The 84304-nt window shown below is 60.7% G+C and carries 85 protein-coding genes and 1 pseudogene; 52 read left to right on the forward strand and 34 right to left on the reverse strand.

The features are described 5' to 3' along the window. Positions 1-175: 175 nt before the first annotated feature. The 5 genes from ACPYOP_RS10080 to ACPYOP_RS10100 all read left to right on the forward strand — a co-directional run bounded on the left by ACPYOP_RS10080 (position 176) and on the right by ACPYOP_RS10100 (position 5539). The gene (locus ACPYOP_RS10080) at positions 176-685 is read left to right on the forward strand and encodes a DinB family protein (RefSeq protein WP_481410247.1); all 510 of its coding nucleotides are present in this window, start codon (positions 176-178) and stop codon (positions 683-685) included. Positions 686-840: 155 nt separating this feature from the next. Next, entirely contained in the window at positions 841-1341 is a 501-nt protein-coding gene (locus tag ACPYOP_RS10085) for a hypothetical protein (protein WP_481410326.1), read from the forward strand. A 49-nt stretch (positions 1342-1390) separates the two neighbouring features. Next, entirely contained in the window at positions 1391-3280 is a 1890-nt protein-coding gene (locus tag ACPYOP_RS10090; RefSeq protein WP_481410248.1) for an ATP-binding cassette domain-containing protein, read from the forward strand. Positions 3281-3385: 105 nt separating this feature from the next. Continuing rightward, positions 3386-4276, forward strand: a complete 891-nt coding sequence (locus ACPYOP_RS10095) for a polysaccharide deacetylase family protein (RefSeq protein ID WP_481410249.1) — start codon at positions 3386-3388, stop codon at positions 4274-4276. Positions 4277-4429: 153 nt separating this feature from the next. After that, positions 4430-5539, forward strand: a complete 1110-nt coding sequence (locus ACPYOP_RS10100; protein ID WP_120663487.1) for a TRAP transporter substrate-binding protein — start codon at positions 4430-4432, stop codon at positions 5537-5539. A 93-nt stretch (positions 5540-5632) separates the two neighbouring features. On the opposite strand, the gene ACPYOP_RS10105 is transcribed toward ACPYOP_RS10100, so the two are convergent. Both ACPYOP_RS10105 and ACPYOP_RS10110 read right to left on the reverse strand, forming a co-directional pair. Further along, positions 5633-7393 (reverse strand): TRAP transporter large permease, encoded by a 1761-nt coding sequence (locus ACPYOP_RS10105; RefSeq protein WP_481410250.1) that lies wholly within the window; start codon positions 7391-7393, stop codon positions 5633-5635. Beyond that, the gene (locus ACPYOP_RS10110; protein ID WP_481410251.1) at positions 7393-7968 is read right to left on the reverse strand and encodes a TRAP transporter small permease subunit; all 576 of its coding nucleotides are present in this window, start codon (positions 7966-7968) and stop codon (positions 7393-7395) included. Before ACPYOP_RS10110 ends, ACPYOP_RS10105 begins: the two co-directional genes overlap by 1 nt. Positions 7969-8197: 229 nt before the next feature. On the opposite strand from ACPYOP_RS10110, the gene ACPYOP_RS10115 reads away from it, so the two are divergent. After that, on the forward strand, positions 8198-9121 hold the full coding sequence (locus ACPYOP_RS10115) for a Gfo/Idh/MocA family protein (RefSeq protein ID WP_481410252.1): 924 nt from the start codon (positions 8198-8200) through the stop codon (positions 9119-9121). A 75-nt stretch (positions 9122-9196) separates the two neighbouring features. Continuing rightward, positions 9197-9745, forward strand: a complete 549-nt coding sequence (locus tag ACPYOP_RS10120; protein ID WP_481410253.1) for a GrpB family protein — start codon at positions 9197-9199, stop codon at positions 9743-9745. 47 nt (positions 9746-9792) lie between these two features. On the opposite strand, the gene ACPYOP_RS10125 is transcribed toward ACPYOP_RS10120, so the two are convergent. Continuing rightward, positions 9793-10242 carry a DNA polymerase III subunit chi gene (locus ACPYOP_RS10125; protein WP_481410254.1) on the reverse strand — a complete coding sequence of 150 codons (450 nt, stop codon included), beginning with the start codon at positions 10240-10242 and terminating at the stop codon, positions 9793-9795. Between the two features lie 32 nt (positions 10243-10274). After that, on the reverse strand, positions 10275-11771 hold the full coding sequence (locus tag ACPYOP_RS10130) for a leucyl aminopeptidase (RefSeq protein ID WP_481410255.1): 1497 nt from the start codon (positions 11769-11771) through the stop codon (positions 10275-10277). Positions 11772-11980: 209 nt separating this feature from the next. Between ACPYOP_RS10130 and ACPYOP_RS10135 the strand changes: the two genes are divergently transcribed. The 7 genes from ACPYOP_RS10135 to rsmA all read left to right on the forward strand — a co-directional run bounded on the left by ACPYOP_RS10135 (position 11981) and on the right by rsmA (position 20530). Next, positions 11981-12763 (forward strand): phosphatase PAP2 family protein, encoded by a 783-nt coding sequence (locus ACPYOP_RS10135; RefSeq protein WP_481410256.1) that lies wholly within the window; start codon positions 11981-11983, stop codon positions 12761-12763. A 101-nt stretch (positions 12764-12864) separates the two neighbouring features. Further along, positions 12865-14046, forward strand: coding sequence for an LptF/LptG family permease (locus ACPYOP_RS10140; RefSeq protein ID WP_481410257.1), 1182 nt, complete (start codon positions 12865-12867; stop codon positions 14044-14046). After that, positions 14043-15128 (forward strand): LPS export ABC transporter permease LptG, encoded by a 1086-nt coding sequence (gene lptG / locus ACPYOP_RS10145; protein WP_481410258.1) that lies wholly within the window; start codon positions 14043-14045, stop codon positions 15126-15128. The genes ACPYOP_RS10140 and lptG overlap by 4 nt, the downstream gene beginning before the upstream one ends. Next, positions 15129-17519 (forward strand): LPS-assembly protein LptD, encoded by a 2391-nt coding sequence (locus ACPYOP_RS10150; protein ID WP_481410259.1) that lies wholly within the window; start codon positions 15129-15131, stop codon positions 17517-17519. It begins immediately after the preceding gene. 207 nt (positions 17520-17726) lie between these two features. After that, positions 17727-18671, forward strand: a complete 945-nt coding sequence (locus tag ACPYOP_RS10155) for a SurA N-terminal domain-containing protein (protein ID WP_481410260.1) — start codon at positions 17727-17729, stop codon at positions 18669-18671. A 6-nt stretch (positions 18672-18677) separates the two neighbouring features. Further along, positions 18678-19703, forward strand: a complete 1026-nt coding sequence (gene pdxA, locus ACPYOP_RS10160; protein WP_481410261.1) for a 4-hydroxythreonine-4-phosphate dehydrogenase PdxA — start codon at positions 18678-18680, stop codon at positions 19701-19703. Next, positions 19703-20530, forward strand: coding sequence for a 16S rRNA (adenine(1518)-N(6)/adenine(1519)-N(6))-dimethyltransferase RsmA (gene rsmA, locus ACPYOP_RS10165; RefSeq protein WP_481410262.1), 828 nt, complete (start codon positions 19703-19705; stop codon positions 20528-20530). The genes pdxA and rsmA overlap by 1 nt, the downstream gene beginning before the upstream one ends. A 43-nt stretch (positions 20531-20573) precedes the next feature. Here the strand turns inward: rsmA and gmk are convergent, their stop codons facing one another. The 7 genes from gmk to fabD all read right to left on the reverse strand — a co-directional run bounded on the left by gmk (position 20574) and on the right by fabD (position 27265). Further along, complete coding sequence (gene gmk / locus ACPYOP_RS10170) at positions 20574-21236, reverse strand: guanylate kinase (RefSeq protein ID WP_092710558.1); 663 nt, start codon at positions 21234-21236, stop codon at positions 20574-20576. A gap of 3 nt (positions 21237-21239) precedes the next feature. After that, on the reverse strand, positions 21240-22127 hold the full coding sequence (locus ACPYOP_RS10175; protein ID WP_481410263.1) for a YicC/YloC family endoribonuclease: 888 nt from the start codon (positions 22125-22127) through the stop codon (positions 21240-21242). Between the two features lie 110 nt (positions 22128-22237). After that, positions 22238-23452 carry an endolytic transglycosylase MltG gene (mltG, locus tag ACPYOP_RS10180; RefSeq protein ID WP_481410264.1) on the reverse strand — a complete coding sequence of 405 codons (1215 nt, stop codon included), beginning with the start codon at positions 23450-23452 and terminating at the stop codon, positions 22238-22240. Between the two features lie 208 nt (positions 23453-23660). Beyond that, positions 23661-24923 carry a beta-ketoacyl-ACP synthase II gene (fabF, locus tag ACPYOP_RS10185; protein WP_481410265.1) on the reverse strand — a complete coding sequence of 421 codons (1263 nt, stop codon included), beginning with the start codon at positions 24921-24923 and terminating at the stop codon, positions 23661-23663. A gap of 112 nt (positions 24924-25035) precedes the next feature. After that, positions 25036-25272: an acyl carrier protein gene (locus ACPYOP_RS10190; protein ID WP_004122114.1), complete on the reverse strand. Its 237-nt coding sequence runs from the start codon at positions 25270-25272 to the stop codon at positions 25036-25038. 286 nt (positions 25273-25558) lie between these two features. Further along, positions 25559-26296: a 3-oxoacyl-[acyl-carrier-protein] reductase gene (gene fabG, locus ACPYOP_RS10195; protein WP_481410266.1), complete on the reverse strand. Its 738-nt coding sequence runs from the start codon at positions 26294-26296 to the stop codon at positions 25559-25561. 24 nt (positions 26297-26320) lie between these two features. Beyond that, positions 26321-27265 (reverse strand): ACP S-malonyltransferase, encoded by a 945-nt coding sequence (gene fabD, locus ACPYOP_RS10200; RefSeq protein ID WP_481410267.1) that lies wholly within the window; start codon positions 27263-27265, stop codon positions 26321-26323. Positions 27266-27459: 194 nt separating this feature from the next. Here fabD and ACPYOP_RS10205 point away from each other — a divergent pair, with 194 nt between their 5' ends. Further along, positions 27460-28503: an aldo/keto reductase gene (locus tag ACPYOP_RS10205; protein ID WP_481410268.1), complete on the forward strand. Its 1044-nt coding sequence runs from the start codon at positions 27460-27462 to the stop codon at positions 28501-28503. A 34-nt stretch (positions 28504-28537) separates the two neighbouring features. Here ACPYOP_RS10205 and ACPYOP_RS10210 read toward each other — a convergent pair whose 3' ends face one another. Further along, a complete protein-coding gene (locus tag ACPYOP_RS10210; RefSeq protein WP_481410269.1) occupies positions 28538-29284 on the reverse strand; it encodes a histidine phosphatase family protein in 747 nt (248 codons plus the stop codon). Positions 29285-29622: 338 nt separating this feature from the next. Here ACPYOP_RS10210 and rpsF point away from each other — a divergent pair, with 338 nt between their 5' ends. The 4 genes from rpsF (at position 29623) to rplI (ending at position 32070) form a co-directional block, all read left to right on the forward strand. Then, positions 29623-30069 carry a 30S ribosomal protein S6 gene (gene rpsF / locus ACPYOP_RS10215; RefSeq protein WP_481410270.1) on the forward strand — a complete coding sequence of 149 codons (447 nt, stop codon included), beginning with the start codon at positions 29623-29625 and terminating at the stop codon, positions 30067-30069. Between the two features lie 13 nt (positions 30070-30082). Next, positions 30083-30331, forward strand: coding sequence for a 30S ribosomal protein S18 (rpsR, locus tag ACPYOP_RS10220; RefSeq protein WP_004122103.1), 249 nt, complete (start codon positions 30083-30085; stop codon positions 30329-30331). Between the two features lie 162 nt (positions 30332-30493). Continuing rightward, positions 30494-31471, forward strand: a complete 978-nt coding sequence (locus ACPYOP_RS10225) for a DUF2232 domain-containing protein (protein ID WP_481410271.1) — start codon at positions 30494-30496, stop codon at positions 31469-31471. A 20-nt stretch (positions 31472-31491) separates the two neighbouring features. Beyond that, the gene (gene rplI / locus ACPYOP_RS10230; protein WP_481410272.1) at positions 31492-32070 is read left to right on the forward strand and encodes a 50S ribosomal protein L9; all 579 of its coding nucleotides are present in this window, start codon (positions 31492-31494) and stop codon (positions 32068-32070) included. Between the two features lie 137 nt (positions 32071-32207). Here rplI and ACPYOP_RS10235 read toward each other — a convergent pair whose 3' ends face one another. The 3 genes from ACPYOP_RS10235 to ACPYOP_RS10245 are packed head-to-tail and all read right to left on the reverse strand — an operon-like array spanning position 32208 to position 35391. Continuing rightward, positions 32208-33275: an HlyD family secretion protein gene (locus ACPYOP_RS10235; RefSeq protein ID WP_481410273.1), complete on the reverse strand. Its 1068-nt coding sequence runs from the start codon at positions 33273-33275 to the stop codon at positions 32208-32210. Positions 33276-33292: 17 nt separating this feature from the next. Continuing rightward, entirely contained in the window at positions 33293-34939 is a 1647-nt protein-coding gene (locus ACPYOP_RS10240) for an MFS transporter (RefSeq protein WP_481410274.1), read from the reverse strand. A gap of 8 nt (positions 34940-34947) precedes the next feature. After that, entirely contained in the window at positions 34948-35391 is a 444-nt protein-coding gene (locus ACPYOP_RS10245; protein ID WP_481410275.1) for a MarR family winged helix-turn-helix transcriptional regulator, read from the reverse strand. Positions 35392-35741: 350 nt separating this feature from the next. Here ACPYOP_RS10245 and ACPYOP_RS10250 point away from each other — a divergent pair, with 350 nt between their 5' ends. Continuing rightward, a complete protein-coding gene (locus tag ACPYOP_RS10250; protein ID WP_481410276.1) occupies positions 35742-37238 on the forward strand; it encodes a replicative DNA helicase in 1497 nt (498 codons plus the stop codon). Between the two features lie 67 nt (positions 37239-37305). Here ACPYOP_RS10250 and ACPYOP_RS10255 read toward each other — a convergent pair whose 3' ends face one another. The 3 genes from ACPYOP_RS10255 to ACPYOP_RS10265 all read right to left on the reverse strand — a co-directional run bounded on the left by ACPYOP_RS10255 (position 37306) and on the right by ACPYOP_RS10265 (position 39262). Continuing rightward, on the reverse strand, positions 37306-37608 hold the full coding sequence (locus ACPYOP_RS10255) for an AzlD family protein (RefSeq protein WP_481410277.1): 303 nt from the start codon (positions 37606-37608) through the stop codon (positions 37306-37308). Next, positions 37605-38309: an AzlC family ABC transporter permease gene (locus ACPYOP_RS10260; RefSeq protein ID WP_481410278.1), complete on the reverse strand. Its 705-nt coding sequence runs from the start codon at positions 38307-38309 to the stop codon at positions 37605-37607. The genes ACPYOP_RS10255 and ACPYOP_RS10260 overlap by 4 nt, the downstream gene beginning before the upstream one ends. Before the next feature lie 131 nt (positions 38310-38440). Next, on the reverse strand, positions 38441-39262 hold the full coding sequence (locus tag ACPYOP_RS10265; RefSeq protein WP_481410324.1) for an AraC family ligand binding domain-containing protein: 822 nt from the start codon (positions 39260-39262) through the stop codon (positions 38441-38443). Positions 39263-39487: 225 nt separating this feature from the next. Between ACPYOP_RS10265 and ACPYOP_RS10270 the strand changes: the two genes are divergently transcribed. Continuing rightward, positions 39488-39988, forward strand: a complete 501-nt coding sequence (locus ACPYOP_RS10270) for a GFA family protein (RefSeq protein WP_481410279.1) — start codon at positions 39488-39490, stop codon at positions 39986-39988. 316 nt (positions 39989-40304) lie between these two features. Then, complete coding sequence (gene alr / locus ACPYOP_RS10275) at positions 40305-41468, forward strand: alanine racemase (protein WP_481410280.1); 1164 nt, start codon at positions 40305-40307, stop codon at positions 41466-41468. A 2-nt stretch (positions 41469-41470) separates the two neighbouring features. Here alr and ACPYOP_RS10280 read toward each other — a convergent pair whose 3' ends face one another. Beyond that, positions 41471-42106: a LysE family translocator gene (locus ACPYOP_RS10280; protein ID WP_481410281.1), complete on the reverse strand. Its 636-nt coding sequence runs from the start codon at positions 42104-42106 to the stop codon at positions 41471-41473. A 153-nt stretch (positions 42107-42259) separates the two neighbouring features. On the opposite strand from ACPYOP_RS10280, the gene radA reads away from it, so the two are divergent. From radA to rarD, 12 genes are all read left to right on the forward strand, one after another. Beyond that, the gene (gene radA, locus ACPYOP_RS10285; RefSeq protein ID WP_481410282.1) at positions 42260-43663 is read left to right on the forward strand and encodes a DNA repair protein RadA; all 1404 of its coding nucleotides are present in this window, start codon (positions 42260-42262) and stop codon (positions 43661-43663) included. 91 nt (positions 43664-43754) lie between these two features. After that, a complete protein-coding gene (locus ACPYOP_RS10290; RefSeq protein WP_481410283.1) occupies positions 43755-44366 on the forward strand; it encodes a CvpA family protein in 612 nt (203 codons plus the stop codon). A gap of 164 nt (positions 44367-44530) precedes the next feature. Further along, on the forward strand, positions 44531-46015 hold the full coding sequence (purF, locus tag ACPYOP_RS10295; protein ID WP_481410284.1) for an amidophosphoribosyltransferase: 1485 nt from the start codon (positions 44531-44533) through the stop codon (positions 46013-46015). 68 nt (positions 46016-46083) lie between these two features. Further along, complete coding sequence (locus ACPYOP_RS10300; protein WP_481410285.1) at positions 46084-46824, forward strand: SDR family NAD(P)-dependent oxidoreductase; 741 nt, start codon at positions 46084-46086, stop codon at positions 46822-46824. 349 nt (positions 46825-47173) lie between these two features. After that, positions 47174-48565 carry a cysteine--tRNA ligase gene (gene cysS / locus ACPYOP_RS10305; protein ID WP_481410286.1) on the forward strand — a complete coding sequence of 464 codons (1392 nt, stop codon included), beginning with the start codon at positions 47174-47176 and terminating at the stop codon, positions 48563-48565. Between the two features lie 263 nt (positions 48566-48828). Continuing rightward, positions 48829-49149: an endonuclease domain-containing protein gene (locus tag ACPYOP_RS10310; RefSeq protein WP_481410287.1), complete on the forward strand. Its 321-nt coding sequence runs from the start codon at positions 48829-48831 to the stop codon at positions 49147-49149. After that, the gene (locus tag ACPYOP_RS10315) at positions 49146-49628 is read left to right on the forward strand and encodes a GFA family protein (RefSeq protein ID WP_481410288.1); all 483 of its coding nucleotides are present in this window, start codon (positions 49146-49148) and stop codon (positions 49626-49628) included. The genes ACPYOP_RS10310 and ACPYOP_RS10315 overlap by 4 nt, the downstream gene beginning before the upstream one ends. Next, complete coding sequence (locus ACPYOP_RS10320) at positions 49625-50116, forward strand: GFA family protein (RefSeq protein WP_481410289.1); 492 nt, start codon at positions 49625-49627, stop codon at positions 50114-50116. Before ACPYOP_RS10315 ends, ACPYOP_RS10320 begins: the two co-directional genes overlap by 4 nt. Further along, positions 50109-50585 (forward strand): GFA family protein, encoded by a 477-nt coding sequence (locus ACPYOP_RS10325; RefSeq protein ID WP_481410290.1) that lies wholly within the window; start codon positions 50109-50111, stop codon positions 50583-50585. The genes ACPYOP_RS10320 and ACPYOP_RS10325 overlap by 8 nt, the downstream gene beginning before the upstream one ends. After that, positions 50582-51541 (forward strand): prolyl aminopeptidase, encoded by a 960-nt coding sequence (gene pip, locus ACPYOP_RS10330; RefSeq protein ID WP_481410291.1) that lies wholly within the window; start codon positions 50582-50584, stop codon positions 51539-51541. The genes ACPYOP_RS10325 and pip overlap by 4 nt, the downstream gene beginning before the upstream one ends. A gap of 182 nt (positions 51542-51723) precedes the next feature. Beyond that, on the forward strand, positions 51724-53340 hold the full coding sequence (gene cimA / locus ACPYOP_RS10335) for a citramalate synthase (protein WP_481410292.1): 1617 nt from the start codon (positions 51724-51726) through the stop codon (positions 53338-53340). Between the two features lie 107 nt (positions 53341-53447). Then, a complete protein-coding gene (gene rarD, locus ACPYOP_RS10340) occupies positions 53448-54359 on the forward strand; it encodes an EamA family transporter RarD (protein WP_481410293.1) in 912 nt (303 codons plus the stop codon). 28 nt (positions 54360-54387) lie between these two features. Here the strand turns inward: rarD and ACPYOP_RS10345 are convergent, their stop codons facing one another. Next, complete coding sequence (locus tag ACPYOP_RS10345) at positions 54388-55011, reverse strand: LOG family protein (RefSeq protein ID WP_481410294.1); 624 nt, start codon at positions 55009-55011, stop codon at positions 54388-54390. 155 nt (positions 55012-55166) lie between these two features. Between ACPYOP_RS10345 and ACPYOP_RS10350 the strand changes: the two genes are divergently transcribed. The 6 genes from ACPYOP_RS10350 to ACPYOP_RS10375 all read left to right on the forward strand — a co-directional run bounded on the left by ACPYOP_RS10350 (position 55167) and on the right by ACPYOP_RS10375 (position 62633). Beyond that, complete coding sequence (locus ACPYOP_RS10350) at positions 55167-57203, forward strand: LysM peptidoglycan-binding domain-containing protein (protein ID WP_481410295.1); 2037 nt, start codon at positions 55167-55169, stop codon at positions 57201-57203. Positions 57204-57401: 198 nt separating this feature from the next. Then, the gene (locus ACPYOP_RS10355) at positions 57402-59288 is read left to right on the forward strand and encodes an ABCB family ABC transporter ATP-binding protein/permease (RefSeq protein WP_481410296.1); all 1887 of its coding nucleotides are present in this window, start codon (positions 57402-57404) and stop codon (positions 59286-59288) included. A gap of 134 nt (positions 59289-59422) precedes the next feature. After that, positions 59423-60121 (forward strand): acid phosphatase, encoded by a 699-nt coding sequence (locus ACPYOP_RS10360; protein ID WP_481410297.1) that lies wholly within the window; start codon positions 59423-59425, stop codon positions 60119-60121. Positions 60122-60497: 376 nt separating this feature from the next. Continuing rightward, positions 60498-61196, forward strand: a complete 699-nt coding sequence (locus tag ACPYOP_RS10365; RefSeq protein WP_481410298.1) for a phosphatidylserine decarboxylase — start codon at positions 60498-60500, stop codon at positions 61194-61196. Between the two features lie 122 nt (positions 61197-61318). Then, positions 61319-62179, forward strand: coding sequence for a CDP-diacylglycerol--serine O-phosphatidyltransferase (gene pssA, locus ACPYOP_RS10370; protein ID WP_149636749.1), 861 nt, complete (start codon positions 61319-61321; stop codon positions 62177-62179). A gap of 313 nt (positions 62180-62492) precedes the next feature. Continuing rightward, positions 62493-62633, forward strand: coding sequence for a hypothetical protein (locus ACPYOP_RS10375; RefSeq protein ID WP_169644843.1), 141 nt, complete (start codon positions 62493-62495; stop codon positions 62631-62633). A 78-nt stretch (positions 62634-62711) separates the two neighbouring features. Here ACPYOP_RS10375 and ACPYOP_RS10380 read toward each other — a convergent pair whose 3' ends face one another. After that, on the reverse strand, positions 62712-63476 hold the full coding sequence (locus ACPYOP_RS10380) for an SOS response-associated peptidase (protein WP_481410299.1): 765 nt from the start codon (positions 63474-63476) through the stop codon (positions 62712-62714). A 37-nt stretch (positions 63477-63513) separates the two neighbouring features. Then, positions 63514-63834: a YnfA family protein gene (locus tag ACPYOP_RS10385; protein WP_481410300.1), complete on the reverse strand. Its 321-nt coding sequence runs from the start codon at positions 63832-63834 to the stop codon at positions 63514-63516. 163 nt (positions 63835-63997) lie between these two features. Here ACPYOP_RS10385 and ACPYOP_RS10390 point away from each other — a divergent pair, with 163 nt between their 5' ends. From ACPYOP_RS10390 to ACPYOP_RS10420, 7 genes are all read left to right on the forward strand, one after another. After that, entirely contained in the window at positions 63998-64417 is a 420-nt protein-coding gene (locus tag ACPYOP_RS10390; protein WP_481410301.1) for an NUDIX hydrolase, read from the forward strand. Positions 64418-64511: 94 nt separating this feature from the next. Then, a complete protein-coding gene (locus ACPYOP_RS10395) occupies positions 64512-64946 on the forward strand; it encodes a TIGR02301 family protein (protein WP_481410302.1) in 435 nt (144 codons plus the stop codon). Positions 64947-65050: 104 nt separating this feature from the next. After that, positions 65051-65308, forward strand: coding sequence for a hypothetical protein (locus tag ACPYOP_RS10400; protein ID WP_068385602.1), 258 nt, complete (start codon positions 65051-65053; stop codon positions 65306-65308). A gap of 16 nt (positions 65309-65324) precedes the next feature. Continuing rightward, positions 65325-66086, forward strand: a complete 762-nt coding sequence (locus tag ACPYOP_RS10405; RefSeq protein ID WP_481410303.1) for a hypothetical protein — start codon at positions 65325-65327, stop codon at positions 66084-66086. A 73-nt stretch (positions 66087-66159) separates the two neighbouring features. Further along, positions 66160-66999 carry a CAF17-like 4Fe-4S cluster assembly/insertion protein YgfZ gene (gene ygfZ / locus ACPYOP_RS10410; RefSeq protein WP_481410304.1) on the forward strand — a complete coding sequence of 280 codons (840 nt, stop codon included), beginning with the start codon at positions 66160-66162 and terminating at the stop codon, positions 66997-66999. Then, positions 66996-67613, forward strand: coding sequence for a YfbR-like 5'-deoxynucleotidase (locus tag ACPYOP_RS10415; RefSeq protein ID WP_481410305.1), 618 nt, complete (start codon positions 66996-66998; stop codon positions 67611-67613). Before ygfZ ends, ACPYOP_RS10415 begins: the two co-directional genes overlap by 4 nt. Further along, positions 67610-68128: a tyrosine phosphatase family protein gene (locus ACPYOP_RS10420; protein WP_481410306.1), complete on the forward strand. Its 519-nt coding sequence runs from the start codon at positions 67610-67612 to the stop codon at positions 68126-68128. Before ACPYOP_RS10415 ends, ACPYOP_RS10420 begins: the two co-directional genes overlap by 4 nt. A 32-nt stretch (positions 68129-68160) precedes the next feature. Here the strand turns inward: ACPYOP_RS10420 and ACPYOP_RS10425 are convergent, their stop codons facing one another. Further along, a complete protein-coding gene (locus ACPYOP_RS10425) occupies positions 68161-68673 on the reverse strand; it encodes a superoxide dismutase family protein (protein WP_481410307.1) in 513 nt (170 codons plus the stop codon). Positions 68674-68823: 150 nt separating this feature from the next. Then, the gene (locus ACPYOP_RS10430) at positions 68824-69165 is read right to left on the reverse strand and encodes a hypothetical protein (protein WP_481410308.1); all 342 of its coding nucleotides are present in this window, start codon (positions 69163-69165) and stop codon (positions 68824-68826) included. Between the two features lie 295 nt (positions 69166-69460). On the opposite strand from ACPYOP_RS10430, the gene ACPYOP_RS10435 reads away from it, so the two are divergent. The 5 genes from ACPYOP_RS10435 to ACPYOP_RS10455 all read left to right on the forward strand — a co-directional run bounded on the left by ACPYOP_RS10435 (position 69461) and on the right by ACPYOP_RS10455 (position 77914). Then, entirely contained in the window at positions 69461-72211 is a 2751-nt protein-coding gene (locus ACPYOP_RS10435; RefSeq protein ID WP_481410325.1) for a DUF2339 domain-containing protein, read from the forward strand. A 69-nt stretch (positions 72212-72280) separates the two neighbouring features. Then, positions 72281-72934: an HD domain-containing protein gene (locus ACPYOP_RS10440; protein ID WP_481410309.1), complete on the forward strand. Its 654-nt coding sequence runs from the start codon at positions 72281-72283 to the stop codon at positions 72932-72934. A 9-nt stretch (positions 72935-72943) separates the two neighbouring features. Then, a complete protein-coding gene (locus ACPYOP_RS10445) occupies positions 72944-73792 on the forward strand; it encodes an MOSC domain-containing protein (protein ID WP_481410310.1) in 849 nt (282 codons plus the stop codon). Positions 73793-73914: 122 nt separating this feature from the next. After that, on the forward strand, positions 73915-77160 hold the full coding sequence (locus tag ACPYOP_RS10450; protein ID WP_481410311.1) for an adenylate/guanylate cyclase domain-containing protein: 3246 nt from the start codon (positions 73915-73917) through the stop codon (positions 77158-77160). Between the two features lie 73 nt (positions 77161-77233). Beyond that, positions 77234-77914, forward strand: a complete 681-nt coding sequence (locus tag ACPYOP_RS10455; RefSeq protein ID WP_481410312.1) for a peroxiredoxin-like family protein — start codon at positions 77234-77236, stop codon at positions 77912-77914. 72 nt (positions 77915-77986) lie between these two features. Here the strand turns inward: ACPYOP_RS10455 and recO are convergent, their stop codons facing one another. From recO to ACPYOP_RS10505, 10 genes and pseudogenes are all read right to left on the reverse strand, one after another. Next, positions 77987-78754: a DNA repair protein RecO gene (gene recO / locus ACPYOP_RS10460; RefSeq protein ID WP_481410313.1), complete on the reverse strand. Its 768-nt coding sequence runs from the start codon at positions 78752-78754 to the stop codon at positions 77987-77989. 58 nt (positions 78755-78812) lie between these two features. Then, positions 78813-79184: a response regulator gene (locus tag ACPYOP_RS10465; protein WP_481410314.1), complete on the reverse strand. Its 372-nt coding sequence runs from the start codon at positions 79182-79184 to the stop codon at positions 78813-78815. A gap of 332 nt (positions 79185-79516) precedes the next feature. Then, positions 79517-79786 (reverse strand): annotated as a pseudogene (locus tag ACPYOP_RS10470) (Crp/Fnr family transcriptional regulator); the annotation flags it as partial. A 171-nt stretch (positions 79787-79957) separates the two neighbouring features. Further along, complete coding sequence (gene era / locus ACPYOP_RS10475) at positions 79958-80902, reverse strand: GTPase Era (protein ID WP_481410315.1); 945 nt, start codon at positions 80900-80902, stop codon at positions 79958-79960. A gap of 21 nt (positions 80903-80923) precedes the next feature. Continuing rightward, positions 80924-81643, reverse strand: a complete 720-nt coding sequence (gene rnc / locus ACPYOP_RS10480) for a ribonuclease III (RefSeq protein WP_481410316.1) — start codon at positions 81641-81643, stop codon at positions 80924-80926. Beyond that, positions 81640-82386, reverse strand: a complete 747-nt coding sequence (gene lepB / locus ACPYOP_RS10485; RefSeq protein ID WP_481410317.1) for a signal peptidase I — start codon at positions 82384-82386, stop codon at positions 81640-81642. Before lepB ends, rnc begins: the two co-directional genes overlap by 4 nt. A 114-nt stretch (positions 82387-82500) precedes the next feature. Further along, a complete protein-coding gene (gene acpS / locus ACPYOP_RS10490) occupies positions 82501-82905 on the reverse strand; it encodes a holo-ACP synthase (protein WP_481410318.1) in 405 nt (134 codons plus the stop codon). A 40-nt stretch (positions 82906-82945) separates the two neighbouring features. Next, complete coding sequence (locus tag ACPYOP_RS10495; RefSeq protein ID WP_481410319.1) at positions 82946-83533, reverse strand: DUF2062 domain-containing protein; 588 nt, start codon at positions 83531-83533, stop codon at positions 82946-82948. A gap of 220 nt (positions 83534-83753) precedes the next feature. Then, on the reverse strand, positions 83754-83903 hold the full coding sequence (locus ACPYOP_RS10500) for a DUF3563 family protein (protein ID WP_120663420.1): 150 nt from the start codon (positions 83901-83903) through the stop codon (positions 83754-83756). 193 nt (positions 83904-84096) lie between these two features. Then, on the reverse strand, positions 84097-84304 hold a 208-nt coding region (locus ACPYOP_RS10505; RefSeq protein WP_481410320.1), incomplete at its 5' end, for an ACT domain-containing protein.

Below are 84304 nucleotides of genomic sequence, written 5' to 3' on the forward strand. Positions count from 1 at the left end.
CAGAGAAAAGTGGGCGGTGTTTACCTGCCCCAAAGCCCGAAAACAAGGGGGATCGGCCAATTTCACGCCGCCGTCACAGTCCGAGCGCCCGATTCGCAATTATCGAGGGCAGCGAAACGGCGGCTCAGTGGTGGACTTCGCGCATAGCATCATCATGACCACGGAGGAGAAGCATATGCTCAGACATTTCGGAATGCTCGCGGATTACAATCGTTGGGCCAATGTTCAGGTCTATGATGCAGCCGCCCAACTCAGTGATGCGGAATTTCACGAAGATCGCGGCGCTTTCTTCGGTTCGCTCCACGGAACGCTGAACCATCTGCTGGTGGCGGACCGGCTGTGGATGCATCGCTTCAACGGTACGGGCGAACCGCCCGCCGCTCTCGGGGTCGTTTTGCATGAGGATCTCGCAGGGCTTCGGGCGGCGCGCGAGGCGGAGGATCGGCGCATTATGGACTGGGTCGACACGCTCGATGCCGCTGCCCTTGCCGCTGACGTCACCTATACGTCCGTCCTCAGACCCGGCGCTATCATCCACCCTCTTCATCTGGCAATCGCCCATATGTTCAACCACCACACCCATCACCGCGGCCAATGCCATATGATCCTGACCTCGATGGGCAAGCCGTCACTGGTGCTGGACCTCTTGCACTTCCAGCGCAGCGAGGGGCAGCAGTGGATGTAGCAAGAGGCAAACTTACAATTCCCGCCTTCGCCCAGGCGTTGACCACATGCCTCATTTTGTTGCGCTGTGACGAGGATCGGCCGTTTTGTTCATGTTCCCTTAACCTGCGAACCTGCAGATTGATGAGATATATCAGCTTACGGTCATAGGCAGGCATGAAGAACTCGCACAAAAGCGTTTCGGCATATTCCATCGATGATGATGAAACGGAAACCGAGCTTGAGGTCATCGGCCGCTTCATGACGCGGCTGAAGGTGAAGAACCTGCCGCGCAACTATCAGCTCTTCCATGAAGCGCTCTATGGCCAGGACCGCTGTCTTGCAGAAGAGATCGAGGCGCTTGGCCCCCTTCCCTCGCAAAGTAGGCTCGACGAGATTGGCCTGAAGCATCGCCTGGTCAGCCATTGCGGACTGGTCGCGCGCAAATCAGAAAGCGATGCGGCCGAAATGCTGCGCGAAGTCGCGGATCAGCTCGCCAAGGGGCTGATGCAGAAGCAGCATTTTTCTCGCGAGATCGAAGCCGCCCCGCATGGCAGTGCTGCCCTCGACAGCCTCAATGCCTCGCTCAGCAACCTCATGCTCTACGAAACGGAGCTGACCGAGCGGCTGCGCAACTGCGCCAACCTCTCGAAGCCCTCGCAAAAGGCCGACGCCTAAGCGCCTTCGCGCTCTTGCCTTCGGCGCAGAGTTCGGCCAAAACCGCGCCATGATTTCGATTTCAGACCTTTCCGCCCGCATTGCCGGCCGCCTTCTCATCGACCATGCCAACGTGACGCTTCCGGCGGGCGCGAAGGCGGGTCTCGTCGGCAAGAATGGCGCGGGCAAGTCCACGCTGTTCAGGATCATCACCGGCGATCTCGCCGCCGAAAGCGGTTCGGCTTCGATCCCGCGCAATGCCCGCATCGGCCAGGTCGCGCAGGAGGCTCCCGGCACCGAGGATCCGCTGATCGATATCGTGCTTGCGGCCGACAAGGAACGTTCCGCGTTGCTCGCGGAGGCCGAAACAGCAACCGATCCGCATCGTATCGCCGATATCCAGACCCGGCTTGCCGATATCGGCGCGCATTCGGCCGAAGCGCGCGCGGCTAGCATCCTTGCCGGCCTCGGTTTCGACCACGAGGCGCAGAAGCGTCCTGCCTCCTCCTTCTCGGGCGGCTGGCGCATGCGCGTCGCCCTTGCCGCCGTCTTGTTTTCCGAGCCGGATCTCCTGCTGCTCGACGAACCGACGAACTATCTCGATCTCGAAGGCACGCTATGGCTCGAGGATTATATTCGCCGGTATCCACACACGGTCATCATCATCTCGCACGACCGCGACCTTTTGAACAAGGCGGTCAATTCCATCGTGCATCTCGACCAGAAGAAGCTCACCTTCTATCGCGGCTCATACGACCAGTTCGAGCGGCAGAAGGCCGAGGCCGACGAACTGCAGATGAAGGCGAAGGCGAAGAATGACGCCGCGCGCAAGCACCTGCAGAGCTTCATCGACCGCTTCAAGGCCAAGGCCTCCAAGGCCAAGCAGGCGCAATCGCGCGTCAAGGCGCTGGAGCGGATGGGAACCGTCGCCGCCGTCATCGAAGACCATGTGATGGGCTTCAGCTTTCCGGAGCCGGAGAAGCAGCCTGCGTCGCCGATCATTGCGATCAGCGGCGGCGCCGTCGGCTATGAGCCGGGTAAGCCGATCCTGAAGCGCCTCAACCTGCGCATCGACGCCGACGACCGCATCGCCCTGCTCGGCTCGAACGGCAACGGTAAGTCGACTTTCGCGAAATTCATTTCCGGCCGGCTCGGCGCGGAGAGCGGCGACGTCAAGCTGGCGCCGAGCCTGAAGATCGGCTTCTTCGCCCAGCACCAACTCGACGACCTCATCCCCAACCAGACGGCCGTTGAACATGTTCGCCGCCGCATGCCCGAAACGCCGGAGGCCAAGGTGCGCGCCCGCGTCGCGCAGATGGGCCTGGCGACGGAGAAAATGGATACGCAGGTCAAGGATCTCTCGGGCGGCGAGAAGGCGCGGCTGCTGATGGGTCTTGCTGCCTTCGACGCGCCGAACCTGCTGATCCTCGACGAACCGACCAACCATCTGGACATCGACAGCCGCAATGCGCTGATCCAGGCGCTGAACGATTATTCCGGCGCGGTCATCCTCATCTCGCACGACCGTCATCTGATCGAAGCCACCGTCGACCGGCTCTGGTTGGTGCGCGATGGCACGGTCGCGACCTTCGACGGCGATCTGGAAGAATACCGCAGCCTCGTCGTCGCCAGCCCGAAGTCGAAGGACGACAAGACCAAGATGAACGGCATCGACGATTCCGTTTCCAAGGCGGATCAGCGCAAACTTAACGCCGATCGGCGCGCGTCGCTCGCGCCGCTCAAGAAGAAGATCAATGAAATCGAATCCTTGACCGGCAAGCTTGAGAAGTTGATTCAGGCACTTGATGCGGAACTTGCGGACCCGGCCCTCTATGAAAAGGCACCGGCAAAGGCTGCGGAAAAGGCAAAACAGCGCTCGGATGCCGCCGAAAAACTCGCCGCAGCCGAGGAGCAATGGCTGGAGCTTTCATCGGAATACGAAAGCGGCATGGCCGGCTGAAACCTGACCGCCTGTTAAGGAACTTGCAGCCGATCCTAACCGATCATTAACCATAACTGCGGAAAATACGCTCAACTTTCATAGACATATTGTTGAGCGATTCTGATGAACTACCGTGTTTTGCTGGCTGGCCTCGCCGTGTCCCTGGCTCTGGGAGGATGTGCGACGAAGCCTGCCAACGAAGCATCGCTCAAGAGCGGCTACGCGACCGAAGAGCCGCGTCACAAGCCGCTGAAAGCCAATGATCCCGTCGAGATGGAGCCGAAGAAATGGCTCGTCGCCGATCTCGAGACCCGCGCGGCGGTGGATGCCGGCGGACCGCACGATCTTGCCGGCCGCACGCTGGAAGTCTCCTCGCTCAAGGATATCAAACTCGCCGACAAGGAAGTCATCCTGACCTTCGACGATGGCCCGGCTCCCGGCAAGACGGATCGCATCCTTGCCACGCTCGACAGGTTCGGCGTCAAGGCCGCCTTCATGATGGTCGGCGAAATGGCCAAGGCGCATCCGGCGACCGCGCGCGAGGTTCTCGCTCATGGCGACGCGATCGGCAGCCACACATTCCGCCATCCCGATCTCGACAAGATGACCTTCGACATGGCGATGACTGAGATCGCCCGCGGCAAGGACGCCGTGACCAAGGCGATCGGCACCGATGTCCCCTTCTTCCGTTTCCCCTATCTTGCCGATTCCAAGCGCCTGCGCACGGCGATTGCCGCCCGGGACATGATCGTCATGGACGTGGATATCGACAGCAAGGATTACTTCACCTCGACGCCCCTTTCAGTGGTGGATCGCACCATGAAGCAGCTCTATCAGCGCGGCCGCGGCATCGTCCTGATGCACGATATCCACCAGCGCACGGTCAGAATGCTGCCTGTTCTTCTGAGCCGTCTCGAGAAAGAGGGCTTTAAGGTCATCACCCTGAAATACAAGCGCGCTCCGGTTCCGGCGACCAATCTGGTAGCCCAGGCCGGTATCAAAATGGTGCGCTAAGACGGACTTGCAAACGAACGCAGCCGCAGACACCTAGATCAATGGTTGCGCGGCGTTGAGATACGCTTGAAACGCGCCGAGCGGCATGGTTAGTTGCGGCGTGATCACGAAGAGCGGGCCAGCCCGCCTGCTCGTATCCGGGGGGAGTAACATATGGATCGTCGTTCATTTCTGAGGAAAGCCGGCGTCGCCGGCGCTGGCTCGGTTGCAGCTGCTGCAACCCTTGCCGCTCCGGCCATTGCCCAGAGCAATCCGAAGATCAATTGGCGCCTGACGTCGTCGTTTCCGAAGTCGCTGGATACGATTTATGGCGGTGGCGAGGTGCTGTCGAAATACGTCTCGGAAGCGACCGATGGCAATTTCAACATCCAGGTATTTGCGGCCGGCGAAATCGTGCCCGGCCTGCAGGCAGCCGACGCGACATCGGCGGGTACAGTCGAGGCCTGCCATTCGGTCGCCTATTATTACTGGGGCAAGGATCCGGTCTGGGCCCTGGGGGCGGCCGTTCCCTTCGCGCTCAACGCGCGCGGCATGAACGCCTGGCAATATCATGGCGGCGGCATCGACCTGTTCAACGAGTTCCTGGCGACACAGGGGCTGATCGGCTTCCCGGCCGGCAATACCGGCGTGCAGATGGGCGGCTGGTTCCGCAAGGAAATCAATACCGTCGCCGATCTCAAGGGCCTGAAGATGCGTATCGGTGGCTTTGCCGGCAAAGTGGTCGAACGCCTCGGCGTCGTGCCGCAGCAGATCGCCGGCGGCGACATCTATCCGGCACTGGAAAAAGGCACGATCGATGCGGCCGAATGGGTCGGCCCCTATGACGACGAAAAGCTCGGCTTCTATAAGGTGGCGCCCTATTACTACTATCCCGGCTGGTGGGAAGGCGGCCCGACCGTGCATGTCATGTTCAACAAGGCGGCCTATGAGGGCTTGCCGAAGGCCTATCAGTCTCTGTTGCGCACGGCCGCGCAGGCGACGGACGCCAACATGCTGCAGAAATACGACTATCTGAACCCGGCCGCCATCAAGCGCGTCGTTGCCGAAGGCGCGAAGCTCCGTCCGTTCAGCACCGAGATCATGAATGCCTGCTTCGACAAGGCCAATGAGGTCTATGCGGAAATGGAAGCCAATAATCCGACCTTCAAGAAGATCTGGGGCTCGATCAAGGGCTTCCGCGGCCAGCATTACCTCTATGCCCAGGTCGCCGAATACAGCTACGACGTCTATATGATGACGCTACAGCGCGCCGGCAAAATCTGACCCGATCGCGGTTTTGAGATAGACAACCCCGGAGCGGCGCTCCGGGGTTTTTCATTGCGCTCCAATCAAGACAAACGATGAAGGTTATCGCGCTCAATTGAAAGACGGCGGCTGGCTGAGATCGTTGGCGGGCGGTTTTTGCTGTCCGCCGCCCTGGTCGGCCGGCTTACCGTCAAGCGGATTGCCGCCCGGGAGCTGCAGACCCGGCAGGCCGTTGCCATTGTCCTGGCCGGGCGCACCGAAACCGGGAACCTCGATCTTGATCGTGTTCGGATCGACCGCAGCGCCCGCGCCCTTGTAGTGCATGACCATCTGCGGGAACATGATGGTCAGCGCCACCATCAGGACCTGGATGCCGACGAAAGGCACCGAGCCCCAATAGATCTGCCCTGTCGTGACGGGTGCGATCTGCTTGCCCGTCACCCTGTCGAGATAGGGCACGCGCGCGGCCACCGAGCGGAGATAGAACAGCGCGAAGCCGAAGGGCGGATGCATGAAGCTCGTCTGCATATTGACGCCGAGGAGCACGCCGAACCAGATCAGGTCGATGCCGAGCTTGTCGGCTGCAGGCGCCAGCAGCGGCACGATGATGAAGGCGAGCTCGAAGAAATCCAGGAAGAAGGCCAGAAAGAAGACGAGCGCGTTAACGGCAATCAGGAAACCGACTTCGCCACCAGGCAGCGACACCAGCAGATGCTCGACCCAGACATGGCCGTTGACGCCGTAGAAGGTCAGCGAAAAGACACGCGAGCCGATCAGGATGAACAGCACGAAGGCCGAAAGCCGCGTCGTGGAGGTCAGCGCCGAGCGGATGACCTCAATGTTCAGCCTGCCTTTGGCCGCAGCCATCGCGAGCGCGCCGACCGCCCCCATCGCGCCGCCTTCCGTCGGCGTCGCGATGCCGAGGAAGATCGTGCCGAGAACCAGAAAGATCAGAGCGAGCGGCGGGATGAGGACGATGATGACCTGCTGCGCCAGGCGGGACATCAGGTTGATTTTCATCCCCTTGTCCAGAACCGCAACCGCATAGATGAAGGCAACGCCGACCGTTGCGCCGAGAATATCGGCATTCTCGCCGTAGCTTGGCGTCAGATAGACATGCGCGGCATAGGCCACGCCGGCGCAGATCAAGAGTGCGATGAAAAGCGACGTGACGCCGGAGCCGAGCGAACGGGCCTCCTTCGGCAGTGCCGGCATAGAGTTCGGCCGGATGATCGACATAATCAATACATAGGCCATGTAGAGGCCGGTCAGCACCAGGCCGGGAATGAGTGCGCCGGCATACATGTCACCGACCGAACGGCCGAGCTGGTCGGCAAGGACGATCAAGACAAGCGACGGCGGAATGATCTGCGCCAGCGTGCCGGAGGCGGCGATGACGCCGGAGGCGACCCGCCGGTCATAGCCATAGCGCAGCATGATTGGCAGCGAGATCAGCCCCATGGCGATAACGGAAGCCGCAACGACGCCGGTGGTGGCGGCGAGCAGCGCACCGACGAAAATCACCGCATAGGCGAGACCACCACGGATCGGCCCGAAAAGCTGGCCGATCGTGTCGAGCAGGTCCTCGGCCATGCCGGATCGCTCCAGCACGATGCCCATGAAGGTGAAGAACGGGATTGCCAGCAGCGTATCGTTGGACATGACGCCCCAGAAGCGATCCGGAAGGGCGTTGAGAAGCGGCCAGGAGAGATTGATGGTGCCGCCCGAATAAGGGGCGAGCTCGACGCCGATCCAGAAGAACAGCAGCCCGTTGGCGGCGAGCGCGAAGGCGACGGGATAGCCCAGAAGCAGGAAAATGATCAGCGAGGCGAACATGATCGGCGCCATGTTCACGGCAATGAATTCGATCATCAGCGCGCCTCCCCTGCCGGCGTTTCGACATCAAGGGGCGCATGTGTCGGCACATGGGGGGTTGGATCGTCCATATCGCCGCGCATGACCGCGATCTTCTTGATGATCTCGGAGATCCCCTGCAATGCCAGCAGGAAGAAGCCGACCAGCAGCAGCGCTTTGCCAGGCCAGATGATCAGGCCGCCGGCGCTGGAGGAAACCTCCCCCGACAGGAAGGAGGTGCGGACATAGGGCACGAGGTCATAGACCATCAGGAGTGCGAAGGGCATAAGGAACAGACAATGGCCGAGCAGGTCGATCCAGTGCTGCACCCGGCGCGGCAAGGAGCCGTAGACAATATCGATCCGGATATGTTCGTTCTGGCGGAGCGTATAGGCGGCGGCGAGCATGAAAGCTGCGCCGAACAGATACCATTGCGCTTCCAGCCATGCATTGGACGAGGTATTGAAGACCTTGCGCACGATGGCATTTCCAGCGCTGACCAAAACAGCGACCAGAATGAGCCATGAGACCGATTTTCCAATGATCTCGGTCACATAGTCAACGAATCGGCTGAAGCCGAGTAATGCTTTCATGATTTCCCCCCGCAGCGATTCTTTCCGAAGCTCTTTTGGCTGCACGGAGCTAGAGTGCCGATTTCAAACGGTGAATCAAGAGCCGGCGCGGGTTTTCCAAGCGTGATGACGGCTGGGTACAACGTTCGTACATTGGGTAGAGTCGCTGCATTTGCGGTTTGCCGCCCTTGCCCACATGCGGCATTCTGCTAAAGATCGCATCAATAATCATACTAATCGAGAGACGTCCATGTCCCCCATCAACCTCGCTATCGTCGGTGTCGGCAAGATCGTCCGCGACCAGCACCTTCCCTCCATTGCGAACAACGCGGATCTCAAACTGATCGCGACGGCAAGCCGCCATGGTACCGTTGAAGGCATCCAGTCCTTTACGACCATCGAAGCCATGCTCGATGCCGTACCGGCGATCGATGCGGTATCGCTCTGCATGCCGCCGCAGTATCGCTATGAAGCCGCCTACAAGGCACTTTTGGCCGGCAAGCACGTTTTTCTTGAAAAGCCGCCGGGCGCGACGCTGAGCGAAGTTGCCGATCTCGAAAACCTCGCAAAGGCCAAGGGTGTTTCGCTCTTTGCCAGCTGGCATTCGCGCTATGCTCCGGCCGTGGAGGCGGCAAAGACCTTCCTCGCGGGCACGACTATCCACAGCGCTCACGTGATCTGGAAGGAAGACGTCCGCCATTGGCATCCGAACCAGGAATGGATCTGGCAGGCGGGCGGCCTCGGCGTCTTCGACCCCGGCATCAATGCGCTGTCGATCGTGACCCACATCCTGCCACCGCTTTTCCTCACCGGCGCGACGCTCGAATTCCCGGAAAACCGGGATTCCCCGATTGCCGCCGACCTGCAGTTCAAGAGCGGTCAGGGCCTTCCCGTCCATGCCGAATTCGACTGGCGTCAGACCGGCAAGCAGAGCTGGGATATCATCGCCGAGACGGATGCGGGCCAGATGGTTCTCTCCGAAGGCGGCTCCAAGCTTTCGGTCAATGGCGAGCTGAAGTTCTCCGCGCCTGAAACCGAATATCCCTCGCTCTATCGCCGCTTTGCCGAGATCGTCAAAGCCGGCACGTCCGATGTCGATGTTTCGCCGCTGCGCCACGTCGCCGATGCCTTCATGCTCGGCAAGCGCAAATTCGTCGAAGCATTTTACGATTGATGGGCTTTACCCGATGGAGACAACGCGCCCCGCAACATGCTAGCGTGGCGCATTATCTTCATCGGGGAGTTGCCGATGGCAACGGAAAATGTACAACCCTTCGGCCTCGGCGTCGGCAATAAATCAGTCAAGCTCGCGGAGCCGAACCAGAGCTGGCGCGAGGCCTATTTGCTAGAGGAAGCTGCGATTCGCAGCGCTCTCGGAGACCTCGCAGTCGAGGTGCAGCATTTCGGCAGCACCTCCATTCCCGAAATTAAGGCCAAGCCCATCATCGACATCGCCGTCGGTGTTCGACGCTTCGAGGATGGTCTTGCCTGCATCGAGCCGATGGCATCGATCGGTTATGTCTATGCCGGCAGCAATATCGTTCCGGACGATCATATTTTCGGTCGTGATATCCAAGGGGATACCCGCACGCACCTGGTGCATGTGGTCGAGCATGGCGGCTTGAATTGGCGCCAGTTCATCCTCTTCCGGGACCGAATGCGCAAGCATCCAGATCTTGCGCATGCCTATGAGGCCTTGAAGGTCGAGCTTGCGGCAAAATATGCCAATGATCGCGCAGCCTATACCGCCGCCAAGAAGGACTTCATCCAGAAGATCCTAGCGGAGGAAGGCGACTAGGGCGGTTCAGCTTTCCACAAGATCTCTGAAACCGCTGCGCAGTTTTCCTAAGCCTTCTTTTCCCATCGGCCATCCTGCGTCTGCTGCCAATAGGTGAGGTTATGTCCCTCGCCTTTCAGCCGCTTCCATTGCGCGCGCGCACTTTCCAGCTGCTCCTGATCATAGCCGTCGAACATCAGCACGACACGCTGGTACGTTCCGACATCCGTAGCCTCGGCGCCATCGATGAAAAAGCGCACCGTCGCGTTATTGAGGTTGTCGGAAGAGACGGTCAGAAGCACCGGTTGCCTGTCGACCATCTCGCCTTCGTCCGTGCCATGCGGCACGAAACTGTCTTCGCGATAGGTCCACAGATGCGAATCGAGGAGATCGCGTCGCGCCGGCTCGCGCATCTGCACGGCAACCTGCCAGCCGCGCTCGACACTCTTGTCGATCAACGGTGGCAGGGCGTCTTCGAGCTTCGATTCCGTCAGGTGATAGAAGAGAACGTCGGTCATGCCGTCCCTTCTATCTTACAAAATCCGGCTGGTCACGATTCGTAGTTGGCGCGGACCAGCTGATCGAGCAGGCGCACGCCGAAGCCGGAGCCCCAGGACTGGTTGATCTCGTCCTGGACCGAGCCCATCGCCGTGCCGGCGATATCGAGATGCGCCCACGGCGTTTCACCGACGAAACGCTTGAGGAACTGCGCGGCGGTGATCGAGCCGGCGTGGCGGCCGCCGGTGTTCTTCATATCGGCGAACTTGCTGTCGATCATCTTGTCGTAATCCTTGCCGAGCGGCATGCGCCACAGGCGCTCGTCGGTCACAAGGCCGGCTGCGGTCAGCTCTTCCGCCAGCTTGTCGTCGTTGCAGAACAGGCCGGCCTGCAGGTTGCCGAGCGCGACCAGGATGGCGCCGGTCAGGGTCGCCAGGTTGATCATGAACTGCGGCTTGAAGCGGTCGTTCGTGTACCAGAGCGCATCGCAGAGGACGAGCCGGCCCTCGGCATCCGTGTTGATGATTTCGATCGTCTGGCCGGACATGGAGGTGACGATATCGCCCGGGCGCTGCGCATTGCCGTCGGGCATATTCTCGACCAGGCCAATGACGCCGATGGCGTTGACCTTGGCCTCACGGGCGGCAAGCGTGTGCATGAGGCCGGTGACGGCCGCCGCCCCGCCCATATCGCCCTTCATTTCTTCCATGCCGGCGGCGGGTTTGATGGAAATGCCGCCGGTATCGAAGACGACGCCCTTGCCGATGAAGGCGACCGGCTTCTCCTTCGCCTTACCGCCCTTCCATTGCATGACCACCAGGCGCGGCGGCCGGGCAGAACCTTGCGCGACGCCCAGCAGAGCGGCCATGCCGAACCGGCGCATCTCGCGCTCCGTCAGGATGTCGATCTCGACACCAAGCTTCTCCAGCTCCTTGGCCTTAGCAGCGAATTCCACGGGGCCGAGGACATTCGGCGGCTCGTTGACGAGATCGCGCGCAAGGATGACGCCGCCCGCGACTGCTTCGGAAGTGACATAAAGTTTCTTGGCGGCCGCGGCCTCCTGGGTGATGATCGTGACCTTCACCGCCTTGCGGGAGCCGTTCTTTTCGTCATCGTCGCCCTTCTTCGTCTTGTATGTATCGAAACTATAGGCGCGCAGGAGCATGCCCAGGGCAAAATCGGCGGCTTCCTTGGCTCCGACCTCGATTGCCGGCGCGTCCAGGAAGACGGTGACTTTCTCGACGTTGCGGATTTTCGCCGCGGCACCGCCACCAAGCCTCAGCCAATCATGCGCAGCCAGGCCCCTGGCCTTACCGGTACCGATGACGATGATCCGATCGACGGGCGAGGCCTCGGGAGCGATGATATCCAAAGCGCTCAACATCTTACTCTTGAAGCCGGCCACGGGCGCGGCCCTAGCGAAAACGTTGGCCGGATCGGCGCTCTCAGCGCCCGCCGGCAGCTCACTGTCCGTGCCTTTCAGGAGAATGGCCAGACCGCCGCTGAGGCGAGCCGACTTGGCGAAGGAAATCTCGAATTTCACAGACATTTCTGCTCCGATAAACATGCGTCTTGATAGAAGAATTTTGCACAACCATCATTCTAGGTTTGCCTAGGGAACACAAGCGTTTGGCAAAGCATTCGCTAAAGAAGCCCGTTCCGTGGCTTCAAATCCCTGTCATTTAGAGCAGCTAGGCTGCACGCAATGGTGTTTTGAGCCGTCCTCTGGGTGGCCCGATCTTTTGCCGGAAAGCCGTCTTGATCATAGATTTCAACAGTTTCAATCGTGAAGACCACTTCCCCGAGATTCTGCGACCGCGCACCGCGGGTGATGCCTTTATCGGCCTCTTCTGTCTCTGGTGGGGACTGCTTGGCCTCTTCTCGGTTTTTCCACAAATCGATCTCGCCGTCGCGAACATGTTTTTCCTGCCGCAGCAGTGTCTGACAAGCACGCGCCTGGATCAGATATGCGGCATCTTCCCCTATAATGCCGACACGCATATGCGGCTGTTGCGGGAGATATTCTTCCAGCTCCCCTACATCGTAGCCGCCATTCTCGCCTGGATGCTGTTCCAGTGCTGGCAACATCACGGAGCGACCTTCAACAGGCTGCGGGCGTGCAATCTGAAGATCGCGCTCGGGTCGCTGCTAATCGGCCCGGTGCTGATCGTCAATCTCTGGCTGAAGGCCTTTTCGGGGCGCCCGCGCCCGAGGCAGACCGACCTCTTCGGCGGCACGCTCGATTTCGTCCATGCGGGATCCTTCGCCGGCAAATGCGTCAGCAACTGCTCGTTCATCTCTGGCGAAGCAGCGGCTGCCGGCTGGCTGTTCTGTTTGATCTTCATCATCCCGCAGCCATACCGATCGGCGGCCGCCCTGCCGATCGCAGTGGTTTCGATCCTCATTCCCGCGCTTCGGGTGGCGTTTGGCGGACATTACCTCTCCGATGCCGTGCTCGGCTGGCTCTCATCGCTTGTCATATTCGCCGCGCTGATGGCATTATCCCAAACGACACACGACAAAAGAATCTCGGAAAATTAACGATTTTTTTCGAGTTGGTTGTCGCCAAAAAAACTTAAACAGCGTAGATGAGGGTGAATCTCTGCCGGCTCGCACGGCAGCTGTTGCGTTTAAGGGCCGGCATGAAGTTATTCGAGACATATATCGTACGGCGTGTCGGTATGATGTTCCTGGTAGCGCTGCTGCCGGTGCTCGCCATTATCTGGACGACCCAGGTGCTGCAGCGCATCAATCTGGTGACGGATAGCGGCCAGTCGATGGGCTCGTTTGCAAAGCTTGCGACGCTCATTCTGCCGACAATTATCCCGATCGTCCTGCCCTTCGCATTGGTCATCGGGATCACGCAGACGCTGACGGCGATGAACAGCGATTCGGAGCTCACCGTCATGGAGGCGGCAGGCGCGAAACGCAGCATCATCATCCGTCCGATCATGATTCTCGCCATCGCCATCAGCGCGTTTTCCTTCTTCGTCGACAATATGGTCGAGCCGAGGGCGCGCGTCGCCGCGCGCCAGATGGTGGCCGAGGCCTATGCCGACCTTCTGTCCACCGTGATCGAAGAGAAGAATTTCCGGCGCATCGAAGACGGGCTCTACGTCCAGATTTCGCAGCGCATGTCGGGGCGCATCCTCAAGGGGCTGTTCGTGGTCGATTCCCGCGATCCCGCCTTCGATCTCATCTATTATGCGAAGGAAGGCGCCGTCGATCCGAGCGGTACGTCGCTGCTGATGAAAGATGGCGAGGTGCATCGCAAGACGGCCGACGGCAACGTCTCGGTCATCAAGTTCGATTCCTATTCCTTCGACCTCTCCGACATGACGCAGAGCCGCGGTCAGGCGAACCTGCGCGCCAGCGATCGCAGCCTCGGCTTCCTGTTCAATCCGGATCCGAACGATCCGGATTACAAGACACGGCCAGGCAGCTATCAGGCCGAGTTGCATCGCCGCCTCAACGAATGGGCCCTACCCGCGATATTCGCGCTTATATCCCTGGTGATTGCCGGCGATGCCCGCTCGCATCGCGAGGCGCGGCTGCACCCGATGGTGTCGGCCTTGACGATAGCCTTCGCGCTGCGCTGGGCCGATTTCTATGCGTCCAACCAGATCGACAATTCGCCTCGCTTCGTCGGCATTCTTTACGCCATCAACATCATCGCCGCCGCTATCGCGATCGCGCTGCTGATGCGTAACCGGAAAATGTCGATGCCGGCATCGATCCGAAACCGCCTCGGCAACTGGCGGCAACGGATTCAGGATCGCATGCCGGCGGCGCCGGGCGGCGGCTCCAATGGGAGCGGCGCATGATTTTCGGCACGCTCGGGCGTTATTTCTTCACGCGTTACATCGTGACGACGTTCTGGTTCTTCCTGGGCGTCATCTCGATCGTCTATCTCGTCGACTTCAGCGAAACCGCCGGCCGGCTGGCCGGGCTGCCCGGCTATACGGTCTCGCTCGGCCTGGTGATGACAGCAGTTCGATTGCCGTTCATTCTGCAGCAGACGGTGCCGTTCATCGCGCTCTTCGTCGGTATGACGGTGTTGATCGCGCTCAATCGTCGTCGCGAACTGGTTATTGCACGCGCGGCCGGCATCTCTGTCTGGCAGTTCATGACGCCGTTCGTCGTGGGCGCCTTTTTTGTGGGATTGCTGACCATGCTCGCCCTCAATCCGGTCGCCGCATGGGGGCAGCGCCAGGCGGAAACGATGGAAGCGGACTTGCGCGGCGACCCTTCCTATCACAACAAGCTTTCGGTTCCGTGGCTGCGTCAATCGAATGGCAAGGACGATACGATCATCGGCGCCAAGGCCATTCTGGACAATGGAACGACGCTGATGGGCGTCGTCTTTATCCACTTCGATTCACAGGGAAATATCGTCCTGCGGCAGGACGCGCAGTCGGCAAAATTGGAAGATGGTTACTGGCTTCTTAACAATGTCGTCCAGCGGCGGCCGGGCGAAATACCGGATCATCAGAGTTCGGTACAGGTTCGTACGAATCTGAAACAGGATTTCGTTTCGCAGCGTCTGGCGCAGCCGGAAACCATTGCTTTTTATGATCTTTCTAATCGAATAAAGATCGCGCGCTCCTTCGGCATATCGACCAACGCACTTGAGACACAGTTTCATTCGCTGCTATCACAACCATTCCTTCTCATAGCGATGACGTTGATTGCAGCAACCGTGTCTCTAAAATTCAGTAGATTCAACCAATCGCGCTCCGTGATTCTGGGTGGAATCCTCTCCGGCTTCGTGCTTTATGTTGTCACCGTGCTTGTAAAGGCATTCGGGAGCAGCGGAGTGGTTCCTCCCTACGTGGCGACATGGATACCCGTGATCGTCGCATTGGCATTCGGAGCAACGATCCTGCTTCATCAGGAGGACGGCTAAGTGGCGGCAGGCAACCGCGAGAGTATTAAAAAGATTGTGGCTGCCCTCGTTACGGGCACGGCTGCATGCGCATATGTTATGAGCCCGGCCGTGGTTTACGCCCAGGCCAGCAACAATAATAATGGCGCCGGCACTGTTACCTCGCCTATCAAGGTGAAGGTGCCGGAAGGCGCAAAGCTGGTCCTTTCGTCCAACGAATTGGTCTACAACAAGGATACGCAGATCGTCACCGCAAGCGGTGCGGTCCAGATCAACTATGGCAACTACAAAATGGTTGCCCAGAAGGTCGAGTATAATCAGAAATCCGGGCGAATGACAGCTCTCGGCAATGTCGAGCTGATCACCCCGGACGGCAATCGCATGTACGGTGACAAAATGGACGTCACCGACAGCTTCTCCGACGGCTTCGTCAACGCCCTGCGCATCGAAATGCCAGATAATACCCGCATGGTCGCCGAAAAGGGCGAGCGGGTCGGCGGCAACCAGCTGATTCTGACGAAAGGCGTTTACACCGCTTGCATGGCCTGCTCCGAGCAAGGCCGGGCGCCGCTGTGGCAGGTCAAGGCCCAGCGCGTCGTCCAGAACGGCGTCACGCATACCGTGCGCCTGGAACATGCCCGCTTCGAATTGTTCGGCCAGCCGATCGCCTATGTTCCGTGGATCGAGGTCCCGGACAATACGGTCAAGCGGAAGTCCGGCTTCCTGTTTCCGTCGGTGAGCGTCTCGGAGCGTCTCGGCGTTGGTGTAAGGGTTCCTTACTACTACGTTATCTCGCCGAGCATGGATGCGACAGTCACCGCCACAGGCTTTAGCAACCAGGGGCTGTTGCTCGAGGGGGAATTCCGCCAGCGTTTCGAGAATGGCACGCATATTCTGCGGGTTGCCGGGATCAGTCAGATGAATCCGGACTCCTTCGCCGCCGGTACGACTGATGCCGAGAACAAAACTCGCGGCATGATCAATTCCAAGGCCGATTTCAGGATCAATCCTCGCTGGACTTTCGGCTGGGATGTCATGGCGCAAAGCGATAACAATTTCTCGCGCACCTATGGACTGGACGGGCTCAACCAGAGCACCCATACAAACCAAGCCTATCTGACAGGTATCGGAAAGCGCAATTTCTTCGATATGCGCGCCTTCTACTATAACGTGCAGGATACAGATAATAATGCCACGGCACAAAAGCAGCAGGCATATGTCTATCCGAGCATCGACTATCACTATGTCGACCCGAAGTCGGTTTACGGGGGCGAGCTGTCGGCAACGATGAACTTCACGCACCTGTCGCGTGAGAAGACATCCGCACTCGACAACGTATTCAATCTTGGCGATGCCAACTTGAATGACCGTTTCCTCGGCCTCTCCGGCAGCTATACGCGCTTCAGCACAGAACTGCAGTGGCAGCGTACCTTTACGACCGATGAAGGCCTTGTGCTGACGCCATTGGCGGCGGCGCGCGGTGACGTCTATGGTCTGGATATGAACTCGCCCAACTCCTTCGGCGCATCGTTCAGCTATCCCGGCAATTACGACACCAGCGACTATGCCGCCCGTGGCATGGTCACGGGCGGGCTGGAAGCCAAGTACCCGTTCCTGATCACGACAAGCAACAGCACGCATGTGTTCGAGCCGATCGCCCAGATCTATGTGCGGCCGGACGAGCAGCTTGCCGGCCGGTTGCCGAACGAAGATGCACAGAGCTTCGTTTTCGATGCAACGAACCTCTTCGATCGTGACAAGTTCTCCGGCTTCGATCGCATCGAAGGTGGCACACGCGCCAATGTCGGTTGGCGCTACACGGCTAGCTTCGACAGCGGTTACAAGCTCCAGCATATCTTCGGGCAGTCCTATCAGCTCGCGGGACGCAACTCGTTTGCGACGGACGATCTGGCCGGCGTCGGGTCGGATTCGGGACTTGAAACGACTCGCTCCGACTATGTCACCATGTTCGGCTTGACGACGCCGCAGGGTATTTCGCTGTCGACTTCCTATCGCTTCGACGAGAAGGACTTCGCCTTCCGCCGCGGCGATACATCCGTCGGCTTCGCGAACGATGTATTCCAGACGTCCTTGATCTACACGCATATTTCCGCACAGCCGCAATATGGTTTCACCAGCAATCAGGATGAAATCCAGTCGCGCGCGCAGATCAGGTTCAAGGAATACTGGTCCGTCTTCGGCACGGTCAGCTACGATCTCAACAGCAATGAGATCACTCGCCAGGGCGTCGGTCTTTCCTACGAGGACGAATGCACGATCTTCACCGTGTCATTCCTCGACAAGAAGGATACGACAGCCAGCTCGGCCAGCAATTGGTCGATCGGCGCTCGCCTGACCTTCCGTACGTTGGGCGATGTCAACCTTGGCAGCGTCCAGGACGCAACATTCTGATATGAATCGAAACTGCAGAGAGCCGGCTTCATCGCCGGCTCTTTTGCGTTGAGACGGCCCGCTATTCGCGGTGTCATTGTTTCGCCGCAAGGATTTTGCAATTCATCGCGCTTGATGTAGACATGTGGCGCGAATTTGCCGTATTGCGCCAAGGCGCGCCGATATAGCGCAAGGCCGGCAGGAAAGACCTTTGGGAAGGGGTAGTTGATGTTTTCTGGAAAGACACCGATGCGTGCTTTACTGTTCGGAGCAGCGGCTTTGGTTATGGCGAGCTTCACCGTGCCGAGCAGCGATGTCGCTTTCGCGGCCAGCGAGGTGAAAGTCCTCGTCAACAGTCAAGTGATCACATCCGGCGACATTGCCAAGCGCGTCGCTTTCCTCAAGCTGCAGCGCCAGAAGGGCGACCTCAGCAAGGTCGCCAAGGAACAACTTGTCGATGAGACGCTGAAGCGCTCGGAAATCTCCCGCCTGCGCATGTCCGTTTCGACGACTGATGTCGACGCCGCCTTTGGACGTTTCGCTTCCAGCAACAAGATGTCGCCGGCTCAGCTCAGTCAGATCCTTGACAAGGCCGGGGTCGGTGTCGACCACTTCAAGTCCTATATCGCCGTTTCCATGAGCTGGCCTCGCGTTGTCAACGCGCGCTTCGGCGCGAGAAGCCGCATGTCGAACGACGATCTCGTAACGCGCATGACCGAGAACAAGACGAAGCCGGTCACGACGGAATATTTCCTGAAGCAGATCGTTTTCGTCGTACCGACCGCAAAGCGGAACGCCATCCTGAATCAGCGCAAGGCCGAGGCCGAAGCATCGCGTTCCAAGTTCCCCGGCTGTGACCAGGCAAAGGTCTTCGCCGCGACCATGCACGATGTCTCCGTTCAGGATCTTGGCCGGGTGCTCGCACCGGAAGTTCCGGAAATGTGGAAGCCGATGCTGGAGAAGGCTTCCGGCAACACGACCGCTCCTATCATAACCGACCGAGGCGTCGAATATGTCGCCATCTGCTCCCAGCGTCAGGTGAACGATGACGTCGCCGCCGCCGCCGTGTTCCGCGCTGAAGATATCGGCAAGGATAAGGCTGGAGGCGTCAGCGCCAACGACAAGAAATACGTGGATGAACTGCGCTCCAAGGCGCAGATCGTCTATCGCTGATTGACGATGCCGCCGCGCTTCTCACTCCCCCTTGCGCTCACGCAGGGGGATCCGGCTGGCATAGGCCCCGACATCACGCTCGCCGCCTGGCTGCGCCGCGGCGAGCTCGACCTACCCCCCTTCCTGTTTCTCGGCGACGCAGGCATTCTTGCGGCGCGTGCTTCGCAGCTCGGCTTGACCGTGCCCCTGAAGACGGCCGACCCGGCGACCGCTTGCGGCATCTTCCGGGATGCGCTGCCGGTGTTGCCGATCGAGGCTGGAATGGGCGTCATTGCCGGCGAACCGCATGTCGCCACCGCCAAAGGCACGATTGCTGCCATAGAAACGGCCGTGTCGCTGAGCATGAGCGGCCAGACATCCGCTGTCGTCACCAATCCGATTGCCAAATCGGTGCTCTATGACGCCGGCTTCGGCTTTCCAGGCCATACGGAATTCCTCGCGGACCTCGCGACGCGCGCAACCGGAAAACCGGTCATGCCGGTCATGCTGCTCGCCGGTCCGAAGCTCCGCGCCATCCCGGTCACCATTCATATTCCCCTGAAGGATGTGCCGCAGGCGCTGACCTGCGAGCTGATCGTAGAGACCTGCCGGATCACCGACCATGACCTGCGTCACCGCTTCGGCATTTCCAAGCCACGCCTTGCGGTTGCGGGCCTCAATCCACATGCCGGCGAAAATGGCGCGCTCGGCAAGGAAGATGATGAGATCGTCCGTCCCGCGATCGATATCCTTCGCGGCGACGGCATCGACGCTTTCGGCCCCCTGCCCGCCGATACGATGTTCCATGACGGGGCCCGGCGGCGCTATGACGTCGCTATCTGCATGTATCACGATCAGGCGCTGATCCCGGCCAAGGCACTCGGCTTCGACGATTCCGTCAATGTCACGCTTGGCTTACCCTTTGTCCGCACTTCTCCGGACCACGGCACGGCATTCGGTATCGCCGGCAAAGGCATTGCTAGGGAAGACAGCCTTGTCGCAGCCCTCAGATTGGCAAGCGAAATCAGCGGCAAGACTGGAAGCGCTCGCTGATGGCCGCACTCGATGGTTTGCCACCCCTTCGCGATGTGATCCAGCGTCATGGCCTCGACGCGCGCAAGGCGCTCGGCCAGAACTTTCTTCTCGACCTCAACCTGACGCAGAAGGTCGCCAGAACGGCTGGATCGCTGGAAGGTGTAACCGTCTTCGAAGTCGGCCCCGGACCGGGTGGCCTGACGCGCGCCATCCTGGCGCTCGGCGCTGCCAAGGTCATCGCCGTCGAGCGCGATGCACGCTGCCTGCCGGCGCTGGCGGAAATCTCGGATCATTATCCCGGCAGGCTTGAGGTGATCGAGGGCGATGCGCTGAAGACCGATTTTGCGGCTCTTGCGCCCGAAGGCCCTGTCAAGATCATCGCCAACCTGCCTTATAACGTCGGCACCCAGCTTCTGGTCAACTGGCTCCTGCCGGCGCAGTGGCCGCCCTTCTGGCAATCCCTGACCTTGATGTTTCAGAAGGAAGTCGGCCAGCGGATTGTTGCGCGGGAAGATGATGACCACTATGGCCGGCTCGGCGTGCTCTGCGGCTGGCGGACGGAGGCTCGCATGGCCTTCGACGTGCCTCCACAGGCCTTCACGCCACCGCCAAAGGTAACGTCTTCAGTCGTGCATCTCACGCCGAGGGAGAACCCGATCCCGTGTGATGTCGGAAAACTGGAAAAGGTGACGCAGGCGGCCTTCGGCCAGCGTCGGAAGATGCTGCGCCAGAGCCTGAAGCCGATCGGCGGCGAGGCGCTTTTGCTGAAGGCGGAGATTGATCCGCAGCGCCGTGCCGAAACGCTTTCCGTTGAAGAGTTCTGCCGATTGGCGAATTGCCTTTGATTGGATCGGAGCGTCAGATCAGGATCAGAGCTTCTGATCGGGATCAGAGCTTCGGCGTCTCTTCCAGCAAGTCCCGAACGAAATCGAACATTCCATGCCGGCGGTCGCGGCGCAGGCGTTCGGCCTTGACGATCGACTGGACGGCATCGAAAGCGATGTTCAGGTCGTCATTGACGATGACATAATCATATTCTCGCCAGTGAGCGATCTCGGCGCGCGAATTGGCGAGACGCATGGCGATCACCTCTTCGGAATCTTCCGCGCGGCGATGCAGGCGTGACTGCAGCTCGGTCATCGTCGGCGGCAGCACGAAGATGGATACGACATCGGCCGGCATCTTTTCCTGAAGCTGCTGGGCGCCCTGCCAATCGATATCGAAAAGCATGTCGCGGCCCTCGGCCATCGCCGTCTCCACAGGTTCACGCGGCGTGCCGTAGAAATTGCCGTGCACCTCGGCCCATTCCAGCAGCGAGTCGGAATCGCGAAGGCGCTCGAACTCACGCTGCGAAACGAAATGATAATGCACGCCTTCGATTTCGCTCGGCCGGCGCTGCCGGGTCGTGACGCTGACCGAAAGGCTCACCTGCTTGTCCTTATCGAGCAAGGTTCGCGCGATCGTCGACTTGCCCGCGCCTGAGGGCGAGGAGATGGCAAGCATCAGCCCCCGGCGGGCGATCGGAATGGATGTGGATGTCGCCGGCTTCATGGCCTACTCCAAATTCTGGACCTGTTCGCGGAACTGGTCGATAACCACCTTCAGTTCGATGCCGGCGGCGGTAACCGCCGCCGCATTCGACTTCGAACAGATAGTATTCGATTCCCGGTTAAATTCCTGTGCAAGAAAATCGAGTTTGCGGCCGACAGGGCCACCCTTGGAAATAAGATCGCGCGCAGCGGCCACATGCGCCTTCAGGCGATCGATTTCCTCGCGCAAATCCGCCTTGGTCGCAAGAAGGGCGGCTTCGGCATGCAGCCTGTCGCGGTCGAGGCCCGACGAGCCTTCCAATAGCATCGAAACCTGCGCTGCCAGTTTCGCGGCAATCTCCTGCGGCGAGCGGGATGGATCGCGCTCGACGGTCGATGCCAGCGCCTCGATGGTTGCGACCTGGCCAAGCAGGACCCTGGCAAGCGCCTCGCCTTCCTGCCGACGCATGTTACGCAGATCGCCAAGCGCCGTTTCGAGCCCCGACATGATATCGGCATCGCGCGCGGCAAGCGCCGCTTCATCTTCCGCGGCTTCCTTGAATTCCACGAGACCGCGCACGGTCATCAGGCTCTCGAGCCGCAGCGGCGCGGGATCGACGATGCCGGCAAGCTGATCGCGCAGCGTTAGGACCGCCGTCAACGCTTCCTGGTTCACGACGACCTCGACGCGGCTCTCCTCGACCGACAGTGACAGGCTGACCTGCAGGTTGCCACGAGAGAGCCGGTCGACGATCGACTTGCGGATATCGGCCTCCAGGCGCTCCAGGCCCGGCGGCAGGCGCAGGCGAATATCCAACCCCTTGCCGTTCACGGAGCGCAGCTCCCATGCCCAGCGACCGCGACCGCTGGTTCCCTCACGCCGGGCAAAGCCGGTCATCGACTGCAATACCATGCAAGCCTCCGATAGTTCCTGTCCCCAATCCGCCGAAAATCTTCGCATTATGGGTCGATGTAAAGTGAATCCGCTCCGTGCTTCTTATGGAGGCTACGGCGCGGCAAGGATCAGTTGGTCTTTTTCTTCTGCTGGGCACCCGAGCCAGGGGCGACAGAAGCGTCGTCCGGCTGGCCGTCCACGGCAATGGCGTTGGGATCTTCGCCTTTTTCGGCAACGAGCTTGCGCCAGCGCCGGACATTGGCATTGTGCTCATCCAGCGTGGCGGCGAAGACATGGCCGCCGGTGCCGTCGGCAACGAAATAGAGATCCTGCGACTTCCAGGGGTTGGCGACGGCTTCCAGGGCATCCTTGCCCGGATTTGCGATCGGCGTCGGCGGCAGACCCTTGACGAGATAGGTGTTGTAAGGCGTGTCCTTCTTCAGATCGGACTGATAGATCGGGCGATCTGACGGCTTTCCTTCGCCGCCGAAGAGACCATAGATGACGGTCGGATCCGACTGCAGGCGCATGCCCTTGCCGAGGCGGTTCAGGAAGACGGAGGCGACATGGGCGCGCTCGTCGGCAAGGCCCGTCTCCTTCTCCACGATGGAGGCGAGCGTGACGAAATCCTGCTTGCTTGCCAGCTGCACGCTTGAGTCACGCTTTTCCCAGACCTGGTCGACCAGCTTCGTCTGCGCTGCCGCCATCTGCTGGATGATTTCAGCACGCTTCGTGCCGCGCGTGAACTTATAGGTATCCGGCCGCAGGCTGCCTTCCGCCGGCAGGGCCGACGGCAGATCGCCTTCCAGCACGACATCGGCCTGCAGCTTGTTGAACATCTGCCGCACCGTCAGTCCCTCCGGCAGGGTGACCGAATAGAGGATCGACTTGCCCGACTTCAGCAGCTCCATGATGTCCTTCATGGAGGCGCCGGCCTTGATCTCGTATTCGCCGGCGCGAAGGGTTTCGCCGTCATGGAGATAGGTGGCCGTCAGCCAGCGGAAAATCCGCTCATTGGTGATGATGTTGTTGGATTCCAGGCGATTGGCGATCTCGCTGAGGCCGGCGCCATTGCGCACGATAAAATTCGTATTGGTCGTCAGCGGGCCGGGGCTTTGATAGGTCGAAAACGCATAATAGGCACCTCCGACCGCGACAACAGCGACGAAAACGGCCAGCGTCATCAGGAAGTTCAGGAAGATGACCATCTGGCTGCGAGCCTTGCGCGAGCGCTTCGGCGGATCCGGAACACGCTCCGGACGCAGGGCTTCATTGGCCGATTTCGGGATAATCGGCCCTTTCTGCCCGTTCGGAGTTCCATTGCTCTGGTTCGTATCGCTCACCGGCAATCCCTTCCTTTTTGTGATTGCCTGCTCTTTGGCCAAGCAATGCGGCAAAAAACAGGTTCAGAAGATAAGGCGGAACCCATCGTCCCGACTTCGACCGATCAGACATCGCCACGAGACATCCTCGGTTGACGGACGCACGGCAATATTCAGGGCGGGCGCAGGCTTGCCGCGAACACTCTCGCTTCGACGTTACGCGCCGTTATTATGCCTCATAGCGGCGCAGGACAAGCGACGCATTCGTGCCGCCGAAGCCAAAGGAGTTCGACAGCGCGACATTGATCTCGCGCTTGCGGGCTTTGTGCGGAACGAGATCGATAGCGGTCTCGCGCTCCGGATTATCCAGGTTGAGCGTCGGCGGGGCGATGTTGTCGCGAATGGCGAGCGTGGAGAAGATCGCCTCGATCGCGCCGGCAGCACCGAGCAGATGACCGGTTGCCGACTTGGTGGACGACATCGAGATTTTCGACGCGGCATTGCCGACCAGCCGCTCGACAGCGCCGAGCTCGATCGTATCGGCCATGGTCGATGTGCCGTGGGCATTGATGTAGTCGACATCGGCCGGGGTCAGTCCAGCGCGCTTCAGCGCCGAGGTCATGCAGCGGAATGCACCCTCGCCATCCTCGGACGGTGCTGTGATGTGATGGGCGTCACCGGAAAGACCGTATCCCACAACTTCGGCGTAGATCTTGGCGCCGCGTGCCTTGGCGTGTTCCAGCTCTTCCAGGACAACGATGCCGGCGCCCTCGCCCATGACGAAGCCGTCACGGTCGCGATCATAGGGGCGCGAGGCCTTCTGCGGCGTATCATTATAATCCGTCGACAGCGCCTTGCAGGCCGCAAAGCCAGCAAGCGAGATACGGCAGACCGGAGCTTCGGCACCACCTGCTACCATGACATCGGCATCGCCGAGCATGATCAGGCGAGCCGCATCGCCGATGGCGTGCGCACCGGTGGAGCATGCGGTCACAACGGCATGGTTCGGGCCGCGCAGCTTGTGGCGGATCGAGACCTGGCCGGAAACAAGATTGATGAGGCGACCGGGGATGAAGAAAGGCGAGATGCGGCGCGGACCCTTGTCGCGCAGCGTGTAGCCGGCTTCGACAATACCTTCGAGGCCGCCGATGCCGGAGCCGATCATGACGCCCGTGGCGATCTGATCCTCATCCGTTGCCGGGTGCCAATTGGCATCGGCCAGCGCCATGTCGGCGGCGGCCATGCCATAGATGATGAAGGGATCGACCTTGCGCTGTTCCTTCGGCTCCATCCAATCGTCAGCGTTGAACGTGCCATCGGTGCCGTCGCCAACGGGAATGCGGCAGGCGATCTTTGCCGGGAGGTCTTCGACCTCAAATTCGGTTACGAGGCGCGCACCGTTATGTCCGGCGATCAAGCGTGACCAAGACACCTCCGTGCCACAGCCCAAAGGTGATACCATGCCGGTACCCGTGATAACGACACGTCTCATCGCCCGCAGACCCCCGTCTTTTTATGCTGATATGCGTATAAATTGCTTCGTCCGGCATCGACGGACGAAATAGGGCGGACTCTTCAGCCCGCCCTTTCAAAAACGCGAAAGATTAGGCCTGAGCCTTCTCAATGAACTTTACCGCGTCGCCGACCGTCAGGATCGAGTCAGCAGCGTCGTCGGGGATTTCAACGCCGAATTCTTCTTCGAAGGCCATGACCAGTTCGACCGTGTCGAGCGAGTCCGCGCCCAGATCGTCGATGAAGCTCGCGCTTTCAACAACCTTGTCGGCGTCAACGCCAAGATGATCAACAACAATTTTCTTTACGCGTTCTGCGATATCGCTCATGTCGGTTTCCTCGACCTTATGTCCTGATCGGAATGCCTTATGACATCCCTACCCTAATTCAAACCTGCAGCATCTCCTGACGCCGCTGGCAAACCCGTTCAACCCGGCATTGAGTTCCGGTCCGGCGCCTTTAAAGCGGCCCAGTCCGTCTGCATTTTCCGGATGACTGTTCACAGTCATGGCCCGCTTAACACGGTTTAAGTCCGTCGCAAAGCCAGAAAATAGCCGGCTCCGGGTTGCTCAACATGCTATTGGAGGGAAAGTTCCCTCCAATGAGCAATTCCCTTTAGATCATCGCCATACCACCGTTGACGTGGATCGTCTGGCCCGTGACGTAGCTAGCTTCAGAGGAGGCAAGATAGGCGACGGCCGAGGCAACTTCCTCACCGGTGCCCATGCGCCTCATGGGAATGGCGCCCATGATGGCTTCCTTCTGCTTGTCGTTCAGCTTGCCCGTCATGGCGCTTTCGATGAAGCCCGGGGCGACGCAGTTGACCGTGACGTTGCGGCTTGCGATTTCCTGCGCCAGCGACTTGGTGAAGCCGATCATGCCGGCCTTGGAGGCGCAGTAGTTCGCCTGTCCGGGGTTGCCGGTCACGCCGACGACGGAGGTGATGTTGATGATGCGGCCATAGCGGCGGCGCATCATCGGATGGGTCAGCTCGCGGGTCAGGCGGAAGACGGCTGTCAGGTTGACTTCCAGCACGGCGTCCCAGTCCTCGTCGCTCATGCGCACGAACAGGCCGTCCTTGGTGATGCCGGCATTGTTGACGAGGATATCGACGCCGCCGAGCTCTTCTTCGGCCTTTGCGCCGAGCGCCTTCACTTCGTCGCGATCCGAGAGATTGGCCGGGAAGATCTTAACGCGATCGCCGAGTTCGGAGGCCAGCGCCTCGAGCTTTTCGACGCGAGTGCCGTGCAGGCCGACGATGGCGCCCTGCTTGTGCAGGAGCCGGGCAATTTCTTCGCCGATGCCGCCGGAGGCGCCGGTTACCAGGGCCTTGCGGCCGGTCAAATCAAGCATGGGTGTCCCTCGTTCCTTAATCTATCAGCCGAGCAATGCGGCGAGCGCCGTGTCGATATCAACGGCATTGTTGACGGTAATGCCGTTGACCGATTTATCTATACGACGAGCGAGGCCCGTCAGCACCTTGCCGGCGCCAATTTCATACAATGTTGTTACATTGTTAGCGGCGAACCATTCCACCGTCTCGCGCCAGCGTACCTGACCGGTAACCTGTTCGACCAGCAGCCTGGCGATCTCCTCCGCATCCGTGACCGGAGCGGCCCGGACGTTGGCGATGACGGGCACGACCGGATTGGCCTTGGCGACGCCAGCAAGCGCTTCTCGCATCGCTTCGGCCGCCGGGGCCATCAAGGCGGAATGGAAGGGTGCGGACACCGGCAGCAGGATCGCGCGCTTGGCGCCCTTGGCGGTCGCAAGCTCGGCAGCCTTCTCGACCGGTGCCTTCTCGCCGGAAATGACGATCTGGCCGCCGCCATTGTCGTTGGCGATCTGACAGGCGCCGAGCGCGGAGGCTTCGGCACAAACATCGGCGACATCGGCGTGTTCAAGCCCGATGATCGCAGCCATGGCGCCGACGCCGACGGGCACGGCCGCCTGCATGGCGTTGCCACGGATGCGCAGCAGACGCGCGGTATCGGCAAGCGAGAAGGTGCCGGCGGCACAGAGCGCGGAATATTCGCCGAGCGAATGGCCGGCAACATAGGCGACCTTGCTCTTCAGGTCGAGGCCGCGAGCCTGCAGCACGCGAATGACGGCCAGCGACACGGCCATCAGTGCCGGCTGCGCATTGGCCGTCAGTGTCAGCTTGTCTTCCGGGCCGTTGAAGATGACGTCGGAGAGCTTTTCACCGAGCGCTTCATCGACTTCCTCGAAGACGGCGCGCGCCTCGGCGAAATTGTCGGCAAGGTCCTTGCCCATGCCGACGGCCTGGCTGCCCTGGCCGGGAAATGTGAAAGCAACAGTCATGATAAAGCGTCCTTTTGGGGGTCGTTTTGCTTCCCATTGACATTGTTTGCGCCGGAGTCAATAGCGCAAGCCCTTTCGCCAACGGCTTTTGCGCCTGCGAAACGCAATGATTTTTTGCTTGCGCTCGCTCGGTTCGCGCCTAAATTCTCGCGATCTTCTTCATTTCAGCGTCCTCCCATCTCCAAGGTTCTCCCATGAAATATAAGAATTTAGGCCGCACCGACATTTCCGTTTCGCAGATTTGCCTGGGCACGATGACGTGGGGCACGCAGAACAGCGAAGCCGAAGCGCACGAGCAGATGGACTATGCCGTCCAGAAGGGCATCAATTTCTTCGACACCGCCGAAATGTATCCGACGACCCCGGTCGGACCAGAAACCCAAGGTCGCACGGAGGAATACATCGGCACCTGGTTCGAGAAGACCGGCAAGCGCAAGGATATTGTGCTCGCCACCAAGGTTGCCGGCCCCGGCCGCGAGTACCTGCGCGGCGGACAGGGCGCTGATGCCGCCAATATCCGCGCGGCGATCGACGCCAGCCTGAAGCGGCTGAAGACCGATTATATCGACCTCTATCAGGTTCACTGGCCGAACCGTGGCCATTTTCACTTCCGTCAGAACTGGCACTACAATCCCTTCAATCAGGATCGCGAAAAGGTGGTGGCGAATATCACCGACATTCTGGAGACGATGGGCGAACTGGTAAAGGCCGGCAAGATCCGCGCCATCGGCTTGTCGAACGAGACGACCTGGGGCATCCAGAAATATCTGACGATTTCCGAGCAGAAGAGCCTGCCGCGCGTCGCCACTACGCAGAACGAGTACAACCTGCTGTACCGGCACTTCGACCTCGACCTGGCAGAACTGTCGCATCATGAAGATGTCGGCTTGCTCGCCTATTCGCCGCTCGCCGGCGGCATCCTCAGCGGCAAATATGTCGGCGGCGCACGTCCGGCCGGCTCGCGCGGCTCGATCAACCTTGACATCGGCGGTCGCCTGCAGCCGCTGCAGGAACCGCCGGTCAAGGCCTATCTCGAAATCGCCGCCAGATACGGCATCGATCCGTCCAAGCTGGCGCTTGCCTATTGCTTCACCAAGCCCTTCATGGCCTCCGTCATCATCGGCGCCACGACGATGCCGCAGCTCGAGACCGATATCGCTTCAGCTTATGTGACGCTGCCGGAAGAGGCATTGGCCGAGATCGAGCAGGTGCACCGGAAATATCCGATGCCGATGTGAGACATGAAAGCGGAAATCATCCCGCGCAGGTAATCTACTGCGCGGTCTTCGGCGCGATCGTCAGTTCCGAACCATAGGCCTCGCGCAACTCTTCCTGCCCCTTTACCCGATCCACGGACTTGTGCAGCAGGATCGAGCGATAGCCTTCCGAACTCCGCCCCTCGATCAAGGTGACATCGGCGTTCCCCGGATTGTCCGAGCGCTCGAACCAATCGACCGGGTGATGCAGGAAATTCATCTCGAAGGCCCTGTTGGTGACGCCGTGGCCGACGATGACGACATTGTTTCCGCCGTTTTCGGCGTCATGCAAGACGGTCTGCAGGAAGAGGCGCACGCGCTGGGCGACATCGGCGCGGCTCTCGCCATCCGGCGGACGCGCATAGAACTTGCCGTTATTGTTGCGCAGCCTGGCCCATTTCTCGAATTCGTCGGGGAATTTCCGCTTCTGTTCGGCATGGTCGTAGATTTCGGTGAAGAGCCCGAAATCCTGCTCACGCAGGAGATAATCCTCTCTGACATCCTCGATCAGATCGGCCGGCAGGATCTCCATCAGGGCATCCTTGCTCTGGCGCGTCCTCAGGAAGGGCGAATACCAGACGCTCAATTTGCGCAATTCGGCTGATGGCAGCCCCTTCAGATAGGTGGCGATTGCTTGCGCTGCCTGCAGCACCTGCCGATGCCCCCACTCAGTCAGCGGAACATTGTGATCGCCGAACTGCCGATAGGCGCGGTCGTCGATGTTGCCGAGGGATTCGCCGTGCCGAACGAGAAAGATGCGCATGAACAGTCCGTATTGCTGCAATCGTCTCTCATCCTATGGGAGAGCCCGACGCACGCAAGGTAATAGCAGCACAATTTCTCAGCTCCCCTTGCCTTTCGCGCAAAAATCCGTATAAGCCGCCCTGTTCGCAACCCGGTCTTCTGGCTGGTGGCTGAACGGAGGGCCGGTTTTCCTATAGGGAAATCGTTCGGAACGGAAGCGTTCCAGCCTCCCGTGTCTCCGCTCTCGACCGTCTCGGAAACGCTTTTCTTGCTTGGGGTTATCCCTCTCAGGAGCAGTCGTTGAGGCTTAGCCGCCGAATATCGGGTCAGATCAACGCAAGAAAGGCAAAGCTATCCATGGCTCTCTATGAACATGTATTCCTTGCCCGGCAGGATATTTCCGCTCAGCAGGTCGACGCCCTCGTAGAACAGTACAAGGGTGTCATCGAAGCTCACGGCGGTAAAGTCGGGCGTATCGAGAACTGGGGCCTCAAGTCCCTCACCTACCGCATCAAGAAGAACCGCAAGGCTCATTACGCCCTGCTTGATATCGATGCTCCGGCCGCTGCGATCCAGGAAATGGAACGCCAGATGCGCATCAGCGAAGACGTCCTGCGTTACATGACGATCGCTGTCGAAAAGCACGAAGAAGGCCCGTCGGCCATGATGCAGAAGCGCGACCGTGACGACCGTCCGCGCCGCGATGGCGACCGTCCGGAGCGCAGCTTCGGCGATCGTGGTCCGCGCCCGGATCGTGGTGACCGCGAAGACCGTCCGCGCCGTCCGCGCGAAGACCGCGTATAAGGAGATTTGAGAGATGTCTGAAGTTTCTTCCGCACCGGTCCGCCGTCCGTTCCATCGCCGCCGCAAGACCTGCCCGTTCTCGGGTGCCAATGCGCCGCGCATCGACTACAAGGACGTTCGCCTCCTGCAGCGCTACATTTCCGAGCGCGGCAAGATCGTTCCTTCCCGCATCACGGCCGTTTCCCAGAAGAAGCAGCGCGAACTCGCCCAGGCGATCAAGCGTGCACGCTTCCTCGGCCTGCTGCCCTACGTCGTCGCTTAATAAAGCCGACGCCGGATGAACAAGGGGAAGGCAGCATTGCCTTCCCTTCTCCCTTCCGCGATGGGCGCGGATCGGAACCTTGAAACCCCATGTTGGGGACGGCTTTCAGGCCCGAGTGCCGAAGGCATCCTCTAACTGCTCGATACGAAGCAGGACAGCGACGTGAAAAAGTTGAACGCAAAAGAGCTTGGCATCGGCGCGCTCGCCGGTCTGACCGCCGCCCTACTCGTGTATGGCGCGACGGTACAGCCGTTGCTGTTCATCCTGTTCGGCGCGCTTTCGGCTCTCCCGATCCTGATCGTCGGCCTCGGCTGGGGCAACATGGCCGTCATCGCCGCCGTCGTCGTTGCCGGGTTGGTCGGGACGATCGCGCAATCGGTCTATTTCGGCCTGTTCGTCGTCCTGCTGGCGCTGATCCCGGCATGGCTCAGCCATCTTGCCAATCTGGCGCGTCCCGCCTCCGAACTCGGAGGACCGGATAATCTGATGGCATGGTATCCGCTCTCCGATATGATGCTGCACCTATGCGGCCTTGCCGCCGTCGTCATCATCGTCGCCGGCGCGGTCATGGGCTACAATGCCGATCTCGTCGGCCAGGTCGTCGATCTCTACGTCAAGGCCGTGAACGAGCAGCAGCCGACGTTGCCGCTCGATCCCATGGCGATCCAGAAGACCAAGAGCCTCATGCTCTACGCGATCCCCGTCGCCTGGGGCATGATCTGGGTCATGATGCTGCTCGCCGCCTATTATGTCGCGACCCGCATCGTCGCCGCTTCGAGCCGCAATCTGCGTCCCCGCGAGGACATTCCCTCGGCGCTGCGCATGAACCGCAACGCGATCTTCGTCTTTCTCGTGGCGATCGTCGCTATCTTCTTCGGCGGCGTGATCAGCCTCATCGCCGCCGCCGTTCTCGGTGCCTTCGGCGCGGGCTTCATCGTTTCCGGTTTTGCATCGCTGCATTACCGGACGCGCGGCAAGGACTGGCGCATACCCGTGCTGATCATCTGCTACCTGATGTCCTTCCTGCTGACGCTGCCGCTCTTCATCGTTCTTGTTCTTGGCCTCTACGATATCCGCAAGGCGATATCGCTGACCCCGAACAAGGATGCCGACACACCCAAACAAGACACGAAAATCTGATATCGAAAGGAACAACGAAAATGGAAGTCATTCTCCTCGAACGCATCTCCAAGCTCGGCCAGATGGGCGAAACCGTCAAGGTTCGCGACGGCTTTGCCCGTAACTACCTGCTGCCGCTCGGCAAGGCGCTGCGCGCCAACGCCGCCAACAAGGCTCGTTTCGAAGCCGAGCGCGCAACGCTCGAAGCCCGCAACCTCGAGCGCAAGAGCGAAGCCCAGAAGGTTGCCGACGTTCTCGGCGGCAAGTCCTTCATCGTCGTTCGCTCGGCTGGCGAAACCGGCCAGCTGTACGGCTCGGTCGCTGCCCGTGACGTCGTCGAAATCCTCGCCGCCGAAGGCTTCAACATCGGCCGCAGCCAGGTTCACATGAACACGCCGATCAAGGCCATCGGCCTGCACGATGTCGCGATCGGACTTCACGCCGAAGTCGAAATCAAGGTCGAGCTCAACGTTGCCCGTTCCGCTGAAGAAGCCGAGCGTCAGTCCAAGGGCGAGACCCTCACCTCCGCCGACGCCATCTACGGCGTTGACGAAGACGCCCTGCGTCCGGAAGACTTCTTCGATCCGGAAGCCGACGGCAACGCTGAAGACGAAGCTTGATCTTCAAGCCTTCGCAGCATTGCGAATAAAAGAAGCCTGGGTCTTTCGGTCCAGGCTTTTTTGTTGGCCGGAAAGCAGGGCCATCCTCGCCCTTCGAGGCGTCGCTCCTCAGGGTGAGGATGGAGCGGCTTTTTTAGTCAGTCACCGGCCCTAGGCTCCGGCAGCGGAGCCGAATCCTTATCGATCGAGACGACAACGGACATGCCGGGCGCCAGATTATCCGTCAGGGGCTGGCCGTCTTCGATCTTGATCCTGACACCGATGCGCTGGGCGACCTTGGTGAAATTGCCCGTGGCGTTGTCTGGCCTGATGACGGCGAATTCGGAACCCGCCGCCGGGGAGAAGCGCTGGATGCGGCCGTTGATCTGGCGATGACCGAGCGCGTCGACAGAGACCGTGGCGGGCTGATCGAGCTTCATGCCGTCGAGCTGCGTCTCCTTGAAATTGGCGATGACCCAGATATCCTTCGGCACCAGCCCCATGAGCTGCGTACCGGGCGTCACATATTGGCCGAGGCGCACACCGACTTCGCCGACGCGGCCGTCCTGCGGCGCCCTGATGGTCGTATTGTCCAGATCGATATCGGCAAGCTGCACGGCAGCCTCCGCGCCGCTGACGCCGGCCTCGAGCGACGCGCGGTTGACAATGATCGTCGTCAGGTTCTGCTGCGATACATCAAGCGCTGCCTTCGCCTGATTGAGCGAAGCCTGGGCCTGCTGCAGCGTCGCCTGTGCCTGTTCGGAATCGCTTGTTGTCGATACGCCCTTGGCGACCAGCGTCGTTACGCGATCGGCCGCTAGTTGCGCGCGCTTGAGCGCAGCATTGGCGCTATCGATCTGCGCCTGGCTGGAGGCGATGCCGGCCTTCGCGGCCTGCTCCTGCTGTTGCGAATTGGCAAGCGCCGCCTTCTGTCCGGCAAGGGTGGCGTGCGCCTGCGCCACCTTCTGCTTGTAGATGCGGTCGTCTATCTGGGCGAGCACATCGCCCTCCTTGACGAGTTTGTAGTCCTTGATCGGTACGTCGGTGATATAGCCGCTGACCTGCGGGCTGATCGTCGTGACATAGCCTTTGACATAGGCGTCGTCGGTGGTTTCGACGGAGGTTTTGAACGGCGGCAGATGCCAGGCGTAAAGCACCAGCATGATGCCGCCGATGCCAGCGAGAACGGCGATGACTTCGATGGGGGAGCGAACGAGCCTCGACATGGAGCTATTTCATATCCTCATGGGTTGGATATCACGACCTCTACCCCATCGTCGGCCAGACGAGCCCTGACGAAGCGGTAGAAGACATGGATTGAGAGGCCGGCAAGCGACAGGAAGGCGATTACGGCAGCGACGAAGAAGGCATCTCCATAAGCGAGCATGTTGGCCTCGCGGCTGACCTGCGCACCGAGCAGTGCCAGCCCCTCCCCCTTCAGGAGCGCGCTATCCCCGATCACCTTGCCATAGGAAGATGAAAGCCGGCTGACACGATCGGCTACATTCGGGTCGGTCAGAAGCACATGTTCGGTCAGCACGGCGGAATGGAACTTTTCGCGAATGGTGATCAGCGTGCCGTAGAAGGCCGAGCCGATGAGGCCGCCGACGCTCTGCGTGAAGGTGAAGACGACAAAGAAGGTCACCAGATAAGGCGGCCCCTTGCTTAGCGCCGCCTTGAAGCCTTGCGACATGGAGGGCGGCAGGAACAGGGCCGCGCCGCCCGCCATCAGCGCCTGGCTGAGATACATCTGCTCCGGCCGAGTGAGGTTCGTCACCTGCGAATCCATCAGCGAGCCTACGCCCATCAGAATGAGCGCGACGAACTGGATCTGCCAGCTGAACCCATAGATCATGAAGACGGTACAGATGAGTCCACCGATGATCGAGAAGGCCAGAATGATCCAGTACAGCATTGCCAGCTGATCGTAGAGCAGGCCGACGGCATTCTGATAAAAGGTCATGAGGACTGAAGTCTGCTCGGCGGCGATGAGGCGGAAGATCAGAAGGATCGCCGTCAGGTGCAGGATTTCCGGACGCAGCAGCCAGCGAACGTCGATCAGCGGCGTCGAGCGCCTCAGCTCGACGACGATGGCGACGGTCAGGGACGCGACGGCGATCGCCAATACGACCCCGAGCCACGGCACCTCCAGCCACCAGTAGAGGCGCCCGACTGAGAGGGCGACCGCCAGGCAGCCGAAGCCGATCGCCACAAGCAGATAGCTGAAGATATCGCCCAGGACGATGACCTTGACGCGTGGCGGCGGCGTGAGCGGCAAGAGATAGATGATCGGCATGACGAGCAGCGCCAGCGCCATCTCAAGCGTATAGAGGCCACGCCATTCGCCGTAGTCCAGCAGCGAAGGTGAGACGAGGCGGGTGATGGGAGCGGCAAGCAGCGTATTCATCATCGCCAGGCTGACGCCGACCGTCAGCTTCCTCGCCGGCTCGAAGGCCTCCAGCATATAGAGGAAGCCCAGTGTCGAAAGCGGTGCGCCGGCGATGCCGCTGAGGAACCGGACGACGATCGCCGAATGCAGGTCGGAAACGAAAAGATTGAGCAGCGAGGCAAGCAGGAAGCCAAGAATGCTGACCTCGGCGAAATTGCGAATGCCGTATTGCAGGCGGATCTTCACCAGCGCAATGGCGAGGCTAACATTGGGCGCCATATAGGCGGCGGAAAGCCACGCGGATTCGGTGGTCGTTGCCGCGATGGTTCCCTGGATCTGGGTCAGATTGGCGAAAGCGAGATTGAGACCCAGGCCCTGGGTCAGAAAGAACAGGACGGATGCCGCAATATAGAGCGGCACTTTCCAGCCCGGCATAGGCGGTGGAGCGGGTGGGACGGCGTTGGCTTCCGCGTTGGCGACCAGGCCTGGATTACCGCTCATGCACTACCTCATGATTTGCCCACATTCTGGAGATTCGCCGTCATGGAGCGAACAACCTTGAGCGCCACGCCGATATCCTCGTCCGAAATGCCTTCCAAGATATCCGCGCGCACACCGGTGGCAAGAGCCTCGACCTCGGCTGCGACGAGTTTTCCGGCTTCCGTCATGAAGATATGCTTGGCGCGGCGGTCGGACTGGTCGGCACGGCGCTCGATGAAGTTCTGCGCCTCCATGGCATCGAGGATGCGCACGAGCGTCGGCGTCTCAAGCTCCAGCTCGTCAGCGAGTTCCCGTTGGTTGATCCCATCCCGACGGGAGAGTTTGCGAAAAACCCTGGCGCGGGAAAGGGTCATGCCATGTTCGCGAACGAGCGCGTCGAAGGCCGCCCTCAGCTTGCGATTGAACGCAAAAAGGTCGTCGAAAAGCTCTTGTCTTGATGGCGCACCGGACATTATTGCAACTTTATACTATTAGCATCCTACCCTAATTAATAGGGAATAACCGGATTTCCGTAGCTTTTCAAGCATGATAGCCGCAACAACTGATGTACACAGCGAAAGACCCAGCTAAAATATTCCCCACTGATGGTTTGCTTAGGTGATTCGTGTGTCGATCTTTGCGTTGCAAAGTGGCGACAAGGGATTTTTTACGTGGCGGAAACTTGTCCCTGTGGACGAGTGGAACAACGTTGATAGCCGAGGCCGATTTATTCCGTTCGCTCCGCCCCGCGCATTTGCTTGGTTGACCATGACATTGGATCGTCGCAAACCAGTCGACACCCTAAAGTATGAAGAGATGGAAAATGAACGAAGCTGCGCGCAAGCTCGCCGCCATTGCTCCCGCCGAACAGCACTATCGCGAAGCGCCCAACAATATCGAAGCGGAACAGGCTCTTCTCGGCGCCATCCTCGTCAATAACGATGCCTATTATCGCGTCTCCGACTTCCTGAAGCCCGTCCATCTCTATGAGCCGCTGCATCGGAAGATCTTCGAGGTCGCTGGCGACATCATCCGCATGGGCAAGACCGCCAACCCGGTCACCATCAAGAACTTCCTGCCGGCGGAGGAAAAGGTCGGCGATATGACGGTCGCCCAATATCTGGCGCGCCTCGCCGTCGAAGCCGTGTCGATCATCAATGCGGAAGACTATGGCCGCGCCATCTACGACCTGGCGCTGCGCCGAGCGCTGATCACCATTGGCGAAGACATGGTCAATATCGCCTACGACGCGCCGCTCGATATGCCGCCGCAGACGCAGATCGAGGATACCGAGCGCCGGCTGTTCGAACTCGCCGAAAACGGCCGCTACGATGGCGGCTTCCAAGCCTTCAACGACGCGGTGGCGCTGGCGATCGACATGGCGGCCGTCGCCAAGGAGCGCGACGGCGGTCTTTCGGGGATATCCACGGGCATTCATTCGCTCGACAGCAAGATGGGCGGCCTTCAGCGCTCCGACTTGATCATCCTTGCCGGCCGCCCCGGCATGGGCAAGACCTCGCTTGCCACCAACATCGCCTACAACATCGCCGCCTCCTTCGAAGGCGAGGTGCAGGCAGATGGTTCGACCAAAGCGAAGAACGGTGGCGTCGTCGGCTTCTACTCGCTGGAAATGTCGTCCGAACAGCTCGCCACCCGTATCATCTCCGAGCAGACGGAAGTCTCCTCATCGAAGATCCGCCGCGGCGACATCAACGATGCCGATTTCGAGAAGCTGGTGGCATGCTCGATGATGATGCAGAAGGTGCCGCTCTACATCGACCAGACCGGCGGTATCTCCATCGCCCAGCTTGCTGCCCGCGCCCGACGTCTCAAGCGCCAGCGCGGTCTCGATGTTCTGGTCGTCGACTACGTGCAGCTCATGACCGGCTCCAAGAAGGCAGGGGAAAACCGCGTCCAGGAAATCACCGAAATCACCACGGGCCTGAAGGCTCTCGGCAAGGAGCTGAACGTTCCGATCGTCGCGCTCTCCCAGCTCTCGCGCGCCGTCGAAAGCCGCGAAGACAAGCGGCCACAGCTTTCCGACCTTCGCGAATCCGGCTCGATCGAGCAGGACGCCGACGTGGTGCTCTTCGTGTTCCGCGAGGAATATTACGTGAAGAATGCCGAGCCACGCGATGTGACCGATCCGAAGTACGCGGAATGGGAAGCACAGTTCGAGCGCGTGAAGGGCACGGCCGATGTCATCATCGCCAAGCAGCGCCACGGACCGACGGGCACGGTGCGGCTCGCCTTCCAGTCGGAATTCACCCGCTTTGCCGATCTCGCCGATTCCTCCTTCATTCAGTATGAGGAACACTGACGAGAAGCTTGCCGCGTCAATGTTCCGCTGGGAGGGAGAACCGCTACGCGCTTTTTCCGGAAACGCTTCAGAGTCCCGCAGCCCGCAGCAAAGCCACCGTCGCAACGCCGACAACAACACTTGCCAGCATCGGCAAGCGGCGGGAGGTGATTGCGGTGGCGGCGCAGGCCAGCGTCTCCGCCCAGCCGGCAGCAAAAGCTGTCGGGGCAATGACAGCCATCAGCACGGCCGGTGGAATGGCTTCGATTGCGGTTCGCCGGCGCTCGTCAATCCTAACGTAGCGAATCAAGACGAGACCGCCAACACGGGTGAAGATCGTTGCGGCAGCCATGGCGAGGATGGCGAGCAGAGTGTTGAGATCGAGCGTCATGCCGTCTGCTCCTGCGCTCTGCCTTTCCAGAAAGCCACCACCAGCCCCGCCAGTGCGCCGGCTGCAATATACCAGACACCGGGCACGAACTGGTGGACCGCAACGGCGGCAACGCCGCTTGCGGCAAGCACGGCGCCGGTTTCCGGCCCTTTCCAGAAACCCATGACCAGCACAATGAAGACGGCCGGAAAGGTGAAGTCGAGACCGATGACGGCGGGATCGCCGAGAAAGGCGCCAAGCAAAGCGCCCGCAAGCGACGAGCCGACCCATGCCAAATAGAAAGGCGTGACGATGCCCGCATACCAGGCGGGCGTGAGCCGCGTCGCACCTGCGCGGAATTCTGCCATGGCCCAAATCTCATCGGCGAGAAACAGCATGGCGCTATAGCGTTTGACGCCGGAGAAAGACTGTATCTTCACGCCGATCGAAGCGCTCATCAGCAAGTGCCTGACATTGACGAGCAGGGCCGCGAAGCCGGCGCCAATCCAGCTTGCGGGATGTGCCCAGATATCCATCGCCACAAATTGCGAACCGCCAGCGAAGACGAGCGCGCTCATCAGTGTGGTCTCCAGCGGCGAAAGCCCCTTGGTCGCCGAAACCGCGCCGAACACGAGGCCGATCGGCAGGACGGCGACGATCAGCGGAAAAATGGCACGCATCCCGGCTTTGAACTCGCCAGCCGGCCGGCTTTGCTGCAACATTGGCAACCTCCACATCAACAATGACGGAGAGATAGCCGACGCCCACCGGCGCTGTATTGAACGAAAGTGATTGGAGCATTTTCAGGAAAAGCGTGCAGCGTTTTCGCGATTCAAGGAGAAGCAAGAATGCGCTAGCCGACGCGGAACTGGCCCGGAGTGACGCCGGTGCGCGATTTGAAGTGGCGGGTGAAATGCGCCTGATCGGCGAAACCGCATTCCACGGCAACATCGGCCGGCATGCGGCCTTCTCTGAGCAATCGGCGGGCAACGATTACGCGCCGGTCAGTCAGAAAGGCATGGGGCGTAATGTAATACTCCCTCCGGAAAGCGCGGATCAGGTGCGCGCGGCTCAGCCCCGCGACCTTGGCCAACTCCTCCAATCCGATATCACTGTCGAAATTCTCAATGAGGTAATCGCGGGCGCGGGCGACGGCACTCCGCTCCTTGGTATCGACGGGCAGAACGATCATGCTACCGTAGCGCGCAAAGAGCGCCGCCAGCACCGAGAACATGCTTTCATCGGATTCCAGCGCGCCGGCGCCGCTCTCGAGTGTGCGGTGCGCCTTGTGGAAGGCGCTGGCAAGCTGCGGATCGCGCGACAGCGAACTGGCGAAAGAGGGCGTCGCGTTGAAGGCTTTGCCCGTAACGTCTTCCAGAATGTCGACGAAGAGCTTCGTGTCCGGGTAGATCATGCGGTAGCGATAGCCTTCGCCGCCCGGAGCGCCGTCGTGGACTGTGTCAGGATTGACCAGATAGAGATCGCCCGGTCCGGTTTCCTCCCGCCTGCCGTGCAATGTGACGATCTGGCTGCCGCGTTCAATCGCCCCGATGCTGAACGTGTCATGCGCATGCGGCGCATATTCATGCGTCACGAAGCTTGCGCTCAGGCATTCCATGCCGCGAAAGCGACCGTCCCGCCAGAAGCGGGTCGATTCCACCTTGGCAAGCGGCATGGCGTCAGCCGCCTCTTTCTGCGAAACGTTCTGCATGTCAGCACATTAGCGGTCCGGCTCCCGCGCGTCTTGAATAAAAGTGATCGCATATGAGAAAGGCTGGTATCTGCCTGTCTGCGCGCATTCTTGAGAAGGCGTGATCGGATCCGTCATTCTGCTGGACGATCAAAAGATGAAAACCTAAAAAACATTAAGCCCAAACCCGCCCTTGGAGGAGAAGACAAATTGAAACGCATCGAGATGAAGGTGAGCGGCGGCTGCCAGTGCGGTGCCGTGCGCTATCACGCAAGCGCTATGCTCGACAATTCGCATCTCTGCCACTGCCGCATGTGCCAGAAAGCCTCCGGCAACATCTTTGCCGCACTCGTCGCCGCGCCCGATGATGCGCTCACATGGACACGCGGCAAGCCGAGTGTCTGGAAGAGCTCGGAGCTTGTCGAGCGTGGCTTCTGTGCCAATTGCGGCACGCCGTTGTTTTTCCATCACCTCGAAAACGGCCGCACCAACCTGATGATCGGTTCGCTGGACGATCCGCACGCCTTCCCGCCGCACGCCAATACCTGCACCGAGAATATGGTGGCATGGTTCGATACGATCACGGGCATGGAAAATACCGGTGTGACCGAAAATAACGGCGCCGATTGGGCTGCGGCGATCAAGTCGAGCAACAACCAGCATCCTGATCGCGATACCGCCTCATGGGCGGTGAGATGGCGTAACGACTGAGTCCTATTCTGGTGATTGCCAGCGAGGCACTGTCCGTCGCCGCTATTCCGAAATAGCCATCATCCCGGGAACTAAAGCCTACAACAGCTTACTTTCAAGATGATGCACGCTGCGTGCCTGAAGGCCTGCTCTTCAGCTAATTCATGCCTCGAAGCAGCCTGTTGGTTTCCGACCTGAGGCCGGAATCTATAGAAATGTGGCGACAGTTTTGCCTGATTTCGCATACATGCCTCGCAGCACTTTTTCTTTTCATCGACGACCAGTATCCTGGCTCAAGCCAAATCATCTCCGGCCATTTCCTTATTCAGGACGCTCCATGACAGATAATTTCAATGACGACGATGCTTTCGCTTCCGCCGGCCTGCGGCTGACGGTGGATCTCGGCGCGCTTGTCGAAAACTGGCGCGACCTCGCGCGCCGCTCGGGGAAGGCCCGCACGTCAGCCGTCGTCAAGGCCGATGCCTACGGGCTGGGGATCGAGGATATCGGCGAAACGCTTTACGCCGCCGGCGCGCGCGATTTCTTCGTCGCCACCGCCGACGAAGGCGCGACCTTGCGGCTCTATGCTCCGGAAGCGCGCATCTTCGTGCTGAGCGGCATCTGGCCGGGCATGGAGCGCCGGTTCTTCGAAAACGACCTCGTGCCCGTCATCGCTTCGGAGGAGCAGCTGACCTTCTGGATGGCGGTGCTATCGGAGTATGGCGACTATCCCTGCGCCTTGCAGGTCGACACGGGCTTCAACAGGCTCGGGCTGCCGATGGATGATGCGATCGCGCTTGCAGACGACGTTTCCCGTCCCGCAAGCTTTGCGCCTGTCCTCGTGATGAGCCACCTCGCCTGTGGCGACGATCCGTCCAATGCGATGAACAAGCAACAGCTCGAGGCCTTCCGCAGGGTCAGCGCCGCCTTCGAAGGCATCGAGGCGAGCCTTGCCAATTCGGCCGGCATATTCCTCGGATCGGACTATCATTTCGATCTCACCCGTCCCGGCATTGCCACCTATGGCGGCGAGGCGGTTCCCGGCATGGCCAATCCGATGCGTCCAGTGGCGACGGCGGAGGCGCGGATCATCCAGACCCGCTCCGTCAAATCAGGCGAAACCGTTGGGTATGGCCGCGCGCTTCAACTGACCCGCGACAGCCGGCTGGCGATCGTCTCGGCAGGCTATGCCGACGGCTACGTGCGCAGCCAGTCGAGCGGCGGCGTGCCGCTGCGCCAGACCGGCATCCCAGGCGGTCATGGCTTTATCGCCGGCCACAAGGTGCCCGTTGCAGGCCGCATCACCATGGACCTCACCATCTTCGATGTCACCGACCTGCCGGAAAACCTGGCCAAAGCCGGCGACTATGTCGAGCTCTTCGGCAGCAACATATCGGTCGACGAGGCCGCAAGGGCGGCTGGCACGATCGGCTACGAGATGCTGACCAGCTTGGGGCTGCGGCACGAGCGCCGGTATATCTCGGAAGAGGTCGAGGAATAGCCTCAGCGCGCGCTGATGGCCAGCCGGAGGCCGAGAGCCACGAACAGCGTGCCGAGACCGCGATCGAGCCATAGGCCGAGGCGGCGATTGCGTCGGAGGGCTTCGCTCAGTCGGCCGCCAAGCAGTATGAGCGGCGGTTCGATGAAGGCGGCCACGACGATGATCAGGCTGCCATGCAGCAAAAGCTGCGCCCAGACCGGACCGGCGCCTTCGACGACGAATTGCGGCAGGAAGGCCAGAAAGAAGATCGCAACCTTCGGGTTGAGTAGCGAGACCATGATGCCTTGCCGATAGATGCGGCTAAAGGGCAAGGCCCCGCCCGCCTCCTTGATCCACGCCCCCTCGCCCTTCGAGCGCAGCGCCTGGATGCCGAGCCAGATCAAATAGGCGGCACCGATCCACTTGACCGTCGAGAAGGCCAGCGCGGAAGCGGCCAGGATCGCCGAAAGGCCGGCAGCCGCCATCAGTACGTGCAGGCACGCGCCGCTCCAAATCCCGAACAGCGCCGCAAAGCCGGAGCGCATGCCGCTTCTGATCGTATGACCGAGAATGAAAGCGATATCCGGCCCCGGCGACAGATTAAGGAGTGTTGCGGCGGTCAGAAACCCGATCCAGTGAGCAAGTGTGTAGTCAAACATCGATCATCATCCATAAAACCCGGCATAAAAGCTGACACGATCGTCGTTGATACGGAAATCATTAGTTTTGATAGGCCGGCAAAGACATTATCTGACAGCCGATCGCGATTCGTCGCGGAAAGCAACGCATTCGAAGTTTGAGAACAGCATCCGATGGCTAAAGCCCGCACACAATTCATCTGCCAGAACTGCGGCACGGTCCACAATCGCTGGGCCGGCAAATGCGACAGCTGCGGCGCATGGAACACCATCGTCGAGGAAGATCCGTTGGGTGGGATCGGCGGCGGTCCGGCCAAGACGCCGAAGAAGGGCAAGCCTGTCACGCTGACGACGCTTTCGGGCGAGATCGAGGAAGCGCCACGCATCCATACCGGCTTGTCCGAGCTCGACCGCGCGACCGGCGGCGGTTTCGTCCGCGGCTCGGCCGTTCTGGTCGGCGGCGATCCCGGCATCGGCAAGTCGACGCTGTTGATGCAGGCAGCGGCAGCGCTCGCCCGGCGCGGGCACAAGATCATTTATGTTTCCGGCGAAGAGGCCGTGGCGCAGGTTCGCCTGCGCGCCCAGCGACTGAAGGCGGCCGACACGGAAGTGCTGCTCGCGGCGGAAACCAATGTCGAGGATATTCTGGCGACGCTTTCCGAAGGCAAGCGGCCGGATCTCGTCATCATCGATTCCATCCAGACGCTGTGGAGCGAGCTTGCCGAATCCGCGCCCGGCACCGTCACGCAGGTGCGCACCGGCGTGCAAGCGATGATCCGCTTCGCCAAGCAGACGGGTACCGCGATGGTGCTGGTCGGCCACGTCACGAAGGATGGCCAGATCGCCGGACCGCGCGTCGTCGAGCATATGGTCGATGCCGTCCTCTATTTCGAAGGCGATCGCAGCCATCATTACCGCATCCTGCGCACGGTGAAGAATCGTTTCGGCCCGACCGATGAGATCGGCGTATTCGAAATGTCCGACGCCGGCCTGCGCGACGTGGCCAACCCGTCCGAACTCTTTCTCGGAGAGCGCAACGAAAAGTCGCCGGGTGCAGCGGTCTTTGCCGGCATCGAGGGCACCCGCCCTGTGTTGGTCGAGGTGCAGGCTCTGGTTGCGCCGACATCGCTCGGCACGCCGCGTCGTGCCATCGTCGGCTGGGATTCGGCACGCCTTTCGATGATTCTCGCCGTTCTGGAAGCGCATTGCGGCGTGCGGCTCGGCCAGCATGATGTTTATCTCAATATTGCCGGTGGTTATCGCATTTCCGAGCCGGCTGCGGACCTTGCCGTCGCTTCTGCACTGGTTTCCTCCTTGGCCGGTCTTGCCCTGCCCGCCGATTGCGTCTATTTCGGCGAAGTCAGCCTGTCGGGCGCCGTCCGGCCGGTTGCGCACACCGCCCAGCGCCTCAAGGAAGCCGAGAAGCTGGGATTTTCCGGGGCCGTCCTGCCTGCCGCTTCCGCCGACCTGCCAAAGGTCAACGGCGGACGCTGGAGCGAGATTGACAGCCTGCCGGATCTGGTGGCGCGCATTGCTGGATCGAAGGGCGCGCTCAAGCGCGCGGAAGACGAAGACTGAGCCTTACTTCAGCCGTTCTTGGCGAAGAAGAGGCTCATGATTGAGGCCGATGCCGACCATAAGGTTTGGCAAGTCTTGAAGTGGATTGTAGATGCCCATTACGATTTTCGACGGTATTGTTATCGGCGTTCTTCTCTTCTCCGCCGTTCTGGCCATGGTTCGCGGTTTTTCGCGCGAAATCCTATCGATCGTCAGCTGGGGCGGCTCCGCAGTCGCCGCCTACTATCTTTATCCGCTGCTCGTTCCCTATGCCCTGCAATACAAGGCCGATACCAAGATCGCGACGATCGCCTCGGCCGCCGTCATCTTCCTGCTGGCGCTGATCATCATTTCCTTCATCACCATCCGGATTGCCGATTTCATCATCGACAGCCGCATCGGCGCGCTCGACCGGACGCTCGGCTTCCTCTTCGGCGCGGCCCGCGGCCTGCTCCTGATGGTTGTCGTTGTCGCCTTCTGGAACTGGCTGGTGGCTCCGGCCGCCCGTCCGGACTGGGTCAACAACGCCAAGTCCAAGCCGTTCCTCGATTCGATGGTTGAGAAGCTGACCGCAGCGCTTCCACAAGACATTCAGGCAAGGCTGCCGGCCGAGATCCTCAACAAGATCGCGCCGAACCAACAGCAGCGTGGGAGTGGCGATAACGCCGCGCCGAACGATACCGCGCCGTCGGATGATGCGCCCGCGCCGCAGACAAACAATTGACGGTGTGTTTACAGGCTTGACCTGCCGCTCGAGAATCGCCATTTGAGCGGCGTGACGATAGAAGATCCGGCCCGATATTTTTTCCGGCCGGATTTTGAGCTATTTTAATGGTCACTCGTGACGCCGCCCCGATCCGTCCACGTTGAGAGCAAAGGCCCGCAGCCATGAACCATTCCGTTTCCATCGAGGACGACATCGACGGCGACACGCTGCATGAAGAATGCGGCGTCTTCGGCATTTTGGGACATCCGGACGCGGCGACGCTGACGGCTCTCGGTCTCCACGCCCTGCAGCATCGCGGCCAGGAGGCGGCCGGCATCGTTTCCTTCGATGGTCAGCGCTTCCATTCCGAGCGACGGATGGGTCTCGTCGGCGATCACTATACCGACCCCGCGACGCTGGCCCGCCTGCCCGGCGACCGCTCCATGGGCCATGTGCGCTACTCAACGACAGGCGAGACGATCCTGCGCAACGTGCAGCCACTGTTTGCCGAGCTGGAAGTCGGCGGCATCGCGATTGCCCATAACGGCAATTTCACCAATGGCCTGACCATGCGCCGGCAGCTGATCGCCGACGGCGCGATCTGTCAGTCGACCTCGGATACGGAAGTCGTCCTGCATCTCATCGCCCGCTCCAAGCAGGCCTCCTCCTCCGACCGCTTCATCGATGCCATCAGGCAGATGGAAGGCGGCTATTCGATGCTCGCCATGACGCGCACGAAGCTTATCGCCGCCCGCGACCCGATCGGCATCCGGCCGCTGGTCATGGGTGAGCTCGACGGCAAGCCGATCTTCTGTTCGGAAACCTGCGCGCTCGACATCATCGGCGCGAAATACGTCCGCGACATCGAAAACGGCGAGGTCGTCATCTGCGAGATCCAGCCCGACGGCTCGATCACCATCGATGCCCGCAAGCCCGAAGCTCCGAAGCCCGAGCGGCTCTGCCTCTTCGAATATGTCTATTTCGCCCGCCCCGATTCCGTCGTCGGCGGCCGTAACGTCTATGTTGCGCGCAAGAACATGGGCATCAATCTCGCCAAGGAAGCTCCCATCGAGGCCGATGTCGTCGTGCCGGTGCCGGACGGCGGCACGCCGGCGGCGATCGGCTATGCCCAGGCGAGCGGCATTCCCTTCGAACTCGGCATCATCCGCAATCACTATGTCGGCCGCACCTTCATCGAGCCGACGCAGCAGATCCGCGCCTTCGGCGTGAAGCTCAAGCACTCCGCCAACCGAGCCATCATCGAGGGCAAGCGGGTCGTGCTGGTGGATGATTCCATCGTGCGCGGCACGACATCGGTGAAGATCGTGCAGATGATCCGCGACGCCGGCGCCCGCGAGGTGCATATCCGCGTCGCCAGCCCGATGATCTTCCATCCGGACTTCTACGGCATCGACACGCCGGACGCCGAAAAGCTGCTCGCCAACCAATACAGCAGCCTGAAGGCCATGTGCGATTTCATCGGCGCGGATTCGCTGGAATTCCTGTCGATCGACGGCCTTTATCGGGCTGTCGGCGGCGAGCCGCGCGACAATGCGCAGCCGCAATTCACCGATCACTATTTCACCGGCGATTATCCCACCCGCCTGCTCGACAAGGAAAGCACCAGCAACGTGCGCAAGCTTTCCGTTCTCGCCAGCAACGGCTGAGCCAGGCGACGGTTGACGGGGGCATTCTTGCCCCCTTTTTCTTTTCCACGCATTCGGATCAGGACAGCATGAGCGTCAATCTCAAGGACAAGATCGCCCTCGTCACGGGCGCATCGCGCGGCATCGGTTATTTCACGGCATTGGAACTGGCCAAGGCCGGCGCGCATGTGATCGCCTGCGCCCGCACGGTCGGCGGACTTGAGGAACTGGACGATGCCATCAAGGCTGCCGGCGGCTCCGCGACGCTCGTTCCCTTCGATCTCGGCGATATGAATGCCATCGATGCGCTCGGCGGCTCGATCTTCGAACGCTGGGGCAAGCTCGATATCCTCGTCGCCAATGCTGGCGTGCTCGGCGTGATCTCGCCCATCGGCCATGTCGAGGCCAAGGTGTTCGAGAAGGTGATGACCATCAACGTCACCGCCACCTGGCGGTTGATCCGCTCGGTCGAGCCGCTGCTGATGCGTTCCGATGCCGGACGCGCGGTCATCCTGTCGTCGGCTGCCGCCCATCGCTGCCGGCCCTTCTGGGGACCTTATTCCGCATCCAAGGCCGCCGTCGAGGCGCTGGCGCGGACCTGGGCCGGGGAAACGCAAAGCACGCCGCTGCGCATTACCAGCGTCGACCCCGGTGCGACCCGCACCGCCATGCGCGCCCAGGCCATGCCCGGCGAAGATCCGGAGACGCTGCCGCATCCCCGCGAAGTCGCTCAGGCGATCCTACCGCTCACCGGCCCTGACGTGACTGAAACCGGCAAGCTCTTCATCGTGCGCGAGAACAAGCTCGTCGGCTATCGGATGCCGGAATAAAAACACCTTCGCGCAGGCGCAATATGCGCGCAGCACACGTTGAGTGTTTCGCCGTAAGGCTTACGCTTCGCCTTCGCTCGGGGCGCTCCGAACGAACGCCTGTCGCCCCCTCATCCGACCCTTCGGGCCACCTTCTCCCCGAGGGGAGAAGGAGAGATTGGGCTCTTGACCAATCACCGTAGTCGAGCGATAAAGCCTGCCATGAAAACGGTTATCTGCATTATCTGCCGGAAAATTATTCGCTAGCGTTTCGCTGGCCTGGCCGTTTTCGTCTCCCAAAATCCAAGATGACAAACGTCCGGCCTGCCGGTGACGCTATTTTTCGGATTTATGCGTTTGGGAGAGTGACATGGCCGCCGAGCCGCAACTGAAGTTCTACAACACGCTGACACGCGAAAAGGTCGATTTCCTGCCGATCGATCGCGATCATGTCCGCATGTATGTCTGCGGCCCCACGGTCTATGATTTCGCCCATATCGGCAATGCCCGCCCGGCCATCGTCTTCGACGTGCTGTTCCGGCTGCTGCGGCATGTCTATGGCGAAAGCCATGTCACCTATGTCCGCAACATCACCGATGTCGACGACAAGATCAACGCGCGCGCGCTGCGAGATCATCCAGGCCTGCCGCTGAACGAGGCGATCCGCCTGGTGACGGAGAAGACCGAGCGCCAATATCGCGAGGATACGACGGCGCTGGGCTGCCTGGAGCCGACGGTGCAGCCGCGCGCGACTGACAATATCGCGCAAATGATTGCAATCATCGAGACGCTGATATCAAAGGGTCATGCCTACCGGGCTGCCGGTGAAGTGCTGTTCGACACCAAGTCGATGGCCGATTACGGCCAGCTTTCGAAGCGCAATCTCGATGAGCAGCAGGCGGGCGCCCGCGTCGCGGTGGACGAACATAAGAAGAGCCCCGGCGATTTCGTGCTGTGGAAGCTGTCGGATGAGAACGAGCCCGGCTGGGAAAGCCCGTGGGGCCGCGGCCGTCCGGGCTGGCATATCGAATGCTCGGCCATGAGCGGGCGCTATCTCGGCGATGTCTTCGACATTCACGGCGGTGGTCTCGATCTGATCTTCCCGCACCATGAGAACGAAATCGCCCAGTCGCGTTGCGCGCACGGCACGCATGCGATGGCGAATGTCTGGATGCATAACGGCTTCGTGCAGGTCGAAGGCCGCAAGATGTCGAAATCGGAAGGCAATTTCGTCACCATCCATGAGCTGCTGCAGACGGAAAAGCTCGGCGGCCGGACATGGCCGGGCGAAGTGCTCAGGCTTGCCATGCTGATGACGCATTATCGCGAGCCGATCGACTTTTCCGTCAAGCGGCTCGAGGAAGCCGAACGGCTGATCGCCAGATGGCCGGCGGCGGATGCCAGCGGTGCTGCGCCGGATGCAACGATCCTCGCCGCCCTCGCCGACGACCTCAACACCGTTGCCGCCATCCAGGCACTGCACGCGCTGGCACAGGCGGCCAATGCTGATGCGAGCCTTCTGCCTGTCTTCGCGGCCAGTGCCGATCTTCTCGGCCTGCTGCCGAAGAAGGCCGAGGTCGACGAAGCCGTCGTTGCCGAGATCGATGCCAAGGTGCGCCAGCGGCTAGAACTGCTGAAGGCGAAGAACTTCGCCGAAGCCGACAAGCTTCGCGAAGAACTTGCGGCAAGAGGCATCCAGTTGAAGGATGGCAAGGATGCGGTGACGGGCGAGCGCATCACGACTTGGGAGGTCAAGCGGTGAGCTTCGTTACCCCCCTCTGTCACTTTCGTGACATCTCCCCCACAAAGGGGGAGATTGGGGGGAGTTTGCCGCGCGTCTTCAACCAAAAGCTAACACCCGCTGCAGCAGCCAAAGATCGCCGTACCCTTTCGGACGGATATCGAGAGCGCAGAGTTAGCCGCGAACAATCTCCCCCCTTGTGGGGGAGATGTCACGAAATGACAGAGGGGGGTACTTTGCCGCACACTCCAGTCCCGCCGAAAACTCGAAGCAATGCCCGGCGCATGCGCAACGTCATAACCGATGCGGAACTGCGCCTCTGGAATGAATTGCGCGCCCATCGCCTCATGGGCCTTGGCTTCCGCCGCCAGCTGCCCATTGCCGGCTACATCGTCGATTTCGCCTGCCCCACTGAAAAACTCATCGTTGAAGTCGATGGCTCCCAGCATGGCAATGGTCGCGATCAGACCTATGATCAGGTTCGTACCCGCCGGCTCGAAGCCGACGGCTGGATCGTCCTGCGTTTCTGGAACGACGACGTCCTGAAAGACATAGACAATGTCTGCATGCATATCCTCATCGTCGCTGGAAAGGATAAGGCATGACCGCCTCGACCTACACCGGCGGTTGCCAATGCGGCGCGGTTCGCTTCCTGGTGCGGGGTGAGCTGAAGGACGCGTCGATCTGTCATTGCCGCATGTGCCAGAAGGCCTTCGGCGCCTATTATGCGCCGCTGGTCTCGACGCGCGGCGCCGAACTCGCGTGGACGCGCGGAGAACGCAAAACCTTCCAATCGTCCAACTATGTGAAGCGCGGCTTCTGTGGGGATTGCGGCACGCCGCTGACATATGAGGCGCCGGATGGCATTGCCGTGGCCGCCGGCGCCTTCGACGACCCTTCGAAGCTGCCGCCCGTCGTGCAATATGGCACGGAAGCCAAGATCGGCTTTGTCGATGGGCTGCATCTGCTGCCGGGGCACCGGACGGAAGAGGACGCGGAACAGGCGCCCTTCGTGCTGGAGCTTGTGTCCAACCAGCATCCCGATCACGATACGGCGGCATGGCCACCGGAGGCTGACAAATGACAATCGCGGAGACATATAGCGGTGGCTGCCAATGCGGCGCGGTTCGCTATCGCGCCACCGGCGCCCTCGGCTATCCCCATCTCTGTCATTGCCGCATGTGCCAGAAGGCTTCCGGCAATTACGCCCTGCCACTGGGGAATGCCAAACGTGCTGATTTCGAGCTGACGCGTGGTGAACCTTCATGGTTTCATTCGTCGGATCTTGTGCGTCGCGGCTTTTGCGGCACCTGCGGTACCCCATTGTTTTATGATGTTCCCGGCACGGATTCCATCAATGTGACACTTGGTTCATTGGATGAGCCGGCGACGGTCCAACCCGTCGCGCAATCAAACCTCGTAGCAAAGATGCCATGGTTCCATGCACTGGATGTATTGCCGGCGGAACCAGATGAGGATGGTTCTGATCGTGCGGTGTCGATCCGACTATCCAATCATCAACATCCCGATCACGATACCTCAAGCTGGCCAGAGGAGAAGCGCCATGACTGAAGCCACCAGAAGCGGAGGATGCCAATGCGGCGCGGTGCGGTTCCGCATTCGCGGTCAGCTCGGCCGCCCCTCGATCTGCCATTGCCGCATGTGCCAGAAGCAGTTCGGCAGCTTCTTCTCCGCGCTTGTTACGGCACCTGAAGACGGCCTTGAATGGACGCGCGGCGAGCCGAGCTACTTCCAGTCCTCCGTCAATATCGACCGCGGCTTCTGCAAGAACTGCGGCACGCCGCTGACCTACCGTCATCCCGGCGGCCTCGAAATCGCCATCGGCGCTTTCGACGAGCGCGACGATCTCGCGCCGCAGATCCAGGTGAATCATGCCTCGCGCCTGCCCTGGGTGGAGACGATCTTCGAAAAGCCCGTCCATCAGGATCCGGACTTCTATTCGCGGCAGGAGCAGATCATTTCCTTCCAGCACCCCGATCACGATACGGACGTCTGGCCGGCCGAGGGGCTGAAAATATGACCGAGATACTGCGGACATTCTATCCCGAAATCGAGCCCTATGCCTCCGGCCATCTCGATGTCGGCGACGGTCATGTGATCTATTGGGAACGCGTGGGAACTCCGGGCGCCAAGCCGGCCGTCTTCCTGCATGGCGGGCCGGGCGGCGGCATCTCGCCGAGCCATCGCCGCATGTTCGATCCGGCGCTTTACGATGTGACCTTGTTCGACCAGCGCGGCTGCGGGCGCTCGACGCCGCATGCTGGCCTCGAGGCCAACACGACCTGGCATCTGGTCGATGATATCGAGCGGCTGCGTGACATGGCCGGCGCGGAGAAATGGCTTGTTTTCGGCGGATCCTGGGGCTCGACGCTGGCGCTCGCCTATTCCGAAACGCATCCGGAGCGGGTTTCCGAACTGGTCGTGCGCGGCATCTACACGCTGACGAAAGCCGAGCTCGACTGGTATTATCAGTTCGGCGTCTCAGAGATGTTCCCCGACAAATGGGAGCGCTTCGTGGCACCCATCCCACCGGAAGAGCGGCATGAGATGATGGCCGCCTACCACCGCCTGCTGACGCATCCCGACAAATCAGCCCGTCTGGAGGCCGCCAAGGCTTGGTCGATCTGGGAAGGCGAAACGATTACCCTGCTCCCGGAGCCCACCGTCAGCGCCCAGTTCGAGGATGCGGAATATGCACATGCCTTTGCCCGCATCGAGAACCATTTCTTCGTCAATGCCGGCTGGCTCGAGGAAGGCCAACTGCTGCGCGACGCTTACAAGCTGAAGGACATTCCCGGCGTCATCGTCCATGGCCGCTACGATATGCCCTGCCCGGCGAGATATGCCTGGGCGCTGCACAAGGCCTGGCCGAAAGCGGAGTTTCATCTGATCGAGGGCGCGGGCCATGCCTCGTCCGAGCCGGGCATTCTCGATCAGCTGATCCGTGCCACGGATAAGTTTGGTGGGAAAGCATAGGCCGAGTAAGGCCCCTCACCCTAACCCTCTCCCCGCACGCGGGGAGAGGGAACGACCTCAAAAGCCCCTTCGCCCCGTGTAAACGGGGAGAAGGTGGACTCGAACGGTTTAGCAAGGCGAAACCGAGAGAGGACGGATGAGGGGCACTCCATTATCAAAACCGGTTCGCCGGAGGAAACAGTATGACACGCGAAAAAATCTATCTCTTCGACACGACGCTCCGCGACGGGCAGCAAACGCCCGGCATCGATTTTTCGGTCGAGGACAAGATTGCCATCGCAACCATGCTGGACGAATTCGGCCTGGACTACGTCGAGGGCGGCTATCCCGGCGCCAACCCGACCGATACCGCGTTCTTCAACGAGAAACGCACGAATTCCGCCTCCTTCGTCGCCTTCGGCATGACGAAGCGCGCTGGCGTCTCCGCCTCCAATGATCCGGGCCTCGCCAGCCTCCTGCAGGCGAAATCCGATGCCATCTGTTTCGTGGCGAAAAGCTGGGACTATCACGTCAAGGTGGCTCTCGGCTGTACCAACGAGGAGAATCTCGAAAGCATTGCTGAGAGCGTCAAGGCGGCTGTCGGCGCCGGCAAGGAAGCCCTGGTCGACTGCGAGCACTTCTTCGACGGCTACAAGGCCAATCCGACCTATGCGCTGGCCTGCGCGAAGACCGCCTATGACGCCGGGGCGCGCTGGGTCGTGCTTTGCGACACCAATGGCGGCACGCAGCCGCCGGAGGTCCGCGCCATCGTCGAGGCAGTCATCGCCTGCGGCGTTCCCGGGGACTGTCTTGGCATCCATGCCCATAACGACACCGGGCAGGCGGTCGCCAATTCGCTTGCGGCGGTCGAGGCCGGCGTCCGGCAGATCCAGGGCACCTTGAACGGCATCGGCGAACGCTGCGGCAATGCCAACCTGATCACGCTGATCCCGACGCTGGCGCTGAAGAGGGCCTATAGCGAGCGCTTCGAAACCACGATCGATGCGGAACGGCTCGTCGGGCTCACCCGCCTTTCGCACGCCTTCGACGAGCTGCTGAACCGCTCTCCGGACCATCAAGCGCCCTATGTCGGCGCCTCGGCCTTTGCGACCAAGGCCGGCATCCACGCTTCGGCGCTGCTGAAGGACCCGCGCACCTACGAGCACGTGCCGCCGGAAAGCGTCGGCAACTTCCGCAAGGTCATGGTGTCGGATCAGGGCGGGAAGTCGAACTTCATCAACGCCCTGAAGCGGCGCGGCATCGAGGTCGGCAAGGACGATCCCAAGCTTGATCAGTTGATCCAGATCGTCAAGGAGCGTGAAGCGACGGGCTATGCTTACGAAGGCGCGGATGCAAGCTTCGAGCTGCTGGCACGCCGCACGCTCGGCACCATCCCGGAATTCTTCGCGATCGACGGCTTCCGCGTCATGGTCGAGCGCCGCTTCGATTCCCACGGCCGGGTGAAGATCGTCTCGGAAGCGGTGGTCAAGATCATCGTCGACGGCGAGACCATCATGTCGGTCGCCGAGGGCGACGGCCCGGTCAATGCGCTCGACCTGGCGCTGCGCAAGAATTTCGGCAAATACCAGCATGAGATCGACGATCTGGAGCTTGCCGATTTCAAGGTGCGTATCCTCAACGGCGGCACGGAGGCCATCACTCGCGTTCTGATCGAATCCACCGACAGTAGCGGCGTGCGCTGGTGGACGGTCGGCGTATCCGAAAACATCATCGACGCCTCATTCCAGGCGCTGATGGATTCCGTCATCTACAAGCTGATGAAGAACCGGCATATGGCAGGCAGAATAGCGGCGGAGTGATCCGCCGCTCATCAAAAAGCTTGACGATGTGGTCAAGGAAATGAATTGGCCACACAGCATGCGTTGGAGTAATCCCGTCTCAAATAATATGAAAGACGGGAAAATTCATGGCCACCGATGCGGTCCAACCGGAAATCAAGAACAGCGACAGCGCCCGGGGTTTCGGCTTCGTGCTGACGGCCTATCTCTTCTGGAGCGTCCTGCCGCTTTATATGAAGGCGCTGGCGCATATCCCGGCTTTCGAGGTCATTGCGCACCGCATCGTCTGGTCGGTTCCGGTCGCCGGCATCGTGCTGTTGGCGTTGGGACGCCTGGGTGACATCAGGGCGGCGTTTCGCAACCCACAGACGATCGCCATGGCGTTGCTGACGGCGATGCTGGTCACCATCAATTGGGGAACCTATGTGTGGGCGATCGGTGCCGGCCATTCGCTCGATGCTGCGCTTGGCTATTTCATCAACCCGCTGTTCAGCATCGCGCTCGGTGCCATCCTGCTCAAGGAAAAACTGGCACCGACGCAGATCGTCGCGATCGGGCTGGCGGCGATAGCCGTCATCATCCTGACCGTCAAGGCCGGCACCCTGCCCTGGGTCGCACTATCGCTGACCTTCTCTTGGGGCTTCTACGCCTTTTTCCGCAAGACGCTGCCTGTCGGTGCCAATCAGGGCTTCTTCATCGAGGTGCTGCTGCTCTGCATTCCGGCAACGCTTTACATCGTCTATCTGGAGACGCACGGCGAAGGCCATTTCTACCAGACCGGCCTGTCGGACACCGCGCTTCTGCTCGGCTGCGGGCTTGTGACGGCGCTGCCGCTGATGATCTTCGCGAACGGCGCGAAGCTTCTCAGAATGTCGACCATCGGCATCATGCAGTACATCGTCCCGACGATGGTCTTCCTGATTGCCATCTTCCTGTTCAAGGAACCCTTCGGCACGACACAGCTGATCGCATTCTCGCTGATCTGGGCCGGTCTCGTGCTCTACAGCTGGTCGATGCTGCGTCAGAGCCGAGGACGCTAACGGCGCGATATGGTTAGCAAATCGCGAATCAGAGCTTAGAAATAACGGCCGCCTCGCCGCCGCGGTCGCCATGCGTCTCGGCGGCGTGCTTACGGATGGCCGGGATGATGTCGGCGATCTTGTCGATGACCAGCGGCTGGACGCGGTGGGCGGTATGGACGAAACCCTCTTCCGTCATGTGGCGGATGAGCTCCATCATCGGATCCCAGAAACCGTTGATATTGGCGAAGACCATCGGCTTTTCGTGACGGCCGAGCTGGCCCCAGGTCATGATTTCGACGATCTCTTCCAAGGTGCCGATACCGCCCGGCAATGCCACGAAGGCATCGGCGCGCTCGAACATACCATGTTTGCGCGCATGCATATCAGGCGTTATGATAAGCTCGTCGAGCTGACCGAGCGAATGGCGCGTCGCTTCCATGTCGACGAGAAATTCCGGGATGATGCCGGTGACCTGGCCGCCATGCGACAGGACACCGCTTGCGACGGCGCCCATGATGCCTTTCGTTCCGCCGCCATAGACCAGGCGCAGGCCGCTTTCGGCAATGCTTTTGCCTAGCTCGCGGCCGGCAGCCATGTGAGAGGGATCGCGCCCCGGCCTTGAGCCGCAATAAACGCAAATGGATCGAATTGGCGTGGAATCGTCGGTCATGGTTCCAAACAACTATGCTGCAGATGCTCAGTCAAGATTTTTCAAAGGAAAACTTGTGCCGGGACATGCGAAAATGGCTGAGAAAGCTTGTAAAAGCAGGCGAAATCGCTAGCAATTTTAGGAGTTGCGACGACTTCGCCGCGTGGAGATGAATAATGATGAAGAACCGTGCCGGTTGGCTGGCTCTGTTGGTGTTGGCAATTGCGACCCTGTTGATGGTCTTTTTCGTGATGCCACGCATCAACGGCGACAAGAATCCGATCGGCAGCGCCGTCAATCAGGCCGGCGACACGGTGAAGAATACGATCGACGAAAACGCGCAAAAGGCCGGCGATCCCGCGAATAAAGCCACGCAGAATGCCGCATCGGGCGCCGTCAACACCGCCGATCTTGCCAAGAAGCTGACCAACCTGACAGGCGCGGCCACGGCCTCGCTTACCGATCTCAAGGCGCTGTTCAAGGATGGCGCCACCCCGGCGCAGGACGTCTTCGCGGCTGCAAAGACGAAGGCGATCACGGCGCTGCAGTCGATCGTCGGCTTCGCCCTTCCGGAAGGCATCGACGCGGCAACGACGGGCCTTGTGAAGAAGATACAGGACGGGGCAGCCAAGGCGCTCGCCATCACTCAATCCCTCCCCGATAACGCCACCGAAGCCGGCGGCGCGATCGACAAGGCAATGGCGGTGCTGACTGGCCAGACAATGCCTGGGACCGACGCCGCTGGGAAGCCTCGAGTACCGTCGTTCGACGTGCTGCGCGTCGAGCCGGATGGTTCCACCGTCATTGCCGGCTCGGCCGAGCCGAACGCGAAACTGGAGATCGTCGACGGGGAAAAAGTGGTCACCACGACCAATGTCGGCCCCAGTGGCGACTTTGCCGCCGTCCTCGACAATCCGCTGCCGCCCGGCGACCATGAATTGATGCTGCGGGCAACCGGCAAGGACGGCAAGGTTGCCACCTCCGAGGAAGTCGCAACGGTCTCCGTGCCGAAAGACGATTCGACACAACTTCTCGCCATGGTCTCCAAGCCGGGCGCCGCGAGCCGCATCATTACCGCGCCCTCGGTCAAGCAAGGTCGTTTGGCGTCCGCCGAGTCCAATGGGCAGGCTGCCGACCCGCAGGCGAAGGCAACAGATGCCAAGCCGCAGCAGGACGGCGCGGTTGTCGCATCCGCCAACCCCGCCGCCGGCACGGCAGCGCCGCCGGCGGCGAAGACGGGTGCGGGTCCGGACGCCGTGGTCAACGCCGTCGAAATCGAAAACGACCATATCTTCGTTGCCGGCAGCGCGAAGCCGAATTCTAAGGTGCGCGCCTATGCCGACGACAAGCTCATCGGCGAGAGCGTTGCGGAAGCGGACGGCCATTTCGTCATCGACGGACCGATGCCGCTTGCCGTCGGCGATCACAAGATCCGCGTCGACGTGCTCGACGGAGCGGGCAAGGTCATCGTTCGCACCAACGTCAACTTCACGCGACCGGAGGGCAATCAGGTGACGGTGGCGGCCCAGACGCCGGCTGCCGCCAATAGCCCGGGACAGGTGGCGACCACGAGTATGGTGCCGCTCGACGAGGGCGAGCTCGCCAAGCTCAAGGAAGGCGCCGGCAAGGCCTTCGCACTGCTCAAGAGCCTGTTTACCGACGGCAAGCAGCCAAATGTGGAACAGCTCGCCGCGGCTCGCTCCGGCACGGAAATCGCCCTGAAATCGCTTTCGGAATTTCGCCCGTCGATCAATGCCACCGCGGACCTGAAGAAGACCGCGGCCGACGCCGCAAGGGCCGCTGCCAAGGCGCTGGGCGTATTGGAGCTTCTGCCGAAGGATGCAAAATCGGTCGGTGCGGCGCTGCCAGGCCTCGAGCAGCTTGTCGCAGTCGTTACCGCTCCCGCGCAGACGTCGCCGGCACAGCCGAACGTGGAGGTTTCCTCCAGCGAAAGCGGCCCGAAAACGCTGGAGCAGGCACCGCTTTCGCAGGACACCAATGCCGTCATCATTCGCCGTGGCGATACGCTCTGGCAGATTTCCCGCCGCACCTATGGTGCCGGCGTGCGCTACACGACCATCTATCTGGCGAACGAGGACAAGATCAACAATCCGGACCGGATCCTTCCCGGTCAGGTCTTCGGACTGCCGAAGGATGCGCTGCCGAATGCCGAGGAACTTCACCGCAAGCGGCTGTCCGGCGAACATCTCTAGGTCATCCAGCGGGACCATCATCATCGGCCAGGCGCCACCAGCGCCTGGCCGATGCTTTTATGCGTCAAAAAAATAGTGTAAGCGTCGCGCGACCTTCATCGCCTTCGCCGAACGGCCTTACCCGCATGCGAAGGTTTCACAGCCAGCCGCGCAATAGTTGCCGCGCCAGGCTGTCCCAATCATTCGCCGGAGACGGGCATGGCTGACCGCAATAAAACAATATCGGCGGATTCCAGCAATCCGATGAACACGATCGTCAATCTCTGGCCCTATATGTGGCCGAGCGGGCGCATGGACCTGAAGATGCGCGTCGTCTGGGCGACCGTCTTCCTGCTGGTCTCCAAATTCTTCCTGCTGCTGGTTCCCTATTTCTTCAAATGGTCCGTCGATGCGCTGAACGGCAAGCTCGACATGCAGGGCATCCTGCCGGCCTTCATGGTCGGCGCCATCGCATTGATCGTCGCCACCAACCTGACCCGCCTGATCCAGCTTGGCCTCAACCAGCTGCGCGATGCGCTGTTTGCGAGCGTCGGCCAATATGCGGTGCGCCAGCTCGCCTACAAGACATTCGTCCACATGCACGAACTGTCGCTGCGCTTCCATCTGGAACGAAAGACCGGCGGCCTCTCGCGCATCATCGAACGCGGTACAAAGGGCATCGAGACCATTGTCCGCTTCACCATCCTCAATACGTTCCCCACCTTCATCGAGTTCCTGCTGACGGCCATCATCTTCTGGCGCGGCTACGGCTTCTCCTATCTTGCCGTGACGGCGGTGACCGTCTGGCTCTACATTTGGTTCACCGTCAGGGCGAGCGACTGGCGCATCTCCATCCGCCGCACGATGAATGACAGCGACACGGACGCCAATACGAAGGCGATCGATTCGCTTCTGAACTTCGAAACCGTCAAATATTTCGGCAACGAGGAGATGGAGGCCAAGCGCTTCGATCAGTCGATGGCGCGCTATGAGAAGGCGGCCACCAGCGTCTGGACATCGCTCGGATGGCTGAACTTCGGCCAGGGCGTAATCTTCGGTCTCGGCACGACGGTCATGTTGGTCATTTCAGGCTGGTCGGTTCTGAACGGCCACCAGACGGTCGGCGACTTCGTCTTCATCAATGCGATGCTGCTGCAGCTCTCGGTGCCGCTGAATTTCATCGGCTTCGTCTATCGCGAAATACGCCAGGGGCTGACTGATATCGAGGAGATGTTCGATCTGCTTGAGGTCAGGCCTGAGGTGGTCGATGCCCCCGGCGCCAAGGAACTTGTGATCGGCAGCGGCGCGATCTCCTTCAAGGACGTGCATTTTGCCTATGATCCCGCAAGGCCGATCCTGAAGGGCATTTCCTTCGAGGTGCCCGCCGGCAAGACCGTCGCCGTGGTCGGGCCTTCGGGGGCCGGAAAATCGACGCTGTCGCGCCTGCTCTACCGATTCTACGATGTACAAAGCGGTTCCATCACCCTCGATGGTCAGGACCTGCGCACCGTGACGCAGAAAAGCCTGCGCAATGTCATCGGCATGGTGCCGCAGGATACAGTGCTCTTCAACGATACCATCGCCTACAACGTCCGCTACGGACGGCCGGGCGCAAGCGATGCCGAGGTGACGGCGGCGGCCGAGATCGCGCAGATCGGCGAGTTCATCCGCAACCTGCCCGAAGGCTTCGATACGAAAGTCGGGGAACGCGGCCTCAAATTGTCGGGCGGCGAGAAGCAGCGCGTCGCGATCGCCCGCACCATTCTCAAGGCGCCGCCGGTCCTGATCCTCGACGAGGCGACCTCGGCGCTCGACACGACGACCGAGCGCGAAATACAGGCCGCCCTCGACGTCGTTTCGAAGAACCGCACGACATTGGTCATCGCGCACCGCCTTTCGACGGTGATCGGCGCGGACGAGATCATCGTGCTGAAGAGCGGCGTGATCGCCGAGCGCGGCACACATGCGGATCTTCTGGCGCAGAATGGACTATATGCCTCCATGTGGAACCGACAGCGCGAGGCAACGCAGGCCGAGGAACATCTGAAGCAAGTGCGCGAAAGCGACGATCTCGGCGTGGTCGACCGGCTGGCGCCCGCAAACTGAGGCACTCCCGCAAAGACTGCCACAAGCGGCTCCGCCCCGAGGAAACGACACAACGAGTTATGCACGGATCGTTGTCACGAGGTTGAGATGACAGCTTGCTAGGTACGAGGGTCCTTTCAACGGAGCCCCCCAAAATGCGTACTATTGCCAAAGCTTTAAGCATATTGCTCGTCGTCGGCCTTGCCTCGCCTGTTTTCGCCGAGGATGCCAAGCCGTTCGCGGATGCCAAGGAGATCAACCTCCTCAACCTGCTGCCGCCACCGCCCGCCAATGATTCCGCGCAGATGAAGGCAGAGCTGGGCGAAATCCTGACGATCCAGGTGACCCGCACACCGGAAATGGCGGCGCGCGCCGTGGCCGACGCGGAAGAGAATGTCTGGCGCTTCTCCGACGTCATCGACAATCCGAAATTCACCAAGGAAAACCTGCCGAAGTTCTCGGCCTTCTTCGATCGCATCGTTGAAACCGAAGGCGCCGTCGTCGATCCGGCCAAGGATGTCTGGAAGCGCCCGCGCCCGCATCTCTACAGCGATCTCGTCAAGCCGATCGTGCCGCTCTCCAAGTCCGGATCCTATCCATCCGGCCACGCCACGCTCGGCACGCTGATGGGCATCGTGCTGTCGAACATGGTGCCGGAAAAGCGCGCCGTCATCATGGCGCGTGCCTGGGAATACGGCCATAACCGCATCGTCGGCGGCATCCATTACGCGTCCGACATCGAAGCCGCCCATATTGCGGGCACCGTCATCGCCGAAACCATCATGACGCATGACGACTACAAGAGCGAATATGAAGGCGCCAAGGCTGAGCTGCGCGCCGCTCTCGGCCTCTGATTTCAGCCTGGAGCGGTTCGGTTTTCATGGAATCTCCGAACTCTCCATCTCCTTATTTCCCAGCAATTCCGGATGGAAACAACTGAGCATGCAAGGCCGCCGCTTCCGCCGGCGGCCTCTTCGTTGGATCCGACGCGAGTTTTCACGCGGCAACTCTTTTCAACACCGGGGATCGTTGGCATTTTGGCACAGCGCGGATTGCGCTGGGGGCGAGCATGCGAGAGCATTGCCCATGACAGCGTTTGCCTGTAGTCACGCTCGACTGGTAATCAGAGCAAGACTGCGTATCTTATTCGCATTCTTTTGACCGGCATGATTTCTTCCCGCGACCGCGACCCGGTTTTTGGTGAGGGTGCCCTAACGGAGTAGGCCATAGATGAGCTTATTGAACAGCGTACGCAACGTCATCGTTCCGGTACATAAGGAGGGCTATCCCTTCGTTGCAGGCTTCTTCGTCGCGTCGCTCGTGCTCGGCTGGATCTTCAAGCCGCTCTTCTGGATCGGCCTGATCCTCACGCTCTGGTGCGCCTACTTCTTCCGTGATCCCGAGCGCATGACGCCGCAGGACGACGACCTCGCAATATCGCCCGCTGACGGAAAAGTCTCGGGCGTGCAGATGGTGACGCCGCCGGCGGAACTCGATCTCGGCACCCAGCCGATGCTGCGCATCTCGATCTTCATGAACGTCTTCGATTGCCATGTGAACCGTTCGCCGATGCGCGGCCGCATCACCAGCATCGCCTATCGCCAGGGCAGCTTCCTCAATGCCGAACTCGACAAGGCCAGCGAACAGAACGAGCGCAACGGTCTCGTCATCGAAACCAAGCATGGCCAGATCGGCGTCGTGCAGATCGCAGGCCTTGTCGCCCGCCGCATTCTCTGCTTCGTCAACCCGAACGAGCCGCTGGATGCCGGCGAGCGCATCGGCCTGATCCGTTTCGGCTCGCGCCTCGATATCTTCCTGCCCGAGGGTGCGTCGGCGCGCGTCGCCATCGGCCAACGGGCGATCGCCGGCGAAACCGTCATTGCCGAATTCGGCTCGGCAAAGGGCGCAACCCTAAGTCGTCGCAGCTGAGCCCTGGAGCATTTCCGCTTTAAACCGAGTTGCGGAAATGCCCCATATCATTGTTTTCACGCAATTTTGAACGCCAACCTGCTTCGCGGTTTTGCCGAAATTGCTCTAGGAACACGAACGAGATGAAGACGCCTTTTCCGCCTTTCGAGCCGCATGGGCCCAATGACGAAGCGCGTGGACCGCGCCTTCGGGAAATCCCGCTGCGGCTGATCGTGCCGAACATGATCACGGTACTGGCGATCTGCGCCGGCCTGACGGGCATCCGTCTCGCTTTCGAAAATCGATACGAGCTTGCCGTCGTCGCGGTGCTGGTCGCCGCTTTCCTCGATGGCGTCGACGGGCGTGTGGCGCGGCTGATGAAGGCCACTTCGAAATTCGGCGCGCAGATGGATTCGCTCGCCGATATCGTCAATTTCGGCGTCGCTCCGGCGCTCGTCGTCTATGTCTTCCTGCTCGACCAGGCCCGCTCCCTCGGCTGGATTGCCGCGCTGATCTACACGATCGCCGCCGGCCTTCGCCTTGCGCGCTTCAACGTCATGGCCGAGCGCGAGCACAAAGCCTCCTGGCAGTCGGAATATTTCGTCGGCGTGCCTGCGCCGGCCGGCGCCATGCTGGTGCTGCTGCCGGTCTATCTCGGCTTTTTGGGCCTGACACCGGACCGAACCTTCGCCTATTGGGGTGCTGCCTACACCGTTCTGATCGGCTTTCTTCTCGTCAGCCGCCTGCCCGTCTGGTCCGGCAAATCGGAAGGCAGCCGCATCAGGCGGGATCTCGTTTTGCCGATCATGCTCGGCCTCGTCGTCTATGTCGCGATGCTGATGAGCTATACGTGGCATGTCATGGTGGTGACCGTCGTCGCCTATCTGCTCTCCCTGCCCTTTGGTGCGCGGTCCTGGGCCAAGAAATACGGCACCTATACCATCAACGGACCCGGCGACCCGGATGTCGACGATTCCAACGACGATATAGGACGGCATATCTAGCCAGCACGCTAACGCGCTTTTGTCGGCATCGCCCGCTGCAACCGTAAGGGTGTAAGTTTGCCTTATCAAATCAGCGCGTGGCGATCGGCCGCGGATCAGATAGCGAGCCGCCCAAGCCTCGCTTTCCGGCAGATTCAAACATTGCGGCAGTGCGGATTCTACACGAGGATTTGGCGCTAAACTCGCGAAATATGGTCGTTGTTCACAAAACCTGATTGGAAAACGCCTTCGATTTGTCATGATTCTCGAGAAAATAGCACTACTTGACAGTGAATCGCGAAATGCTCTGGGAGAGCATGGTGAGGAGTGAGACATGACACAGAAGAAAGACCAGGCGGCACAACCGCAAGCAAAGATCGACCCTAGCAAGCATTACCGCCCGCTGGGCCTGAAAGCCGTTCTTGCAGCGCATCTGATGCTGAAGACCAAGCCTATCAAGAAGAAGATCGCTTAACAGCATAGAGCCCGCGCCCGCCGCCGACCAATGCCGGCAGGCTTCATTTCCGGTCACTGGCCGCTAAATGGCGGCAGCTCAGAGAAGACTAAGCTGGCCGTCTTCCGGATCCGTCTTCTTCGGCGGCTTCCTGACCGAATCAAGTGTTACGGGCGTCTGCAGGTCCGGCCCCATGTTGGCGACCTTGTTGACGCGATCCGAAACCGGGATCGCCTCGAAAAAATCCTCCTGGACAGGCGTCATCAGATCAAGGACCTCACGCGGCTCCTGCGTCTTGCAATCGAGCCAGCGGGCGAAATCCTCCGGCTTGATGACGACGGGCATGCGGTCGTGGATGGACCGGATCGCGCTGTTTGCTGCCGTTGTCAGGATGGCGCCGGTATCGACTTCCGAACCATCCGCCGACGACCAGGTTTCCATCAGCCCGGCAAAGGCGATGACACCGCCGCTGCGCGGCCGGATCCAATAGGCCTGCGGCTTCTCGCCGCTTTCCTTCGAAGGGCGATGCCATTCGTAAAAGCCGGATGCGGGAATGAGAATGCGGCGATGGCGCATGGCGGCGCGGAAGGAGGCCTTGCCGATCGCCGTTTCCGCCCGCGCATTGATCAGCAGCGGAAATTCCTTGGGGTCCTTTACCCAGGCCGGCGTAAAGCCCCAGCGCGCCAGCAAGGCGCGGCGATCCGGCAGGTTGCTGCCCGGAAGCTGCCTGTCGCCGGCGATGACGACGAGGATCGGCTGTGTCGGCGCGATATTATAGCGCGCGGGAAAACCTTCATTCAGCAGGACGCCGAGCGCTTCTCCCACATAGTCTGCCGTCGATGTCAAAGCGAAACGTCCGCACATGCGTTTTGTTTTGCACTCGCAAGGCGTCGGGTCAAGCTCAGCCGCGGGGGCCGAAGAGAATGATCGCGGCGCCGCCAAGGCAAACGACGGCGCCCGATATATCCCACCGATCCGGCAGCCGCCCCTCGGCCAACCAGAGCCAGAGAATGGAGGCAACGATATAGACGCCGCCATAAGCGGCAAAGGTGCGTCCGGCTGCCTCGCTCGGCACCAATGCGAGCAGCCAGGCAAAGAGCGCCAGCGAGACGAGGCCGGGCGCAAGCCACCAGGCGGGCTTTGCCAGCCGAAGCCAGGCCCAGAAAGCGAAACAGCCGGCAATTTCGGCCAAGGCCGCCAAGGCATAGAGTCCGTAAATCATCCTGATAATCACTTGCATATTCGGCACATGCGACTCGCCGCGCCCATTGGGGACGAGTTAAAGGGCATTCCCCAGGGACAGCAAGAGTGGTTTCCTGTAGAGGTTGGTCATCGATGATCTCCCGTCATCATCCTGATCTCCTCATTCGAATGCGACGCGAACCATGACCTCCTCACCCCGCCCCGCCTCCTCCGCCATCCTCGAGCGCAACGGTCGCTTCCTACTGGTGCTGCGCAGCAATCCACCATCTGCCGATATGTATGCCTTTCCGGGCGGACGGGCCGAGGAAGGAGAAACGCCTGATGATGCGGCGCTGCGTGAATTCAGGGAGGAGACCGGCATAACGGCTCGCAACCCACGCCTGTTCGAGACCTATGATCTGCGCTCCCATGCGGCAGACGGAGCACTCATGAGCCATTTTCTGCTTTCGGTCTTCCTCGTCGATGCCGACGAGGATGCAGTTGCCGAGGCCGCCGACGACGCGGCCGCCATTGGCTGGTATACGCTGGAAGAGGTGCGCTGCCTGCCCGTCCCGGCCAGCGTGCTTGAATGCGTGGAACGACTTGCTGCAGCAAACGCATAGCTCGGCGCCGAAATTAACGATGCTGCGCAATATCGGCGTGGAAACCACCCACCACGCCTTGTTCCCGTCATGCTTGTCCGGTCAACATGGTTACATGATTCATAACAGCCTTGGCCGACCGCTTCTGATCTGCATCGCGCTCACCGCCGCCTTTCCCGCTGCCGCACAGCCGGCAGCAAGCGCGCCGCCCGCTCAGGCGCCCGAGGCGGAGAATGCCGAACGGCCGACGCCCTATGATGAGCAGCTTTCCCGGCTCGCCGAAATTCTCGGCTCGATCGACTATCTGCGCAATCTCTGCAGCCCAAAAAAGGAAGACGGATGGCGGGGCGATATGCAGCAATTGCTCGATACGGAGACCAAGGGCGAGCAGAAACGCAAGGAAAAGCTGACGGCAGCTTTCAACCGTGGATATCGGTCCTTTGCATCGGTTTACACGAATTGCACGCGGCAGGCTCTCGTGGCGGAAGAGCGATACCGTAACGAAGGTGCAACACTGGCGACAGAAATCACCGCCCGCTTTGGAAATTGACGTTTTATTAACCTCTTTTCATAGCGAGCCGTGTCGTTTTGGGAAAAGGCTGATAAAGTTGTTAAGCAAGTGGTAAGGACATGAACGTCTTAAGGAAAGAATCAATGGAAACCAGCCTGAATGAAATCGACGACATGATCGTCCATGAAAAAATGCAGGCAGCGCTGGAATACCAGAATGAGGCTTGGGCCGACGGAATGGCTGACGGTATCGAGCCTGAGATCATCGCCGATGCGGCCATTGCCCATGCAATTCGCGAGACGATCCGCAATCAGGGTGAACAGGGCGCGGAAGCCTTGCTCGAATCGCTGCGTGAACGCATGCTGGCTGGTGAATTCTCTCCGAACCGTACCCTGCAATAACAATCAGAGATTGCTTATGCGTATCTTTTCGGGCAATGCGCTTTCCTGTTCCATTGCCTCGCTTGCTGCCGTGACCCTGCTTTTGGGCAGCACTGCCCTGCCATTGCCGGCCCTTGCCTTTTCCCAGCTCAATCCTCCGGCGCCCCAGGCGAAGGACGCAGCACGATCCGCACAGCAAAAGAACGAGAAGCCGATCGAGCAGGCGCTGGAGGCGCCGTCGAACAACAATGCGCTGCCGATGCCCGATCCGCTGATCAACAAGCAGGCAAGCCAGAGCAGCGGTGACACTTCGAACGCAAACAAATCGGTCGAGTTCCTCTTCGACATCGACAAGGCGCCCGAACCGGTAAAGAAGCTTCGTACGGCGATCGTGGAAGCTGCCGCTTCCGGCGATCTCGAGCGCCTGCGTCCGCTGATGAATGTCGGCGGCGGCCTCAAGCAGACGCAGGTCACCGCTGACGATCCCGGCGAAGATCCGATCAAGACGCTGCACGATCTTTCGGGCGATCCCGACGGCATCGAGATCCTGTCCATCCTGCTCGATATCATGTCGACCGGCTTCGCCCATGTCGGCCAGGGAACCCCTGATGAGGTCTATGTCTGGCCCTACTTTGCCCAGAAGGACATCAAGACGCTCTCCACGCCGGAAAAAGTCGATCTGATGCGCATCGTCACGGCTGGGGACTATGCCGACATGCAGGAATTCGGCGGCTATAATTTCTATCGCGTCGGCATCACGCCGGACGGTCGCTGGAAATTCTTCACCTCGGGCGAATGATCCGGCCGGGGAACTTGCGGTTCCCCGCCGAAGGCCCTACCTCTGCGTGATAGGCCAAATCAGCGGATCCATCATGCCAGCCGTATTCCTGAGAGAGCGTTCCTTCATCCGCATTGCCGGCGCGGAGGCAGAAGCGTTCCTGCACAATCTCATTACCACCGATCTCGTTTCGCTCGGCGCCGATGAGGCGCGCCCGGGCGCGCTGCTGACGCCGCAAGGCAAGATCCTGTTCGACTTCATGATCTGGCGGGATGGTGCCGGCTTTCTGCTCGAAACCGATGCCACCCAACGAGAAAGCCTGCTGAAGCGGCTCACCATGTACCGGCTGCGCGCCAAGGTCGATTTCGGCACGGAGGACGTTCAGGGTGTTACCGTCGCATGGGATGATGCAGTTGCAAACGGCCCCAAAGACAGCCGCTTTGCCAAAGCGGGCGTCGCGCTGACCCGCATGCCCGGCGAGCATGGCAGCGATGCCGAGGTCCTTTATGACGAGCTGCGGATCGCCAACGGCATCGCCGTCTCGGGCCGCGATTTCGCACTGCAGGACGCCTTTCCCCATGATGTGCTGATGGATCTCAACGGCGGCCTGGGCTTCCGCAAGGGCTGCTATGTCGGCCAGGAAGTCGTCTCCCGCATGCAGCATCGCGGCACGGCGCGCAGACGGGTCGTCATCGTCAAGGGCAATGCCGAGCTGCCGGCCTCCGGAACGGAGCTTACCGTCGGCAGCAAGCCGGTCGGTACACTCGGCTCGACCGCCGACAGCATGGGCCTTGCCGTCGTGCGCATAGACCGGGCCGGCGAAGCCATTGCCGAGGGAACTCCGATACAGGCTGCCAGCGTGAAGGTTTCCGTGTCGCTTCCGGCCTGGTCAGGCCTCTCCTTCCCCGAGCGGTCCGACGAGGCCTCGGCATGACATCGGGCAAGACCGCGCGCGCCTGGCAGCGCATGCTCTCCGGTCGTCGTCTCGACCTGCTGGATCCTTCCTCGCTCGATGTCGAGATCGGCGATATTGCCCACGGGCTTGCCCGCGTCGCGCGCTGGAACGGGCAGACCTCCGGCGATCATGCCTTTTCGGTCGCGCAGCACAGCCTTGTGGTGGAGGCGATCTTTCGTCATCTCAACCCGGCAACGCCCGATGAACTGCTTGCCGCGCTGCTGCATGACGCTCCGGAATATGTGATCGGCGACATGATCTCGCCGTTCAAGTCCGTCGTCGGCGGCGATTACAAACTTGTGGAACAGCGGCTGGAAGCTGCAATCTACCGCCGCTTCGCCCTGCCCCCGCATTGCGCGCCGAAGCTCAAGGAAAAGATCAAGAGGGCCGATACGATCTCGGCCTATTTCGAGGCGACGCTGCTGGCCGGTTTCACGCCCGAGGAGGCGCGCAAGTTCTTCGGCCAGCCGCGCGACATCACGCGCGAGATGCTGCCGATCGATCCCATGCCGGCGATCGAGGCGCAGCGGCTGTTTCTCGAACGTTTCGAGGCGATCGAGGCCGAACGCGCCGCCATGAGGATCGGCGCATGACGGCGATCATCGTGTCGCCACTGGCGCGCATTGCCGAAATGGCTGTTCGGCACGGCGCATCCGAGATGATCAGCCTGATGGCAAAGGAGCATGCCTTTCACCGTCCCGCCGTTATCAAGGCGGATCGTCATCTGCTGCTCAACATGAACGATATCAGCTTTGCCGGAACCGGCGATCTCGTCGCGCCACAGGAGGTGCATGTCCGCGCCATCATCGATTTCGCCACCGGATGGGACCGTAGCGCACCCTTGCTCATTCATTGCTGGATGGGCGTTTCACGCTCACCGGCGGCGGCATTGATCGCGGCCTTGACCATTCATCCCGAGGAAGACGATCTGACGCTCGCGCGCCGCCTGCGCACAAGTTCGCCATTTGCCACGCCGAATAGCCGGCTGATTGCGATCGGTGACGAGATGCTCGGACGTAAAGGACGCCTGATCGCAGCGGTCAAGGAGATCGGTCGCGGCGCGGATGCTGATGGCAATGCGCCTTTCATGCTGCCACTGCCGTCATAGGGCGATAGGCTGCAAAGACGACGCATGCGGTTCTATTGAATGATGGCGCATGCCAGGCGCTTGCCGGCGCCACCGACAGGCTGGCTGCGGTAGTCGTCCGAGTCTTCATGGATCATCAGCGTGCGGCCGCGAATGCCGCTCTTGCCATTCAGCGACACCATGCCGTTGAAGACCTGGGCGCGCAGCTTGCCGTCCTCATCGACGTACTGATTGGGCATGTCGCCGGCATGCGGCCCATTGGCGGCGAGGAAGCCATGCTCGGCCTTGCTGGGATTGAAATGGCTGCCGGCCGATTCAAAACCGTGCTCATGGTCGCAATGGCTGTTTTCATGGATATGGAAGGCGACCCAGCGATTGGCGGGCAGGCCGGAGACCTCCATCTCGATCAGCACGCCCTTCTTGCCTTCCGTCAAGGTCGCCCGCCCCGCCTGCTTGCCGTCGAGACCGACAAAATCGGCGGTCGCGGTGCTTTCACTTTGGGTTTGTGCCGTAGCGGGCACGGCTGCTGCGAGTGCAAGAATTGAAACGATCATCATCCGCTTCATGGAAGACCCTCCCTGTTCTGTTTGGCAATTGCCCAACGCGATGACAGGCACGAGTGTTCCGGCGATCCGGAAAATGAACTTACTTCAAAACGATAAGGCGACCCGCCAGCATCCCGGCAGGCCGCCAATATCATCGGGCAAAAGCGCTTGTCAGGCCGCTACGCTATCGACGTCATACTGACCGTAGGTGCTGTTATAGGCATCCATCGGCGACAATAAGTCCATATCGAATGCGATACTGGATTCCGGCAATTTGGCCGTGGAGGCCGCATCGGCATTCGGCAACTGCATGAGCTTGGCCATCAGGCTGCCCAACGCGCCGTTCGCACCATCAGCGGCATTCCCGTCGGCACCATCGGCCTCGAGAATACCGGGACGCTCGTCGGCTTCGCGCTCGCCGCGGCTCAGAACACCATCATCATTCGAGTCGAGGCGCGAGAGAGTGCCTCGATACGGATAAGAGCTGAGGGATGTGGAAGAAACATGGGACATACAAACCTCCTGTGGTAGGAGCCGCCTCATGCGACGTCGTTTGCACGCAATACATTCGGAGTTAAACTATGAAATGCTCTTAAACTGCTTCGCGCTGTCGGTAAAGACAAATTGTTAATGAGTATTAACCATAGTTTTTAAGCGGTAAATCCGCAGTTCCTAATATTTATTGGGCACCCTGGCGTGAGGATGCTGGGTATAATCCCCTGGAATCATAGGTGAATCTGACTATCTAGCCTTACCGCGCGACACGTTTGGTATATTGTGCGACCGATCGCCCGTGGAGAGGATAATGATGGAATTGCTACCGCTCGTTATCCTGATCGTCGGCATTCTGGTGCTGCGGGGCCACAACCTCCGGATAAAGCAGCTAGAAGCGCGCGTTCAGGAGCTGCAAAATGCCCTTTCCGGCAAGGTGCTGACGGAGGATGGGGGCGAATCGATTCCCATGCCGCACTCGATGGCTCATGCGGTGGCGCAGCCTGTCGAAGACGAGCGACAAGCAGAAATCGACGATGGATCGGCCGCCGAGGAGCTCGCCGCCGCGCGCGGCATCGCCGATACATTCGATGAAGGACCCGCACCCGTTGCCGGCCAAACACCCGTTCAGGCGAAGGAAAGCCTGGAGAGCACGATCGGCGCGCGCTGGGCCGTATGGGTCGGCGGCATCGCGCTGGCGTTCGGCGGCATCTTCATGGTCAAATATTCGATCGAGAGCGGCCTTCTCAGCCCCGGCGTCCGGCTCGTCCTTGCGGCGCTCTTCGGCCTTTTCCTGATTGTCGCGGGCGAAGTAATCCGCCGCCGCGTCGCACCGGTGCTGGGCAACGCCTTCCAGAATGCGATGATCCCCGGCGTGCTGACGGCCGCCGGCGTCGTCGCCTTGTTCGGCTCCACCTATGCGGCCCATGGCATCTATGGCTTCATCGGGCCGGCCACAGCCTTCACGCTTCTGGCGCTGATCTCGCTTGCCACACTCGGGCTCTCGCTGTTGCATGGGCAAGCGCTCGCCGGCCTCGGTCTTCTGGCGTCGATGGCGACCCCGGCGCTCATCGCTTCGACCGCGCCGAGGCCCTGGATCCTCTTCGGCTATCTTGTGCTGACATGGGTTGCGACCCTGTTGGCGTCGCGCCTGCGCCGCTGGCTGATTGCGCCATCCCTCGCCAATGCGCTGCTGAGCCTCTGGCCCTTGCTCTATATTGGCTTCAGCCCGGTGGTCGACCTGACGCCGGTTACGCTTTCCATGCTGGCAATGATCGCCGGCACCCTCTTCCTCTGGCCCGGGCGCTACCCGGTCTTGGAGCCGATAAAGGAAGTTACCGAAGCACTGCCTGCTGACGGCATCTCCCTGCCGATAGCTGCGGGCGGCCAATGGACAGCGTTTCTCGGCAGAGCGCCACTCGGCATGACGCTGACGGCAGCGGTCGGTGCGCTCACGGTGTCGCTCTGCCTCGTCACCTTCAGCCTTCAACAGGGATATCCCATCGTCGACGCCACATTCATGTTTGCGGCGATCGTTGCCGCCGTTGCGGCTTTTGGCGCCAGCCGCCTCTACGCGGCCTGGGCAACGATCCTGTCGGCACTCACCGCCATCATCGGCGTATTCGGTGTTCTGACCCGATGGATCGCCGGCGTCGAAAGCAGCGGCACGGACGGCACCGTCAGCTTGCAGAGCATGGTGCTCTATGAAGTGCTGGGCCTCGGCGCGATCTTCGTGCTGATCGGTACCTTTTTCCTCAGGCGTTTCGCCGGACGAGAGAAGCCCTATGCCGCTCTCTGGAGCCTTGTCATGGCCGCCACGCCGCTGGCGATCGCCACGATCAGCTTCGTCAACTTCGGCAATTGGACACTGGACTGGCTGCATGGCCTTTATGGCATCGGGCTGGCAGTCGTGTTGATCGCGCTTGCCGAATGGCAATATCGCCGCGAAGGCGAGGCGCAAGATCTGCCGACGAACATCCTTGCCGCCGGCTCCTTTGCCGCTGCCATCTTTGCCCTTCATACCCTAACGCATCACGCCACGGCCACGATCCTGCTGCCGGTTCTCGGCATTGCCTATCTCTCGGCGGGACGCCTGCGTAATTGGCCTGTGCTGCCGTGGACGATGGTTGCAGCGCTGATCATCGCCATGGGGCGCATTGCCTGGCAACCGACGATCGTCGATCCGGCGGAGCTCGGCACGACGCCGGTCTTCAACATGCTGCTTGCCGGCTACGGCATTCCGGCAGCTCTTGCGGTCTTTGCGGCCTTCATCACTCGCCATTCGCCGAGCCTGCGGCTGCGCAATGCCTTGCAAGCGCTTGCCTGTTTCCTCGTGCTGCTCACAATCGCCATCCTCGTGCGCCATGCCATGAACGGCGGCGTCCTGAACGACGCGGTTCCGACGCTCGGCGAGCAATCGATCTACACGCTGCTGGCAATCGGCGCTTCCGCGACGCTGATGGCGCTCGATCTGAGCGCGGCAAGTCCGGTCTTCCGCTATGGCGGCATGGCGCTCGGCGTCGTTTCGGTCGCCATGATCCTGGCCGTGCATCTGCTGGGACTGAACCCTTTCATGACGGGCGAAAGCACGGGCCGGATCCCCGTATTCAACCTGCTGCTGCTTGCCTATCTGCTACCTGGTATCGCCTATGGCGGACTGGCGCTCTATGCACGCAACCGACGCCCCCCGCCCTATGTCATCATGCTGGCCTTGGCGGCTGCCGTCATGGCTTTCGCATGGGCGACATTGTCGGTGCGCCGCTTCTGGCAGGGCGAATATATTCCCTTCTGGAACGGCTTCATCCAGGGCGAGCTCTATTCCTATTCCGTCGTCTGGCTGCTGATCGGCATCGCACTTCTCGGGCTCGGCACCCGCTTCGAGGCACGGAGCCTGCGCATTGCCTCGGCGGCGCTGGTCTTCATCGCCGTCGTCAAGGCTTTCCTGATCGACATGGCGAACCTCGAAGGCTTCCTGCGCGCCCTCTCCTTCATCGGCCTTGGCGCCGTACTGATCGGCATCGGCCTGTTCTACCAGAAGATCCTGACGCGTAAGAAAGTGGCGGAGTGATTGCGGCGAATCCTTCAACCCGTTAGGACGAGGGAACCTGCCGACAGACCATCCGGAGTGAATGCGATCATGGACACCAACAGAATGGCGCGGGCTTTCGCCCCGTTCGAAGCACTGGCTGCGGATCTCATCCCCCACGCCGCGGATGGCGACGACGGTTCGCACGATATCGCCCATATCCTGCGCGTCTTCCGCAATGCCATGGCCATTCAGGCCGAGGAAGGCGGCAACGCCCGCGTTCTCGCAGCCGCCGTCTTGCTGCATGATTGTGTTGCCGTGGAGAAGAACTCGCCGCATCGGGCGCAGGCCTCGCGGCTTGCCGCCGAGAAGGCTTCGGACATTCTCCGGCAGCTCGGCTGGGCCGATGAGGATATCGCAGCTGCGGCACATGCGATTACCACGCATAGCTTCTCCGCCAACCTGCCGCCGGAAACGCTGGAAGCGAAGATCCTGCAGGATGCCGACCGGCTCGACGCCATCGGCATGGTCGGCGCTGCCCGCTGCTTCTACATTGCCGGGCGTCTCGGCTCCGGCCTGTACGACCCTTTCGACCCGCTGGCGAGCGAGCGGTCGCTCGACGACAAGCGCTTCGCCATTGACCATTTCGAGACAAAGCTGTTCAAACTGGCGGATGGATTCCAGACGGAGACCGGGGCCAGGTTTGCCGGAGCAAGGCATGACCGGCTGAAGACCGTGCTGGCAATGTTCATCGACGAAATCTGAGGGCCATCCATGCGCGTCAGCGATCTTTTCATCTATCCCCTCAAGAGCGCGCGCGGCATCGCCATTCCGTCAGCGGCCATCGACGCCTTCGGTCTCGCCGGCGATCGGCGCGCCATGCTGGTCGACCCCTCGGGCCACTTCATCACCCAGCGCGAATTGCAGGCACTGGCCCGCATCGATATCCAACCGGCACCCTCCCACCTGCGCCTGAAGATGGAGGGCAAGGCTGACATCATCGTGCCGCCGCCCCACCCCGACAATCGCATGGACATCGTCGTCTGGAAATCCAACGTCAGCGCCTCCGTCGCCGACGAGGAAACCAACAAGGCCCTGTCGGCCTGGCTGGATCGCGAGGTCAGGATGGTGTTCTTCGACAGGCTCGCGAAGCGCGTCGCCAATCCGGAATGGGCGGGCGAGGATGCGCCGGTTACGTTTTCCGACGGCTACCAGATTCTGGTTACCACGACCGGCTCGCTGAAGGCGCTCAACGCCAATCTTGCCGCTCACGGCGAAGGCGCCGTCGGCATGGAGCGCTTCCGCCCGAATATCGTCATCGATATAGACGAGGAATGGCCGGAGGATCGTTGGGCGGCGATCGAGATCGGCGGTATCCGCCTCGACCTCGTCAAGCCCTGTTCGCGCTGCATCATGACGACACAGGACCAGCAGACCGGCTCGCGCGAGGTGCCGAACCCGATGCCCGCCATGGGCCGCATCCGCATGTCGGCAGACCGCCGTGTTCCCGGCCCGCTCTTCGGCTGGAACGCCGTGCCGCGCGGCGAAGGCTCGGTGAAGATCGGCGACACGGTGACCGTACTCGAGGAACGGCCGGAGGGCTGGGCTCTCAAGCGGCGCTAGTCGTTCCGCCGTTTGTTTAGCTTGCGGACCTGAGGCAGCAGGCGCATGCTTATCGCTCATTTTGAACCCGTCGGTTGCGGCCAAGGTAGCCGTGGCGTGCGGGTTTGCGCGAGGTGCCTTCAATGGAGTGCGCCGGCTGCGGTTTCGATATTCAGAGCGGCTTTGCTTTCTGTCCGCGGTGCGGGGCAAGGCAACCTATCTCCTGTGCCGCGTGCGGCTATCCCTGCCAGCCTGACTTTGCCTTCTGCCCCCGATGCGGCGCGGCGACTTCCGACAAGGCCCAACCCGCAGCCAAGCCGGCCATCAAGACTGCGCCGGCAAAATCCGAGGATGATGCCGACCGGCGGCCGGTAACCGTGCTTTTTGCCGATCTCTGCGGTTTTACGACACTGAGCGAGCAGATCGACCCGGAAGTCATGCGCATGCTGCAGAACGAATTGTTCGAAGAGATGACCCAGGCGGTCGAGGCCTATGGCGGCTTCGTCGACAAATTCGTCGGCGATGCGTTGCTGGCGCTGTTCGGCGCGCCGGTTGCCCATGAAGACGATCCGGTGCGGGCACTGAACGCAGCGCTCGATATGATCGAGCGGGCAACGCAGGTCGGCGAGCGCTGGCAACCGCGCGCCGGCGTGCCGCTGCGCCTGCATATCGGTATTAATAGCGGCCCTGTCGTTACGGGCGGCTTTGGCGCCGTCAGCACCAAATCCTATTCCGTCACCGGTGACACGGTGAACACAGCCCAACGGCTGCAATCCATGGCGGGCGAAAACGATATCCTCGTTGGGCCGCTGACTTACCGCCTCACCCGCCATGCCTTCGCCTTCGACAGCCTGGGTGCTCAGACCTTGCGCGGCAAAAGCGGTAATGTGCTTGTTCATCGGCTGACGGGGCAGCTGGAAGCGCCGCATACGGCGCGCGGGCTCGAAAGCTTCGGTCTCCAGGCGCCGATGATCGGACGGGATACGGAATTGTCGCGGCTTTTGACCTGCCTCGACCTTGCTTGCGGCGGTGCGGCGCAACTTGTCCGCCTCATCGGTGAGGCCGGTATCGGCAAGTCACGACTTGCCAACGAGTTCATCGGCATTGCCGGCAATACGACCCGCTTTCCGGGTCTCGCCATCCGCAAGGCGACCTGCTCTCCTCTCGGCGAGCAGTCCTACGGGACGCTTGCCGCGGTCGTGCGCAGCGCCTACGGCATCGGCGAGCGCGACGATCTCGACAGGACGCGGCAATTGCTGGCGACTGGATTCCGCGCGCTCGATCTCACGCAGGAGGACATCGACGGACTTTCGCCGCTTTTCCTGCATGTTCTTGGCTTGGGTGACCCCGGCGGAGCGCTGCGGCATATCGAGCCGGAGCAATTGCGGCGGCAGATCTTCTATGCGGTCCGCACCGTCTTCGAGCGGCGGCTGGCGCAGGGGCCTCTGCTGCTTGTCATCGAGGATCTGCATTGGGCCGATGCCGCCTCGTTGGAAGTGCTTCGCTTTATGATGGATCGGCTCGAACGCAGCCGGCTGATGCTGTTGGCGATCTACCGGCCGACATCGCAGATCGACCCGCTGGATTCCAATCGGGTCAGTGTCACCATCCAGCGTCTCGGCCCACTCGTCGCAGCCGACGGGCGGAAGTTGCTTGCTGCCTTTTTTGGCGAAAGTCATGGCAAGCTGCCGGTTGCGATGTGTCAGCGCATCCTCGATCGGGCCGGCGGCAATCCGCTCTTCATCGAAGAGATCCTTCGAGGATTGATCGACATGGGCAGGCTGCACAATGATGGACAACGCTGGCAAGTCGCGGCGGAAGAGACGGATGTCGATATTCCGGTCAATCTGCAGGCCCTGTTGCTCGCCCGTGTCGATCGTCTGCCGCAGGAGATCAGACGGTTGGCGCAGGAGGCGGCGGTGGTCGGCCCGAAATTCGACACCGCCCTACTCCGCACCATCGCCACCGACCCGGCCGCCATCGATGCCGCGCTGGATTACCTCTGCGATGCCGATATCATCAAGGAATTGCGCGGGCCGGATGCCGGTACCTCACCCACTTATCGCTTCAGCCAGTCCCTGCTGCATGATGTCATCTATCATAATCTCCTGTTGCAGCGGCGCACGGAACTTCATCACCGGATCGGCCGGGTTCTCGAGCGCCAATATGGCTCGGCGCCGGATCGGCCTGAGCAGCTGACGCAGCTCGGCCATCACTTCAGCCTGACCATCGAGAAGGCGAAAGGTGCCGCCTATCTGATGGCCGCCGGCGATCTGGCGCGCAAGACCTATGCCAATGACGACGCGATGCGCCTTTATCGCCAGGCACTTGGCGCCTTGGCAAACGAGCCAAAGGTAGCGCCGGAACAGTCGGCGCTCCTGGAGCGTCTTGCCGATCTCTGCGGTCCTGCCGGTCGCCGCGACGCGGCGTTTGATCATTATCAGCGAGCGCTGGCGATCCATCGCACCGGAGACGATCGGATTGGGGCGGCGAGGATATTGCGCAAGATCGGCCGGCTGCATCTCGATGCGGGACGCCGCGATCTGGCGGAAGCGCATTGCGCCGAGGCCGAAGCGATGATTGCGACGATCGATGCGCCGGTCGAACATGCGCATCTCCTGCAGGAGCGCGGCTATCTGGCCTTCCGCATGGGCGACCAGGCCGCAGCCGCCGAATGGGCGACGCAGGCCCTGCAGCGGCTGGAAACGCTCCCCATCGACGGAACGACCGAGGCCGGACGGGAGGCGGCGCGCGCGATGGCGGAGGCGCTGAACACCAAGGGCGCAGCACTTGCGCGGCTCGGCCGTCGCCGCGATGCCGTGCAGGAGGTGGAGCGCAGTCTTGCCGTCGCCGAAAAGGCCGATCTGCAAAGTGCTGCCTGCCGCGCCTATTCCAACCTAGGAGTGCTCTACACCATCGTGGATCCGGCTCACGCCATCAAGATCTGCCGGCGCGGGCTGGAGGTCGCGACCCGCATCGGCGATCTCAGCTTCCAGGCGCGGCTCCTCGCCAACCTCGCCGTTTCCTGCTGTACCTTTACCGACCGCTGCGCCGCCGAGGGCGTGCCGGCGGCAGAGAAGGCGGTGGAAATCGACCGGGCGCTCGATCAGCGTGACCACCTTTCCGTGCCCTTGATCGTCCTCGGGCAGATCCATCAATGCCACGGGCAGCCGAAGCTAGCGCGCAAGTATTATGAGGAAGCCCTTGAGGTCGCGAAGGAGATCGATGAACCGCAACTGCTCTTTCCATGCTATGATGGCTTGGCGACACTGAGCCTGGAACATGACGACCTGGCCGAGGCAGAACGGTTTTTCACGCTGGCACAGGATGTGTGTACCCGCCACAACCTCGATCCGGGCACACTCGTCGTATTGCCGTTTCTCGACTGACTGTCTTCGTTAGGACGATCGTCGGAGATTGATTGGGAGAACCAATTCAAACACATAAAGGGAGGAACGAAACATGCAGGAGAACCACACCGAAAGACCATTGCAGCCTGGAGATCGCGCGCCGAATGTCGTGCTGGATGCGATCACTCGCCAGGGCAAGATCGCCATCGACGATTTTCGCGGCCAGAAGCCCGTGCTCGTCGGGTTGTTCCGCGGGCTGCATTGTCCCTTCTGCCGCCGGCAGATCGCCGCCATGGCAGAACTCACCGATGCATTGCAGGAAAAAGGCATCGATAGCCTGACCGTCGTCAACACGCCGATCGAGCGCGCCCGGCTCTACTTCCGGTACCATCCGCTTCCCAATCTGCTGGCTGCTTCCGATCCGGAGCGGGTGTCGCACAGGGCCTTCGGCCTGCCGAATGTCCAGTTCACCGAAGACGAGACCGACTGGCCGCGCAAGGTCGGCATCAGTGCCGTGCGGTCGATGCGCATCGACATGCCGGGCGAACTTCCCCAGCCCATGGATCCGATGACGGCTATGGAATTCCTCGACAAGGCCGACGGCTATGAAATCACGGAGGACGACAAACAGATGGTTGCCACCGGCGAAGGCCAGCTCGTCGGCGAATTCCTGCTCGATCGGGATGGCGTCATCCGCTGGTGTTTCACCGAGGCCGAAGAGGCCGGCCGTCATATGTTCGGCGTTCCCGCCCCGCGGGAGGTGATGTCGGCGGCGTCGAATATGGCTGTTTGAAGCGAGCGGTCTTTCAGCTTCCGAACACGCCTGAGCATGATCCTATTGCCGCGCACTTTTGCGTGACTTGCTCTACTTTTTGGCTGCAGCGGTCGGCCGCTCCTGCGACGCTGCATTCAGCGCCTTCATCGCGGCCTGAATAAAGCCCTCGCGCGCCGCGGCGATCTCTATGCCGCGCGGTTCATAGACATGCCGATGCAGGAAGAAGCCAGTCAGGCGGAAGGCCGCGGCGAGGCTTTCCGTATCCGCGGCGACCACGGCTCCCGTCGATAGAAACGGCGGCAGCGCCAGCATCTTGTCCGCCCAAGGCATGCCGGCCGCACGGCAGACGGCCCGCCCGCTCTTCGGCGAAACGAAAGCCAGGTCCTCGCGCACGCCGGTTGCCGCGCATTCGGTCAGATCGAGACCGAAACCCAGATCGTTCAACACGGCAAGTTCAAAGCGCACGAAAAGCTCACCGGCATCGGCGGGATTCTGCAGGTTTTCGAGGATCACGTCGAGCGCGTCGTAGAGATGCGGATGCGGATCCCGCTCCGGCAGCAGCCGCAGCAAGGCGGCCATCGCCTGTACGCCATAGACGGCGGTCGCGGTTTCCATCAGCCGCGCGGCCCGGAGCGTGACCGGTTCCATGCGAAATTCGCCAAGGTGCTCATGCAGCCTTGCCCGCCAGGTTATCTCGACAAGATTGCCGGACTGCAGCACCGGCTGCATGGCGCGCGAACGGCCCGATCGCACCAGCCCCATATGGCGCCCGCGCGCACGCGTCATCACCTCGGCGATGACGCTTGTCTCGCCAAGGCGCTTGACGCCCAGGATGATCGCGTGGTCCTGCCACTGCATTGGCCGGTTGCCCCGAAAGATTTTTGCGATTCGAACTTAAGGCAAATGCGCGCCGCTGTCACATGGCCTGGGAATCGCCGGCCGCCAATGTCCGGACAAAGAGGCGCATGGATTGCTCATCGAAGGGCTTGTTCAAAAGCGGCACATGCCGCAAATCCGCCGGGAAATCGAGCGTGTCGGAATAACCGCTGACAAAACCAAAGGAGATGCCGCGATCCATCAACAATCGGGCAAAGCCGAAGCTCGTCGACTCCCCGAGGTTCACGTCCAGCATCGCAAAATCATAATGTTCGGAATGAACGGCGTTGACCGCCTGTTCCAGATTTGAAGCAATCTCGATCTGCTGAATACCCACGAGACGAAGAATTTCCTCCGCCTCCATAGCAATAATGAGATTGTCTTCCAGAATAAGGACGCGCTGAAACGTCATATCAGCGCCATCCTTGCATGCGCGCGCCAGTTGGGCGCTGCCCGTAAAAAGTCCCACATATCATCCCTCCGGCGCCGATCATCGGCCCGTAATGAGTGAACGGATTTCTCCATTCGTATTGGCTTGGTCTCTTGCAACATGACCTTGCCTGCAAACCCGCTTCGCACTTTTTGCACTGCGGTACTATGGCCTCGTTGACGTGCTCCAATCGCTTTTGCCGCCGGGGTTAGTAAAAGGTGAAACTGGTGGAAAAGTGACGGTGAAAATAATCTATGCTGATACAGTTGCTGTCAGCATTTAAAAAAGACATGCTGCTTTGCATCGAGAATAGCTCAGATGACGGGACGCTTGCCCGAATCAAGTCCGTCCCCGCCGGCAAGTGCTGCAAGCCCTTCCCCATCCAGAACTTCGCAGCCTCGCTCCTGCCAGAGAAGCAATCCTCGTGCAGCCAGCTTTTTCAACGTCTTATTGGTATGAACGATGGAAAGACCGAGCGTATCCGCCACATGCTGCTGCGTGACGGGGATGACCTTGGTGCCATCGAAGAGGCGAAGCGCTCTGGCACGCTGGTGCATGTATGCGATCAGATAGGCGGCGCGGTCGAATTCACGAAAATGCGGCAGAGACCTCAATGGACAGTGCTGACATGATGTTCGCTGCCCATGCACCGTCGCAGCCGCCTTCCCCATGAAACGCTCCCTGAATGGCAGCGGCGTGGGCGACATGCCCGACAAACCACTGCATTATAAAGCACTCATGGAAGCAAAGCTCCATTATCGCGGGAAGTCCAGCCCCATCTCCCGGAAACGCTCTGGATCATCCCCCCAGTTCTCGCGAACCTTGACGAAGAGGAAAAGATGTACCGGCTGCTCCAAGATTTCGGAGAGCTCCTTGCGCGATGCAGTCGAAATCGCCTTGATCGCCTCGCCACCCTTGCCGAGGGCAATCTTCTTCTGGCTTTCGCGCTCGACATAGATCACCTGCTCGATGCGCACCGAACCGTCCTTGCGCTCCTCCCACTTTTCCGTCTCGACATGCGAGGAATAGGGAAGCTCCTGATGCAGCCGCAGAAACAGCTTTTCGCGGGTGATTTCGGCGGCGAGCTGGCGCATTGGCAGGTCGGAGATCTGGTCCTCCGGATAATACCAGGGTCCTTCCGGCAAGGTTTTCGCAAGATAGTCCATGACGTCGTCACAGCCGGAGCCATTTTCGGCCGAGATCATGAAGGTCTGGTCGAAAGCGATCTTCTCATTGGCGGCGGCGGCAAGCGCCAGCAGATCCTCGCGGCGAACGCGGTCGATCTTGTTCAAGACCAGGATCTTCGGCTGCGAAACCTCGTTCAGCCCTTCCAGAATGACTTCGGCATCGCCGCGCAAACCACGCTCGCTGTCGATCAGCAGCATGATGAGATCGGCATCCTTGGCGCCGCCCCAGGCCGACGTCACCATCGCGCGGTCGAGACGGCGGCGCGGCCTGAAGATGCCGGGCGTATCCATGAAGACGATCTGCGCATTGTTGTGAATGGCGATGCCGCGCACGATCGCGCGCGTCGTCTGCACCTTGTGGCTGACGATCGAGACCTTCGCGCCCACGAGCCGGTTGACCAAGGTCGATTTGCCGGCATTGGTAGGGCCGATGAGGGCTACAAAACCCGAATGCGTCGGGCCGATATGTTCAACCGCGCCGTCCTCGGCGGGCGTATCCTGCTGATTGCTCATTTTTCCATTATTCCCCGGCAGTCACTTCTCAGTCAACTGAGGCTGCCATACACGTTCACGCTCCAGAATCCGCGTCGCCGCCACCTGCTCGGCCGCACGCTTGGAGCGTTCTATTCCTGTTTCGGGCGCTGTTCCCGCCACTTCCACCGTCACGGTGAAGCGGGGATCATGATCCGGTCCGCTGCGATCATCAACCCTATAGACCGGGGTGACGCCGAATTTCGCATGCGCCCATTCTTGCAGTTCCGTCTTGGCGTCACGCCTCGCACCTTCGGGTCTGATGGCACGGCGTTCCCAAAAACGCAGGATGAACTTGCGGGCGATTTCCAACCCACCATCAAGATAGAGCGCTGCAATCAGGCTTTCGACGACATCGGCGCGCACATTGAGCATGCGCTTGCCCGTCAGCTTTTTCACATCGGCGCCGGTGCGGATGTAAAGATGCAGCTCCATCTCATCGGCGACCTCGGCGCAGGTTTCGGCGCTGACCAGCTGGTTGAGGCGAACCGAAAGCTCGCCTTCCGTCGCCGCACCGAAGGTCTTGAATAGCAGTTCGGCGATGCAAAGGCCGAGGACCCGGTCGCCAAGAAATTCCAACCGTTCGTAATTGCCCGTCTTGTGCGTGCGGGCGCTGGCATGCGTCAGCGCACTGTCGAGACGCTCCTTCTCGGCGAATTCATGGCCTATCACCACCTCAAGCTTCGCACGATCCGCCTGGGAGAGCGCCAGCGCCTTCGTCATTCGACAACCTTGAAGAGGCGATCCCAACGCATGTTGGTCGGCCATTTCCAGACTTCGCGGAACGAGGTGTCATGGCCCAGCGAGAAGAAGATGACGCTGGCGCGGCCGATGAGGTTTTCGGCCGGCACATAGCCGACGTCGAAGCGGCTGTCGTCGGAATTGTCGCGGTTGTCGCCCATCATGAAGTAATGGCCGGCCGGCACGACATATTCCTGGGTATTGTCGCCACGGGAATTCGGTGAAAGGTCCAGCGTGTCAAAAACCTTGCCGCTATCCGGCAGGCGCTCGCTATAGACTGGGATTTTGTCGCCCGGCTCCTGGCTGTAGTCCGACGAGAACGTTCCATGCGGCTCGCGCGGAACAGCTTGGCCGTTGATGTAGAGGATATCGTTCTTGACCTGAATGCGGTCGCCCGGCAGGCCGATCACGCGTTTGATGTAGTCGACATCCGGGTTCGGCGGGAAGCGGAACACGACGACGTCACCGCGCTTCGGCTCGCTGCCCAAAATACGGCCGCTGAACAGATCCGGCGAAAACGGCAGCGAATACTTCGAATAGCCGTAGGCGAATTTGTTGACGAAGATATAGTCGCCGACAAGAAGCGTCGGCATCATCGAACCGGACGGGATGGTGAACGGCTGAAAGAGAACCGTGCGGATGATCATGGCCAGGACGAGCGCCTGTACGATGACTTTGATATTCTCCCACAGGGCGTTCTGCTGTTTTACGGCTTTCTCGGACACGCAGTCTTATTCCTTTTTCGCACCCCACCGGCGCACTTGCTTTCAGGCACTGTCTACTCGCTTCACATCATTGCGGCAATGGCGCGGATGCCAAAAGCAACACGTGGCTGTGATTCAGCCATCCATCGGCAATGCCTCGATGATTACAAAAGCCTGAGCAAGAGGGAAATCATCCGTTATCGTCAAATGAATGGCGGCGCGATGATTTGGCGGCAGCATGGAAGCCAGTCTTTCGGCGGCCCCACCGGTCAATTGCATCGTCGGCTTGCCGCTCCGCAGATTGACGACGCCCATATCGCGCCAGAAGACGCCTTGCGCCAGGCCGGTGCCCAAAGCCTTGGAACAGGCTTCCTTGGCGGCAAAGCGCTTGGCATAGGATGCCGCCTTGTTCTTGCGGCCTTCGGACTTGGCGCGCTCGATGTCGGTAAAGCAGCGGTCGGTGAACCGCGTGCCGAAACGCTCGATCGTCTTCTCCACCCGACGGATGTCGATGAGATCGCTGCCTATGCCGATAATCATGGGAAGGCCCTCCTGGCGGCCGGGGCGATGTCAGGCGCCGTCAGACGCTCGATGCGTTTTCGGCAAGCGCCAGCCGCTCGCGGGCGCGTTCCATCAGGCGTTCCTTGCGGCGCGTCTTGAAGGTCTTCACGCCATAATAGGTGAGCGCGTAGACGATCACGCCGGTCACGATCGCCGGCGGAATGCCACCGATCAGCATCGGCTTCAAAACCGGGTCCCAGATTTGCGTAAGATCGCCCTTATGCCAGAGCGCCGGCAAATCGATGCTGCCGCCCTGACCGCCGCTGTCACGCGCCAGGATCAGGTGACCGATTTCCCAGGTGAAGGCCCAGATGAAGGGATAGGTGATGGGATTGCCCGCCGCCAGACAGCCGAGCGCCGACGCGATGACATTGCCGCCGACCAGATAGGCGATGATGATCGCCATGACGAAATGCACGCCGATGAAGGGCGTCCACGACACCACAATACCCGCAGCAAAACCGGCCGCAACCGAATGCGGCGAGGCGGCAAGGCGAACGAGGCGTTTGCCGAAATATTGGAATGAGCGAACGAAACCCTTGCGGGGCCATAGATGCTCCCGCAGTTTTTCCTTGAATGTCAGTGGCTTTCGGCGACGAAATAGCATGCGGCTTATCTAGTGCAATGGGGGCCGTCATGACAAGACCGGCCTTGCGTATCCCGTACCGATTAAGAACCGAAAGTGCGGCCCTTTTTTGGAACATCGCCTGCTCAGGGTGCAGAAAATGGACGTTCTCTCTTTTGCGGGAAGCAATCCCGCAAGATCGGGATGCTCCAAGGGCGCAACAACGACGCGCCCCTCCTGGTCTTTCAAGTATTAACGGCTATTAACGCTGACGGAACAGACCGCGGTCAACCTGGCGCTGACGATATTCAAGGTCAAAACGGTCGTGCGAGCCATTCAGATAAGCCATTTCGCGGTCTTCGACACTCGGGACACGCAGGGCGCGGGCTATTTTCTTGATAGGGCTAAACATTGTCTTCTCTCATCTCTGTTTCGTTTTCTTCGATGACCAGAAGATAAGCGCGACGGAGGCCAATTACCATCGCTCTAAAATAGACACAGCCATGCGCTCAATGCATACCTATCCGGAAAGGTGCTCGATTTTGGTCATAAAATGATCACAAAATATGCAGCCGCCTAGGATCTAGGACAGACGTGGGCAGATGTCACTCGTAAAGGCGCTTTACCGTGGCGATGCAGTCGAGCTCCTTGAGCTGCACCAGAAGCTGGTTGAGCTGTCGCAGATCCCAGACTTCCACGTCGAGCGCCATCTCGGTGAAATCGGCAGCGACGCGAACGGTGTTGAGCAAGCGAATATTGACATCGACATCGGCGACGGTCTGCGCCACCTTGGCCAAGGTGCCCGGCTCGTTC

The sequence above is a fragment of the Rhizobium sp. KNZ2-6A genome, from assembly GCF_056755475.1.

Bases quoted from the DNA above. Each gene is read 5' to 3' on its own strand.
- ACPYOP_RS10080 (WP_481410247.1), top strand. From the start codon at position 176: ATGCTCAGACATTTCGGAATGCTCGCGGATTACAATCGTTGGGCCAAT.
- ACPYOP_RS10085 (WP_481410326.1), top strand. From the start codon at position 841: ATGAAGAACTCGCACAAAAGCGTTTCGGCATATTCCATCGATGATGAT.
- ACPYOP_RS10090 (WP_481410248.1), top strand. From the start codon at position 1,391: ATGATTTCGATTTCAGACCTTTCCGCCCGCATTGCCGGCCGCCTTCTC.
- ACPYOP_RS10095 (WP_481410249.1), top strand. From the start codon at position 3,386: ATGAACTACCGTGTTTTGCTGGCTGGCCTCGCCGTGTCCCTGGCTCTG.
- ACPYOP_RS10100 (WP_120663487.1), top strand. From the start codon at position 4,430: ATGGATCGTCGTTCATTTCTGAGGAAAGCCGGCGTCGCCGGCGCTGGC.
- ACPYOP_RS10105 (WP_481410250.1), bottom strand. From the start codon at position 7,393: ATGATCGAATTCATTGCCGTGAACATGGCGCCGATCATGTTCGCCTCG.
- ACPYOP_RS10110 (WP_481410251.1), bottom strand. From the start codon at position 7,968: ATGAAAGCATTACTCGGCTTCAGCCGATTCGTTGACTATGTGACCGAG.
- ACPYOP_RS10115 (WP_481410252.1), top strand. From the start codon at position 8,198: ATGTCCCCCATCAACCTCGCTATCGTCGGTGTCGGCAAGATCGTCCGC.
- ACPYOP_RS10120 (WP_481410253.1), top strand. From the start codon at position 9,197: ATGGCAACGGAAAATGTACAACCCTTCGGCCTCGGCGTCGGCAATAAA.
- ACPYOP_RS10125 (WP_481410254.1), bottom strand. From the start codon at position 10,242: ATGACCGACGTTCTCTTCTATCACCTGACGGAATCGAAGCTCGAAGAC.
- ACPYOP_RS10130 (WP_481410255.1), bottom strand. From the start codon at position 11,771: ATGTCTGTGAAATTCGAGATTTCCTTCGCCAAGTCGGCTCGCCTCAGC.
- ACPYOP_RS10140 (WP_481410257.1), top strand. From the start codon at position 12,865: ATGAAGTTATTCGAGACATATATCGTACGGCGTGTCGGTATGATGTTC.
- lptG (WP_481410258.1), top strand. From the start codon at position 14,043: ATGATTTTCGGCACGCTCGGGCGTTATTTCTTCACGCGTTACATCGTG.
- ACPYOP_RS10155 (WP_481410260.1), top strand. From the start codon at position 17,727: ATGTTTTCTGGAAAGACACCGATGCGTGCTTTACTGTTCGGAGCAGCG.
- pdxA (WP_481410261.1), top strand. From the start codon at position 18,678: ATGCCGCCGCGCTTCTCACTCCCCCTTGCGCTCACGCAGGGGGATCCG.
- rsmA (WP_481410262.1), top strand. From the start codon at position 19,703: ATGGCCGCACTCGATGGTTTGCCACCCCTTCGCGATGTGATCCAGCGT.
- gmk (WP_092710558.1), bottom strand. From the start codon at position 21,236: ATGAAGCCGGCGACATCCACATCCATTCCGATCGCCCGCCGGGGGCTG.
- ACPYOP_RS10175 (WP_481410263.1), bottom strand. From the start codon at position 22,127: ATGGTATTGCAGTCGATGACCGGCTTTGCCCGGCGTGAGGGAACCAGC.
- fabF (WP_481410265.1), bottom strand. From the start codon at position 24,923: ATGAGACGTGTCGTTATCACGGGTACCGGCATGGTATCACCTTTGGGC.
- ACPYOP_RS10190 (WP_004122114.1), bottom strand. From the start codon at position 25,272: ATGAGCGATATCGCAGAACGCGTAAAGAAAATTGTTGTTGATCATCTT.
- fabG (WP_481410266.1), bottom strand. From the start codon at position 26,296: ATGCTTGATTTGACCGGCCGCAAGGCCCTGGTAACCGGCGCCTCCGGC.
- fabD (WP_481410267.1), bottom strand. From the start codon at position 27,265: ATGACTGTTGCTTTCACATTTCCCGGCCAGGGCAGCCAGGCCGTCGGC.
- ACPYOP_RS10205 (WP_481410268.1), top strand. From the start codon at position 27,460: ATGAAATATAAGAATTTAGGCCGCACCGACATTTCCGTTTCGCAGATT.
- ACPYOP_RS10210 (WP_481410269.1), bottom strand. From the start codon at position 29,284: ATGCGCATCTTTCTCGTTCGGCACGGCGAATCCCTCGGCAACATCGAC.
- rpsF (WP_481410270.1), top strand. From the start codon at position 29,623: ATGGCTCTCTATGAACATGTATTCCTTGCCCGGCAGGATATTTCCGCT.
- rpsR (WP_004122103.1), top strand. From the start codon at position 30,083: ATGTCTGAAGTTTCTTCCGCACCGGTCCGCCGTCCGTTCCATCGCCGC.
- rplI (WP_481410272.1), top strand. From the start codon at position 31,492: ATGGAAGTCATTCTCCTCGAACGCATCTCCAAGCTCGGCCAGATGGGC.
- ACPYOP_RS10235 (WP_481410273.1), bottom strand. From the start codon at position 33,275: ATGTCGAGGCTCGTTCGCTCCCCCATCGAAGTCATCGCCGTTCTCGCT.
- ACPYOP_RS10240 (WP_481410274.1), bottom strand. From the start codon at position 34,939: ATGAGCGGTAATCCAGGCCTGGTCGCCAACGCGGAAGCCAACGCCGTC.
- ACPYOP_RS10245 (WP_481410275.1), bottom strand. From the start codon at position 35,391: ATGTCCGGTGCGCCATCAAGACAAGAGCTTTTCGACGACCTTTTTGCG.
- ACPYOP_RS10250 (WP_481410276.1), top strand. From the start codon at position 35,742: ATGAACGAAGCTGCGCGCAAGCTCGCCGCCATTGCTCCCGCCGAACAG.
- ACPYOP_RS10255 (WP_481410277.1), bottom strand. From the start codon at position 37,608: ATGACGCTCGATCTCAACACTCTGCTCGCCATCCTCGCCATGGCTGCC.
- ACPYOP_RS10260 (WP_481410278.1), bottom strand. From the start codon at position 38,309: ATGTTGCAGCAAAGCCGGCCGGCTGGCGAGTTCAAAGCCGGGATGCGT.
- ACPYOP_RS10265 (WP_481410324.1), bottom strand. From the start codon at position 39,262: ATGCCGCTTGCCAAGGTGGAATCGACCCGCTTCTGGCGGGACGGTCGC.
- alr (WP_481410280.1), top strand. From the start codon at position 40,305: ATGACAGATAATTTCAATGACGACGATGCTTTCGCTTCCGCCGGCCTG.
- ACPYOP_RS10280 (WP_481410281.1), bottom strand. From the start codon at position 42,106: ATGTTTGACTACACACTTGCTCACTGGATCGGGTTTCTGACCGCCGCA.
- radA (WP_481410282.1), top strand. From the start codon at position 42,260: ATGGCTAAAGCCCGCACACAATTCATCTGCCAGAACTGCGGCACGGTC.
- ACPYOP_RS10290 (WP_481410283.1), top strand. From the start codon at position 43,755: ATGCCCATTACGATTTTCGACGGTATTGTTATCGGCGTTCTTCTCTTC.
- purF (WP_481410284.1), top strand. From the start codon at position 44,531: ATGAACCATTCCGTTTCCATCGAGGACGACATCGACGGCGACACGCTG.
- ACPYOP_RS10300 (WP_481410285.1), top strand. From the start codon at position 46,084: ATGAGCGTCAATCTCAAGGACAAGATCGCCCTCGTCACGGGCGCATCG.
- cysS (WP_481410286.1), top strand. From the start codon at position 47,174: ATGGCCGCCGAGCCGCAACTGAAGTTCTACAACACGCTGACACGCGAA.
- ACPYOP_RS10310 (WP_481410287.1), top strand. From the start codon at position 48,829: ATGCGCAACGTCATAACCGATGCGGAACTGCGCCTCTGGAATGAATTG.
- ACPYOP_RS10315 (WP_481410288.1), top strand. From the start codon at position 49,146: ATGACCGCCTCGACCTACACCGGCGGTTGCCAATGCGGCGCGGTTCGC.
- ACPYOP_RS10320 (WP_481410289.1), top strand. From the start codon at position 49,625: ATGACAATCGCGGAGACATATAGCGGTGGCTGCCAATGCGGCGCGGTT.
- ACPYOP_RS10325 (WP_481410290.1), top strand. From the start codon at position 50,109: ATGACTGAAGCCACCAGAAGCGGAGGATGCCAATGCGGCGCGGTGCGG.
- pip (WP_481410291.1), top strand. From the start codon at position 50,582: ATGACCGAGATACTGCGGACATTCTATCCCGAAATCGAGCCCTATGCC.
- cimA (WP_481410292.1), top strand. From the start codon at position 51,724: ATGACACGCGAAAAAATCTATCTCTTCGACACGACGCTCCGCGACGGG.
- rarD (WP_481410293.1), top strand. From the start codon at position 53,448: ATGGCCACCGATGCGGTCCAACCGGAAATCAAGAACAGCGACAGCGCC.
- ACPYOP_RS10345 (WP_481410294.1), bottom strand. From the start codon at position 55,011: ATGACCGACGATTCCACGCCAATTCGATCCATTTGCGTTTATTGCGGC.
- ACPYOP_RS10350 (WP_481410295.1), top strand. From the start codon at position 55,167: ATGATGAAGAACCGTGCCGGTTGGCTGGCTCTGTTGGTGTTGGCAATT.
- ACPYOP_RS10355 (WP_481410296.1), top strand. From the start codon at position 57,402: ATGGCTGACCGCAATAAAACAATATCGGCGGATTCCAGCAATCCGATG.
- ACPYOP_RS10360 (WP_481410297.1), top strand. From the start codon at position 59,423: ATGCGTACTATTGCCAAAGCTTTAAGCATATTGCTCGTCGTCGGCCTT.
- ACPYOP_RS10365 (WP_481410298.1), top strand. From the start codon at position 60,498: ATGAGCTTATTGAACAGCGTACGCAACGTCATCGTTCCGGTACATAAG.
- pssA (WP_149636749.1), top strand. From the start codon at position 61,319: ATGAAGACGCCTTTTCCGCCTTTCGAGCCGCATGGGCCCAATGACGAA.
- ACPYOP_RS10375 (WP_169644843.1), top strand. From the start codon at position 62,493: ATGACACAGAAGAAAGACCAGGCGGCACAACCGCAAGCAAAGATCGAC.
- ACPYOP_RS10380 (WP_481410299.1), bottom strand. From the start codon at position 63,476: ATGTGCGGACGTTTCGCTTTGACATCGACGGCAGACTATGTGGGAGAA.
- ACPYOP_RS10385 (WP_481410300.1), bottom strand. From the start codon at position 63,834: ATGATTTACGGACTCTATGCCTTGGCGGCCTTGGCCGAAATTGCCGGC.
- ACPYOP_RS10390 (WP_481410301.1), top strand. From the start codon at position 63,998: ATGACCTCCTCACCCCGCCCCGCCTCCTCCGCCATCCTCGAGCGCAAC.
- ACPYOP_RS10395 (WP_481410302.1), top strand. From the start codon at position 64,512: ATGATTCATAACAGCCTTGGCCGACCGCTTCTGATCTGCATCGCGCTC.
- ACPYOP_RS10400 (WP_068385602.1), top strand. From the start codon at position 65,051: ATGGAAACCAGCCTGAATGAAATCGACGACATGATCGTCCATGAAAAA.
- ACPYOP_RS10405 (WP_481410303.1), top strand. From the start codon at position 65,325: ATGCGTATCTTTTCGGGCAATGCGCTTTCCTGTTCCATTGCCTCGCTT.
- ygfZ (WP_481410304.1), top strand. From the start codon at position 66,160: ATGCCAGCCGTATTCCTGAGAGAGCGTTCCTTCATCCGCATTGCCGGC.
- ACPYOP_RS10415 (WP_481410305.1), top strand. From the start codon at position 66,996: ATGACATCGGGCAAGACCGCGCGCGCCTGGCAGCGCATGCTCTCCGGT.
- ACPYOP_RS10420 (WP_481410306.1), top strand. From the start codon at position 67,610: ATGACGGCGATCATCGTGTCGCCACTGGCGCGCATTGCCGAAATGGCT.
- ACPYOP_RS10425 (WP_481410307.1), bottom strand. From the start codon at position 68,673: ATGAAGCGGATGATGATCGTTTCAATTCTTGCACTCGCAGCAGCCGTG.
- ACPYOP_RS10430 (WP_481410308.1), bottom strand. From the start codon at position 69,165: ATGTCCCATGTTTCTTCCACATCCCTCAGCTCTTATCCGTATCGAGGC.
- ACPYOP_RS10435 (WP_481410325.1), top strand. From the start codon at position 69,461: ATGGAATTGCTACCGCTCGTTATCCTGATCGTCGGCATTCTGGTGCTG.
- ACPYOP_RS10440 (WP_481410309.1), top strand. From the start codon at position 72,281: ATGGACACCAACAGAATGGCGCGGGCTTTCGCCCCGTTCGAAGCACTG.
- ACPYOP_RS10445 (WP_481410310.1), top strand. From the start codon at position 72,944: ATGCGCGTCAGCGATCTTTTCATCTATCCCCTCAAGAGCGCGCGCGGC.
- ACPYOP_RS10450 (WP_481410311.1), top strand. From the start codon at position 73,915: ATGGAGTGCGCCGGCTGCGGTTTCGATATTCAGAGCGGCTTTGCTTTC.
- ACPYOP_RS10455 (WP_481410312.1), top strand. From the start codon at position 77,234: ATGCAGGAGAACCACACCGAAAGACCATTGCAGCCTGGAGATCGCGCG.
- recO (WP_481410313.1), bottom strand. From the start codon at position 78,754: ATGCAGTGGCAGGACCACGCGATCATCCTGGGCGTCAAGCGCCTTGGC.
- ACPYOP_RS10465 (WP_481410314.1), bottom strand. From the start codon at position 79,184: ATGACGTTTCAGCGCGTCCTTATTCTGGAAGACAATCTCATTATTGCT.
- era (WP_481410315.1), bottom strand. From the start codon at position 80,902: ATGAGCAATCAGCAGGATACGCCCGCCGAGGACGGCGCGGTTGAACAT.
- rnc (WP_481410316.1), bottom strand. From the start codon at position 81,643: ATGACGAAGGCGCTGGCGCTCTCCCAGGCGGATCGTGCGAAGCTTGAG.
- acpS (WP_481410318.1), bottom strand. From the start codon at position 82,905: ATGATTATCGGCATAGGCAGCGATCTCATCGACATCCGTCGGGTGGAG.
- ACPYOP_RS10495 (WP_481410319.1), bottom strand. From the start codon at position 83,533: ATGCTATTTCGTCGCCGAAAGCCACTGACATTCAAGGAAAAACTGCGG.
- ACPYOP_RS10500 (WP_120663420.1), bottom strand. From the start codon at position 83,903: ATGTTTAGCCCTATCAAGAAAATAGCCCGCGCCCTGCGTGTCCCGAGT.